The organism is Nonomuraea sp. NPDC051298, assembly GCF_055586305.1.
Map to the genome: position 1 here is coordinate 1 of NZ_JBVJIM010000007.1, position 113540 is coordinate 113540.

At 72.9% G+C, this 113540-nt stretch carries 97 protein-coding genes and 1 pseudogene (1 of these 98 running past the window's edge); 55 read left to right on the top strand and 43 right to left on the bottom strand.

What is annotated here, in order from left to right:
• Nucleotides 1-38: 38 nt before the first annotated feature.
• Nucleotides 39-1256: a phytase gene (locus tag ACZ6S0_RS21560; RefSeq protein WP_465920332.1), complete on the bottom strand. Its 1218-nt coding sequence runs from the start codon at nt 1254-1256 to the stop codon at nt 39-41.
• Nucleotides 1257-1410: 154 nt separating this feature from the next.
• Here ACZ6S0_RS21560 and ACZ6S0_RS21565 point away from each other — a divergent pair, with 154 nt between their 5' ends.
• The 8 genes from ACZ6S0_RS21565 to ACZ6S0_RS21600 all read left to right on the top strand — a co-directional run bounded on the left by ACZ6S0_RS21565 (nt 1411) and on the right by ACZ6S0_RS21600 (nt 10464).
• Nucleotides 1411-2397 (top strand): sugar ABC transporter substrate-binding protein, encoded by a 987-nt coding sequence (locus tag ACZ6S0_RS21565; protein WP_465920336.1) that lies wholly within the window; start codon nt 1411-1413, stop codon nt 2395-2397.
• The gene (locus ACZ6S0_RS21570) at nt 2394-3425 is read left to right on the top strand and encodes an ABC transporter permease (RefSeq protein WP_465920339.1); all 1032 of its coding nucleotides are present in this window, start codon (nt 2394-2396) and stop codon (nt 3423-3425) included. Before ACZ6S0_RS21565 ends, ACZ6S0_RS21570 begins: the two co-directional genes overlap by 4 nt.
• Nucleotides 3422-4177, top strand: a complete 756-nt coding sequence (locus ACZ6S0_RS21575) for an ATP-binding cassette domain-containing protein (protein ID WP_465920343.1) — start codon at nt 3422-3424, stop codon at nt 4175-4177. Before ACZ6S0_RS21570 ends, ACZ6S0_RS21575 begins: the two co-directional genes overlap by 4 nt.
• A gap of 321 nt (nt 4178-4498) precedes the next feature.
• Nucleotides 4499-5806, top strand: coding sequence for an MFS transporter (locus tag ACZ6S0_RS21580; protein WP_465920346.1), 1308 nt, complete (start codon nt 4499-4501; stop codon nt 5804-5806).
• Nucleotides 5803-6765: a hypothetical protein gene (locus ACZ6S0_RS21585; RefSeq protein WP_465920350.1), complete on the top strand. Its 963-nt coding sequence runs from the start codon at nt 5803-5805 to the stop codon at nt 6763-6765. Before ACZ6S0_RS21580 ends, ACZ6S0_RS21585 begins: the two co-directional genes overlap by 4 nt.
• Nucleotides 6753-7787 (top strand): DUF917 domain-containing protein, encoded by a 1035-nt coding sequence (locus ACZ6S0_RS21590; protein ID WP_465920353.1) that lies wholly within the window; start codon nt 6753-6755, stop codon nt 7785-7787. The genes ACZ6S0_RS21585 and ACZ6S0_RS21590 overlap by 13 nt, the downstream gene beginning before the upstream one ends.
• Before the next feature lie 70 nt (nt 7788-7857).
• The gene (locus tag ACZ6S0_RS21595) at nt 7858-9507 is read left to right on the top strand and encodes a PucR family transcriptional regulator (RefSeq protein WP_465920356.1); all 1650 of its coding nucleotides are present in this window, start codon (nt 7858-7860) and stop codon (nt 9505-9507) included.
• Between the two features lie 111 nt (nt 9508-9618).
• On the top strand, nt 9619-10464 hold the full coding sequence (locus tag ACZ6S0_RS21600) for a metallophosphoesterase family protein (protein ID WP_465920359.1): 846 nt from the start codon (nt 9619-9621) through the stop codon (nt 10462-10464).
• Nucleotides 10465-10518: 54 nt separating this feature from the next.
• Here the strand turns inward: ACZ6S0_RS21600 and ACZ6S0_RS21605 are convergent, their stop codons facing one another.
• Entirely contained in the window at nt 10519-12147 is a 1629-nt protein-coding gene (locus tag ACZ6S0_RS21605) for a hydantoinase B/oxoprolinase family protein (protein ID WP_465920361.1), read from the bottom strand.
• The gene (locus tag ACZ6S0_RS21610) at nt 12144-14168 is read right to left on the bottom strand and encodes a hydantoinase/oxoprolinase family protein (RefSeq protein WP_465920365.1); all 2025 of its coding nucleotides are present in this window, start codon (nt 14166-14168) and stop codon (nt 12144-12146) included. Before ACZ6S0_RS21610 ends, ACZ6S0_RS21605 begins: the two co-directional genes overlap by 4 nt.
• 180 nt (nt 14169-14348) lie before the next feature.
• On the opposite strand from ACZ6S0_RS21610, the gene ACZ6S0_RS21615 reads away from it, so the two are divergent.
• Nucleotides 14349-14969, top strand: coding sequence for a YigZ family protein (locus ACZ6S0_RS21615; RefSeq protein WP_465920368.1), 621 nt, complete (start codon nt 14349-14351; stop codon nt 14967-14969).
• 61 nt (nt 14970-15030) lie between these two features.
• Here the strand turns inward: ACZ6S0_RS21615 and ACZ6S0_RS21620 are convergent, their stop codons facing one another.
• Nucleotides 15031-16260, bottom strand: coding sequence for an isochorismate synthase (locus tag ACZ6S0_RS21620; protein ID WP_465920371.1), 1230 nt, complete (start codon nt 16258-16260; stop codon nt 15031-15033).
• A 218-nt stretch (nt 16261-16478) separates the two neighbouring features.
• Here ACZ6S0_RS21620 and ACZ6S0_RS21625 point away from each other — a divergent pair, with 218 nt between their 5' ends.
• Nucleotides 16479-17321: a GDSL-type esterase/lipase family protein gene (locus tag ACZ6S0_RS21625; RefSeq protein WP_465920375.1), complete on the top strand. Its 843-nt coding sequence runs from the start codon at nt 16479-16481 to the stop codon at nt 17319-17321.
• Between the two features lie 27 nt (nt 17322-17348).
• Here the strand turns inward: ACZ6S0_RS21625 and ACZ6S0_RS21630 are convergent, their stop codons facing one another.
• Nucleotides 17349-18062, bottom strand: coding sequence for an HNH endonuclease family protein (locus ACZ6S0_RS21630; RefSeq protein WP_465920378.1), 714 nt, complete (start codon nt 18060-18062; stop codon nt 17349-17351).
• A gap of 165 nt (nt 18063-18227) precedes the next feature.
• On the opposite strand from ACZ6S0_RS21630, the gene ACZ6S0_RS21635 reads away from it, so the two are divergent.
• Entirely contained in the window at nt 18228-19148 is a 921-nt protein-coding gene (locus ACZ6S0_RS21635; RefSeq protein ID WP_465920381.1) for a S1C family serine protease, read from the top strand.
• A gap of 16 nt (nt 19149-19164) precedes the next feature.
• Here the strand turns inward: ACZ6S0_RS21635 and ACZ6S0_RS21640 are convergent, their stop codons facing one another.
• The 4 genes from ACZ6S0_RS21640 to ACZ6S0_RS21655 form a co-directional block, all read right to left on the bottom strand.
• Entirely contained in the window at nt 19165-20454 is a 1290-nt protein-coding gene (locus ACZ6S0_RS21640) for a glycosyltransferase family 4 protein (RefSeq protein WP_465920383.1), read from the bottom strand.
• A gap of 161 nt (nt 20455-20615) precedes the next feature.
• On the bottom strand, nt 20616-23774 hold the full coding sequence (locus tag ACZ6S0_RS21645) for a S41 family peptidase (protein WP_465920386.1): 3159 nt from the start codon (nt 23772-23774) through the stop codon (nt 20616-20618).
• Between the two features lie 67 nt (nt 23775-23841).
• Complete coding sequence (locus ACZ6S0_RS21650) at nt 23842-23985, bottom strand: hypothetical protein (RefSeq protein WP_465920389.1); 144 nt, start codon at nt 23983-23985, stop codon at nt 23842-23844.
• Nucleotides 23986-24374: 389 nt separating this feature from the next.
• Nucleotides 24375-25418 (bottom strand): Rv2578c family radical SAM protein, encoded by a 1044-nt coding sequence (locus tag ACZ6S0_RS21655; RefSeq protein ID WP_465920391.1) that lies wholly within the window; start codon nt 25416-25418, stop codon nt 24375-24377.
• Between the two features lie 134 nt (nt 25419-25552).
• Here ACZ6S0_RS21655 and ACZ6S0_RS21660 point away from each other — a divergent pair, with 134 nt between their 5' ends.
• Nucleotides 25553-25834: a DUF3040 domain-containing protein gene (locus ACZ6S0_RS21660; RefSeq protein ID WP_344893525.1), complete on the top strand. Its 282-nt coding sequence runs from the start codon at nt 25553-25555 to the stop codon at nt 25832-25834.
• 265 nt (nt 25835-26099) lie between these two features.
• Nucleotides 26100-26261, top strand: coding sequence for a hypothetical protein (locus ACZ6S0_RS21665; RefSeq protein WP_465920395.1), 162 nt, complete (start codon nt 26100-26102; stop codon nt 26259-26261).
• A 33-nt stretch (nt 26262-26294) separates the two neighbouring features.
• On the opposite strand, the gene ACZ6S0_RS21670 is transcribed toward ACZ6S0_RS21665, so the two are convergent.
• A complete protein-coding gene (locus ACZ6S0_RS21670; protein ID WP_465920399.1) occupies nt 26295-26765 on the bottom strand; it encodes an OsmC family protein in 471 nt (156 codons plus the stop codon).
• 111 nt (nt 26766-26876) lie between these two features.
• Between ACZ6S0_RS21670 and ACZ6S0_RS21675 the strand changes: the two genes are divergently transcribed.
• The gene (locus tag ACZ6S0_RS21675) at nt 26877-27563 is read left to right on the top strand and encodes a PadR family transcriptional regulator (RefSeq protein WP_465920401.1); all 687 of its coding nucleotides are present in this window, start codon (nt 26877-26879) and stop codon (nt 27561-27563) included.
• Nucleotides 27564-27705: 142 nt separating this feature from the next.
• Complete coding sequence (locus ACZ6S0_RS21680; RefSeq protein ID WP_465920406.1) at nt 27706-28554, top strand: alpha/beta fold hydrolase; 849 nt, start codon at nt 27706-27708, stop codon at nt 28552-28554.
• A gap of 38 nt (nt 28555-28592) precedes the next feature.
• Here the strand turns inward: ACZ6S0_RS21680 and ACZ6S0_RS21685 are convergent, their stop codons facing one another.
• From ACZ6S0_RS21685 to ACZ6S0_RS21705, 5 genes are all read right to left on the bottom strand, one after another.
• Nucleotides 28593-30167 carry a penicillin-binding transpeptidase domain-containing protein gene (locus tag ACZ6S0_RS21685; protein WP_465920410.1) on the bottom strand — a complete coding sequence of 525 codons (1575 nt, stop codon included), beginning with the start codon at nt 30165-30167 and terminating at the stop codon, nt 28593-28595.
• Nucleotides 30168-30246: 79 nt separating this feature from the next.
• Complete coding sequence (locus ACZ6S0_RS21690; RefSeq protein ID WP_465920412.1) at nt 30247-30906, bottom strand: lysophospholipid acyltransferase family protein; 660 nt, start codon at nt 30904-30906, stop codon at nt 30247-30249.
• A 373-nt stretch (nt 30907-31279) separates the two neighbouring features.
• Nucleotides 31280-31876: an NUDIX hydrolase gene (locus tag ACZ6S0_RS21695; RefSeq protein WP_465920415.1), complete on the bottom strand. Its 597-nt coding sequence runs from the start codon at nt 31874-31876 to the stop codon at nt 31280-31282.
• Between the two features lie 31 nt (nt 31877-31907).
• Nucleotides 31908-32276, bottom strand: coding sequence for a hypothetical protein (locus ACZ6S0_RS21700; protein ID WP_465920418.1), 369 nt, complete (start codon nt 32274-32276; stop codon nt 31908-31910).
• Nucleotides 32277-32360: 84 nt separating this feature from the next.
• Nucleotides 32361-34352, bottom strand: a complete 1992-nt coding sequence (locus tag ACZ6S0_RS21705; protein WP_465920421.1) for a HelD family protein — start codon at nt 34350-34352, stop codon at nt 32361-32363.
• A 66-nt stretch (nt 34353-34418) separates the two neighbouring features.
• On the opposite strand from ACZ6S0_RS21705, the gene ACZ6S0_RS21710 reads away from it, so the two are divergent.
• On the top strand, nt 34419-35021 hold the full coding sequence (locus ACZ6S0_RS21710; RefSeq protein WP_465920423.1) for a TetR family transcriptional regulator: 603 nt from the start codon (nt 34419-34421) through the stop codon (nt 35019-35021).
• A gap of 86 nt (nt 35022-35107) precedes the next feature.
• On the opposite strand, the gene ACZ6S0_RS21715 is transcribed toward ACZ6S0_RS21710, so the two are convergent.
• Nucleotides 35108-35512 (bottom strand): DUF4440 domain-containing protein, encoded by a 405-nt coding sequence (locus ACZ6S0_RS21715; protein ID WP_465920425.1) that lies wholly within the window; start codon nt 35510-35512, stop codon nt 35108-35110.
• Nucleotides 35509-36426 (bottom strand): SDR family oxidoreductase, encoded by a 918-nt coding sequence (locus ACZ6S0_RS21720; protein ID WP_465920428.1) that lies wholly within the window; start codon nt 36424-36426, stop codon nt 35509-35511. The genes ACZ6S0_RS21715 and ACZ6S0_RS21720 overlap by 4 nt, the downstream gene beginning before the upstream one ends.
• Before the next feature lie 70 nt (nt 36427-36496).
• On the opposite strand from ACZ6S0_RS21720, the gene ACZ6S0_RS21725 reads away from it, so the two are divergent.
• On the top strand, nt 36497-37504 hold the full coding sequence (locus tag ACZ6S0_RS21725; protein WP_465920430.1) for an AraC family transcriptional regulator: 1008 nt from the start codon (nt 36497-36499) through the stop codon (nt 37502-37504).
• A 236-nt stretch (nt 37505-37740) separates the two neighbouring features.
• On the top strand, nt 37741-39363 hold the full coding sequence (locus ACZ6S0_RS21730; protein WP_465921165.1) for a SulP family inorganic anion transporter: 1623 nt from the start codon (nt 37741-37743) through the stop codon (nt 39361-39363).
• Nucleotides 39364-39387: 24 nt separating this feature from the next.
• Here ACZ6S0_RS21730 and ACZ6S0_RS21735 read toward each other — a convergent pair whose 3' ends face one another.
• From ACZ6S0_RS21735 to ACZ6S0_RS21745, 3 genes are all read right to left on the bottom strand, one after another.
• Nucleotides 39388-40359, bottom strand: a complete 972-nt coding sequence (locus tag ACZ6S0_RS21735; RefSeq protein ID WP_465920434.1) for a tyrosine-type recombinase/integrase — start codon at nt 40357-40359, stop codon at nt 39388-39390.
• 37 nt (nt 40360-40396) lie between these two features.
• Nucleotides 40397-42061, bottom strand: a complete 1665-nt coding sequence (locus ACZ6S0_RS21740; RefSeq protein ID WP_465920436.1) for an acetolactate synthase large subunit — start codon at nt 42059-42061, stop codon at nt 40397-40399.
• Nucleotides 42062-42131: 70 nt separating this feature from the next.
• Nucleotides 42132-43310, bottom strand: a complete 1179-nt coding sequence (locus ACZ6S0_RS21745; protein WP_465920439.1) for a cysteine desulfurase-like protein — start codon at nt 43308-43310, stop codon at nt 42132-42134.
• 9 nt (nt 43311-43319) lie between these two features.
• On the opposite strand from ACZ6S0_RS21745, the gene ACZ6S0_RS21750 reads away from it, so the two are divergent.
• From ACZ6S0_RS21750 to ACZ6S0_RS21765, 4 genes and pseudogenes are all read left to right on the top strand, one after another.
• Complete coding sequence (locus ACZ6S0_RS21750) at nt 43320-44363, top strand: winged helix DNA-binding domain-containing protein (protein ID WP_465920440.1); 1044 nt, start codon at nt 43320-43322, stop codon at nt 44361-44363.
• Between the two features lie 410 nt (nt 44364-44773).
• A pseudogene (locus ACZ6S0_RS21755) lies at nt 44774-45781 on the top strand (RNA polymerase sigma factor); the annotation flags it as partial.
• A 272-nt stretch (nt 45782-46053) separates the two neighbouring features.
• Nucleotides 46054-46821 carry a class I SAM-dependent methyltransferase gene (locus ACZ6S0_RS21760; RefSeq protein WP_465920442.1) on the top strand — a complete coding sequence of 256 codons (768 nt, stop codon included), beginning with the start codon at nt 46054-46056 and terminating at the stop codon, nt 46819-46821.
• A 135-nt stretch (nt 46822-46956) separates the two neighbouring features.
• Nucleotides 46957-48030, top strand: a complete 1074-nt coding sequence (locus tag ACZ6S0_RS21765) for a helix-turn-helix domain-containing protein (RefSeq protein ID WP_465920444.1) — start codon at nt 46957-46959, stop codon at nt 48028-48030.
• A 23-nt stretch (nt 48031-48053) separates the two neighbouring features.
• On the opposite strand, the gene ACZ6S0_RS21770 is transcribed toward ACZ6S0_RS21765, so the two are convergent.
• The 3 genes from ACZ6S0_RS21770 to ACZ6S0_RS21780 form a co-directional block, all read right to left on the bottom strand.
• Nucleotides 48054-48488 carry a hypothetical protein gene (locus tag ACZ6S0_RS21770; protein WP_465920446.1) on the bottom strand — a complete coding sequence of 145 codons (435 nt, stop codon included), beginning with the start codon at nt 48486-48488 and terminating at the stop codon, nt 48054-48056.
• Between the two features lie 145 nt (nt 48489-48633).
• Nucleotides 48634-49281 carry a response regulator gene (locus ACZ6S0_RS21775; protein WP_465920447.1) on the bottom strand — a complete coding sequence of 216 codons (648 nt, stop codon included), beginning with the start codon at nt 49279-49281 and terminating at the stop codon, nt 48634-48636.
• A gap of 4 nt (nt 49282-49285) precedes the next feature.
• Nucleotides 49286-50521, bottom strand: a complete 1236-nt coding sequence (locus ACZ6S0_RS21780; RefSeq protein WP_465920450.1) for a sensor histidine kinase — start codon at nt 50519-50521, stop codon at nt 49286-49288.
• Nucleotides 50522-50759: 238 nt separating this feature from the next.
• Here ACZ6S0_RS21780 and ACZ6S0_RS21785 point away from each other — a divergent pair, with 238 nt between their 5' ends.
• From ACZ6S0_RS21785 to ACZ6S0_RS21815, 7 genes are all read left to right on the top strand, one after another.
• Nucleotides 50760-51458 (top strand): ABC transporter ATP-binding protein, encoded by a 699-nt coding sequence (locus tag ACZ6S0_RS21785; protein WP_465920452.1) that lies wholly within the window; start codon nt 50760-50762, stop codon nt 51456-51458.
• 37 nt (nt 51459-51495) lie between these two features.
• Nucleotides 51496-52251, top strand: coding sequence for an ABC transporter permease (locus ACZ6S0_RS21790; protein WP_465920456.1), 756 nt, complete (start codon nt 51496-51498; stop codon nt 52249-52251).
• A gap of 254 nt (nt 52252-52505) precedes the next feature.
• Complete coding sequence (locus tag ACZ6S0_RS21795) at nt 52506-53093, top strand: hypothetical protein (protein ID WP_465920460.1); 588 nt, start codon at nt 52506-52508, stop codon at nt 53091-53093.
• Between the two features lie 153 nt (nt 53094-53246).
• The gene (locus ACZ6S0_RS21800; protein WP_465920462.1) at nt 53247-54287 is read left to right on the top strand and encodes an alpha/beta fold hydrolase; all 1041 of its coding nucleotides are present in this window, start codon (nt 53247-53249) and stop codon (nt 54285-54287) included.
• A gap of 85 nt (nt 54288-54372) precedes the next feature.
• A complete protein-coding gene (locus ACZ6S0_RS21805) occupies nt 54373-56379 on the top strand; it encodes a M14 family zinc carboxypeptidase (protein WP_465920464.1) in 2007 nt (668 codons plus the stop codon).
• Nucleotides 56379-58949, top strand: a complete 2571-nt coding sequence (locus ACZ6S0_RS21810) for a M14 family zinc carboxypeptidase (RefSeq protein WP_465920467.1) — start codon at nt 56379-56381, stop codon at nt 58947-58949. Before ACZ6S0_RS21805 ends, ACZ6S0_RS21810 begins: the two co-directional genes overlap by 1 nt.
• Nucleotides 58950-59027: 78 nt before the next feature.
• Nucleotides 59028-59528 carry a GNAT family N-acetyltransferase gene (locus tag ACZ6S0_RS21815; RefSeq protein WP_465920469.1) on the top strand — a complete coding sequence of 167 codons (501 nt, stop codon included), beginning with the start codon at nt 59028-59030 and terminating at the stop codon, nt 59526-59528.
• 48 nt (nt 59529-59576) lie between these two features.
• On the opposite strand, the gene fusA is transcribed toward ACZ6S0_RS21815, so the two are convergent.
• On the bottom strand, nt 59577-61586 hold the full coding sequence (gene fusA, locus ACZ6S0_RS21820; protein ID WP_465920472.1) for an elongation factor G: 2010 nt from the start codon (nt 61584-61586) through the stop codon (nt 59577-59579).
• A 394-nt stretch (nt 61587-61980) separates the two neighbouring features.
• On the opposite strand from fusA, the gene ACZ6S0_RS21825 reads away from it, so the two are divergent.
• The 6 genes from ACZ6S0_RS21825 (at nt 61981) to ACZ6S0_RS21850 (ending at nt 67354) form a co-directional block, all read left to right on the top strand.
• On the top strand, nt 61981-62712 hold the full coding sequence (locus tag ACZ6S0_RS21825; RefSeq protein WP_465920475.1) for a GNAT family N-acetyltransferase: 732 nt from the start codon (nt 61981-61983) through the stop codon (nt 62710-62712).
• Entirely contained in the window at nt 62709-63692 is a 984-nt protein-coding gene (locus ACZ6S0_RS21830; protein ID WP_465920477.1) for a lysophospholipid acyltransferase family protein, read from the top strand. Before ACZ6S0_RS21825 ends, ACZ6S0_RS21830 begins: the two co-directional genes overlap by 4 nt.
• A 132-nt stretch (nt 63693-63824) precedes the next feature.
• A complete protein-coding gene (locus ACZ6S0_RS21835) occupies nt 63825-64094 on the top strand; it encodes a WGxxGxxG family protein (protein WP_465920480.1) in 270 nt (89 codons plus the stop codon).
• A 190-nt stretch (nt 64095-64284) separates the two neighbouring features.
• Nucleotides 64285-65310, top strand: a complete 1026-nt coding sequence (locus tag ACZ6S0_RS21840; RefSeq protein ID WP_465920483.1) for an iron-siderophore ABC transporter substrate-binding protein — start codon at nt 64285-64287, stop codon at nt 65308-65310.
• The gene (locus tag ACZ6S0_RS21845; RefSeq protein WP_465920486.1) at nt 65307-66305 is read left to right on the top strand and encodes a FecCD family ABC transporter permease; all 999 of its coding nucleotides are present in this window, start codon (nt 65307-65309) and stop codon (nt 66303-66305) included. Before ACZ6S0_RS21840 ends, ACZ6S0_RS21845 begins: the two co-directional genes overlap by 4 nt.
• A 5-nt stretch (nt 66306-66310) precedes the next feature.
• Entirely contained in the window at nt 66311-67354 is a 1044-nt protein-coding gene (locus ACZ6S0_RS21850) for a FecCD family ABC transporter permease (protein ID WP_465920489.1), read from the top strand.
• Nucleotides 67355-67462: 108 nt separating this feature from the next.
• Here the strand turns inward: ACZ6S0_RS21850 and ACZ6S0_RS21855 are convergent, their stop codons facing one another.
• Together ACZ6S0_RS21855 and ACZ6S0_RS21860 are read right to left on the bottom strand one after the other, a co-directional pair.
• The gene (locus ACZ6S0_RS21855) at nt 67463-67945 is read right to left on the bottom strand and encodes a metallophosphoesterase family protein (RefSeq protein WP_465920491.1); all 483 of its coding nucleotides are present in this window, start codon (nt 67943-67945) and stop codon (nt 67463-67465) included.
• Between the two features lie 98 nt (nt 67946-68043).
• Nucleotides 68044-68505 (bottom strand): GbsR/MarR family transcriptional regulator, encoded by a 462-nt coding sequence (locus ACZ6S0_RS21860; RefSeq protein ID WP_465920495.1) that lies wholly within the window; start codon nt 68503-68505, stop codon nt 68044-68046.
• Between the two features lie 172 nt (nt 68506-68677).
• Between ACZ6S0_RS21860 and ACZ6S0_RS21865 the strand changes: the two genes are divergently transcribed.
• From ACZ6S0_RS21865 to ACZ6S0_RS21875, 3 genes are read left to right on the top strand one after another with little or no spacing between them, the layout of a single operon-like run.
• The gene (locus ACZ6S0_RS21865; protein WP_465920497.1) at nt 68678-70291 is read left to right on the top strand and encodes a CocE/NonD family hydrolase; all 1614 of its coding nucleotides are present in this window, start codon (nt 68678-68680) and stop codon (nt 70289-70291) included.
• A complete protein-coding gene (locus ACZ6S0_RS21870; protein WP_465920500.1) occupies nt 70288-71292 on the top strand; it encodes an NAD-dependent epimerase/dehydratase family protein in 1005 nt (334 codons plus the stop codon). Before ACZ6S0_RS21865 ends, ACZ6S0_RS21870 begins: the two co-directional genes overlap by 4 nt.
• 17 nt (nt 71293-71309) lie before the next feature.
• Nucleotides 71310-72455, top strand: a complete 1146-nt coding sequence (locus ACZ6S0_RS21875; protein ID WP_465920503.1) for an FAD-dependent monooxygenase — start codon at nt 71310-71312, stop codon at nt 72453-72455.
• Nucleotides 72456-72984: 529 nt separating this feature from the next.
• On the opposite strand, the gene ACZ6S0_RS21880 is transcribed toward ACZ6S0_RS21875, so the two are convergent.
• From ACZ6S0_RS21880 to ACZ6S0_RS21900, 5 genes are all read right to left on the bottom strand, one after another.
• Nucleotides 72985-74235 carry an RNA polymerase sigma factor gene (locus tag ACZ6S0_RS21880; RefSeq protein ID WP_465921168.1) on the bottom strand — a complete coding sequence of 417 codons (1251 nt, stop codon included), beginning with the start codon at nt 74233-74235 and terminating at the stop codon, nt 72985-72987.
• Between the two features lie 126 nt (nt 74236-74361).
• Nucleotides 74362-75327, bottom strand: a complete 966-nt coding sequence (locus ACZ6S0_RS21885; RefSeq protein ID WP_465920507.1) for a hypothetical protein — start codon at nt 75325-75327, stop codon at nt 74362-74364.
• Nucleotides 75324-76451: a hypothetical protein gene (locus ACZ6S0_RS21890; RefSeq protein WP_465920510.1), complete on the bottom strand. Its 1128-nt coding sequence runs from the start codon at nt 76449-76451 to the stop codon at nt 75324-75326. The genes ACZ6S0_RS21885 and ACZ6S0_RS21890 overlap by 4 nt, the downstream gene beginning before the upstream one ends.
• Nucleotides 76448-76894 (bottom strand): DUF4188 domain-containing protein, encoded by a 447-nt coding sequence (locus tag ACZ6S0_RS21895; protein WP_465920511.1) that lies wholly within the window; start codon nt 76892-76894, stop codon nt 76448-76450. The genes ACZ6S0_RS21890 and ACZ6S0_RS21895 overlap by 4 nt, the downstream gene beginning before the upstream one ends.
• Before the next feature lie 4 nt (nt 76895-76898).
• Nucleotides 76899-78437: a phenylacetate--CoA ligase family protein gene (locus ACZ6S0_RS21900; RefSeq protein ID WP_465920514.1), complete on the bottom strand. Its 1539-nt coding sequence runs from the start codon at nt 78435-78437 to the stop codon at nt 76899-76901.
• 157 nt (nt 78438-78594) lie between these two features.
• Here ACZ6S0_RS21900 and ACZ6S0_RS21905 point away from each other — a divergent pair, with 157 nt between their 5' ends.
• From ACZ6S0_RS21905 to ACZ6S0_RS21915, 3 genes are read left to right on the top strand one after another with little or no spacing between them, the layout of a single operon-like run.
• Complete coding sequence (locus tag ACZ6S0_RS21905; RefSeq protein ID WP_465920516.1) at nt 78595-79743, top strand: winged helix DNA-binding domain-containing protein; 1149 nt, start codon at nt 78595-78597, stop codon at nt 79741-79743.
• 34 nt (nt 79744-79777) lie between these two features.
• Nucleotides 79778-80179: a helix-turn-helix domain-containing protein gene (locus tag ACZ6S0_RS21910; RefSeq protein WP_465920519.1), complete on the top strand. Its 402-nt coding sequence runs from the start codon at nt 79778-79780 to the stop codon at nt 80177-80179.
• Nucleotides 80180-80214: 35 nt separating this feature from the next.
• The gene (locus ACZ6S0_RS21915; protein ID WP_465920522.1) at nt 80215-80568 is read left to right on the top strand and encodes a DUF4180 domain-containing protein; all 354 of its coding nucleotides are present in this window, start codon (nt 80215-80217) and stop codon (nt 80566-80568) included.
• Here ACZ6S0_RS21915 and ACZ6S0_RS21920 read toward each other — a convergent pair.
• From ACZ6S0_RS21920 to ACZ6S0_RS21935, 4 genes are all read right to left on the bottom strand, one after another.
• Entirely contained in the window at nt 80555-81334 is a 780-nt protein-coding gene (locus tag ACZ6S0_RS21920) for a TetR/AcrR family transcriptional regulator C-terminal domain-containing protein (RefSeq protein ID WP_465920526.1), read from the bottom strand. The two genes, ACZ6S0_RS21915 and ACZ6S0_RS21920, sit on opposite strands and share 14 nt — an antisense overlap.
• 263 nt (nt 81335-81597) lie before the next feature.
• On the bottom strand, nt 81598-82014 hold the full coding sequence (locus tag ACZ6S0_RS21925) for a hypothetical protein (protein WP_465920529.1): 417 nt from the start codon (nt 82012-82014) through the stop codon (nt 81598-81600).
• A 209-nt stretch (nt 82015-82223) separates the two neighbouring features.
• On the bottom strand, nt 82224-82853 hold the full coding sequence (locus ACZ6S0_RS21930) for a GNAT family N-acetyltransferase (RefSeq protein WP_465920531.1): 630 nt from the start codon (nt 82851-82853) through the stop codon (nt 82224-82226).
• Between the two features lie 19 nt (nt 82854-82872).
• Nucleotides 82873-83250, bottom strand: a complete 378-nt coding sequence (locus ACZ6S0_RS21935; RefSeq protein ID WP_465920534.1) for a MerR family transcriptional regulator — start codon at nt 83248-83250, stop codon at nt 82873-82875.
• Between the two features lie 97 nt (nt 83251-83347).
• Here ACZ6S0_RS21935 and ACZ6S0_RS21940 point away from each other — a divergent pair, with 97 nt between their 5' ends.
• Together ACZ6S0_RS21940 and ACZ6S0_RS21945 are read left to right on the top strand one after the other, a co-directional pair.
• Nucleotides 83348-84565: an MFS transporter gene (locus ACZ6S0_RS21940; RefSeq protein ID WP_465920538.1), complete on the top strand. Its 1218-nt coding sequence runs from the start codon at nt 83348-83350 to the stop codon at nt 84563-84565.
• Nucleotides 84566-84630: 65 nt separating this feature from the next.
• The gene (locus ACZ6S0_RS21945) at nt 84631-84984 is read left to right on the top strand and encodes a winged helix-turn-helix transcriptional regulator (protein ID WP_465920541.1); all 354 of its coding nucleotides are present in this window, start codon (nt 84631-84633) and stop codon (nt 84982-84984) included.
• 50 nt (nt 84985-85034) lie between these two features.
• Here ACZ6S0_RS21945 and ACZ6S0_RS21950 read toward each other — a convergent pair whose 3' ends face one another.
• The gene (locus ACZ6S0_RS21950) at nt 85035-86600 is read right to left on the bottom strand and encodes an endonuclease/exonuclease/phosphatase family protein (protein WP_465920543.1); all 1566 of its coding nucleotides are present in this window, start codon (nt 86598-86600) and stop codon (nt 85035-85037) included.
• 227 nt (nt 86601-86827) lie between these two features.
• Here ACZ6S0_RS21950 and ACZ6S0_RS21955 point away from each other — a divergent pair, with 227 nt between their 5' ends.
• The gene (locus ACZ6S0_RS21955) at nt 86828-88549 is read left to right on the top strand and encodes a SpoIIE family protein phosphatase (RefSeq protein WP_465920547.1); all 1722 of its coding nucleotides are present in this window, start codon (nt 86828-86830) and stop codon (nt 88547-88549) included.
• A 39-nt stretch (nt 88550-88588) separates the two neighbouring features.
• Here the strand turns inward: ACZ6S0_RS21955 and ACZ6S0_RS21960 are convergent, their stop codons facing one another.
• A complete protein-coding gene (locus ACZ6S0_RS21960; RefSeq protein ID WP_465920550.1) occupies nt 88589-89977 on the bottom strand; it encodes an APC family permease in 1389 nt (462 codons plus the stop codon).
• A 511-nt stretch (nt 89978-90488) separates the two neighbouring features.
• Here ACZ6S0_RS21960 and ACZ6S0_RS21965 point away from each other — a divergent pair.
• Together ACZ6S0_RS21965 and ACZ6S0_RS21970 are read left to right on the top strand one after the other, a co-directional pair.
• Nucleotides 90489-91937 (top strand): serine/threonine-protein kinase, encoded by a 1449-nt coding sequence (locus ACZ6S0_RS21965; RefSeq protein ID WP_465920552.1) that lies wholly within the window; start codon nt 90489-90491, stop codon nt 91935-91937.
• A gap of 122 nt (nt 91938-92059) precedes the next feature.
• Nucleotides 92060-92836 (top strand): LLM class flavin-dependent oxidoreductase, encoded by a 777-nt coding sequence (locus tag ACZ6S0_RS21970; RefSeq protein ID WP_465920556.1) that lies wholly within the window; start codon nt 92060-92062, stop codon nt 92834-92836.
• A 79-nt stretch (nt 92837-92915) separates the two neighbouring features.
• Here the strand turns inward: ACZ6S0_RS21970 and ACZ6S0_RS21975 are convergent, their stop codons facing one another.
• A complete protein-coding gene (locus ACZ6S0_RS21975; protein WP_465920558.1) occupies nt 92916-93365 on the bottom strand; it encodes a PPC domain-containing DNA-binding protein in 450 nt (149 codons plus the stop codon).
• A 369-nt stretch (nt 93366-93734) separates the two neighbouring features.
• On the opposite strand from ACZ6S0_RS21975, the gene ACZ6S0_RS21980 reads away from it, so the two are divergent.
• Together ACZ6S0_RS21980 and ACZ6S0_RS21985 are read left to right on the top strand one after the other, a co-directional pair.
• Nucleotides 93735-94943: a cytochrome P450 gene (locus ACZ6S0_RS21980; protein WP_465920560.1), complete on the top strand. Its 1209-nt coding sequence runs from the start codon at nt 93735-93737 to the stop codon at nt 94941-94943.
• A 159-nt stretch (nt 94944-95102) separates the two neighbouring features.
• Nucleotides 95103-95882 (top strand): aminotransferase class IV family protein, encoded by a 780-nt coding sequence (locus tag ACZ6S0_RS21985; protein WP_465920562.1) that lies wholly within the window; start codon nt 95103-95105, stop codon nt 95880-95882.
• Here ACZ6S0_RS21985 and ACZ6S0_RS21990 read toward each other — a convergent pair.
• The 3 genes from ACZ6S0_RS21990 to ACZ6S0_RS22000 all read right to left on the bottom strand — a co-directional run bounded on the left by ACZ6S0_RS21990 (nt 95879) and on the right by ACZ6S0_RS22000 (nt 99288).
• Nucleotides 95879-97861, bottom strand: a complete 1983-nt coding sequence (locus ACZ6S0_RS21990; protein ID WP_465920564.1) for an APC family permease — start codon at nt 97859-97861, stop codon at nt 95879-95881. The genes ACZ6S0_RS21985 and ACZ6S0_RS21990 overlap by 4 nt on opposite strands.
• Before the next feature lie 139 nt (nt 97862-98000).
• Complete coding sequence (locus ACZ6S0_RS21995) at nt 98001-98909, bottom strand: RNA polymerase sigma-70 factor (RefSeq protein ID WP_465920566.1); 909 nt, start codon at nt 98907-98909, stop codon at nt 98001-98003.
• Nucleotides 98910-98982: 73 nt separating this feature from the next.
• Nucleotides 98983-99288 carry a hypothetical protein gene (locus ACZ6S0_RS22000; protein WP_465920569.1) on the bottom strand — a complete coding sequence of 102 codons (306 nt, stop codon included), beginning with the start codon at nt 99286-99288 and terminating at the stop codon, nt 98983-98985.
• A gap of 83 nt (nt 99289-99371) precedes the next feature.
• Here ACZ6S0_RS22000 and ACZ6S0_RS22005 point away from each other — a divergent pair, with 83 nt between their 5' ends.
• From ACZ6S0_RS22005 to ACZ6S0_RS22015, 3 genes are read left to right on the top strand one after another with little or no spacing between them, the layout of a single operon-like run.
• Nucleotides 99372-99752 (top strand): YbaB/EbfC family nucleoid-associated protein, encoded by a 381-nt coding sequence (locus ACZ6S0_RS22005; RefSeq protein WP_465920573.1) that lies wholly within the window; start codon nt 99372-99374, stop codon nt 99750-99752.
• Entirely contained in the window at nt 99752-106357 is a 6606-nt protein-coding gene (locus ACZ6S0_RS22010; RefSeq protein ID WP_465920574.1) for a hypothetical protein, read from the top strand. Before ACZ6S0_RS22005 ends, ACZ6S0_RS22010 begins: the two co-directional genes overlap by 1 nt.
• Nucleotides 106358-106368: 11 nt before the next feature.
• Nucleotides 106369-106884, top strand: coding sequence for a hypothetical protein (locus ACZ6S0_RS22015; RefSeq protein ID WP_465920577.1), 516 nt, complete (start codon nt 106369-106371; stop codon nt 106882-106884).
• A 26-nt stretch (nt 106885-106910) separates the two neighbouring features.
• Here ACZ6S0_RS22015 and ACZ6S0_RS22020 read toward each other — a convergent pair whose 3' ends face one another.
• The gene (locus ACZ6S0_RS22020; protein WP_465920579.1) at nt 106911-108959 is read right to left on the bottom strand and encodes an amylo-alpha-1,6-glucosidase; all 2049 of its coding nucleotides are present in this window, start codon (nt 108957-108959) and stop codon (nt 106911-106913) included.
• Between the two features lie 89 nt (nt 108960-109048).
• On the opposite strand from ACZ6S0_RS22020, the gene ACZ6S0_RS22025 reads away from it, so the two are divergent.
• From ACZ6S0_RS22025 to ACZ6S0_RS22040, 4 genes are read left to right on the top strand one after another with little or no spacing between them, the layout of a single operon-like run.
• On the top strand, nt 109049-110038 hold the full coding sequence (locus ACZ6S0_RS22025) for a LacI family DNA-binding transcriptional regulator (RefSeq protein WP_465920582.1): 990 nt from the start codon (nt 109049-109051) through the stop codon (nt 110036-110038).
• Nucleotides 110035-111258 carry a sugar ABC transporter substrate-binding protein gene (locus ACZ6S0_RS22030; protein WP_465920585.1) on the top strand — a complete coding sequence of 408 codons (1224 nt, stop codon included), beginning with the start codon at nt 110035-110037 and terminating at the stop codon, nt 111256-111258. The genes ACZ6S0_RS22025 and ACZ6S0_RS22030 overlap by 4 nt, the downstream gene beginning before the upstream one ends.
• Before the next feature lie 4 nt (nt 111259-111262).
• On the top strand, nt 111263-112246 hold the full coding sequence (locus tag ACZ6S0_RS22035; RefSeq protein ID WP_465920588.1) for a carbohydrate ABC transporter permease: 984 nt from the start codon (nt 111263-111265) through the stop codon (nt 112244-112246).
• Nucleotides 112243-113049 (top strand): carbohydrate ABC transporter permease, encoded by an 807-nt coding sequence (locus tag ACZ6S0_RS22040; protein WP_465920591.1) that lies wholly within the window; start codon nt 112243-112245, stop codon nt 113047-113049. The genes ACZ6S0_RS22035 and ACZ6S0_RS22040 overlap by 4 nt, the downstream gene beginning before the upstream one ends.
• 132 nt (nt 113050-113181) lie before the next feature.
• On the opposite strand, the gene ACZ6S0_RS22045 is transcribed toward ACZ6S0_RS22040, so the two are convergent.
• A protein-coding gene (locus ACZ6S0_RS22045; RefSeq protein ID WP_344895210.1) for a CBS domain-containing protein crosses the window boundary here: on the bottom strand, nt 113182-113540 show its 3' portion. Its footprint extends 76 nt past the window's final position; 359 of the gene's 435 nt are visible here — the last part of the coding sequence; its start codon lies off the right edge, out of view; the stop codon is at nt 113182-113184.

The following is a 113540-nucleotide window of genomic DNA, read 5'->3' on the forward strand; positions in this document are numbered from 1 at the left end:
ACGGAATGATCGCGCTCTCGATTGGGCTCCTTCGCGCTTCACCCCAGGTCAAGTGCACCAGCGACCTGGCGCCAGTCGACGAACTTGAAGTTCGTCACCTCCCGGTCCCCGTCGCCGGGCGTGTCGGCCCCGTCGTGGACCACCAGCAGGCCCTTCGGGAAGGCGCTGCCGAGCGCGGCGCTGGTGACCATGGCGCCGTCGCTCACCTCGGCCCCGTCCGCGCGTGGTCCTGACGTCACGCGGAACTGCCCGATGTGTGTGTTGTCCGCCCGGTCGTACGCGGCGAACGTGTCGTCGCCCTGGCTGGAGGCCAGCAGGTAGCCGTCGCGCGGCCCGTCCTCGTAGATCGTCAGGCCCTCGGCGTCGGCCGACAGGTGGTCGCCGCCGTAGCCGCGGTCCTGGCCGGGCAGGCACTCCTCCGTCTCCGGGTCGTAGGTGTCCTGCCTGCCGTACTCCTTGACCTTGTCCATCAGCGCGGGGCGGCCGGTCAGGTCGGCGCGCAGGCGCCAGATGCCGACGTCCTCCTGTGCCGCGTACAGCACGCCGCGGGCGTGGTCCACCACCATGCCCTCGACCTGCGCCAGCTCGCCGGGCTCGCCGCATGGCGTCCAGGTGGTGCCGTCGGGGAGGGGGAAGGCGGCGGGCAGGTCGAGCGTGCGGACGTTGCGGTAGGTGACCTTGCCGCCGGGGGCGGCGGCGAGCTGGAGCAGGCCGAGCCGGGTCTGGTGGCGGCGGCTGACCACGACGCGGGTGCCGCTGACGGCCAGCCCGTACGCGGTCCGCGCCTCGTCCACCTCCTCCTGGCCGCCGTTGAAGACGAACGGCACGGCCAGGTCGGTCACGTCGGTGAGGGGAGGCCGGCCGGCGGCGGCCGCGGCCGGGTCGATGGCGAACACGCGCAACTGGTCGCGTCCCCGGTCGGAGGCGACGGCGAGGTCGACCTTGGCGCCGGTGGACAGGCGGAAGCCGTGGACGAGGTCGACGTTGTTGAGCCGTCCCGGCTCGTGGCCGGGGCCGGGCGGCGGCTGGGCGGGCAGGTGCTGGAGTTGGGCGCCGGACAGCGAGTACGCGTACAGGCCGCCCTCCTTGGCCGTGGTGATCACGACGCTCTTGGCGGGCCGGGAGGGGTGCACCCAGATGGCCGGGTCGTCGCCGTTGGCGAAGCCGCCGGCCTCGTCGTCGTAGAGGGGCGGGGTCTCGGTGGCGGCCACCACCTCCGCCACGGGCGCCGGGGTGAGGGGGGTGACAAGAAGCATTGCCGCGGATAAGAACGCACGCAGAGGCATCTCTCCAGATTCGCTGTCCGCCTTGAACGACGGGTTAACGTGCCGGGCATAAGTCAGCATGTCTATACAAACAGATGACATTGAGGTAGAACCAGGGCGAGCCCGTTGGTCTTGGAGGTGTCCTGTGAGACGTACCCCGATCGTGCTGGCCCTGCTGGGCGTTCTCGCCGTCAGCGGCTGCTCCTCCTCAGGAGGTCAGACCGCGCGGAGCGCTCCACCCGCCGCCTCCGAGGCGGCCGCGCCGTCCGGAGGCGGCGGCCGTTTCGCCGTGATCACCCACGGCGCGCCCGGCGACTCCTTCTGGGACGTGGTCAAGAACGGCGCGGAGGCCGCCGGCAAGCAGTACGGGGCGAACGTCACCTACCAGGGCGACGGCGACCCGGCCAAGCAGTCGCAGCTCATCGACCAGGCCGTCTCGGAGAAGGTGGACGGCATCGTGGTCTCCATGGCCAACCCCGACGCGCTGAAAGAGGCGATCGGCAAGGCGGTCACGGCGAAGATCCCGGTCGTCACGATCAACTCGGGGGCCGACTCCTCCAAGGCGTTCGGCGCGATCACGCACGTCGGGCAGTCGGAGGACGTGGCCGGGCGCGGCGCCGGCGAGCAGCTCAAGGCGGCCGGCGTCACCAAGCTGCTGTGCGTGATCCACGAGGCCGGCAACGTCGGGCTCGACCAGCGCTGCAAGGGCGCCGAGCAGACGCTGGGCGGCACGGTCGAGCGGCTGCAGGTCGACGTGAGCAACCTGGCCGACGTCACCTCCAAGGTCGCCGCCAGGCTCCAGACCGACCAGCAGGTCAACGGGGTGCTCACGCTCAACCCGGCGGTCGCGGTGGCCGCCAGGGACGCGATCGGCGACGCGGGCTCGCAGGCCAAGCTGGCCACGTTCGACCTGTCGGCGGACGTGGTGACCGCGATCAACGACGGGCAGATCCTGTTCGCCGTGGACCAGCAGCAGTACCTGCAGGGCTACCTGCCGATCACGTTCCTCAACCTGTACAAGGCCAACCTCAACACCGTCGGCGGCGGCCTGCCGGTCAACACCGGGCCCGGATTCGTCACCAAGGACAACGCCGCGCAGGTGGCCGAGCTGGCCGAGGCGGGCACGCGATGACCGTCGCGGCCGACGAGCGGATCGCCCACGTCGGGCTGACCCGCCGCCTGCTGATCAGGCCCGAGCTGGGCGCGGTGGTCGGGCTGGTGCTGGTGTTCGCGTTCTTCGCCGTGCAGTCGCCGGTGTTCCGCTCGCCGGACGGCATCGCCAACTGGCTCGACCCGGCGGCCACGCTGGGCATCATGGCGGTCGCGGTGGCGCTGCTGATGATCGGCGGGGAGTTCGACCTGTCGGCCGGGGTGCTGACCGGCACCAGCGGGCTGATCCTGGTGACGCTGGCCACCAGGTTCGGGCTGAACGTGTGGCTGGCGATGCTGGCCGGGCTGGTCGTGGCGCTGGCGGTGGGGTTCGCCAACGGGCTGGTGGTCACCAGGACGCGGCTGCCCAGCTTCATCGTGACGCTGGGCACGTTCCTCATGCTGCAGGGGATCAATCTCGGCGTCACCAAGGCCATCACCGGGACGGTGCAGGTCAGCGGGCTGCGCCGGGCGGAGGGGTTCGAGGCGGCGAACGCGGTCCTGGCCGGGACGATCGAGATCGGCGGCACCTCGTTCCGGGTGGCGATCCTGTGGTGGGTCCTGGTGACGGCGGTGGCGACGTGGGTGCTGATGCGCTCGAAGGTCGGCAACTGGATCTTCGCGGTGGGCGGCAACGAGCAGGCCGCCCGCGCGGTGGGCGTGCCCGCCGCCCGTACGAAGATCGCGCTGTTCATGACCACGGCGTTCGCGGCGTGGCTGGTCGGCTCGACCCTCGCGCTGCGGTACACGTCCGTGCAGGCCAACATCGGCATCGGGCAGGAGTTCATCTACATCATCGCCGCCGTGATCGGCGGCTGCCTGCTGACCGGCGGGTACGGCTCGGCCATCGGCGCCGCCATCGGCGCGGTGATCTTCGGGATGGCCGACAAGGGCATCGTGTTCCTGGGCTGGGACGCCGACTGGTTCACGTTCTTCCTCGGCGCGATGCTGCTGCTGGCGACGCTGGCCAACCGCCTGGTCAGGCGGTACGCCGAGGAGGTGCGGCATTGATCCTGGAGACCAGGGGCATCGGCAAGACGTTCGGCTCGGTGCTGGCGCTGCGCGAGGTGTCGATGGGCGTGGCGGCCGGGGAGGTCACCTGCGTGCTCGGCGACAACGGCGCGGGCAAGTCGACGCTCATCAAGATCCTCTCGGGGGTGCACCAGCACGACGCGGGGGCGTACCTGGTGGACGGGCAGGAGGTGCGCTTCGCCAGCCCCCGCGACGCGCTCGACCGCGGCATCGCCACCGTCTACCAGGACCTGGCGATGATCCCGCTCATGTCCGTCTGGCGTAACTTCTTCCTCGGCTCCGAGCCCCGCAAGGGCCTGGCCTTCGACGTGGCCAGGGCCCGCCGGGTGGCGCGCGAGGAGCTGCGCGCCATGGGCATCGACATCCGCGACGTGGACCAGCCGGTCGGTACGCTGTCCGGCGGCGAGCGGCAGTCGGTGGCCATCGCGAGGGCCGTCCACTTCGGCGCCCGCGTGCTCATCCTCGACGAGCCCACCTCGGCGCTCGGGGTCAAGCAGGCGGGCGTCGTGCTGCGCTACATCGCCCGTGCCCGCGACCGGGGGCTCGGCGTCGTGTTCATCACCCACAACCCGCACCACGCCTACCCGGTCGGTGACCGGTTCCTGCTGCTCAACCGGGGCGCCTGCGTCGGCGCGTACGGCAAGGCCGACGTCACCACGCAGGAGCTGACCGCGCTCATGGCGGGCGGTGCGGAGCTGGAGGAGCTGGCGCACGAACTGCGGCGCGAGTGAGCCCGGCCGGTTCCCCGAACGGGCAAATTTGGTGGACATTTGATGGTTTTGGGCGATGGGCTGGACGAGAGTACAGGCATAAGTCCTCGGTATGCCGGAATCGGAGGCCCAAGAGATCGCCATGACCACGATGACCAGCAGGCGCGTCGTGCCGCACCCGGAAGCCGCCGGGTAAGGGGCGCCTGGCATGGGGTTGTGGCCGGGAGCACCCCTGGGGCCGTTATTACCGGGCCGCCCGAGGACGGCGGGCCGCCCAGCGGGGCGGCCCGCTCCCCGGCCCGCCTCCGGGCGTGCTTCCCATTCCCCCTGCGAGGAGCCTCCATGACCGCCATCGACGCACGAACCCTGCCCATCGGCGCGGCGTTCGACCGCATGCCGTTCACCCGCAGGCACGTGCTCGCCGCGCTCGCGCTGTTCATCGCGTTCGTCATCGAGTCGTGGGAGCAGCTCGCGCTCGTCTACGTCTCCGGCGACCTGGGCGCGCGGCTGGGCATCGACGAGGCGGGCGTCGGGGTCGTGCTGTCGGCGGTCGCGCTCGGCATGATCCCCGGCGTGCTGGTGTGGGGGCCGGTGGCCGACCGGATCGGGCGGCGGCCGACGGCGTTCTGGTCGCTGCTGGCGTACGGGGTGATCGCGCTGGCCTCCGCGTTCGCCCCGAACGCGGAGGTGCTGGTGGCGCTGCGGGTGGCCTCGGGGCTGGCGCTGGCCGGGGTGTACACGATCACGTTCCCCCTCTTCCTGGAGCTGCTGCCGACCCGGCACCGCGGGCGGGCGGCGGTCTACCTGTCGATCGGGTGGCCGATCGGCATCCTGGCCGCGATCGGCGCGTCCGTGTCCCTGGGCCATCTGGGCTGGCGCGCGGTTGTGATCGCGAGCGCGGCGGCGGGGCTGTGGGCGTTCGCGGTCAGGGCGTGGGTGCCGGAGTCGCCGTACTGGCTGGCGGCGCGCGGGCGGCAGGAGGAGGCACGGGCGGTGCTGCGCGCGCTGGGCAGCCCGGACGCCGACGCCACGTTCACGGTGGTGAGCCGGCGCGCGGGACGGCCACTCGACCTGTTCAAGGGCGGGCTGGCCCGGATCACCGTGGTCATGCTGGTGCTGAACTTCACCTTCAACTGGGGCTACTGGGGCCTGCAGACCTGGCTGCCGGTGCTGCTGCAGGAGCGCGGGCTGACGTTGTCGGCCTCGCTCGGGTTCGCCGCGCTGAGCGCGCTGATGATGATCCCCGGGTACGTGAGCGCCTCGCTGCTGACCGGCCGGTTCGGGCGCAAGAGGGTGTTCCTGACGTACGTGGTGGCGGCGGCGCTGGGCGGGCTCTGGTTCGCCACCGCCGAGTCCACGGCCGGGCTGTACCTGGGCAACTTCGTGCTGGCGTTCTTCAGCCTGGGCGCGTGGGGCGTCTGGAACACCTGGAACGGCGAGTTCTACCCGACCGCCCTGCGCGGCACCGGCTACTCGTGGGCCACGGCGGCGCAGCTCGTGGCCACCACCGTCGCGCCGTCGGCGGTGGGCGCGCTGCTCGCGCACGCGACCGGGTTCACGCCCACGCTGCTGATCATCACCGCGTTCATGGTGGCCACGGCGCTGCTGGCGGTGCCACTGCCGGAGACGGAAGGACGCGAGCTGGAGTGATCCTCGGCGTCGCCCTGCGCATCCAGGAGCCCTCCGACGAGCCCTCGGAGGCTCCGGTACTGGTGACGGTCACCGGAGGCGTCCCGTCCTGGCCGGTGGCCCGCGCCACGGCCCGTACGGCCTCGCGGGCCTGCGTGGCGCTCGACCTGACCGGGGCGCGGACGGCGGCGGTGGCGGCCATCCGGGTGGGCGGGCCGTGCGCGTCGGCGCTGCGGCCGGTGGTCGGCTCGGGGGTGGCCACGATCGTACGCGGCGGCCACAGCGTGACGGGACGGCGGCTGGCGCCGCTGGACACCGAGGCGGTACGCCGGTTCGCGACCACCTGCGGGCTGGCGGACTTCGCCGTGACGGCCACGGGGTCGCCCATGCTGACCGAGCACGAGCTGGCCGTGGCGGCGATCATCGCGGCCGAGGTGCCGGACGCCCGGATCACGCTGTCGTACGAGTTCGGGCACCCGGGCCTGCGCGAGCGCGAGGCGGACGCGATCCGCAACGCGGCACTCGGCCCGGCGGCGGGGCGGATCGCCGACGAGGTGGCCAGGGAACTGCCCGGGGTGCCGGCGTATTTCGCCAGGTCGGGGAGCGGGCTGGTGTCGGCGCACTATTTCCGCAGGTTCCCGCTGGCCTGCGACCTGGGGGCGACCGCGAGCGGGGAACGGGGGCGGGCCGAGCTGGGCGAGGCCGGGCGGACGGCCCCAGAAGGGGTGGCGGCGGCGTACGGGGCGGCGCTGGCGGAGCCGGAGGCGCAGGTCGAACGGATCGTCCAGGCCCGCGGCCGGGCGGAGCTGGAGCGGGTGCTCCAGGACGCCAGGGACGAGGCGCTGACCCGGGTGGTCAGCGCGGGGGCCGCGCCGGGCTCGGCCCGGATCGCGGAGACCACGGTGAACCCGCTCTCCTACCTCCCGGACGGCCTGTATCGGGTACGGGTGACCGCGGGCGGGCGGCCGTGGGCCGGCTGATCGACCTCGACGGGCTGGCCCGGTTCTCGGCGGGGTCGCGGGTGTTCGCGACGGGGGCGGCGGAGTCGTCGTTCAACCTCGCCGTGGACTGGGCGCGGTCGGTGCTCGGCCACGGCGTCGAGCTGCTGGCGGCGGGCGAGCCCGAGCCGGACACGCTGTGCGTGGCGGTCAGCCTGGTGGGCTCCACGACGGCGCTGGGCGAGCAGTTGCCGTTCGGCGACGAGCCCGAGCGGGCGGTGCGGGCGCTGGAGCGCAGGCTGGGGGAGCGGGCCGGGGCGGTGGTGGCGCTGAACCTGGCGGCCGAGAACGCGCTGATCCCGCTGGTCGCGGCGGCCCGGCTGGGGGTGCCGCTGGTGGACGGCGACGGGTCGGGGCGGGTGTTCCCGCTGCTGGAGCAGACGACGTACGCGCTGGGCGGGCTGAGCCCGGCCCCGGTGGCGCTGGCGGGCGGCTCGGGGGAGGTGGTGCTGCTGGAGACGGCGGCCGACCGGGTGGAGGAGCTGCTGCGTCCTGTGGTGCTGGCGCTCGGGGGGTGGGCGGTGGCGGCGTGCTATCCGATGGCGGCCCGCGACCTGGCCCAGGCGGTGGTGCCGGGTACGGTGAGCCTGCTCATGCGGGCGGGGGAGCCGGGGGTCGAGCGGTCGGTGGCGGCGCCGTACGGGGTGCGGGCGTTGTGCCGAGGCCGGATCCTGGCCGTGGAGGGCAGCACGGGGCACGGCACCGACCTGGCCCTGCCGTCGCTGCCGTCCAGCATCGTGCTGCGCGAGTCGGAGGGGCTGCGCCGGCTGGTCAGGTTGGAGGCGCACAACGAGATCGTCCTGGCCTTGGCGGACGGCGCGGTGGCGGCCACGGTCCCGGACCTGATCTGCATGATCTCGACCGCCGACGAGATGGTGGTGGACGTGGACAAGGCGGAACCCGGCCTGGAGGTGGACATCATGGTGGTGCGGGCGGCGCCGGTGTGGCACACGGCGCGGGGGCTGGCGCTGGGCGGGCCACGGGCGTTCGGGATCCCGCTGTGAGAACGGATCCCGTTCTGAGAACGGATCCCGCTGTGAGGACGGAGATCGCTGTGAGACCGGGGAGGCAGGGGTGAGCGCGGTGCGGGCACCGGGGTGGGAGGCGCCGGTCACGGTGGCCGAGCTGGTCAACGCGGGCCCGCTGGCCGGGGCGCGCATGTACGGCGCGGGCGAGAACCCGGTGCGCGGCGTGCGGATCGTGGACGAGCTGTCGGTCTTCGGGACGGTCGCGCCGCACACCGCGGTGGTGCTGACCGGCGCGGCGGCCAGCGGGGGCTGGGCGGTGGAGATGGCGATGCGCCGGGCCTGGGAACAGGCGGCGGCGTGCGTGATCGCGCCGTCGGGCGGGCTGAGCGAGGGCTCGGGGGAGGTGCTGGCGGAGCGGCTCGGCGTGACGTTGATCTTCGTGGACGAGGATCCGCTGCTCGTCGCGGTCCGGGTGGCCTCGGCCGCGTCCCGGCCGGACGCGGCCCGTACGCAGCTCGTGGCCCGCTGCGCCACCCGGCTGGCCGACACGGGCGCCTCGGCGCGGCGGGTGCTCGGGGTGCTGAACGCGGAGCTGCCCGGCACGTCGGTGGCCTTCCTCGACCGGTACGGTCAGTCGCTGGCGGGCCGCAGGGACGCCGCAGGGGACGCCCTGCCGGGCCGCGCCCGGTGGTCGGCCGAGGTGGCAGTGCCCGACCTGGACGGCGGGGTGCTGGGGACGCTGGTGGCGGCCGGGACGTCGCGGGGGCCGGGCTGGCCGGCGGTGGTGCGTACGGTGCTGGGGCTGGCGGTCGCGCCGCTGACGGCGTGGGCGGCGCAGGAGCGGCTGCGCGCCTCCCGCGACTTCGCGCTGCAGGCGTCGCTGGCCGAGCGCCTGCTCGCCGAGGCCGCGGGCGCGCACCCGGACTCGGCGGCCGAGGTCGGGCCGGTGCCGGGGATCGCCGAACCGGAGGACACGGCGGACGAGGAACCGAGCGAGGGGTCGGCCGAGGGCCCGGCCGAGGAGACGGCTGACGAGACGGCGGTGGGGACTGTCGGGGGGACTGCCGGGGTGACGCGCACGGGTGCGATCGAAGGGACGAAGGCGGGCGCGATCGAAGGGACGCGGACGGGCGCCATCGCGCTGGGCTGGCCCGTACGCGGCCCGCTCACCGCCTACCAGGTCCGCCCCGTCGCCGAACCGGGCGAGGACGTCCCGGCCCGCGCCCTCATCACGGCCGCCCTGGGCGAGGTCCCCGTGCTGGCCCGCGGCGGCGGCTGGGCGGGCTGGTCCGCGCTGGGCCCCGCCGAGCTGGCCGAGCGCCTGATCCGCTGCCTGCGTACGCTGCCCTGGCCGTGCGCGGGCGGCGTGGGCGCGCAGGCCGAGGGCCTGGACATGGCCGAGGAGTCGCTGCTCGGGGCCCAGGCGGCGGCGTACGTGGCGGGTGCGGGCACGGTGTCCCGCGCCGACCAGATGGGCCCGGCCGAGCTGCTCGGAGCCCTGCCCACCGCCGCGCTCCAGACCCCGGCGGCCGTCGTGCTGCGCCCGCTGCTGGCCGTCGACCGCGACGGCACGCTGCTGGAGACGCTGGCCGCGGTCCTGGACGAGGGCGGCGCGCTGAAGGCCGCGGAACGACTGGGCGTCCACCGCAACACGATCACCACCCGCCTGGAGCGCATCAAGGCGGCGGGCTTCGACCTCGACGACGCCGCCACCCGCCTGGCCCTGCAACTGGCCTGCCACGTGATGCTCCGCTGACCGATCACGGGGACGGCCGGAACCGTACATCCGGGACCGCGTACGCGGGAGCCCCGCATGGCATGCTCGTAACGGCGACCACGGAAGGCGCCCCCCGGAAGGAGACATCCGTTGCCCGCTTCCCCGACAGAAGGCAGGCTGCTGGCGGTCAGCGACCTGCACGTCGCCTACCCCGAGAACCGGGCCGTCGTCGAAGAGCTGAAACCGCTCACCCCGGGCGACTGGCTGCTGGTGGCCGGCGACGTGGGGGAGCGGCTGGCCGACATCAGGTGGGCGTTGGGCCTGCTGGCCGGCCGCTTTGAACGGGTCGTCTGGGTGCCGGGCAACCACGAGCTGTGGACGGTGAAGGGCGAGCGGTCCGACCTGCGCGGGGTGGCCCGCTACGAGCACCTGGTGGGCGTCTGCCGCGACCTGGGCGTGCTCACGCCGGAGGACGACTACCCGCTGTGGGAGGGCTCGGGCGGCCCGGTGCGGATCGTGCCGCTGTTCCTCCTGTACGACTACACGTTCCTGCCCCCGGGCCACCACACGAAGGACAGCGGCCTGGCCTACGCCCACAGCACCGGCGTGGTCTGCACCGACGAGTACGTCCTGCACCCCGACCCGTACCCGAGCCGCGAGGCGTGGTGCCGGGCCCGCGTGGAGCTGACCGAGCGGCGCCTGGCGGCGCTCGACGACGACGTGCCGCTGGTGTTCGTCAACCACTACCCCCTGGTACGCGAGCCGACGGACATCCTGCGTTACCCCGAGTTCGCCCAGTGGTGCGGCACCACGGCCACCAGAGACTGGCACCGCCGCCACCGCACGGCCGCCATGATCTACGGCCACCTGCACATCCCCCGCGTCACCTGGCACGACGGCGTCCGCTTCGAGGAGGTCTCGCTCGGCTACCCGCGTGAGTGGAAGAGCCGCCCCGGCCCGCGCCGCCTGCTGCGCGACGTCCTGCCCGAAAGCTGACCACGGCGCGACGTCCTGCGCGAAAGCCGACCGCGGCCAGGGGAAGGCGTGGAGTCAGCGGGTGACCATGCCCTGCGCCAGGTCGGCGGCCAGGGCGACGGGGTCGCGGTCACCGGCCGGGCCGTAGCCGCCGCCCCCGCCCGACTCGCAGCGCAGCACGTCGCCCGTCCTGACCGGCAGCGCGTTCACCTTGAGCAGCTCGCGCGCCCGTTCGGTGCCCGGGTTGATGGTGACCCGCGGCGGAGCGCCCGCCCCGCCGCCGGCCAGCCCCCAGGCGGGGGTGACCGAGCGTTCGAACCACAGCGACAGCGAGGTGTCGCCGCGGAACTCGTACTCGCGGACCACGCCGTTGCCGCCGCGCCACCGGCCGGCGCCGCCGGTGTCCGGCCGAAGTTCGTAGCGGGTGACGCGGACCGGGAACAACGTCTCCAGCACCTCGATCGGCATGTCCCTGAGCGAGCCGTTGACGTTGTTGATCAGGCAGCTCTCGCCGTCGCCGCCCTCCCAGGCGCCCCAGCCGCCCACCGTGGCCTCCTGGGAGACGTACAGCTTGCCGGTACGCGGGTCCGTCCCGGTGAACTGCACGATCATCGAGTCCCCGTACGACGCCGCGGCCGCCTTGCCCGGCAGCGCCGGTGCGAGCGCCTTGACCACCAGGTCGATGAGCAGCCCCAGGTGGGAGTAGTAGTACTGGCAGGCGGCCGGCGACTCGGCGGCCAGCATCGAGCCGGGCCGCGTCCGCACCGACAGCGGTCGGAACGACCCCCCGTTCAGCGGCACGTCACCGGAGACGAGCAGCTTGTAGCCCACCCGCACGGCGGCCACCGCCTGCGCCGCGCCGCAGTTGACCGGGCCCGTCGCCTGGTCGGCGCAGTCGCTCAGGTCGACATGCATGTGCTCGCCCGACACCGTGATCCGCACGCCGACCGGCAGCGGCGTGGCCAGGTCGACGCCGTCGTTGTCGAGGAAGCCCGACGCCTCGTAGACGCCGTCGGGGATGGCCGCGATGGCGGCCCGCTCCATGCGCTCGGTCTGGGCGAAGATCTGGTCGCGGGCGGCCGTCACGGTCTCCCGGCCCCACCGGTCGACGATCTCCTTCAGCCGCCGCTGGCCGGTCATGGCGCAGCTCACCTGGGCCCGCAGGTCGCCGAGGGTGGCGTGCGGGAAGCGTACGTTGCGGGCGATCACCTGGTGCAGGTCGCGGCAGGGCCGCCCGCCCGCGTACACCTTGACCGGGGGCATCCGCAGGCCCTCCTGGAAGATCGACGTGGAGTCCATCGAGCCGCCGGGGTCCTTGGAGCCGACGTCGAGCCAGTGCGCCCGCGAGGCCGCGAACCCGGCCAGCTCCCCGCCGGCGAAGATCGGCCCGTAGACGGTGACGTCGTTGAGGTGGGTGCCGCCGATGTAGGAGTCGTTGAGCAGCCACACGTCGCCCTCCCGCCAGACCTCCCGGCCGTACAGGCGCTCGGTCTCGCGGGTGCACACCTCCAGGTTGCCCAGGAAGATCGGCAGGCCGGACGACTGGCCCAGGACGTTGTGGTCGCGGTCGAGCAGTGCGACCGCGCAGTCCTTGGCCTCGTAGATGACGGGGGTGTAGGAGCTGCGGATGAGGGTGGTGTTCATGTCTTCCGCCGCCTGGAGCAGCGCGCATCGGATGATCTCTGTGGTGACGGGGTTGATCACATGTCCACTTTCACGATGAGGAAGCCGTTCTCGTCCACGGTGGCCAGGCAGCCGGGCGGGATGACCGTGGTCGCGGTCTCCTCGACCACGATCGCGGGCCCGGTCAGTTCGCCGTCGAGGTCGGCGCGGCGCAGCACGGGGGTGCGGTGCACGGCGCCGTCGAAGATCACGTCATGGACGCAGGGCGGCGCCTGCTCGGGCCCCGCCACGGCCGGGGCCGCCGTGCGCGCGAACGTGCCGAACCCCGTGCTGCGCAGCATGACGAACTCCACCGGCGCCTCCGGCGTGGCGTGCCCGTAGCGGCCGGTGTGCGCCTCGGCGTAGCGGGCCGCGATCTCGGCGAGGAACTCGGGCTCGGCCGGTTCCTCGGCGTCGCGCAGCGGGACGGTGAGCGTGTAGTCCTGGCCCTCGTAACGCATCTCCACGGCGTGCTCCACCCGCCGCCGCTCCTCCGGGACGCCCTGCCCGTCGAGCGCGTCGAGCGCCTCCCGCTCCAGGGCGGCCAGGTTCGCGCACATGTCGGCGCCGTCGAGCGTGTCCTGCGGCCGGAAGTACGGATGCGTCAGATCCCTGCGCACCTCGGCCTGCAGCATCCCCCACGCCGAGAACGCCCCGGGGAAGCGCGGTACCACCACCTCGGAGATCCCCAGCTCCCGGGCGATGAACACGGCGTGCATCGGGCCCGCGCCGCCGAAGGCCACCAGTGCGAACTCCCGCGGCTCCACCCCGTGCTCCACGGTCAGCGTACGGATCGCCTGCGCCATCTTGGCGTTGGCCACGTCGCAGATGCCCTCGGCCAGCCGCAGCGGATCGAGGTCCAGCTCCTCGGCCAGCTCGGCCACCGCGGCCCCGGCGGCCTCGTGGTCCAGCGTCATCAGGCCGCCCGCGAACCACGCCGGGTCCATCCGCCCGAGCGCCACGTTCGCGTCCGTGACGGTGGGCCGGACGCCGCCCCTGCCGTAGCAGGCCGGGCCCGGCACGGCCCCGGCCGACTCGGGGCCGACGCGCAGCGCGCCCGCCTCGGCGTAGGCGATCGAGCCGCCGCCCGCGCCGATCGTGTGCAGGTTCACGATCGGCATCAGCACCGGGTAGCCCTCGATGCGCGCCTCGGCGCTGACGTCGGGACGGCCGTTCACGATGAGCGACACGTCGAACGACGTCCCGCCCATGTCGACGCAGATCGCGTGGCCGGTGCCCAGCAGCCTCGATGCCGCCACCCCGCCCATCGTCCCGCCGACCGGCCCGGACAGCAGCGTCTGCAGCGGCCGGCGCATCGCGTACGAGGCGTTGACCAGCCCTCCCGACGACTGCATCACGTGCACCGGCACGCCCAGCCCGCGCTCGGCGAAGCGCCGCCCGATTCCGGCCAGGTAACCGCGCACCACCGGCCCGGTGTACGCCTCCAGCACCGCCGAGGAGGTCCGCTCGTACTCCCGCCACTCCCGCGCGACCTCGTGCGAGAGCACGACCAGCACGTCCTCGCCCAGCTCCGCCCGGAGGATCTCGCCCGCCCGCAGCTCGTGGGCCGGATCGGCGAAGGAGAACAGCAGGCACACCGCCACCGCGTCGAACCCCTCGGCGCGCGCCCGCCGGGCCGCCGCCCGCACCGACTCCTCGTCCAGCGGGACCAGCTCCCGCCCCCGGTAGTCCAGCCGGCCGCCGATCTCCATGACGTCCTGCCGGGGCACCAGCGGCTCGGGTTTGCGGTAACGCAGGTCGAACATGCGGTCCCGGTTGCCCCTGGCGATCTGGTAGACGTCCCGGCCGCCCTGGCCGGACAGCAGCAGCACCCGCGCGCCCTTGCGCTCCAGCAGCGCGTTGAGCCCCTGCGTGGTGCCGTGCACGAAGAACGAGATGTCCGCGGGATCGTCGACGACCCGGCCCAGCGCGGCGAAGACGCCCTCCGCCAGGTCCGCGGGCGTGGTGGGCGCCTTCGAGGCGGTCACGGCCCCGGTGCGCTCGTCGTAGCAGACCACGTCGGTGAAGGTGCCCCCGATGTCCATGGCGACGCGATAGCTCATGCGCGGAACCGTATGCCGCGCCCGCCCGCCCGATCGTGTGCGCTCCGCACAGCCGGGTGCCGCCGGTAGTGCGTCCCGCCGGGTGCCCGGGAAAACGCCGCGCGGAGCGGGAGGTCGGCGGGGCCGGCCGGCCCGGTTGCGGTCCGGGAGTTCCCGCGGCAAGGCAATACGCTGTCGGATGTGCCTGCCCCGTACCTCACCCTGAAGACCGTCGTCGAGCACGAGACCGAGGCGCGGCGCTCGCGCTTCCTGTGCGCCCTGGCCCCGGCGCGCACTGTCGGCGAGGCGGCCGCGTTCATCGCCGAGCGCCGCCGCGAGCACGCCGACGCCACCCACAACTGCACGGCGTACGTGATCGGCGAGCGGGTCCAGAAGGGCGACGACGACGGCGAGCCGGGCGGCACCGCGGGCACGCCCATGGTGCAGGCGCTGGTGGGGCGGGGGTTCAGCGACGTGGTGGCGGTGGTGACCCGCTATTTCGGCGGCACCCTGCTGGGCGCGGGCGGGCTGGTGCGCGCCTACGGCTCGGCGGTGACCGAGACCCTCGACCGGGCCGAGCCGGTACGGATGGTCCCGGCCAGGCTCGTCCGCGTCGCGGTCGCCCACGACCAGGCCGGACGGGTCGAGAACGACCTGCGGGCCTCCAGGCACGCGGTGCGGGAGGTCGCCTACGCGGGCGAGGTGACGTTCGCCGTGGCGGTGGGCGACGACGAGGTGGCCGCGTTCACCGACTGGGTGGCCACGCTGACGGCCGGACGGGCCCGCGTGGACCTCGGCGACGCCCTCCACGTGCCCGCTTGACCGCCACTCCACGTGCCCGTCTGACCACGGAGAGTGACACTCTGCGCCCGCCCTCGGGGGGTCAGCCCTCCAGGGCGTACTGCATCACCCGGAACTTCGCCTGGGCCTCGGCCAGCTCGGCGGCCGGGTCGGAGCCGCCCATGATGCCGCCGCCCGCGAACAGCCGGGCCCGGCGGCCCTGCACGAGCCCCGAGCGCAGCGCGATGCCCCACTCGCCGTCGCCGTGGGCGTCGATCCAGCCCACCGGCCCCGCGTAGCCGGAGCGGTCCATGCCCTCCAGCTCGCGGATCACCTCGATGGCGGTCCCGGTCGGGGTGCCGCCGACGGCCGCCGTCGGGTGCATGGCGGCCACCACGTCGAGCACCGACGCCCCGTCGGCCAGCCGCCCGGTGACGTGGCTGGCCAGGTGCTGCACGTTGGGCAGCACGAGCAGCTCGGGCTCGTCGGGCGTGGTGAGCGCGGAGCACAGCGGCGCCAGCGTCTGGCGTACGGAGGCGATCGCGCACTCGTGCTCGTGCCGGTCCTTCGTCGAGGCGAACAGCGCCGCCCCCCGGGCGAGGTCGTCGGCCGGGCCGGTGCCCCGCGGGGTCGTGCCCGCCAGCACCAGCGACTCGATCTCCTGGCCCGTACGCCGGATCAGCAGCTCGGGCGTGGCCCCGACCAGCCCCGCCACCGAGAACGTGTAGCACTCGGGATAGCGGCGGGCCAGCCGGCCCAGCAGCAGCCGCACGTCGATCGGCCGCTCGGCGGTGGCGACTAGGTCGCGGGCCAGCACCACCTTCTCCAGCTCGCCCTCGCGGATGCGCTTGGCGGCCCGCGCCACGATGTGCTCCCACTCGGGAGCGGACAGGCTGCCGTCGCCGTAGCTGATGCGGCCGGGGTCGCGGACGGGCGTGAACCGCTCCAGCGGCGCCTCGCCGATCGTGGTCAGCCAGGCGTGGCCGCCGCGCCGGGCCAGCACGGCGCGCGGGACCACGAGCACCGAGCCGTGGGAGTCCTGGTCGAAGGTGAAGCTGCCGAACGCCACCGCGCCGGAGCCGGGTGTGCGCACCGCGTCGTCGACCTGCGCCTCGCCGAAGACGGTGGCCAGCCACTGGCGGGCCCAGGCGAACCTGCCGGGCCCCGGCGGGACGGCCACCCGGGCGGCCTCACCCCAGCCGACCAATCCCTCGCCGTTCCTGATCCATGCGTAGGGTGCGGTGCGGGGGAGAGCGGCCAGCAGATCACCGGGGTCGCCGACATGGGTGGTGCGAACCGGCAGCGGGCGGGTTGTTCCGAGCGCGACACTCACCCGAGACACTCTATGCGGGAACTGAACACGTTCGACTCGGACCCCCGTGAATGCGAGCTTACGGGCAAAGAACCCGGAAAAAACCGGATGCCACGGCGTATTGAGCCCAACCCGATCCGGTCCGGCCTGTCAAGCGCCGATATGAAGTCGGTCCTGAAGTGGCAGGCGTCGCGGCGAGGTCATGGTGAGGCGGTGATCGGCTCCCTACCTTTGAGCCCATGATCGCTCGCCTGGGCCCCGTCCTCGCCGCCGTCGTACTCACCGCCTCGGGCCCGGCCCAGGCCGCCGCCGCGTCGGCCGCCGCGCAGCCGGTGCCCGAGGTCATGGCCGCACTCGGCGACTCCATCTCGACCGGGTTCAACTCCTGCGGCTTCTACGTCTCCTGCACGCCGCGTTCCTGGGCGACCGGCGACAGCGGCCAGGTCAACAGCCACTACCTGCGATTGACCGAACTGTCTGGAACGCTCCACAAGCACAACCACAACTACGCCGTCCCCGGCGCGACCAGCGCCAACCTGCTCGCGCAGGCGAAGAAGGCGGTCTCGGCCAAGGCCGACTACGTGACGATTCTCATAGGCGCCCAGGACGCCTGCGTACGCACCGAGGAGGCGATGACCTCCGTGGAGACCTACCGGCGGCGCCTGGACACGGCGCTGGCCGAGTTGCGCGCCGGCCTGCCCGGGGCCCGCGTGTTCATCGCCAGCATCCCCGACCTGCGGCGGCTCTGGCAGGTGGGCAAGGACACCCCGCTGGCCCGTACGTTCTGGGCGGCCGGCCGCATCTGCCAGACCATGCTGGCCCGGCCCACCTCCACCAAGCGGGCCGACGCCGAGCGCCGTTCCCGGGTGCGCGACCGCGTCATGGCCTACAACCGCGCGGCGGCCCAGGCGTGCGCCGCGTACGGCGCGAACTGCCGTACCGACGGGGGAGCGGTCTTCTCCTACCCGTTCACGCTCGACCACGTGAGCAGGTGGGACTACTTCCACCCCAACACCTCCGGGCAGGCGGTGCTGGCCCAGCGGACCTACGACAACGGCTTCGCCTGGCTCGACCCCCGCTGACGCGGGCCTGTGACCGGGAGCGGGCGGTCACCGGCACTGCGCCAGCATCGCCCTCTTGTCGGCGGCCGTCACCGGCACGTCGTACTTGAGCGCCACCTGGGCGAACCGCGTGACGTACGCGCACCGGATGTCGCGCCGGGGCGGCAGCCAGCCCGCTGGCCCCGAGGCTTCCTTCTGCTCGTTGGCGTTCCCGTCGACGGGCAGCAGGTTGAGCGGGTCGTTGGCGAAGTCGAGGCGCTTGGACATCGGCCACCCCCGCGCCCCCATCCGCCACCCGTAGTTGAGCGGCACCACGTGATCCACCTGTACGTCGTCGGCGTCACTCTTGCGCCAGCGGATGAGCCGTCCCGTGTAGGGGTCGGTCAGGTCCATGGAGACGACCTCGCAGGTCGAGCCCGTCCGGTATTTCACGTTCCGGCCGTCGCGGGCCAGCAGGTCGTCACGGGTGCGGCAGCCGTTGCGCGCGTACGGCACGCCGGTGGCGCTGTCGGCCCAGTTCTCCCCGTAGCGGGTGCGCGTGTAGCCCGTGCCGGGCCCGAGCCCCTTGACGCGCAGGCGTTCGATGAGCCCACGGGCCTCCGACCGGTCGGCGTCGGCGCTGACGGGGGCCAGGCCCGGCAGCGTCCCGCTGAGGTTGCCCAGCGGGCCGGCGGCGGTGGCCGGTGGGGTCTTGGTGCTGTCGATGAGGGAAACGACGATGACGGCGCCGGTGAGGACGGCGAACGCGTCCTTGGTGCTCAAACGGCCCCTCCAATGAGCTCCAGGTTGTCTAGAGAGATTCCCGGCCCCGGCTCTCGCGACACGGGGAGGGTTGTGTGACTCACCCGCCGATCCCTGTCCCCCACTCAGCACGGCGAGCGGAAATGCGAGTTAACGTGTAAGCAGGTAATCATCCTGGAGGGCGCGATGGCGGATCCCCTTGACGCCTACTCACGCGTGGTGTCTTCCGTGGCGGCCGAGCTGCTGCCGAAAGTGGCCGCCGTGCGGGCCGGGCGGGGCAGCGGCTCGGCCGTGGTGTTCACCGACGACGGCTTCCTGCTGACGAACGCGCACGTCGTCGGCTCCTCCCGAGCCGGCGCCATCGCCTTCGCCGACGGCACGTCCGGCGACTTCGCGGTCGTCGGCCGCGACCCGCTGTCGGACCTGGCGGTGATCAGGGCGCAGACCGCCACACCCCCGCCCGCCGAGCTGGGCCACAGCGACGAGCTGGTGGTGGGGCAGCTCGTCGTGGCCGTGGGCAACCCGCTCGGGCTGTCGGGGTCGGTGACGGCCGGGGTGGTCTCCGGGCTGGGCCGCTCGCTGCCCGCGCGCAGCGGCTCCAACCTGCGCCTGATCGAGGACGTGATCCAGACCGACGCCGCACTCAACCCGGGCAACTCGGGCGGGGCGCTGGCCGACTCGCGGGCCCGGGTGGTCGGTGTCAACACGGCGGTGGCCGGGGTCGGCGTGGGGCTCGCCGTGCCGATGAACGACACCACCCGGTCCATCATCGCCGCGCTGATCAGGGACGGCCGGGTCCGGCGGGCGTTCCTGGGCCTGGTGACCTCCCCGGCGCCGCTGCCCGAGCAGTTGCGGCGGCGCACCGGGCAGGAGGGGGCGCTGCGGGTGGTCGAGGTGGTGCCCGGCTCGCCCGCGCAGCGGGCCGGGCTGCGCGCCGGCGACCTGGTGCTGAGCGCGGGACGCCACCCGGTGGGCGACGCGCAGAGCCTGCAGCGGCTGATGTTCGCCGACGCGATCGGGCGCCCCCTGCCGATCACCGTCCACCGCAACGGCGCGCTCGTCGACGTCATCGCCGAGCCCGTGGAGCTGACGGGCTCCGGCGTGTGACCCCGCGGGGCGGGGGTCAGGGGCAGGGCGGCGTGACGTCCTCCGCCGCCGGGGCCCGCCCGCGCTCGCGCCGGGCCAGCAGGTCGGCCAGGAGCGCGTCCCACTGCTCCCCGACCACGTCCACGTCGTAGGTGCCGGCCGTCTCCAGCGCCCGGGCGCCGAGGTCGCGGCGCAGCCGCTCGTCCTCGATGACCCGGATGATCGACTCCGCGAGGTTGGCGTTCGTACGCGGCTTGACCAGCAGCCCGTCCACCTCGTGCGTGATCATCTCCTTCGGCCCGTGCGGGCTGTTGAAGCTGACGATGGCCAGCCCCTTGCCCATGGCCTCCAGGATCGTCATGGGGAAGCCCTCGTGACGGGAGCTGAGCACGTAGATCGAGGACCTCTCCAGCTCGGCGCCCACGTCGGTGGTCGGCCCCGGCAGCTCGACCTTGCCCTCCAGGCCCGCCTCGGCGATCTGCTGGGCGAGGTTCTCCTCCTGCGGCCCCGCCCCGAAGATGCGCAGCTTCCAGTCGGGGTGGGCGGCGGCGACCGTCTCCCAGGCGGCGATCAGCCGGTGGAAGCCCTTGATGCGGGTCATCCGGCCGACGGCCACGGCCACCTTGGCGTCGAGCTTGGCCACGTCACCCGTCATCGGCGGCACCGCGTTGGGGATGCGCGTCAGCCTGCGCGGCTTCTTGGGCAGCGTCTCGCGGTAGTCGCGCAGGTCGGCCTTGGTGAGCGTGACCAGGGCGTCGAGACGGCGGTAGCGCCACTTGATCAGCTCTTGGACCGGCTCCGGCTGGGTGCGCAGCGCCACGTGCTCCTGCCCGACCGTGATGACCCCGGGCAGCGCCAACTGCGCGATCGCGAGATTGAGCCCCGGGCGGGTGGCCATCAGCACGCCGGTGTCCATGGAACGGATGAAGCGGGCCAGCCTGAGGTCGGTCCACAGGTTGAAGCGGTGGTAGGCCGACTCCTCCTTGGGGATCAGCTTGCTGGGCAGCTTCGACAACATCGCCCGTACGGGGTCGGCGCCGGGGTTGATCCGGTCGTCGAGAAAGCGGAACCGCACGCGCGGATCGATCGGGAAGAACGGCTCCTCGGCCTCCTTCAGGATGCTGACGATCTCCACGTCGTGCTCGTCGGCCAGGTAACTGGCCAGGTTGAACACCGTCCGGATCGTGCCGCCCATCCCATAGGCGTGCAGGAGCAGGATGCGGATCCGCTCGGTCGAAGGCGGAGGGGCGTTGCGTGTCTTGCGCCGGGTGTATCCCCGGTAGAGCCTGCCCACGGCCGACCTGCCCTTGCGTGCCAGTGCGCGCACCTGACGAATCCCCCTCGTGTATGCGGAAGAAGTCTCAACACACGTGGCCGGTGGTGAGGAACTTCGCCTCGCCACCGGCCGTCGTCCAGTCTCGGTGGCGTGCACGTGTTCATCCCCTGTGCGCTTTCCCCACCTATGATCTTTAGACGCCAGAAAGGTGGCTAAGGTTGCATGCGCGGCCGGTGCCGGGGGTCGGGAGTGTGCGGCGGACGCTCGGCCAGCAGGCCCAGCGCGACGTCGATGGCCCGTTCGAGCTGCGTGTCCACGCCCCGGGCGTAGTCCTGCGGGGTGATGTCCACCTCGATGTCCGGGTCGGTGCCGTAGTTCTCCACCTGCCAGCCCACGTCGTCGAAGGCGAACGAGAACTCCGGCTGCGTGGTCACCGTGCCGTCGGCGAGCCGGTGGCGCGGCCAGATGCCGATCACGCCGCCCCACGTGCGCTTGCCGACCAGCGGGCCCAGCCCGAGCAGCTTGAAGGTGTGGCTGAAGATGTCGCCGTCGGAGGCCGCGAACTCGTTCGTGACGGCCACCAGCGGGCCGCGCGGCGACTCCGGCGGGTACGGCTCCGCGTCCCCCCACCGCGGATAGTCGTAGCCCAGCCGCCGCCTGGCCAGCTTCTCCAGCAGCAGCGCCGAGACGTTCCCGCCGCCGTTGAAGCGCACGTCCACGATGAGCGCGTGCCGGTCGTACTCGGCCAGGAACCCCCGGTGGAACTCCCCGAACCCCTCGGCCCCCATGTCCGGCACGTGCAGGTAGCCGACCCGGCCGCCGGAGCGCTGGTGGCACTGGGCGCGGTTGAGGTTGACCCAGTCGCGGTAGCGGGCGGGCTGCTCGTCGGCCAGGGCGCGTACGGTCACCGAGAAGACCCGCTCCCCGCGCCGCAACGTCAGCTCGACCTCCTCGCCCGCCTGGTTGACCAGCCGCTCGTTCGGCGTGGCCGCGCCCTCCGACGGCCCTCCGACAGGCGCGCCGTTGATGGCCAGCACGGCGTCACCCGTACGCACGTCGACCCCGAGCCGGGTCAGCGGCGAGGTCGCCTGCGGATCACCCGGGTCGCCCGTCACGATGGCCGCGATGTGGTAGACGCCGTCGCGCAGGCACCAGTCGACGCCCAGCTTGCCCTGGCTGTAGTCGGGCCCCGGACGGTACTCGCCGCCGCTTTCGAACGCATGGCTGGTGGCCAGCTCGCCGTGCAGCTCCCACAGCAGGTCGGAGAACTCGCCCCGGGTCGTCACCCGCTCCACCAGCGGCCGGTAGCGGTCGTAGACCGCCGGCCAGTCGACGCCCGCCATGTCCTCGGTCCAGAAGTTCTCCCGCTGCAGCCGCCACGCCTCACGGAACATCTGCCGCCACTCCGCCTCAGGGCAGACCGACACCTTGATGCGCGACAGGTCGATCCAGCCGCTCTCGCGTCCCGGCCCCTCCTCGTCGCCGGGCACCTCGCCCGCCTTGACCACCCGCAGCCTGCTCCCCGCCCGGTACAGCAGGGTCCTGTGGTCGCGCCCCAGCTCGAAATCGCTCACGCCCTCGGCGAACGTCTCGTTCCGCCCCTTCGCGAAGTCGAACAGGTGCAGCGTGTCCTCCCCTTCGAGCGGGCTGGTCAGGATCAGCGCCTTGCCCTTCAGCCCGGCCACCCGCTCGTAGCGGCCCTCCGGCAGCGGGAACGCGGTCACCCGGCGGGCCAGCCCGTCCACGTCCACGCGCAGCGGCTCGGGCTCGTCGCCGTCCTCGTCCTCGTCCTCCTCTTCGTCCTCGTCCTCCTTGCCGGTCAGCGGACGCGGCCGGGGCACGAACGGGTCGGGCACGTCGGCCCGCAGCGCCACCGCGTACGGGCGGGAGCCCAGCGGGAAGCCCAGGTCGAACTGGAGCTGGTCGTAGACGGGGGAGAAGACGCGCTGGCCGATGAAGTACAGGTAGCGGCCCTGCGGGTCGAAGGCCGGCATCGAGTCCTTGAGCACCGGCTCGCTGGCCCGCACCGTGCGGGCCGTCTCGGGGTGGTGCAGCTTGATCGCGGTGGTCTGGGCGTTGAGCGGGCTCGCGTACGCCAGCCAGGAGCCGTCGTGCGACCAGGCCGGGTCCTCCGGCGGGCCGTGCGGGTTGGCCTCGACCAGCTCGGTCCGTCCGGTGGCCAGGTCGAGCAGGTGCAGCTCGTGCCGGTGGTTGACGACCGCCACCCGGTCGTGGGCGGGGTCGGGCACCAGCTCGTTGATCCGGCCCAGCCGGGCCACCTCCGTGCCGGGGCCGCCCTCGCCGCCTTCGAGCACGACCAGCTTCTCCTCGTCGCCGTCGTCGCTGGCCGCCGCGATCAGTCGTGTGCCGTCGTTGAGCCAGGTCAGGAAGCGGTAGCGGACGCCGTCGGGGGAGCCGTGCTGGCGTACCGGGCCCTCCCAGTTCGCCATCGCGTACGCCTTGCCGCGCGCGGTGACCGCCACGGCGCTGCCGTCGGGGCTCAGCCGGGCGCTGTCGAGGTAGTCGGCGGCCTCGACGAACCTGCGGTTGCGCTGCGTCCTGGAGCTGGCCAGCCGCACCTCCAGGCGGCGCGGCCGCTCGCCGGGCTCCAGCAGGTACAGGTCCGCGCCCGCATGGTAGACCAGCCGGTGCCCGTCGCCCGACAGGTTGCGGGCGTAGTAGTCGTCGTGGTGGGTGTGCCGGCGCAGGTCGTCGCCGCTGGGTGAGCACGAGTAGACGTTGCCGACGCCCTCGTGGTCGGAGATGAAGCACACCCGGCCCCCGCTCCAGCAGGGGGAGGCCAGGTTGCCCGGCAGCCTGATCAGCCGCCTGAACTCGCCGTCGCCGAGCGGGTCGATCCACAGGTCGCCGACCGTGCCGCCGCGGTAACGCTTCCAGCGCGCCGGGTCGGCGGTGTTGCGGCCGAGCACGATCATGCCTTCCGGCCCGTACGCGATCGAGTTCGCCGGTCCGTACGGCAGCCGTTCCGGCACCCCGCCCGGCGCCACCCGGTGCAGCCACTGGCGGCCCTCGAACGGCTGTGACTGGTCGCTGGCGTACACGATGTGGCCCTCGGGGTCCCAGCCGGTCACCGTGCAGCGGGACCCGTGGAAGGTCACCCGGCGGGCCGCGCCGCCGTCGGACGGCATCACGTACACCTCTTCCGGGCCCTCCTCGCGTCCGACGAACGCGAGCTGGTCGCCGCGCGGCGAGATGCGGGGGTAACCGGCCTCGGCCAGCCCGGCGGTGAGCCGGAAGGCCCGGCCTCCCTGGGCGGAGACCATCCACAGGTCGTCCTCGGCGGCGAAGACCACCACGTCCTGGAAGACGGCGGGGAAGCGCAGGTAAGCCGACATGAGGGGCAGCTCCACGGTCAGATCGGACGACCGAGCCCTTTCGGCCTCGGCCGCCCGATCATCATGTCACCGGCCGGGCAGTCTACGAGGGCTGCCCGGAAGGACGCTCTTCGCCGGTCGGGTTCCGGCTCTCCCGCTTGGTGTCCTTGGCCTGGCGGCTGCTCTTGATGGCCTGCTTCTTGGACTTGCCGGACTTGGCCGCGGGTTTCTTCCTCGTGTCAGCCATGGAGATCATCCCCCCCTGTACGGACGAGATGTACCGAATTGGTACACCAAGCCCGTTAATACCCATCTCCTCACGAAACCCGACATACCACCTATCTAGCCCATTGCGCCCCAGCCGATGGCGGCGGCGCGGCCATCGGCGGCGGCGGCCTTCTCCGGCCCGACCGAGGGCCTCGGGCGGCCCCTTCGGGCGGCCCCTTCGGGCGGCCCCTTCGGGCGGCCCCTTCGGGCGGTCCTTCGGGCGGTCCTTCGGGCGGTCCTTTCGGGTGGTCCTTCGGGCGGTCCTTTGGGTGGTCCTTTGGGCGAGGCTTCGGTTGGAGGTTGGAGGTTGGAGGTTGGAGGTTGGAGGTTGGAGGTTGGAGGTTGGAGGGCTCGGGCGAGGGGTGGCCGTCATAGGAGGCGGAGCTGTTCGGGCTCGGGCGGGGATTCGTACAGAGGCTGCGGCGGGGGCGGTGGGAGGCGGCGGGCCATGGCCGGGGTGGCGCGGCCGACGCCGTGGCGTTCGGCGAGTTCCCTGACCAGCCCCGTCACCCGCTCCTGGTACGCCTTGGGCGCGTAGGCCCCCCGCCCGTACAGCTCCAGGTAGCGCGGCACCAGGCGCGGGTGCTCGCGCGAGAGCCAGCTCAGCCACCACTCCCTGGCCCCGGGTCGCAGGTGCAGCACGATGGGCGCGAGGTGGGTGGCGCCCGCTTCGGCGATCTCCTTGACCGTGCGGTCGAGCTGGGCGGGGGAGTCGGTCAGGTAGGGCAGGACGGGCGCCATCAGGACGCCGCAGCCGATGCCGTTGTCGTTGAGCGTCGCGCACGTCTCCAGGCGGCGGCGCGGGTTGGGCGTGCCGGGCTCGACGGCCCGCCACAGGTCGGCGTCGACGAACCCCACCGAGACGTTGGCCCCGACCTCCGTCACGTCGGCGGCCGCCGTCAGCAGGTCGAGGTCGCGCAGGATCAGCGTGCCCTTGGTGAGGACCGAGAACGGGTTGGCGGCGTCGCGCAGCGCGGCGATGATGCCGCGCATCAGCTTGTAGCGGCCCTCCGCGCGCTGGTAGGGGTCGACGTTGGTGCCCATGGCCACGTGGTGGCCGCCCCAGCGGGGCGAGGCCAGCTCCTTGCGGGCCAGCTCGGCGGCGTTGACCTTGACCACGATCTTGGTATCGAAGTCCGCACCGGCATCCAAATCTAGATATTCATGCGTTTTTCGGGCAAAACAGTAAACGCATTGATGGGCGCACCCCCGGTAGGGGTTGATGGTGTAGCCGAACGGGACCCGGCTGGCCCCGGGAACCCGGTTGACGATGGATCGGGCCCGGATCTCGTAGAAGGTCATCCCCTTGAACTCGGGCGTGTCGAACGTGCGGACCACCGCGCCGCGAGCGAAGAGCGGCAGGGCCGGATCGTCTCGGCCGGGCGCGGCCAGCCGCAAGTTGTCCCAGCGCATGCCATGATTAGAACAAAGGTTCGAGCTTGATCGCAAACCGAAAAGAGGTTGCAATTACCTGGTCAGGCAGGGGCTAATGATCTTCAGGGTTGGGCAGAAAGAGGCCACGGAGCTTGCGTTCGGGAGGTGCACCTATGGCCTGGTCGCAGGACGAGGAGCGGATCCTGGCCCAGATCGAGCAGCACCTCGTCGACGACGATCCGCGACTCGTCGCACGGCTCGAGTCGTTCAACGAGCGGGTTGGTCGTAGCGAGGCGAGGTCGACGGGGGAGCGTGACTCCAAGCGTCGCCCGCGCCGCTCGACGGTCATCATCCTGATCAGTTGGTTGCTCATCGCCACGTTGGTCGCCACGCTTCTGATCATGGTTCTCCGGAACGAGGCCGCGGCGGCGCTCGCGCTGTCCGCCGCCTTGTGACGCCGCCGATTCCCGACTCCTCACCGACACCCGCCCTCCACCAGCCCGGCAGAGGGCCTTCCGCCGTGCCTGAGGGCGGTCGAGGGCCTTCCGTCGTGCCTGCGGGCGGTCGAGGGCCTTCCTCCGTGCGCGAGGGCCGTCGAGGGCGTCCCCGGGTCGAGGGCGTCCCGGTGTGCGTGAGGGCGGTCGAGGGCGTCCCTGGCGTGCGTGAGGGCGGTCGAGGGCGTCCCTGGCGTGCGTGAGGGCGGTCGAGGGCGTCCCTGGCGTGCGTGACGTGAGGGCCGTCGAGCGTGTGCCGGGCGTGCCGGGCGTGCCGGGCGTCCTGGGCGTGCGTGACGTGAGGGCGTGCCGGGTGTCCCTGGCGTGCGTGGCCGTCGAGGGCGTGCCGGGCGTGCGTGAGGGCGTCGGGGGCTCTTGGAGGCGATGAGCCTTGTGGGCCTCGTGGGCCTCGTGGGGCCGTTCAGTCGGCCACGTGGACGGTCGGCTCGTGGCGTACCGGGAAGTTGACCGAAGCGGCGATGAAGCACGCCCGGTGGGCGTCGGTGTGCAGGGCGAGCGCGGTCTCCACCATCTCGGGCGCCGCCACGGTGACCACCGGACGCAGCACCACCTCGGTGAAGTGGCCGCCGTCGGCGGTCTCGGCCATGGTGCCCGAGGCCGTGTCGGCGTACGCGGTGACCACGACCTTCGCCACGGCGCACTGGTGCAGGTACGACAGCATGTGGCACTGCGACAGCGAGCCGACCAGGAGCTGCTCGGGGTTCCAGCGGGACGGGTCGCCGCGGAAGGCGGGGTCGGCGCTGCCCGCGATGGGCGCCGGCCCCTCCGCGGACAGCTCGTGCTCGCGCCCGTAGTCGCGGTAGCCGCTGGTGCCGGTGCCCCTGTCGCCGGTCCAGGTCACGACGGTCCGGTAGGTGTGCTCGCGGCTCATGGGCGTTCCGTCCTCGCGCTGTCGGTGGTTCCTCCCGTCGAAGGTATCGGACCCGCTCTGGGGTTCTTGTGGGTAGGATGCTCGCGAGCGTATACTCGCATACGAGCATTCGTGAACGAGGAGGTGGGCCGGATGGCCAAGCGGCGTCCCGTGGGCAACCTGCTCGCGCTGGCCGTGCTCACCGTCGCCGTCCAGCGGCCGATGCACCCGTACGAGATGGCCTCCGTCCTGCGCGCCCGCGGCAAGGACCAGGACATGCCCATCAAATGGGGCTCCCTCTACACCGTCGTACGCAATCTCGAGAAGCACGGCCTGCTGGAGGCGGTGGAGAGCGGCCGTCAGGGCGCCCGCCCCGAGCGGACCGTCTACGGCGTCACCGAGGCCGGACGGCGCGAGGCGGACGACTGGACGCGCGAGCTGCTGTCCACCCCCCTGCGGGAGCCGTCGTCGTTCGAGGCGGGCCTGTCGGTCATGGGCGGGCTCGGCCCCGACGAGGTGGCCCCGCTGCTGCGGCAGCGGCTGGAGCTGCTGGAGGGGCAGATCGAGACCGAACGGCAGGCGCTGGAGGCCGAACGAGGCCAGTTGCCCCGCCTCTTCCTCGTCGAGTCGGAGTACGCGCTGGCGATGCGGGAGGCCCAGGCCCGCTGGGTGCGTTCGCTGCTGGCGGAGCTGGACGGGGGCACCTTCCCCGACCTCGACGCGTGGCGCGCCCATCACCGCACGGGCGACCTGCCGCCGGGCCTGGCACACCTCGCGGAAAGGGGCGGCACAGCAGCAGGACCGACCGAAGAAGACTGAATGAAAGACCCCGGCGGCGGTGCTGCAACACCACCGCCGGGCGACCTCGCACCGAAGACCCGCCAAGCGGAGCCCCGGCCACGAGATGACACACGCAACGATAGCCGGGCTCCCTTCCCCCACAGAAACCATGGGAGCCACCATGACCACGACCACCCTCGGCACCGTCACGTCCGCCGACGGCACCACGATCAGCTATTACGAGGTCGGCCACGGCCCCGGCCTGGTGATCCTGCACGGCGCCATGCAGACCGGCGAGAGCCAGATAGAGCTGGCCCACGCCCTGTCCGGCGACTTCACCTGCTACCTGCCCGACCGCCGGGGCCGCGGCCGCAGCGGCCCGGCCGGAGCGGATCACGGCCTGCGGCCCGAGGTCGAGGACCTCGACGCGCTCGTACGGGCCACGGGCGCGCCGTACGCGCTCGGCGTCAGCTCGGGCGCGATCATCACCCTGCGTACGGCGCTCGCGCGGCGGGCCCTGCGCAAGGTCGTCCTCTTCGAGCCCCCGCTGGGCCTCGGCCCCTCCGACCCGGCCCGCCTGCTGCCCCGCCTCGACCGCGAGCTGGCCGCGGGCAGGACCGCCGCCGCGCTGGTCACCGGCATGCGGGCGGCCCGGCTGGGCCCGCCGTTCTTCAACGCCCTGCCGCGCCCGCTGCAGGAGCTGCTCACGAACCTGATGCTGAGGAGCCACGACCGGGACGGCGGGGCGTTCGGTGCGCTGGCCCCGACGCTGCGCCAGGACCTCCAGGTGGTGGCGGAGGCGTCAGGGGACCTGGCCGAATACGGTTCGGTGGCGGCCGAGGTGCTGCTGCTCGGCGGCACCAGGAGCCAGGGGCACCTGCGCTCGGCGCTCGACGGGCTGGAGCGGGTGCTGCCGCACGCCCGGCGCGTGGCCATGGAAGGGCTCGACCACAGCGCCACGTCGAACGCGGCTCAGCGCGGGCGGCCCGAGCGGGTCGCCGAGGAGGTCCGCCGCTTCCTGACCGGGTGATCTCAGGGCCCGCGGGTGAGCCCCTGCGTGGGCGGGGATCAGAGGCTGTTGAGGAAGGTGGCCGCCACCGGAGCCGCCACCTTCCCGCCACCGCCGCCGCCCTCGACGACCACGGCGAAGGCCACGTCGTCCTTGAACCCGATGAACCAGGCGTGGGAGTCGAGCTTCTCGCCCGAGCCGTACTCGGCCGTGCCGGTCTTGCCGTAGGTGCCGGACGGGAGGCCGGCGGACTTGGCCGTGCCCTTGGTCACCACGGCGGCCATCATCGAGTGCAGCGCCGACTTCACCCCTTCGGGCAGCGCCTGCTCGTCGGCCTTCTGCTTGATCGTGGGCACCAGCGTCGGAGGGCGCCAGGTGCCGTCGGCGATGGCGGCGGCGACCGAGGCCATCGACAGCGGGCTCGCGGTGATCCGGGCCTGCCCGAACGACTCCGCGGCCAGCTCCGCGTCGGACTGCGCCTTGGGGAAGCTGGGCTTCGTCGCCGGTACGCCGATGTTGAGCGGCTGGTTGAAGCCCACCTCCTCGGCCACGTCGAGCAGCTCGTCGGCGCCCAGCTTCTCCTGGGCCAGCGGCGCGAACGTCGTGTTGCACGAGTGCGCGAACGAGTCGAGGAACGACAGCGACCCGAACTCGGCCTTGTCGGAGTTGCGGATCTGCAGCCCGCCGACGGTGGCGTACATGGGGCAGGTCACCTGGTCCTGCGGCGACACCCCGGCCGCCAGCAGCCCGATGGCGGTGACCGCCTTGAACGTCGAGCCCGGCGGGTAACGGCCGTCGAGCGCCCGGTTGAACCCGCCCTGGTTGTTCACCACGGCGAGGATCTCGCCCGTCGAGGGCTTGATCGCCACCAGGGAGGTGGGCTTGTCCAGGTCTTTCACCGCCGTCACTGCGGCGGCCTGCACGCGCGGGTCGAGCGAGGTGCGGACCGGCTCGCCCTCGGTGCCCTCCATGGTCTCCAGCGTCTTGTCACCGAGCTTGATCTCGGTGGCCGGCGTGCCCGCCAGCCGCTTCTGGAACGTCTCCTGCAGCCCGCCGCGCCCGACCGCCTGCCCCACCTTGTAGGACGAGCCCAGCTTGGTGACGTCTTTCTTGGTGGCCTTGTCGAGATAGCCGACGAGCTGCTGAACCGACCCGCCGGCCGTGCCGGTGTCGATGCGGTCGCCCTCGCCGTCGGTGATCTCGGCCCGCTCGGGCCAGCGGGTCTTGAGCGAGAACGCGGCCCCGCCGGTCAGCGACGGGTGCAGAGTCGCGGGCGTCCAGTCGACCTTCCACGCGCGGTCGGCCACCACCAGGTCGATCTTGCCCTGGTAGGTCCACTCGCCGATGTTCTTCAGCGTGAGGGTGGCGGTGTAGGGGACGCTGGCCCGGTCGTCTCCCTCGGTGACCTTGCCGAGCTGGATCGCGGTCGACTCGACGGCGAGTGCGCTCCGCTGCTGCTCGTACGCGGTGAGCTGCTGCGGCGTGGCCAGCTCGGCCGTCATGGCGGCCTGGGCGCCGGCCTGCCACGCGGCGGCGAAGCGCTGCGCGGTCTCGCCCGGGGTGCCCCGGGTGTGCAAGACGTAGTACGCGCCACCGGCCGCGGCCCCCACCGCGAGCACGGTGGCGCAGGACACGATCGCGATCGTACGGCCCCGCGCCACTGATCAGCCCCCCGCTCCTCGACGACAGGTCTCCGAGCTTAGCTGCGTCGAATCAGGACATTCCATTCGCGGCCTTGTAGCTGGCCGCGTAGGTCGGGACGTATTCCTGGCCGGACAGCTCCTGGATCGCCGCCATGATCTCGTCGGTGACCCGCCGACGGTCCTGTGCCCTGGTGTGCTCGCCGGTGAACCGCAGGGGCTCCCCGATCGTGATGCCGATGCGCGCGGGTCGGGGCACCTTCGCCCCGAGGGGCAGCACCTTCTCGGTGCCGCTGAGCGCCACGGGCAGCACCGGGGCCCCGGTCTTGAGCGCCAGCCAGGCCACCCCGATCTTGCCGCGGTAGAGGCGGCCGTCGGGGGAGCGGGTGCCCTCGGGGTGGATGCCGAACAGCTCACCCCGCTCCAGCAGCGCCGCGGCCTCGTCGAGCATGGTCTGGGCGGCGTGCGCGCTCTCGCGGTCGATCGGCAGGCTCTTGCCCAGCCGCATGAAGAAACCGGAGATCGGGTTGCCGGAGAAGTATTCGGTCTTGGCGGTGAACGTCACGTGCCGCGGCAGCAGCGCCGGCAGCAGGAACGAGTCGATCACCGAGAGGTGGTTGGCGGCCAGGATCGCCGGGCCGGTGCGCGGCACGTGCGCCGCGCCGGAGATGTGCGGCCGGCACATCGCCTGGGCGAGCGGCGCGGAGGCGAACTTGACCACTTCGTACAGCAACGAGTCTCCTGATCATCGGGCCGATGGCCACCCCACAATAAGGCAGGCATCCCGCGGAGGGGGCGGGACGCCTGGGGAAAGTCGTTAGGCCGATGTGGCGGTCGCCTCCTCGGCGAGGTGCACAACACGGCTCCAGCCGAACGGTATTCCGTGAAGGCGGTAATTTGCGGCCCGGGGGACACAGACCACATCGGCAATCTTGAGTTAAGCACACCGCCCGGCCGTGAAGGTAATCGCGGGTTCGCCGCGGGCTCTGTTTTGCGTAGGGATTTTCCGGGGGATTTTCCGGCGTCCCCGTGCCCCGGGCCGTGAAGGGCGGCCTGACCTCGCCGGGATCACGGCGGATCGCCCTGCTCGCCGGGGGTGCGGGCCCTCAGTCGCGGGTCCAGTGGGGCTGGGCGACGTCGAAGACGCGCTGCTCCCGACCGCGCAGGGCCACCTCCGCGAACTGCCACAGGATCGCCCCCGTCGGCGCGTGGATCACGATGGACGGCCCCAGCGGCATCTGCAGCAGCTTCCCCTGCCAGCGCGGCACCCCCGGCGCCAGGAACCGGTCGAGCGGCACCCCGTGCACCGAGGCCACCTCACGCGGGTCGGGCACCGGCTCCTGACGGCCGCCGAACGCGACCACCGGCGTGATCACGAAACCCGAGTCGGTGACGAAGTCGTCGAGCAGCCCGGCCACCTCGACCCCCGTGACGCCGGTCTCCTCGGCCAGCTCCCGCAGCGCCGCCGCCACCGGCTGCTCCCCGTCGTCGGCCCGGCCGCCGGGCAGCGCCCACTGCCCGGGGTTGCGCCCGCGGGCGGCCCGCCTGATCACGATCACGTACGGACCGCGCTCGGCATCCTCCAGCACGCACACGGTGACCCCGGCCCGGCGCAGCCCACCTGTGGGCGGCGCCTGACGGCGATCGAAGGCGGCCAGGCGGGCGGTCACCTGCTCGCGCAGCGCGCCGATCGGCGAGGACATCCCCCAAGGATCCCACGGCGGCACGCACCGCTCAGCCCGAGGCCAGGAGGATGCTGAGGAGCGTGCCGATCAGCATGCCCGCGCCCGCGGCGATGGCCGCCCACCGGCCCAGGGGCTCGCCGCGGGTGTGCCCCACGATGCCCAGCACCACGCCCGCCAGCCCGAACAGCACCGGGACGAACAGCACCGCCACCACCGCGCACCCGATCCCGGCGATCGACAGGAGCTGCCGGCTCACCCGGGGCGCGGGCACGGGGCGGGCCGGGGGCGGCGACCAGTCGGCCGCGCCGTCGTGCGGGTCGCCGTCGTGGGGGCCGCCGTCGTGCGGGTCACTGTCGTGGGGGCCGCTGTCGTGGGGGTCGCCGCCGTCGCCTGGGGGCGGGCCGGGTGACGAGGTCACGGGTGGGCTCCTCTCGGCGGAGAACCACATCACACACCGAAGGAGAGGGCCTGTCGAGGCGTGCGTTCCCGACGTCTGCCCATTTCAAGCGGCTTCCGCGGGGCGGGAGAGCTGTGGCGGAAGGGGACGGGCGTGCACGACATCGAGGCGGGAGACGGCCCGGGTGAGGGCGACGTACAGGCGGTTGAGCCCGCGCCGCTCGGCCTCGGCGATGGCGGCCGGTTCCGCCACGACCACGTGGTCGTACTCCAGGCCCTTGCACATCGAGGCGGGCGTCACGCTGAGCCGCCCCGCGACGTCCAGGCCCTCGTTCCACAGCGCGGACGTGAGCGCCTCCACCCCAGCGTCGGCGGCGATCACCCCGATCGAGCCCTCGAACGACAGCGCCTCCCGCACCGCCGCGACCACCCCCTCCTCCAGCGCGCCCACCCGCGTCACCCGCAGCCGCCCGTCCGATCGGTACGAGCGCGTCTCGGGCACCCGCGCGTCCAGCGCCGCCAGCAGCGTGTTGGCCAGCTCCACCACGGCGGCCGGCACGCGGAAGCCGGTCGTGAGCGCGACGATCTCGCCGTCCGGCTTGCCCAGCAGCGCCAGCCGCTCCGGCCAGGACGCGGCGGCCCACGGCGTGGTGCCCTGCGCCAGGTCGCCCAGCACGGTCAGCGAGCCGTGCTCGACGCGCCTGGCCACGGCCCGGCACTCCATGGGCGACAGGTCCTGGGCCTCGTCCACGATGACGTGGCCGTAGCCGCGCGGGCGCTCGATCAGCCCGGCGATCTCGTCGAGCAGCACCAGGTCGGCCGCCGACCACCGGGCGCTCTTGACGCCGCGCGGCGGGCGGGCCCAGGTCAGGGCCGCGCGCTCGGCGTTCGTCAGCAGGCCGCGGGCCGGGTCGGGCACGTCGCCGCACGGCCCGCGCAGCACCTCGTGCAGCACCTCCGCCGGTTTGACGGCCGGCCAGACGCCGTCCAGCCAGGCGGTGACGCCGCGGCCGATCATGCGCAGCCAGGCCGCGCTCGCCGTCGCGCCGCGGGCCTCCGCCTGGCGGCGGATCGCCTCCACCACGCGGGCCCTGACGCGTTCGCGGCCCACGCCGTACGGGAGGGACTCGCGCCGGGTGTCGTCCACGATGCGGCGCAGCTCGTTCTCGTACACCCGCCACCGGTAGGCGCCGTCCGGCACCGCGACCGGCTCGACCGGCTTGCGGACGCGGCCGTACAGGGCTCTGCGCAGCACCTCGGCCATGCGCTCGTCGTGCTTGACCACGGCCGCCGCCTCGCCGTCCGCGGCGGTGACCGGGACGGTGGACAGCAGCCGGTCCAGCGTCGTCTGCTCGACGTTCATCTCGCCGAGCGCGGGCAGCACGGCGGAGATGTAGCCGAGGAACGCGGGGTTGGGGCCCAGCACCAGTACGCCCGAGCGTTCGAGGCGGTGGCGGTGGGCGTAGAGGAGGTAGGCGGCCCGGTGCAGGCCGACGGCGGTCTTGCCGGTGCCCGGCGCGCCCTGGACGCAGATGGAGGTGTCCAGCTCGGCGCGTACGAGGTCGTCCTGCTCGGGCTGGATGGTGGCGACGATGTCGCGCATGGGGCCGACGCGGGGGCGTTCGATCTCGGCGGCCAGGATCTTGCTGTCGCCCTCCTCGCCCAGCCCGAGGCGTTCGTCCTCGAAGCCGGTCAGCGTCACGCCCGACCAGCCGAAGCGGCGGCGTACGGCGACGCCCTGGGGGTCGCGCGCGCCCGCCCGGTAGAAGGCCCGCGAGACCGGCGCGCGCCAGTCGACGACCACGGGCGGGCCGCCGTGCTCTCCGGTGATGTGCCGCCGGCCGATGTGGTACGCGCGCCCGGCGTGCTCGGCCGAGCCCGCTCCGAAGTCGAGGCGGCCGAAGAACGGCGGGCCCTCCGGCTCCTCGCTCAGCTCCTTGGCCAGGCTCTTGAGGTGGCGTCCCAGCCGTTCGGCGCTGTAGCGGTCGCCGGCCACGGTCTCTCCGACGATGACGTTGTTCCGCGCGCCCTCCAGCATCCTGCGCAGGCCCGCCCTGCAGCGTTCGACGTACTGTCTCTCGTCGTCGAGCGTGTCCATGGACACCTCCAAAGCGTTAACTCGGTTAAGAGATTAACCAGGTTAACACTTTGCTAGGCTGTACTCATGACGGGACTGCGGGAGCTGCAGCGGCAGCGGGTGCACGAGGCCCTCTCGACGGCGGCCATCAGGCTTTTCCTGGAGCGCGGCTTCGACGAGGTGCCCGTGACGGAGATCGCGGCGGCGGCCGGGGTGTCGAAGCCGACGCTGTTCAAGTACTTCCCGACCAAGGAGGACCTCGTCCTGCACCGCTTCGCCGACCACCTGGGCGAGCCGGCCCGGGTGGTGCGCGAGCGGGAGCGGGGGGAGCGGCCGGTGGAGGCGCTGCGCAGGCACTTCCTCGACGGGCTGGCCAGGCGCGACCCGGTCACGGGGCTCAACGACCACCCCGAGGTGGTGGCCTTCTACCGGCTGGTGTTCTTCAGCTCGCCCGGACTGCTGGCCCGGGTGCACCAGTACATGGCCCGCGACGAGGAGCTGCTCGCCGAGGCGCTCGCGGAGACGACGGACGACCTGACGGCGGGGCTGCTCGCGGGGCAGGTGCTGGCCGTCCAGCGGGTGCTCTCCCGGCGCAACTGGCAGATGCTCGCGGACGGGCGGCCGATCGAGGAGGCGGCGGCCGAGGCCGTGCGCGCGGCGGAACAGGGCTTCGGCATGCTGCCCGCCTGAGCCCGCCCGCGCTGCCGGGGCCAGGGCTGGGCGGGCTGGGCGGGGTTGCGCAGGGCCGGGTGGAGTTGCGTGGGGTGGGTGGTTTGTCAGGGGAGCCAGGTTTCGTGCAGGTGCCACCAGCGCCAGGCGGGTGCGTTCCTGAGCGCGGCCGTCGCGCGGCGGGCCCGGGTGCCGTCGCCGGTGTGGTGCCGTTCTTCGTAGGTCACGATCAGCAGGTCGCCGGACTCGGCCACCACGCGCGCGTTCTCGATGGTGATCGTCAGGCCGGGCGCGCCGCCGTGGGCGGTCTCGACCAGCGCCAGCACCTCCTGCCGCCCCAGGACCGTCCCGTCGGGGCCGATCAGGGTGAACCCGGGCGCGTGGGCGTCGGCGAAGGCCGCGAACTCGGAGCGGGCGGCAGCTCCGGTCAGCCAGCGTTCGATCACCCGATGGTGGCGGGCCACCTCCCGAGCAGCCTCCCCGGTTGTCTCTCGGGTGGACTCCTCGCTCATGCGCGGCCTTCCTTCCGTGCGGCCTCGACGTTCGCGCCCGGGTCGCCGTTCCGCGCGGGCTCGTTCCCCTTCCCGGCCCTCGCACTCCGGGACGAGAGCCAGTCGCGCAGCGGCGTGAGGGGGACGCCCAGGCGGGCGGCGGTGTCGTCCGTCGTGGCGAAGAAGTCCTTCGCGGCGCCGATCCACCGGTACGTGGCGGCCACCCCCGCCGCCGCCTCCCGCCCGGCCACCGAGGCCAGCGCGGCCTCGAACGCGGCCACGTTCAGCTCCTCGTAGCGGACGCCGGGCCCGGACAGCGCCGCCAGTTCGCGGCCCGTCACCGCGTCGGGCCCGCCCACGTCCAGGGTGGCGCCCTCCAGCCCGTCCCGGGTGAGCGCCGCCGCCGTGATCGCGCCCAGGTCGGCGTGCGTCAGCCAGGGCACGGCCACGTGCGCGGGGAGCGGGTAACGCAGCACCCCCGTCGTCCCCGTCGCCCAGGGAGCCAGGAGGTTGCCGGCGTACAGGGGCGGGCGCAGGACCACCGTCGGCACGCCGCTGCTCAGCAGGGCCTGCGCCGCGTGTCGGCGGGTCTCGAACGCGGCCACCCCGCTCGGCCGCCCCGGCAGCCGGTTCCCCGTGTTGAACACCAGCCGCCGCGTCCCCGCCGCCAGCGCCGCGTCGATCACGTGCCGCACGTACGCCGACACCGTCGCCGCCTCGTACACCATGGGCAGCACCACCGCCGCGTGCGTCACCCCGTCGAACGCCTCCTTCACCCGCCCGGCGTCCCCCAGGTCACCGGGGAACGGCCGGACCCCGTCGGGAAGGGACGACGGCGTACGGGAGAAGCCGCGGACCTCGTGGCCCCGCGCGGCGAGGTGGCGGGCGACGGCACCGCCCTGGGCGCCCGAGGCGCCGATCACCAGGAATCTCATGAACGGCAGTCTGCCGAGGCCAGGAAGTACCCTCTATAAAGAGATATCTCCGGATATTTAAGGATCGTCCGTGAGCGTTGATCTCCTTAGCGAGATGCTGGCCCCCCTGCGGCTGCGCGGCGTGTTCCACAGCCGCTGGACGGCGCGGGCGCCGTGGGGCGTGGCGGGCGAGCGGGAGGACTGCGCGCTGCTGCACTACGTACGCGACGGCCGCTGCGTGGTCGAACTGCCGGACGCCGAGCCCGTACGGCTGGGGCCGGGGGAGCTGGCCGTGTTCCCGCAGGGGGCGGCGCACCGGCTGGCCGACGCGCCCGGACGGGCCACCGTGCCGCTCGAAAGCGTGCTACCGGGGCGGGAGCCGGGCTCCGCGCGTACGGTGTCGATCGACGGACCGGGCGAGCCGACCGTCATGCTCTGCGGCGGGCTGCACTACGACGCCGACGCCGCCGCGCCGCTGTACCGGGCGCTGCCGCGGGTCCTCGTGCTGGACCGGGCGGCCGTGGATGGCGAACCCCTGCTCGGCGACCTCCTGGCCCGCCTGGCCGCCGCCGGTCCCGCCCCAGGTCTCGCCCCAGGGGCCGCGCAAAGGGCCGCGGGCGGGGGCGTGGGCGGGGGTGTGACGGCCGCCGGATGGGGCGAACGCGGGCCGGGGACGGAGATCGTCGCGCTGCGGGCGTTCGAGCTGGCGTTCGTGCTGGCCCTGCGTGCCGCGCTGACGAACCTGGCCGACGGCGAGCCCGTCCTGCGCGCCCTGCGGCACCCGGCCGTGGGGGCGGCGCTGCTGGCCGTACAGACGAGGTTCGCCGAGCCCTGGACGGTGGAGAGCCTGGCCGCCGAGGCCGGGATGTCGCGCTCGGCCTTCGCGGCGGCCTTCCGCGAGCTGGTCGGCGAGGCGCCGATGCGGCACCTGACCGCGCGCCGCATGCAGGAGGCCGCCAGGCTCCTCGCCGGGACCGCGCTCCCGCAGAGCGCCGTCGCCCGCCGGGTCGGATACCGGTCGACTGTCGGATTTCACCTTGCCTTTAAGCAGTGGCATGGCTCCACTCCCGGCGAATATCGCCGAACCGCCGGAGTTTAAGCAGGTCGGAGAGGGTGTAATTGATACCCTGACACCTTCTTCATGAATTGCAAACTTATGCAATTTAGGACAATGCGGGGCTGTCTTTACACCGAGGGAGTGATGGTGAACGGACCTTTGACGTGCATGTACGGTCACAGGAACGAGCCGCACGGTGACACGACGTGACGGCCGTGATCGCCGCAGGGTGGGGCCGGGTACGCGCCGTGCTGCCCGAACGCGCCGCGCTGGCCGCCATGTGCCGCCACCCCCGCCATGACCTGACGGCCGGGCTCACGGTGGCGATCGTGGCGCTGCCGCTGGCGCTCGGTTTCGGCATCTCCTCCGGCATGGGCGCCGCCTCCGGCCTGGCCACGGCCGTGGTCGCCGGGTCACTGGCCGCGTTGTTCGGCGGGTCGGCGTTGCAGGTGTCCGGCACCAGCGGGGCGATGACGGTCGTGCTCATGCCGATCATGAGCACCCACGGCGCCACCGGAGTGCTGACCGTGGGCCTGATGGCCGGGCTGATGCTCGTCGGGCTCGGCCTGGTCCGCGCCGGCCGGTTCATGGCCCTCGTCCCCGCCCCCGTGGTCGCCGGCTTCACCGTGGGCATCGCGTGCGTGATCGGCCTGCAGCAGATGCCGCACGCGCTCGGCGTCACCCCGCACGGCAGCGACAAGGTTCCCGTGGTGGCCTGGCACGCCGTCATCGACTTCCTGGCCAGGCCCCACTGGCCGGCCATGTGCACCGCCCTGGTCGTGGCCGCGGTGCTGCTGGCGGGCGCGAGCGTGCGGCCGACGGTGCCGTTCTCGCTGCTGGCCGTGGTCGTCGTCACCGTCGTGGCCGAGCTGGCCGCGCTGCCCCTGGCCAGGATCGGGCACCTGCCCCAGGGGCTGCCCGTGCCGTCGCTGGCCTTCCTCGACCTCCAACTGCTGCCGTCGCTGCTCGCCCCGGCCGTCGCGGTGGCCGCCCTGGCGGCGCTGGAGTCGCTGCTGTCGGCCTCCGTCGCCGACAACATGACCGGCAGGCACCGGCACGACCCCGACCGGGAGCTGTTCGGCCAGGGCATCGCCAATCTCGTCACCCCGCTGTTCGGCGGCATGCCCGGCACCGGCGCCATCGTACGCACCGCCGTCAACGTCCGCTCCGGCGCCCGCTCCCGCCTGGCCGCGCTCTCCCACGCCCTCATCCTGGGCGCGATCGTCTACCTGGCCGCCGGGCTCGTGGCCCGCATTCCGCTCGCCGCCCTCGCCGGGGTGCTGCTGGCCACCTCGGTGCGGATGGTCGAGCGCGACACGTTGCGGGCCATGTTCCGCTCCACCCGCAGCGACGCCGTGGTGCTCGTGGCGACCGGCGTGGCCACGCTGATGCTCGACACCGTGCTGGCCGTCATCCTCGGGCTCGTGGTGGCCGGGGCGCTGGCGCTGCGCGTGATCGCCCGCAACGTACGCTTCGACCAGGAGCCGCTCCGGCACGACCTGCAGCCGCAGCACACCGAGGAGGAGCACGCGCTGCTCGCCGAGCACATCGTCACCTACCGGCTGGACGGGCCGCTGTTCTTCGCCGCCGCCCACCGGTTCCTCATGGAGGTGTCGGAGGTGACCGACGTCTCGGTGGTGGTGCTGCGCATGCGCCGGGTGACCACCATCGACGCCAGCGGCGCGCTGGTGCTGGGCGACGCCATCGAACGGCTCGAAAGGCGGGGCATCACGGTGTACGTGTCGGGCATCCCCGACGGCCAGCACCGGCCGCTGGAGGCGCTCGGCGTGATCGCCCGGCTGGACGACGCGGGCCGGGTGTTCGCGACGACCGACGCCGCCATCGAGGCCGCCCGCGAACGCCTGCACACCACGGGCGTCCTCCCCCGGCTGGCGGGCTGAGCGTGCGCCACCCCCGAGAGAAGCTCAGGCCAGCGGGCGCGGCTCGGGCAGGCGGAGGCGGTCGACGGCCTCGCGGCGGGTGCGTTCCGGGCGGCGGTCGTAGCGGGCCGTGGTGGCCGGCGAGGAGTGCCCCACGAGGGCCTGCGCCGTGGCCAGGTCGACCCCGGCGTCCAGCAGTTCGCCGATGAACGTACGCCGGAAGTCGTGCGCCGTGCGCCGCGACGCCCCCGCCTCGCCGAACCGGCGCGACAGGATGTCGGAGATGCCCTGCCCCGTCAGCCCCACCGGCCGCCCGTCGCGCGTCCGCAGCCGCCCCGACCTGCTGATCGGGCTGAACAGCGCGCCCGGTTCGGCACCGCGTACCGCCAGCCAGCGTTCGACCAGCCCGATCGCGTCCGTCGTCAGGTACACCAGGCGCTCCTTGTCGCGCTTGCCGCGCACCCGCAGCGAGCGCGAGCCCGGGTCGTAGTCGGCCAGCGCCAGGCCGCCCAGCTCGGCGCGGCGGCAGCCGGTCGAGTAGAGCACCGCGATCAGCGCCGCGTCGCGCACCCCCGACGCCGAGTCGTCGCAGGCCGCCAGCGCCGCCCCCACCACCTCGGGCGGCACGTGGTGCCCGGACGGCAGGCGGCTCTGGCGCACCGGGGCCAGGTCGGAGGCGCGGGCGAGGTCTTCCGCGCTGGTCTGGCCCAGCCGCCACGCCTCCTTCAGCACCCGGCGCAGCGCCACCAGGTGCTTGTTGACGTACGCGGCCGACCAGCCCTGGTCGGTGAGCAGCGTACGGATGCGCACGGTGTGCTCGTAACGCAGCAGGTGCCACGGCTGGCCCGCGCCCGTCGCGCTCTCGTCGCCGGTGAGCAGGCGGGCCAGCCGGTCGAGGCAGCCGCGCATGGTGCGCCGCGACTCCGCGCTGGTGAGCGAGTCGAGATAGACGTGGTACGGGTCGCGCGCCGGCTCGACCGGCGGCGCCTCCGGCGCGGGTACGGCGGGCAGGCTCACCCGGATGATCCTAGAAGCCCCGGGCGGGCCGCGCCGCTCAGAACGGCCCGGTGAGTTCGCCCAGCTTGCCGGTCAGCTCCAGGTTGGCCGAGTAGTCGACGGGCACCGCGACCACCGACACCACGTCGTCGGCCAGCGCCTTGCGCAGCGTCGGCAGCAACTCGGCGGCGCTGGTCACCCGGTAGCCGCGGGCACCGAAGCTCTCGGCGTACTTGACGAAGTCGGGGTTGCCGAAGGCCACGTCGGAGCTGCGCCCCAGCTCCAGGTCCATCTTCCACTCGATCAGCCCGTATGCGCCGTCGACCCACACCAGCACCACGAACGGGATCCGCTCCCGCACGGCCGTCTCCAGCTCCTGGGAGTTCATCAGGAACGCCCCGTCGCCGGTCGCCGCCAGCACCCGCCGCCGCGGGTGCGCCAGCTTGGCCGCCAGCGCCCCCGGCACCGCGAACCCCATGGCCGACAGCCCGTTGGAGACCAGCATCGTGTTCGGCTCGTACGTCGGGTACATGCGGGCCATCCACATCTTCACCGCGCCCGTGTCGGCCAGCACGATGTCCTCGCGCCCCATGGCCGCGCGCACGTCGGCCACCACGCGGCGCGGCGACAGCGGGAACCCGCCCTCGGCACGCCCCTGCTCCAGCTCCTCCCGCACCATGCGGCGGATCCGCTCGCCGGTGCCGTTGATCTCGAACCGCCGGTGCACGGCGTCGCCGAGCGCGTGCAGCGAGCGGGAGATGTCGCCCTGCACGCCGACTGCCACCGGGTAGTGGTCGTCCACCTCGGCCGGGAACCCGTGGATATGGATGATCTTCTTGTCGCGCATCGGGTTGATCTTGGCCGGGTCGAACTCCTGCAGCTCGTAGCCGACGCTGATCAGCACGTCGGCCTCGTCGAAGCCGAAGTTCACGTAGTCGTGGCGCATGAAGCCCACCGCGCCCAGCGCGTTCCGGTGGTCGTCGGGGAAGACTCCCTTGCCGTTGAACGTGGTCGCCACCGGCAGGCCGAGCCGCTCGGAGAAGCGCACCAGCGCGTGCGAGGCCCCCGCCCGGGTGGCGCCGTGCCCGGCCAGCACGATCGGCCTGCGGGCGGTGGCCAGCACGTCGGCGGCGCGGGCGATCTGGGAGGGGGAGGGGTCCTGCGGGCGCGGGACGTTGACCGGCAGCGGCCCCAGGCCGTCGGGCAGCGGCGCGGACTCGACGTCCTCGGGGATGGCCAGGTAGACCGCGCCCGGCCGCTCGGTCTGGGCCGTCTTGAACGCCTTGCGGATCAGCTCGGGCAGTGCCTCGGGCGTGGGGGCCAGCTCCGACCACTTGGTGATCGGCCTGAACAGCGACACCAGGTCGACCACCTGGTGCGACTCCTTGTAGATGCGGTCGAGCCCCACCTGCGCCGTGATCGCCACCACCGGCGTGCTGTTGGTGGTGGCGTCGGCCACGCCGAGCTGCAGGTTGATCGCGCCGGGGCCGAGCGTGGCCGAGGCCACGCCCGCCCTGCCGGTCAGCCTGCCGTAGATCTCGGCCATGAACGCCGCGCCCTGCTCGTGCCGGACCAGGACGTAGCGGATCGAGGAGTCTCTGAGCGCGTCGACGAAGTGGATGTTCTCCTCGCCCGGGATGCCGAAGACGTATTCGACGCCCTCGGCCTCCAGGGCCTGCACGATGAGCCGGGCCGCGGTGCTCCGCGGGGCCTGCGCTGACATCCTGAACGCCTTCTTTCGTGAACGACTTCGTCTCTGACAGCACCGGGGGACGCCGGTTCATTCCGGCGGATCAGCCCAGGCGCGCCACCCCGTCCAGGAGGCGGTCCACGTCGGAGCGGTCGTTGTAGTGGACCAGGCCGGCCCGCACCGCGCCGCCCGAGTCGCGGATGCCGAGCACGCCGGTCAGCTCCCAGGCGTAGTTGTGGCCGTTCCAGACGTTCACGCCGAGCTTGGCCAGGTGCTCGGCGGCCTGGCGCGGGGTGTGGCCGGACACGTTGAAGTAGGCGGTGGCGGTGCGCCTGGCGGGCTTGCCGTACAGCATGACGTGCGGCATCGTCTCCAGCCCGGCGATCAGCTCCGCGAACAGCGCCAGCTCGTGCTCCTCGGCGGCGGCCATCGAGGTCAGCAGGCGTTCGCGGCGGCTGCCCGTGCCCGGCACCATGGCGGCCAGGTGGTCGACGGCGGCGGTCACCCCTTCGAGGTCGGCGAACGCCGCCGTGCCGGTCTCGAACCGGTGCGGCACCGCGTCGGGTGAGGAGGCCAGCTTGTCCGGTCTGATCGTCTCCAGCAGCGCCGGGTCCGCGACCACCGCGCCGATGTGCGGGCCCGACCACTTGTAGGCGCTGGTGGCGTAGAGGTCGGCGCCCAGCGCGCGCATGTCCACGGGGCCGTGCGGGGTGGCGTGCACGCCGTCCACGTACATGAGCGCCCCCGCCAAGTGCGCCAGCTCCGCGATGGCGGGCACGTCGGGACGGGTGCCGAGGACGTTGCTGGCCGCCGTGACCGCGACCACCCGGGTGCGCTCGTTGATCAGGTCGGCGTACTGCTCGACCGGCAGTTCGCCGGTGACCGGGTCCACCTCGGCCCAGCGTACGGTGGCGCCGGTCTGGGTCCACGGGCGGACGTTGGCGTCGTGGTCCAGCCGGGAGACCACCACCTCGTCGCCGGGCCCCGCGATCGCGCCGGCCAGGCGGTAGGTGAGCGTGGTCATGTTGGGCCCGAGGATCACGCCGTCCGGGTGGCCGCCGACCAGGTCCGCCACGGCGGCGCGGCAGGCGGCCACGATGGCGTCGGAGCGGTGGCTCGCGGGGAAGGCGCCGCCCACGTTGCCGATCCCCGTCCGGTAGGCGGTGGCGATGGCGTCGATCACGGGCCGGGGGAGCTGCGTGCCGGCGGCGCCGTCGAGGTAGGCGTGGCCGTCGGCAAGAGCTGGGTACGTAGCACGTACCTCTTTGATGGGGAAAGGCATGATATGTAGATGCTCACACTGCGCGACCTCAACCGTGCAACTCTGGCCCGTCAGTACCTTCTGTCCCGTCATGAGGGGGACGCGGCCGACGTCGTGCACCGGCTCGCGGGGCTGCAGGCCCAGGAGCCGCGGCCACCGTACCTCGGGGTGTGGGCGCGGCTGGCGGGGTTCGAGCGCGATCACCTGCACGCCGCGCTGCACGCGCGCACGCTCGTGCGCGCCACCCTGTGGCGGGCCACCCTGCACCTGGTGACGGCCGCCGACTTCGCCGCCTTCCGCCCGGCGGTGGAGCCCGTGCTGGCCGCCGCCGCGCGCCGCTTCGACGGCGTCGACCCCGCGGCCGTCGGGGCCGCCGCCGACCGGCTGCTCGCGGCCGGGCCCATGACCTTCAACGAGCTGCGGCCCAGGCTGCTGGCGGAGTTCCCCGACGGGTACGACCGTGCGCTCGGCTACGCGGTACGCATGCTCACCCCGCTGGTCATCGAGCCGACGCAGGACCGGTGGAGCTACCCCCGCGACCCGGCGTTCGGGCTGCCCGGCATCGAGCCGCGGCCCGCCGGCCTGCCCGCGCTCGTCGAGCGGTACCTGGCCGCCTTCGGCCCCGCCACCCCCGCCGACGTGCAGACCTGGTCGGGGCTTCGCGGGCTGCGGAGGGTCATGACGGGCATGGATCTGGAGCGGGTCACCGACTTCACCGGCAGGGAGCTGTTCGACCTGCCCGGCGCGCCCAGGCCGGGCGGGGACGCGCCCGCGCCCGTACGCTTCCTGCCCGACTTCGACACCCTCGTCCTCGGCCACGCCGACCGTACCCGGGTGCTGGCCGACGAGCACAAGGGCCTGGTGGCCACCAAGAACCTGCGGGTGCGGGCCGTCTACCTGGTGGACGGGTTCGCCGCCGGCACCTGGCAGATCAAGCGGTCGGGCAGGCGGGCCAGGCTGCTGCTCAGCCCCTTCGGGCCGGTCGACCTGAAGCCGCTGGAGGAGGAGGGCACGCGACTGCTGGCCTTCGCCGAGCCCGACGCCACGTCGCTGTCCCTTGAGATCGTCCCTTGAGATCGTCGCGTGGACGCGGCCGTCTCCCCGGCCTTACTCGCCGACGGAACTGTCGGTGGCATGTGGGAGCTTGAGTACGCCGTGCCGATGGCCTTCGCCGGTGCCGAGAGAGGGGAGAGCGCATGGTCACCGTCCAGGAGCCTCATGACGGCCTCGTGATGGGGCGGTTCCTCGGGCCGGGGGCGGCTCGCCCGGCTCTTCCGGCGTGGCGATGCGCTCGCAACCGTTGGGTACCTTGGTGAGTGAGGGTCCTTCCCGGCCTTCCGCTTCTTCTGTTCGCCGACATCCCAAGGTGCCGATGGTCGCAGCCGCACTCTTCCGCGCATTTTTAGGTCCGACCTTATTTCGGGTCGGCTCTCCTCCGGAGCCTTCCTGAAGTCAGGCGCGACCTGCCCAGGTCGCCGTCCACGCCCAAAGCCAGCGAGGAGAGAGTTTTGTCCCAAGCAGCAGAGGTTCTCGAACTGGACGACACCGTGGCCGACGGTGCCGGCGCCGACAGCGGCACGGCCGTCAGCGCCGACTCGGTCAAGACCTATCTCAAGGCCATCGGCCGCGTGCCCCTGCTGACCGCCGAGCAGGAGATCGAGCTGGCCAAGCGCATCGAGGCCGGGCTGTTCGCCAGAGAGCGGCTCGACACCGAGCCCGACCTGCCCGACGATCTGCGCGCCGACCTCGAATGGATCGCCGACGACGGCGCCCGCGCCAAACGCCGCATGCTGGAGGCCAACCTGCGGCTGGTCGTCTCCATCGCCAAGCGCTACACCGGGCGCGGCATGCTCTTCCTCGACCTGATCCAGGAGGGCAACCTCGGCCTGATCCGGACGATCGAGAAGTTCGACTACCGGCTCGGCTACAAGTTCTCCACCTACGCCACCTGGTGGATCAAGCAGGCCATCACCCGGGCCATGGCCGACCAGGCCCGTACGATCCGCATCCCGGTGCACATGGTGGAGCTGATCAACAAGGTCGCGCGCACCCAGCGCCGCCTGCAGAGCGACCTGGGCCGCGAGCCCACCCCCGAAGAGATCGCCACGGAGTGCGAGCTCGAGACCGACCGCGTCATCGAGGTGCAGCGCTACGGCCGCGAGCCCATCTCCCTGCACACACCGCTGGGCGAGGAGGGCGACAGCGAGTTCGGCGACCTCATCGAGGACGCCGAGGCCGTCTCCCCGGCCGACGCCGTCTCCTTCACCCTGCTCCAGCAGCAACTGCACGCCCTGCTCGACCAGCTCTCCGAGCGCGAGGCCGGGGTGATCACCATGCGCTACGGCCTTCAGGACGGCAAGCCGATGACCCTCGACGAGATCGGCCGCGTCTACGGCGTCACCAGAGAGCGCATCCGCCAGATCGAGGCCAAGACGATGTCCAAGCTCCGCCACCCCTCCCGCTCCCTGGCCCTGCGCGACTACCTGAGCTGACCCCGGCTCGGCGCACCCGCCGCTTCGTCACGGGCCGACCGCCACGAGACTCGGGCCTGCCTCCGTCCCGATGGGACCTCCGCCGGAAGCACGACGGCTGGCCGGGCGAAGTGACAAGGGTGACGCCTCACGGGCGCGTCACGGCGAAACCCCGACATCCCGGCCAGGCGCCGGGGAGGCCGGGAGCCGTGGCTGAAAGGCTGGCCCAACGGTGAGCCAAGACTGTCGCCACAGCCCATGGAGTCCGGTGCCGCTGACCTAGATTCCCAGGGGTGAAACGCTCCCGTTCCAGCCTCGTCCACCAACTGACGTACGCGGTCAAGAACCCGCGGAAGATCCTCCCCCACCTGCGGCGGCTGGTCCGCGACATGTGGTTCAGGCTGCACACGCGGGACCACGTCGCCTACTACCGGGCCGTCATGAGGTCCGACACCGCCCGCGACCCCGAGGGCGCCGTCGGGTCGCACACCCACAGGCGGTGGCTGGCGCTGGGCCGCATGCAGTTCGACTACCTCGTCGAGCACGGTCTCAAGCCGGAGTGCCGGATGCTGGAGATCGGGTGCGGCAACCTGCGGGCGGGCCACCTGTTCATCGGCTACCTGCACACCGGCAACTACTACGGCGTCGACATCTCGCCCGACATCCTGGTGGCCGCCCAGGACACGATCGTCACGTACGGGCTCGCCGACAAGGTGCCGTACCTCACCCCCGTACGCGACCTGCGGCTCGCGTTCCTGCCCGACGCGCACTTCGACGTCGTGCACGCGCACAGCGTCTTCTCGCACTCCCCGCTGGACGTGATCGAGGAGTGCTTCGCGCACGTGGGCAGGGTGATGAAGCCGGGCGCCTGGTTCGACTTCACCTTCGACCGGACCGAGGGCAAGGAGCACCAGGTGCTGCGGGAGGACTTCTACTACCGCACCGAGACGCTCGTCGCCCTGGCCGACAGGCACGGCTTCGACGCCGCCTTCATGGACGACTGGGAACGGCTGCCGCACAAGCAGTCGAAGCTCCGCCTCACCAAGTGCGCATCCCTCTGACCGCCCCCGTTTCGCCCGCCAGGGACGTCACTCACAGTTGCCGGTAAGTCACATCTGGCTCCGGCGAGCCTGGGGGAGCCGGCCGGCCCGGTGATACCAACGGGTGGGGTGACTGCGGCTGAGGGGGGTGGGGCGATGGGGCCCCGTGGGGGAGAGGCCGACGGCTCGCCCGGCGGGAGCGGCCACCGGAGTGGGGCCGAGCCCGGGCCCTCGGCCGGGCGGGGGGTGCTGCACGGCGCCTTCGCGGTGCTGGAGGAGCTGGCGCGGCTGGAGGAGGCGGGGCTGACGCAGCTCGCCGTGGCCACCGGCCTGCCCAAGGCGACCACCCATCGGCTGCTGTGCCGGCTCACCGACCTGGGCCTGGTGCACCACGAGGACGGCGGCCGCTACCGGATCGGGGCGCGGACGTTCCGCTGGGGTCAGCGCTGGGCGCCCGCCCAGGTGCTGAGCGCGGCCGCCGTGCGACCGCTGCGGCGGCTGGCCGCCGCAGGATGCGGTGCGGCCGTCGTGGTCAGGGACAGCGGAGACGTCATCGTCGTGGCGGGCATCGTCGACCCGGGAGTGGACGCGCTCTTCCGGTTGCGCCCGGGGATGGTGCTGCCGGCGATCGGCGCCGCCGAGGTCGTGCTGGCGGTGTTGGATTCCGGGCCGGTGGTGGCTTCGGTGGTGTGGGACTCCGGGCCGGGCGTCGCTTCGGCGGCGAGGGACCTCGGGCGGGTGGTGGCTCCGGCGGTGTGGGATTCCGGACCGGTGATGTCTCCGGCGGCGAGGGATTCCGGGCCGGGCGTCGCTTCGGCGGTGTGGGACTCCGGGCCGGTCGTTGCTCCGGGCCGCGACGGGAGCCGGATGGGGGCCGCTGTGGGTCCGAATCCCGGCTCCGGCCGGCCGGAGGGGCGGTCCCGGGCCGAGTGGGCGCGGCGGGTCGGTGACACCGGGCGCGGGCGCTCGCGCGAGAGTCGGCTCGGCCACGCGCGGGACCGTGGGGTGGCCTCCGGCTTCGAGGCGGGCCTGCCACCGATCGGGTGCGTGGCCGCACCCGTACGCGCGCCGACGGGAGCCGTGGTGGCCGCGGTGGCCGTCGTGGTGCTCGGCACCGGCCGCCTGCCCCTGCTGGCGGACGCCGTACGGGACACCGCGGCGCGCGTCAGCGCCAACCTGGCCCGGGTGCCGGGGGCGGGCCGGGCCCTGAGCCCGCTGACCGCTCCCTGACCCCGGCCGCCGCGCCCTCCCCGTCAGCCCACCCAGGGGGACTGGAAGGCGAACTGTTCCCGTCTGACCAGGTCGGTGACCTGGACGGAGCCCAGGGCGCGATCGAACTGGAAGGGGTTGTTGTCGGGCACGCTGCGGGTGCCGCAGAACGCCGACTGCCCGTTCTGGAGCCGGATGCCGGTGCACCGGGCGTTCGCGGGGAGGGGGTCGAGCGTGGCGGTCAGGCTCTCGACCTCCAGCGCGTAGCCCGTGCCGTTGAACACCTCCGTCTGGGCCTGCTTCCAGTTGGCGCCGACCCCCCAGACGCAGGCGCGGGCCGAAAGCCCGGGGAAGACGAGGCTGCCGATCCAGCCGCCGCACGTCGGGTCGGCCGCCGCGGCGGCGCTGTCCGTACCGGCCAGCACCGTCGCCGCCGCGATCAGGACCCCGGACAGGACCCTCGCCGATCTGTTGCTCATACTCCTGTGTCCTTTCGCGGGCGCGGCCGGATCGATGTCGCTCTGAGCGGCTACATGATTACTCTGTGAAGTCATGCTGCTCGCGGGGGAACGGCCGGGCAAGGTTCGGTCCACTCAGCGGACCGGGGACGGTCGGCGCCGGGTGTCAGAGGAGGCCGGCGTCGCGGACCTTCATGGCCACGTGGACGCGGTTGTCGGTGCCGAGTTTGGCGAAGATGCGGGTGATGTTCGCCTTCACGGTGGCCACGCTCACGGAGAGGTCTCTGGCGATCTCGGCGTTCGAGCTTCCCCTGGCCACCTCGATCGCGACCTCGCGCTCGCGGTCGGTGAGCGTGGCCAGCTCGCGGGCCGCCTCCGGGCGGCGCGGCTCGTAGCGGCCGGTGGCGGCGGCGATCACCTGCTGCGCGACGCTCGGCGACAGCACCGGCTCGCCCCTGGCCACCGCCCGCACCGCCTCGATCATCTTCGGCGGCGGCGTGTCCTTCAACAGGAATCCGTTGGCGCCTAGCTGGAGCGCCCGCAGCACCATGTCGTCGGCGTCGAACGTGGTCAGGACCAGGATGCGCGGCGGCCTGCGACGGCTCAGCAGCAGCTCGGTGGTGGTCAGCCCGTCCTGCTCGGGCATCCGGATGTCCATCAGCACCACGTCGGGACGCAGGTCGCGGATCACGTCCATGGCCTGCCTGCCGTCGCCCGCCTCGCCCACCAGGTCGAGGTCGGGCTCCCCGCCCAGGATGAGGCGCAGCCCCGTGCGCACCATCGGGTCGTCGTCCACGATCACCACTCTGATCACGGGGTCAAGCCTCCCACCGGAGCAGGGCGTCGAGGACGAAACGCCCTTCGTGTACGTCATGGGTGATCGTGCCGCCGGCCATCCGCGTCCGCTCGGCCAGCCCCACGAGCCCCAGCCGTCCCCCTGGCCCGGCCGCCGCCCCCGGCGCGATCGCGTTGCTCACCCGGATGCGCAGCCCGTCGCCCGGCCGCCCGCCGATCTCCGCCCGCACGGGACGGCCCGGCGCGTGCTTGCGCGCGTTGGTGAGCGCCTCCTGGACGATCCGGTACGCGTGCCGCCCCGTCTGCGTCGGCAGCGACTCCCTGGCCTCGACGGTGTCGTCCACCTCGACCCGCTGACCGGCGGCGCGTACCTCCGCGAACAGGGCCTCCAGGTGGGCCAGCGTCGGCTGCGGCGCCGCCAGGCCGCTCACGGTGCCGCCGTCGCCGTCCGGCGCGTCGCGGGAGTCGCGGCGCAGGGTGCCGAGCACGGCGCGCAGCTCGTTGAGCGACTGGTGGGCGTTCTCCTGGATCGCCTGGGCGGCCTCGCGCGTCTGCTCGGGGCCGAGATCCCGGCGATAGGCCAGGCCGCCCGCCAGCATGGCCAGCAGGGAGATCCGGTGCGCCAGGACGTCGTGCATCTCCTGGGCGATCTTGAGGCGTTCGGCCAGCTTGGCCTGCTCCACCCGCTGCTCCTGCGCCGCCGCCTCCGCCGTCCGGTGCGCGGCCAGCAGCTCGCGCCGCCCGCGCAGGTAGAGGCCGAAGACGGTCAGCCCGCCCAGCGTCATGGCCCCGACCAGGCCGTACAGGGCGGTCAAGGGGGCCAGCGGGAAATCGTCCTTCCACCGGGTGGAGACGACGAAGCAGCTCCAGAAGACCACCGCCACGGTGACGATCCGCCAGCGGCGCCGATGCGTGGTCAGCGAGGCGAACGACACCACCGCCGGGCCGACGACGGAGAGCGAGAAGGCGGTGGAGGCGGCCGTGACCAGCGCCGTCTGCCACGGCCACCTGCGCCGCAACGGCAGCAGCAGCAGGCCCGCCGCGCCGATCCCCATGTCGAGGAACAGAATCGGGTCGACCGCCGGCGCCCGCGAGTCGAGGGCGACCAGCAGCAGGACGTGGAAGCCGAGGGGGAGGGCGGCGAACAGGTAGAGCAGGACGGTCCCCAGCGTGTCGTCGGACGGCCGCCCGCCGGAGGACGACAGCCGTGGGGCGAGCGGCGGGCGGTCGCCTCGGGGCGCGGCGGGGTGGTCGGGCACGGCCTCCAGCCTAGACAGCGTCCGGGCCGGGCTTCAGAGACCCAGGTCCACGTCGCTGCCGACCGTGGTCGCGCTCCTCGTCGCCCCTGGTCCACCTGCGGCCCGTTGCCGCCGGGTCCGTGGGCCATCCGTCCCTGGACGGTGGGCGGCAACGCCCGCCGCCGTTGCCGCCCTGCCGACGGGAACTCTCGACCCAGGTCCGATGAGGCCGGGGGCGCGTTTCCTGTGGACTGGGCCCGTGATCGAATTCCACCGCGTCAGCAAGGCGTACAACGAGGTGAAGGCGCTGGACGACGTGTCCTTCACCGTCCACCCGGGCACCGTCACCGGGTTTCTCGGGCCGAACGGCGCAGGCAAGTCCACTGCCATGCGCATCCTGTCCGGGCTGTCCCGTCCCACGTCGGGCTCGGCCACCGTGCTGGGGCGGCCGTACGCGGAGCTGGAGCGTCCCGGCTTCGACGTCGGCACGCTGCTCGACGCGGGCGCCCAGCACCCGGGCCGCACCGGGCGCGAGGTGCTGCTCCTGGGCGCCATGATGCTCGGCCTGCCCCGATCGCGCGTGGACGAGGTGCTGGAGTCGGTGGGGCTGGCCGGCCGGGAGGCCGGGCGGGCCGTCAGGGGCTACTCGCTCGGCATGCGGCAGCGCCTCGGCATCGGCCACGCGCTGCTCGGCCGCCCCCGGGCGCTCATCCTCGACGAGCCGGCCAACGGCCTCGACCCCCAGGGGATCCATTGGATGCGCGGGCTGCTGCGCGGCCTGGCCGACTCGGGGTGCGCGGTGCTGCTCAGCTCGCACCTGCTGTACGAGGTGGAGCGGGTGGCCGACCGCATCGTGCTGATCGGCGGCGGCCGGGTGCTGGCCGAGGGCACTCTCGCCGAACTCGGCCGGGGCCGCAGCCTGGAGCGGACGTTCCTCGACCTCACCTCGCCGATCTGAGCCGATCTGAGCCGATCTGAGCCGTTTGGAGGCTGAAATGACGACAGACACCCGGATTGCCCGGCGCATCCCCTTCGGGAGGCTGGTACGGGTCGAGACGCGCAAGATGCTGGACACGCGCACCAGCGTGATCATGACGGGCACCCTGACCCTCCTGGCGCTGGCGCTCGTCGCCGGTCGCGGCCTGGCCACCGGCCCGGCCAACCTGTTCACCCTGGCCGGGACGGCCGCGATCGCGCTCGGCGTGCTGCTGCCCGTCCTGGGCATCCTCACGGTCACCGGTGAGTGGAGCCATCGCACCGCGCTGACCACGTTCACGCTGGAACCCCGGCGGGGGCGGGTTCTGGCGGCCAAGTGTGTGCCCGTGCTGGCCGCGGCCGTGGTGGCCTGCCTGCTGGCGCTGCTGGTGGCCGTGCCGGTGACCGCCGTCGCCGCGGCCGCGCACGGAGTGGAGGCGACGTGGCGGCTGGAGCCGGGGGCGGTGCTGGGGTGGATCGCGACGATGGTCATCCTGACCGCCCAGGGGCTGGCCATGGGGATGCTGCTGCTGAACGCGCCGGCGGCGATCGTGATCTCCCTGGTCAATCCCATGGTGTGGGGTTTGGTGGGGAGTCTCGGCGGCGCGGGGGCGTTCCTGATGGAGTGGTTCGACCTGAACACCACCGCCAACGCGATCGTCGACGGCCGCGCGACGGGCGGTGACCTGGCCAGGCTGGCCACGTCGATGCTGGTCTGGGTGGTGATCCCCATGGGGGCGGGGGTGCTGCGCGTGCTGCGGAGGGAGGTGCGCTGATGGCTTTACCGGCAACGTAGATCTTTGCCGGATTCATGGGGATAGGTTTGCGTTTGTCCGGTTTAGGGGCTTAACGTGGGGATCGTTACCCGGCGGGTGACCCGTACCTTACCTAGGGAAACACTCGCCGGACCCGGTTCCCGGTTCAGGGATCCGGAGTGCGCTCCACAGTAGTTCCGTGCGGCGTGAGGCCCGGCTACGTCCGTCCCGCGAGCGCAAAGTTCCCGTCCCCTAACAAAGGACCTGAATTCCTCGTGTCTGCTTGCCTGCGTTCCCTCGCCCTGCTTGCCGTGTCGGCCGCCACGACCCTCACCGTCGGGTCGGCCTCGGCGCACGCCGCCACGGCCGCCAGCACCAGCACCGCCACCCCCCAGCAGCAGGTCGTGCTGAAGGGCACGACCCTGGCGTCCTACTTCTGGGACGACTCCTCCGGCCGCGCCGGTGACACGGGTCTGCCGGCCGCGGGCAAGCCGATGCAGAAGGGCCTGGTCGCCAGCCCGAGCTGGCCGCTCATGACCGAGGGCTACGTCGTCTACCAGGGCAAGAAGCTGCCGTTCTTCGTGGGTGACCGCGGGCCCGGCACTCCCTCCAACCGTGGCGTGATGCTGGACCTGGACGCCAAGACCTTCGCCGAGCTGACCGGCGGCACGTTCAACTCCGAGACCCTGAGCGTGGACGGCGTCGGCGGCAACGGCCACATCAAGATCGAGTACGTCGTCACCAAGTGGGGCGAAGGAAACGGCGCGAAGGGCCTCCCGGTGGCCTACTCCACGGGCGCCTGGGCCAAGGAGAACCACACCGTCGAGGTCCAGCCGGTGTCGGTCAAGCGCCCTGCCCAGTGAGGCGGGACCTCCCCTCCGTGTGACGGACCGGCCTCTTTCCCCTCATATCCTCCGCATATCAATGGAGGGTGACTGGTCGGGTAATCGCGGCTCCCGGGGCCGGTGGCGGCAGGATCGAAGGCGTTCACGTTCCCGCACCTTCCTGGGATTCCCATGCGCCTGTTCCTGCACGCCGTCGTCACCCTGGTCACCGCCGTCTCCCTGACGGCCGAGCCGCGCGACCGGGTGAGACGTTCGGACTTCCACGTCACGAGCGACCCGGGCGTCCGGATCGCGGTGCGCGAGGTCAGCCTGGCCGGGCGCGGCCGTCCGGTGCTGCTGCTGCACGGCGCCCGGGTCCCGGGAACGGCCAGCTTCGACCTGCCGGTGCCCGGCGGCTCCCTGGCCGAGGACCTGGCGCGGGCCGGTCACCGCGTGTACGTGATGGACGCCAGAGGGTACGGCGCCTCCACCCGGCCCCCGGCGATGACCCGCCCGCCCCAGGACGGCCGGCCCGCCGTCCGCTCCGACGAGGTGGTCCGCGACGTGGCCGCCGTCGTGGACCGGATCGCCCCCGGCGGCCAGGTGGCCCTGCTCGGCTGGGCGACCGGCGGCCACTGGCTGGGCCAGTACGCCGCCGCCAACCCCGGCCGCGTCAGCCACCTCGTGCTCTACAACACCCTGTACGGCCCCGGCGACGGCCACCCCACCCTGGGCCGCGGCGGTGACCTGGAGGACCCCGACCATCCCGGCCGCTTCAACGCCGCCCGTTACGGCGCCTACCGCTACAACACCGCCGAGAGCCTGCTGCCTTCGTGGGACGCGGGCATCCCCGGCGAGGACAAGACGGTCTGGCGCGACCCGGCGGTCGCGGACGCGTACGTGAAGGCCGCGCTCGCCTCCGACCCCACCAGCGGCGACCGTACTCCGCCGAGTTTCCGCGCCCCGTCCGGCGCCATGGAGGACAGCTTCTACCTGGCCACCGGCCGCCAGCTCTGGGACGCGAGCCTGATCACCGCGCGCACGCTCATCCTGCGCAGCGAGGGCGACTTCTGGAGCCGTCCCGACGACGTCACCCGGCTGCGCGCCCACCTCGTGCACGCCCGCGAGGTCAGGAGCGTGGAGCTGACGGAGACCACCCACTACGCGCACCTCGAACGCGGCCGCGCACGTTTCGTGAGTGAGGTCGTGAAGTTCCTGGGTCTTGCCGGTTAGACGATTGTCGGCTTTCAATAAGGCCCATATGGAATGATCCGAAAGGGGCCACATGCGTGGTTTACGGGCGTCCGCAGTTGTCTTATTGATCGTCGCGACCGGACTGACGGGGGCTCAACCGGCCGTCCCCGCCGTCGCCGGGCCGACGGATCCCGAACCGGTCTCACTGGTCACGCTCTCCGTGCCGGACCGCGCCACCATGGAACGCCTGGTGGCCTCCGGCGCCGACCTCACCGAGCGGGTACGTCCCCAGGCGGACGGCAGCGTCCAGATCGACGCGGTGGTCACACCGACGCAGCTCGCCGAACTGCGTGCGCTCGGCGCCGCCGAGGCTTCAGGCACCCCGGCGCGGGCCACCGCCAAGGCGGCCCCGGAGCAGGCGCAGAAGGACCAGATCGTGGTCGAACGGGCGGTCTGGTACGAGTCCCGCGACGGCTACTTCCTGTCGGTCGAGGCGTCCAGCAGCGCCGCCCAGGCCGCCACGCTCACCGTCTCCTGGAAGGGCAAGCGGGGCACGAGCGGGCAGGCCGAAATGGTGGCGTACGTGGACGCGGGGGCGTACCTGGGCCACCAGTTCAGCACCCCGGTCCCGGCCGACGACCAGCCGCAGTGGATCACCGTCACCTCGGCGGGCGGCGGCAAGGCCGAGGCGCGGGTGAAGGAGTGGCCGGACGGTGAGCGTCCCGACAGGACCGGGTCCGGCTACCAGAAGGACTTCGTCACCCAGTACATGACGCCGGCCCAGCTCAACGAGCGGGTCAAGGCCCTGCACCGGCAGTTCCCCCGCCTCACCGAGCTGGTCGAGCTGCCGTACAAGACGAACGGCTACCGGCGGCACGCCCAGGCGCTCATCGGGACCCCGCCGGGTGCCGCCGTCGTGGTCACCTCGACCGCGTACGGCTCGGAGGGCGGCAACGACCTGGGCGTCGAACTGGTCGCCCCCGGCACTCCCGGCAGCCCCCTGCGGGTCACCCTGAACGGCAAGCAGATCACCGTCAGCCTGGCCACCGGCGAGTCCGGCGCCCCGGTCAGCACCGCCGCCCAGGTCGTCGCCGCGATCAACGGCACGCCCGGCCTGCCCGTCAAGGCGGCCCTCTACCGCACCGACCCGGGGGCCGGGGTCATGGCGCCCGCGCCGCTCACCCAGCTCGACGACTTCCTCAACGCCCCCGCCGACGTCTCCCGCGCCCCCGCCCAGGTGCTGGCCCTGCGCATCGGCGTGCACCGCGACGGCTCGCGCACCGGCGTGCTGGCCTACTCCCAGGAGCACGCCAGGGAGTGGGTGACGCCGCTGGTCACCATCGAGGCGGCCGAGCGGCTGCTGCGCAACTACGCCCGCGACAAGGAAACCCGCCGGCTGCTGGAGCGCACGGACATCTTCATCGTGCCGACCGTCAACCCCGACGGCGCGAACTACAGCTTCTACGACTTCAACGCCCAGCGGAAGAACATGACCAACCACTGCCCGGCCCAGCAGTCCGACCCGGCGCTGCGCAACCAGTGGGGCGTGGACGTCAACCGCAACTACGCCGCCGGCTCCCTGACCGACGGCTACTTCGGCGCCTCGGCCAACTGCCAGAGCGGCTCGTACGCCGGACCCGCCGAGCACTCCGAGCCCGAGAGCCGCAACGTCATCTGGCTGGCCCAGGAGTACCGCAACATCCGCTTCGCCATGAACGTGCACAGCTTCGGCGGGTACTTCATGTGGCCGCCCGGGGCGTACAAGCTCGACGGCCGCGTCAGCCTGCCCAGGCCCACGGCGAAGGAGGAGGCGTACTTCCTGCGGTCGGCCAGGACGATCGAGCAGGCCATCGCCGCCGAGCGCGGCACCGTCATCTGGCCGCAGCAGACCGGCCCGGTGACGGACGTGCTGTACTCGGCCGCCGGGAACTCCGCCGACGAGCTGTGGTACGACTTCGGCATCTACGGGTGGGACTTCGAGGTCGGCGCCGACCTGTGGAACCCGCAGACCAGGACCTGGGAGGGCGTGGGCTTCCAGCCGCCGTTCAGCGAGGGCCACGCCGAGGCCATGGAGTTCGCCTCGGGTGTGATCTCCCTGATCGGGATCGCCGCCGACTACCGGGAGCCGTGATGCGTCCGTCCACCACCCGCCTGCTGCTCGCCGCCCTGCTCCCGGCGGCGGTGCTCATGGCGGTCCCGGCGGCCGCCGAGCCCGCCGGGACGCCGTCCCCCGCCGTGCGCGACTTCGGCAACGGCCCCGAACGCAACGAGGTCGCCGCCGGGCTGCCCGAGGAGGCCGCCGCCCTGCGCGCCGTCCAAGGAGGGGAGCAGCCGTACGGGCACTCCCGCGACCGGGGCTACCCCCGCCAGACGCGGCTGCCGGTGCCCGCGGAGAACCCGGCCGACGCCTCGATCAAGCTCGGGCTGGTGCCGTACCACGGGATCGCGCCCAAGCTCAACGACCTGCAGCGGCGCAGCGACCGGGTGAGCGCGGAGATCATCGGCAGCTCCGCCCAGGGCCGCGACCTCTACCTCGTCACCGTCACCGCGCCGGAGAGCGCCGCCCAGGCGCGCGAGCAGGCCCGGCTGCGCGAGCGGATCGAGGACGACCCGGCCGCCGCCGCGCGGGACCGTGGCCTGGCCAGGCAGTACAAGGCGCCGGTCTTCGTCAACGCCAACATCCACGGCAACGAGTGGGAGGGCACCGACGCGGCGCTGCGTACCATCGAGCAGCTCGCCACCAGCACCGACCCGGCCGTGGCCGACCTGCTCAAGCGCACCCGCCTCTACTTCAACGTCACGGCCAACCCCGACGGCCGGGTCGGCAACCGGCGCCAGAACGGCGCCGGGTTCGACCTCAACCGCGACTTCGTCACCGCCTCGCAGCCCGAGGTCCGCGCCATGCGCCAGGTGCTGATCGACACCCAGCCCGTCGCCATGCTCGACCTGCACGGCTACGTCAACGGCACGCTCATCGAGCCGACCACCCCGCCGCACGGCGGCAACTACGAGTACGACCTGTTCATCACCAACACCTACGCCAACGGCCTCGGCATGGAGGCCGCCGTCAACGCCCTCGGCTACACCCCGGACAAGGACGGCGTGGAGCCCGTGCAGATCCCGTTCCGCGACTCCGAGGAGGGCTGGGACGACTGGCCGCCCATCTTCACCCCGCAGTACGCGCCCTTCCACGGCGCGGTGGCCGCGCACACCGTGGAGATCCCGCTGGACGTCAACGGCTCCGTGTACGAGGAGTTGACGGTCGAGGAGCTGCGCCGCCGCTCGGCCGTCAACACCGACGTGGCCGCCGCCGCGATCCGCGCCACCTACGGCTTCGTCCTGGCCGGGCACGACCGGCTGATCGCCGACCAGATCGAGGTGTTCCGGCGCGGCGCGGCCGGTGAGCCGGCCAAGGCCGTCCCGCTGGGCATCGTGCCCGGCTTCGGGCCCGAGGACGTCTACACCACCACCTTCCCGCGCGCGTACGTCATCCCCGCCGGGTCCGCGCAGCGCTCGGGCACGGCCGCCGCGCGGCTGGTGGACCACCTGATCGCCAACGACGTGCGGGTCGAGCGGGCCAGGTCGGCGTTCCGGTCAGGCGGCACGACGTACCCGGCCGGGTCGTACGTGGTGGACATGCGCCAGCCCAAGCGCGGACTGGCCAACGTCCTGCTGGAGCCGGGGGAGGACATCTCCCCACGGGTCGACGCCATGTACGACATCTCCGGGTGGAGCCACGCCCTGCTCTGGGGCGCCACCGTCGAGCCGGTCGAGTCGCTGCGCGCGAACACCACCCCGGTCAAGGCCGCCGCCCCGACCGGGTCCGTACCGCGCGGACAGGGCCCGCTCGCGCTCGCGGTCACCGACGCCAAGGAGATCAGGGCGGTCAACGACCTGCTCGCCCAGGGCGTCGCGGTGACGTGGGGCAGCGGCGGCACGGCGATCGTGCCCGCCACGGCCCGGCAGGCGGCGAAGACCGTCGCCGACCGGCACGGCGTCGCCTTCACCTCGACGACCGCCACCGGTACCCCGCTCGGGCCGGTGCGCGTCGCCGCGGCGGCGTCCGCCGACGAGCTGTTCACGCTGCGCGAGCTGGGCTTCTCCGTCACCCCGGTCTCCACCGCCGTGCTCAACGCGGGTTACGACTGGAGCGGCACGGACGTCCTGTTCGTCTCCAGCGGGCTCAACCACGCCGCGCTCAACCCGGCGGCCAGGACGGCGCTCGACGCCTTCCTCGCCACCGGCGGCGTGATCACCCGCGGTGAGACGGGCGCCGCCTTCAACACCGCCGCGGGGCTGCTCACCGCGACCACGGTGGCGGGCCGCGACGACGCCAACGGCGTGGTCCGCACCGTCGCGGCGGACGGCCCGGTCGGCGGCGGGTCGCCGGACCACTCGTTCGTGTACTCGCCGCTGTGGTTCACCGGGCTCGGGCCCGAGGTCACGGTCGAGCAGTCGTACGCGGCCGAGGGGCCGCTGGTCGCCGGCCACTGGCGGGCCGACCGGTCCGGCGCGGGCGGCCAGGACGCGGCCAGAGGCCAGGCCGCCGTGGTCAGCGGCCGGGACGAGCGCGGCGCCGCCGTCGTGCTCTTCGGCACCGAGCCGATGTTCCGCAACCATCCCAAGGGCCTGTTCGGGCAGGTGGCCAGGGCCCTCTACTGGTCGGCCGCGGAAACCGGGGCGACGGTCACCAGCCCTTGACCGATTACCGCCCCATGGCCAGAACCTGTTAATGTCACCCTTCCGGTCGGAGGTTGCCTTCGGCCGGAAGGTCGTTTCATGACCACTCAGCACTTGGCCGTGCGCCCCATGAGCGCCGCCGACCTCCCCCTCGCCGAGCGCCTCTGGCTGATGTTCCGCCACGACATGGCGGACTTCCAGGGCGGGCTGCCCGCCCCCGACGCCACCTACCGCAGCGACCGGCTGCGCTCTGCCTTCGAGCACGCCGACTGGGCCCCCTACCTGTTCACCAGCGGCGACCGGCCCGTGGGCTTCGCGCTCGTGCGCGCGCTGTCCGGCCCGGCGCGCGTGCTGAACAGCTTCTTCGTCGTACGCGGCGCACGCCGCTCCGGCATCGGCCTGGCGGCCGTACGGGACGTGCTCGCCCGGCACCCCGGCCCCTGGCAGATCGCCTTCCAGGACGCCAACGAGACGGCGGTCGCGTTCTGGCGGCGCGTGGCCACCGAACACGCCGGAGCCGCCTGGACCGAGGAGCGCAGGCCGGTGCCGAACCGGCCCGACGTGCCGCCGGACGTGTGGATCTCCTTCACCACCGCCTGACCGGGGACGGACCCCGCCCTCGGTGAGCACCGGGGGCGGGGCCGTCCGTCAGGCCGGGGCGTAGCCGGCGGGCCGGGCGGTGAACGTGCCCCGCCCCTGCGTACGGCTGCGCAGCCGGGTCGCGTACCCGAACACCTCGGCCAGCGGCACCACCGCGGTGATCACCACCGCGCCGGCCAGCGCCCGCGAGCCGGTGACCCGCCCGCGCCGCGCCGACAGGTCTCCCAGCACGCCGCCGGCCAGGTCGTCCGGCACGGTCACCGTCACCTCGACCACCGGCTCCAGCACGGCCATCGCGCACGAGCGCAGCGCCTCGCGCAGCGCGAACCGCCCCGCCGCGCGGAAGGCCGCCTCGGAGGAGTCCCGCACGTGCGTGGCCCCGTCGGTCAGCGTCACCCGCAGGCCGGTGACCGGGTGGCCGCCGAGCGGGCCGCCGGACAGCGCGTCCCGGCAGCCGGCCTCGACCGCGCGCACGTACTCGCGCGGCACCCGGGCGCCCGTCACCGCCGAGGCGAAGACGAAGCCCTCGTCCAGCGGCTCGACGTCGATCACCACATGGGCGAACTGCCCGGGGCCGCCGTCCTGCTTGACGTGCCGGTACAGCAGTCCCGACACGCCACGCGTGACCGTCTCCCTGAAGGCCACCCGGGGCCGGCCGACGTTCACCTCCAGGCGGTGTTCGAGGCGCAGTTTCTCCGCGGCCACCTCCAGGTGCAGCTCGCCCATCCCGGACAGCACGATCTGCCCGGTCTCGGCGTCGGTCCGCACGGCCAGCGACGGGTCCTCCTCGGTCAGCCGCGCCAGCGCCGCCGCCAGCCGGTCGCCGTCGCCGCCGCCGCGCGGCTCGACGGCCACCGACACCACCGGCTCGGTCACGCCCGGCGGCTCCAGCAGCAGCGGCGCGCCCGCCGCGCACAGGGTCGCGCCCGCGCGGACGGCCTTGGGCCCGGCCACGGCCACGATGTCGCCGGCCACCGCGCGTTCGGTCTCGGTGTGACGGTCGGCCTGCACGCGCAGGATCCTGGCGATCCGCTCGGTCCGGCCCGTGCCCGCGTCCAGCACCGTGTCCCCCTTCCGCATCGTTCCCGAGTAGACCCGCAGGTACGTCAGCCGCCCGGTCGGCGTCGCGCCGACCTTGAACACCAGCGCGGCCAGCGGCGCTGCCGGGTCGGCGGGCCTGGTCTCGCCGTCGTGCCCGCGCACGGCGGGCACGTCCAGCGGTGACGGCAGGTACCGCACGACCGCGTCGAGCAGCGGCTCGATCCCGCGATCCCGGTACGCGGAGCCGCACAGCACCACGACGCCCTCCCCGGTCCTGGTCAGGTCGCGCAGCGCCGCGACCAGCGTCTCCTCGGAGAGCGACGGCCGCGCGCAGAACTCCTCCAGCGCGCCGGGATGCAGCTCGGCCACCGCCTCCTCCAGCAGCCGGCGCCGCCGCCGCGCCTCCGCCAGCAGGCCGTCCGGCACCGGGCCCGCCTGCGGGACGCCGCCGTCCCACGTCAGGGCGCGCATGCCCAGCAGGTCGACCACACCGGCGAAGCCGCCCTCGCGGCCGATCGGCATCTGCACCGCCAGCGGCGCGGGGTGCAGTCGTCGGCGGATCGACTCGACCGCGGCGTCGAGGTCGGCGCCCGCCCGGTCCAGCTTGTTGACGAACGCCACGCGCGGCACCCCGTGCCGGTCGGCGCGGCGCCACACCGACTCGCTCTGCGGCTCGACCCCGGCGACGCCGTCGAACACCGCGATCGCGCCGTCGAGCACCCGCAGCGAACGCTCGACCTCGTCGGAGAAGTCGACGTGCCCGGGGGTGTCGATCAGGTTGATCCGGTGCCCGTCCCAGTCGCAGCTCACGGTGGCGGCGAAGATGGTGATGCCGCGCCCGCGCTCCTGGGCGTCGAAGTCGGTGACGGTGGTGCCGTCGTGCACCTCGCCGCGCTTGTAGGTGGCGCCGGTCGCGTACAGGACGCGTTCGGTCACGGTGGTCTTCCCGGCGTCCACGTGGGCGAGGATGCCGAGGTTACGTACGGTGGCCAGCGGGTTGGAGACGCGAGCGCGCATGGCTCGGGAACCTTTCGGGGACGTTCGCCTGACAGGACGGCGCGATTCCCCCGGCGAACCTGACCCCGGAGAGGGGCGTCTTCGTCAGGGCAGCAGCCAGAGCCGGCCGCGCAGCCGGCACCGGGGCCGCGAAGACACCAGGATCACCTCGTGACGCGACGGGGAGACGACGGTGGCGGTGCTGTGGCGCACGGCCGGCCCCCTTCCCTCGTCACGTGATGGCGTTCGCCGCGAGTGTAGTGATCTGCCTGGTCACGGGGGAAATGATTTTCCGCGAGAAGGACTTTCCTGAACGTCACCACGCGGACGCCTGGCTGCCCCCGATGAGAGGCTCGCACGTCATTTCGGCATGTCGACATAGGCGCGAGGGGCTTTCAGGGAAGGACGCGCGCCCATGACAATCTCTGTTGACACCGGTCGTTACTCGGTCGGCATGGCCACCACCGCCGCCGATGTGCAGGCCGCCCAGCGGCTGCGTTACAGGGTCTTCGCCGAGGAGATGGGGGCCCGGCTCGACAGCCCGGTCTCCGGTCTCGACGCCGACCGGTTCGACGCCTACTGCGACCACCTTCTCGTACGCGACGGCGACGAGGTCGTCGGCACCTACCGGCTGCTGCCCCCGGGACGCACCGAGCAGCTCTACTCCGACTCCGAGTTCGACCTGTCCAGGCTGGCGCCGATCAGGAAGGGCCTGGTCGAGGCCGGTCGCACCTGTGTGCACCCCGACCACCGCGACGGCGCCGTGGTCGGCCTGATGTGGGCGGGGATCGCCAGGTACATGGTCTCCGGCGGGCACCGGTGGCTGGCCGGCTGCTGCTCGGTGCCGCTCGACGACCGGGGCGCGCTGGCCGCGACCGTCGTGGCCCAGGTCGCGCTCGGGCCCGAGGAGTACCGGGTGACGCCGCACACGCCGTGGCGCCCGGACGGCTCGCCGCTGCCCGACCGGTTCGTGCCGCCCGCGCTGCTGCGCGGCTACCTGCGGCTGGGCTCGTGGGTGTGCGGGGCCCCGGCGCACGACCGGGACTTCGGCACGGCCGACTTCTTCATGCTGCTGTCGATGGCCAACGTCAACTCCCGCTACCTGCGGTTCTTCCTGGGCGAGCCACCCCTCGGTGAGCCCCTGTGAGCGCGGTGCTCCCGCCCGCCGACCTCTCCTGGGCGGGCCCCGCGGCGGCTCCCGCGGCCGTCGTACCCGTCAACCCCTGGCGCCCGGTGGGTCCCTGCACTCCTGAGGAGTGCGTCCAGGACCCGGCCGCCGCGGTGGGCGGCGTCGTGCGCGGTGCCAGGATCCTCGCGGCGGTCGTGATCGTGCTGGCGGGCGTGCCCGCGGCCCTGCTGTCGCGTACGTTCGCCACCCGCCGCAGGCAGGCGGCGTTCACGAGGATGTGGGCGCGCGTGCTGCTGCGCGCGCTCGGTCTGCGGCTGGAGGTCGTCGGACCGCCGGACGCAGCCTTTGGGGACACCGCCTTTGGGGACGCCGCCGCTCCCGGCGGGGCGGCTCCGGCGGTGGGCAGCCTGGTCGTGGCCAACCACGTCTCCTGGCTGGACCCCCTGGTCGTGGCCGCCACCCTGCCCGCCAGGCCGCTCGCCAAACAGGAGATCGCCGCCTGGCCGGTCGTCCGTACGCTGGTGTCGGGCGCGGGAGCCCTGTTCATCGACCGGGAGCGGCTCATGGAGCTGCCGTCCACCGTGGCCGCCGTGGCGCAGGCGCTCAGGGCGGGCGACTCGGTCGTGGCCTTCCCCGAGGGCACCACGTGGTGCGGGCGCGGGATGGGCGACTTCCGTCCGGCCGTGTTCCAGGCGGCGGTCGACGCCGCCGCGGCCGTCCGCCCGATCACGCTGCGTTATCTCGAGGGCGCGGAACCCTCCACCAGGGCCTGCTTCGTGGGCGAGGACACGCTGCTCGCCTCCGTGCTCCGCGTGACCGCCACCCGTGACCTGGTCGTCGAGGTGACCCTGCGCGCACCCCTCCACCAGGCCGTCCGCGACGCCCCCGCGCCGCCAGGACCGTGGGCCCGAGCCGAATTGGCGAAGATGGCGGAAAGCCGTGTACGGCAGGGGGTGCCGGGTCACCACGGCCTCCCGTCGCGGGGAGTAGGCGTTTGATGCCGCCGTGACGATGGTAGTGGCGTAGTTAGCAGGGGATATGGAGATCGCCCCGCTATCGAGAGCCTTCCTCGCAGAAGGCGTGATTGGCGGTCTCCGCGGTTGTCGAGACCGCCAGATCGGGGGAACCCAATGCGCAAGACCCTCACCGGGCTGGGCCTGGCGTTCTTCTTGACGCTCGTCCCGGCCGCCGCCGCGACGGCGGACACGCCGGTCGCGCCGGTCGCGCAGAGCCAGGTGACACCCGCGCCGCAGCAGAACGAGACCAGGCACGATGGCGGCGGCAACGCCGGACTCTGGGGCCTGCTGGGCCTGCTGGGCCTGCTGGGCTTCGCGGGGATGCGCAAGCAGCGCAACCACGTGGGCACCGCGGAGCACATGCAGCACCGCAACCGCCCGTAACAGAGGGTCGGCCCCCCGGTCAGCGGCCGGGGTGACGTCCACAAGCCCCGGCCCTCGGCCGGGGTGACGTCCACAAAGGTGACACGGCTGCCGCAAGGTCAGCCGTGTCACACAGTGGCGCGAAGCGGACCATATCGATTAGGTTAGGCTCACCTTGCTAAAGTAAGCCTTACCAACCGAGGAGCCGTACGTGCCGCGCACGCTCGCCTTAGTGGCACTTGTCCTGATCACCCTCGTGGGCTGCGGCTCCACCGCCCCCGCACCACCGGCGGCCACCCAGGCGACCACCTCGGGAGCCCCCGGCGCCTTCCCCGCCACGATCCCCCACAAGTACGGCAGCACCACCGTCACGGCCGCCCCCAAGCGCGTCGTCACCGTCGGCCTGCTGGAACAGGACTCCCTGCTCGCCCTCGGCATCGTGCCGGTGGCGACCACGGAGTGGTTCGGCGGGTACCCGGGTGCCATCGGCCCCTGGGCGGAAGACCGCCTCGGCGGCGCCCCCGTGCCCCAGGTGCTCAAGGACACCGGCAGCGGCCCCCAACTGGAGAAGATCGCCGCGCTCAAGCCCGACCTGATCCTCGGCATGTACTCCGGCCTCACGAAGGAGCAGTACGACACGCTGTCGAAGATCGCGCCGACCGTGGCCCAGCCGAAGGAGTACATCGACTACGGCATCCCGTGGGAGGAGCTGACCAAGAAGGTCGGCGTCGCCGTCGGCAAGCCCGCCGAGGCCGAGAAACTGGTCGAGCAGGTCGAGGCCCGCTTCGCCGCGGTGCAGAAGGAGCACCCCGAGTTCAAGGGCGCGACCGGCCTCATGGCCACCACGTACGAGGGCTACTTCGTCTTCGGCAGCCAGGACCCGCGCTCCCGCCTGCTCAGCTCGCTCGGCTTCCAGCTCCCCTCCGGCCTCGACGAGGCCATCGGCGACAAGTTCGGCGCGAACATCAGCCGGGAACGGCTCGACCTGCTCGACACCGGAGTGGTCGTCTGGAGCGTGACCGACGAGGCCAAGGGCCAGGCCACGCTGCACGGTGACGCCGTCTACAAGGCACTCGACGTGGTGAAGGAGGGCAGGGAGGTCTACCTGCCGGAGAACACCACGCAGAGCAACGCGGTCGTGCTCCTCACCGTGCTCAGCCTCCCGTACGTGCTCGACACCCTGGTCCCGCGCCTGGCCGCGGCGGTGGACGGCGATCCCGCGACCAAGACCTCGTGAGAGCCCTCGCCGCCGCGGCCGCCGCGCTGCTCGCGGTGTGCCTGCTGTCGCTCTGCCTCGGCGCCCGCGCCATCCCGCTCGACCAGGTGGCCGGCGCGCTGGCCGGGACCGTGACCGACCGCGACACCCTCGACGTCATCTGGTCGGTACGCGTCCCGCGCACGCTGATCGGCGTGCTGGCCGGAGCGGCGCTCGGCCTGTCCGGCGCCCTCATGCAGGCGCTCACCCGCAACCCGCTGGCCGACCCCGGCGTGCTGGGCGTCAGCGCCGGGGCCGCGTTCGCGGTCGTGCTGGCCATCGGCGTGGCGGGGGTGGCGGCCCCGGGCGGGTTCGTGTGGTTCGCGTTCGCGGGCGCGCTGGTGGCCAGCCTGGTCGTGTACGGGCTGGCCGGGCTCGGGCGTGACGGCATGACGCCGGTCAAGCTGGCGTTGGCCGGGGTCGCGGTGACGTTCATGCTCAGCTCGGTGACCAGCGCGTTCGTGCTGGTGGACCCGGAGTCGCTGAGCAGGTTCCGGTTCTGGTCGGCGGGGTCGCTGTCGGGCGCGGGCGGCCAGGTGCTGCCGCAGCTCCTGCCGTTCGTGGCGGCGGGGACCGCTCTCGCGCTCGCCTGCGGCCCCGCGCTCAACAGCCTGGCGCTCGGCGACGACGTGGCCAGAGGGCTGGGCCGCCGCGTCGGCCTGGTACGCCTCCAGGGCGCGGCGGCCGTGATGCTGCTGACCGGCTCCGCCGTCGCCGCCATCGGGCCCGTGGTCTTCGTCGGCCTCGTGGTCCCGTACGCGGCGCGGGCCCTGGCCGGGCGCGGCGGCTCGGAGGCCGACCACCGGCTGCTGCTGCCGCTCGCGGCGCTGCTCGGGCCGTGCCTGCTGCTGGCGGCCGACGTGGTGGGGCGGATGGTCGCGCCGCCGATCGAGGTGCAGGCCGGGCTGCTGGTGGCGTTCGTCGGCGGCCCGTTCTTCGTCGTGCTGGCCCGCCGCCGGCGGCTGGCGGAGTTGTGAGTCGCATGAACGTCGTGAGTCGCATGAACCAGACCGTCACCTTCCGGCTGTCGGCCCCGCCGGTCTCCGGCGTGCTGCGCCCCCGTCTCGTCCTGGTCTCCCTGGTCGCCGCCGCGGTCGCGTTCCTCGCCTTCTGCCTGGGCCTCGGGCTCGGCGAGGTACGGCTGGGGCTGGGGGAGGTCGTCCAGTCGCTGGTGGGCGCCGGCGACCAGGGAACGGCCTTCGTCGTACGGGAGCTGCGCCTGCCCAGAGCGTTGACGGGTCTGCTGGCCGGTGCCGCGTTCGGCCTGTCGGGCGCGCTGTTCCAGGCGATGACCCGCAACCCGCTGGCCAGCCCCGACATGATCGGCGTCACCCAGGGGGCCGGGGTCGCGGTCGTGGCCGGGATCGTGCTGGGGGTCGGCTCCGGGCTCCAGTTCCTGGGCTTCGCCGGGGCCGTGGCGGCGGCGCTGGTGACGTACCTGCTGGCGTGGCGGCGCGGCGCGAGCGGCGGCCGTTTCGTGCTGGTGGGCATCGGGCTGTCGTGGATGTGCACGAGCGCCACCGAGTTCCTCATGGTCACCAGCGACGACTTCCAGGCCCAGCAGGCTCTCGGCTGGCTGTTCGGCAACCTCAACGGCCGCACCTGGGATCATGTGACGCCGCTGGCCGTCGCCCTGGCGCTGCTGGTCCCCGTCGCCCTCCTGCTCGGCCGCTGGACCCGCGCGCTCCAGCTCGGCGACGAGGTGGCGACCGTGCTCGGGGCCCCGGTGGGGGCCGCCCGGCTGGCGCTGCTGATGGCGGGCGTGGGGCTGGTGGCGTTCGGGACGGCTGCGGCGGGCCCGGTGGCCTTCGTGGCGCTGGCCGCTCCCCAGATCGCGCAGCGCCTGGCGCGCACGGCCGGGCCGCCGCCGCTGGCCTCGGGCCTGGTGGGGGCGTTCATCGTGCTGGGCGCCGACCTGGTCGCGCGGCTGCTGATCCCGGACGTGGAGCTGCCGGTCGGCGTGGTCACCGGCGCCCTGGGAGCGCCCCTGCTGCTGTGGCTGCTGACGCGGGGCCGCCGCCGGTAGGCGCGGCGGTCACACCGCGTGCCCGAGGCGGAAGAGGCCGTCCTGGCCGTGGGCGCGCTCAGGCTGCCTGCGGTCGGTGCGGCGACCGTCACGTGGTACTGGGCGGGGTCAGGTGACGGGAACGATCTCCGCGCGGGTCAGGGTGCCCCGTTCGATGGTGAGCAGGCCCAGCGTGCCGTGCGGCTGGCGGCGGCGGTCGGTGGGGGAGCCGGGGTTGAAGATCCGCAGGCCCTCGCCCGACTCGTCCAGCGGGATGTGGGAGTGACCGAAGACGACCAGGTCGGCGTCAGGGAAGCGGCGCCGCAGGCGGGCCAGGCGACCCTTGGCCGGGCCGCTGTCGTGGATCATGCCGATCCGCAGCCCGTCGAGGGTCAGTTCCAGGGTCTCCGGCGCGGCCACGTCGGGGCCGTCGTTGTTGCCCTTCACCACGTGGACGGGCGCGTACGCGGCCAGCTCGGCCAGCACGGAGGGCACGCACACGTCGCCCGCGTGCAGGATGGCGTCCGCGCCGCGCATGTGCTCGGCCACCCGGGGCGGGCACGAACGCCAGCGCCGGGGCGCGTGCGTGTCGGACAGCACGACGACCTTCACCCTCTCAGCCCTGCCCACCTCCGGACGGCCCATCCCCGCAGGTCGCGTATACCCATGCCACCTCTTTCCGTTGTGGGGCGGCGAAGGGCTGGGGCCGGTCAGATGGGGCGCCGGTGGTGCCAGCGTTGCAGGAGGGCGGGGAGTTCGCCGAGCAGGAATTCGTAGAAGGCGTGCATCTGGGCCAGGCGCTGACGGGCGGGATCGCCCTCATCGGTGGCGGCGATCCCGGCGGCCGCGGCTTGGAGCATGGCCTGGATGACGGTGTTCTGGCTGGTGAACAGGGTGGCCCAGGCGTCGTCGCGGAGCCGGTAGTGCTCGCGGCGGCTACCGGGCGATGGCAGGCGTTCGATCAGCCCGACCGTCAGAAGGGATTTGATCGCGCCGGAGACCGAGCCGGCGCTGGCCTCCAGCCGGTCTGCGATCTCGCCGGCGGTGACGCTTTCCTGGTCGGTGAACAGGAAGACCGCCAGGGTGCGCGCGGCCATGCGCTGTAGCCCGCCTTCGATCAGCGTCAGGGCCAGCCGTTCGGCCGCCTGCCACTGCTCATACCGGTCGTTCACGTGCTCGCCTCCTTGAGGGGAATCAGGATACCGAACACCCCAAGACTTCAGAAATTTCTGAAAAGTCGGTATATTCCTCATATCGGCCTCTCGCGAGAGGTCCGATGGTGTGCCGGGAAGCCTGGTCGGCGATGTGACCTCTCATCAGCGTCGACAGGAAGTTGATCCGGCGATGACCCTGCTCAGCCGTTTGTACGGCGTGCGTCCCGCCCTTCATCACCGGGTGCGGGTCCGGCGGAACGTGGAGATCCCGGCCGCCGATGGTGTGCGGCTGCTGGCCACGCACTACTACCCGGCGGGCCGGCGGCGGCCGCCACTGGTGCTGCTGCGCAGCCCGTACGGGCGCGGCAACGCCCTGGACCGGCTCCCTGCGCTGCTGGCCGAGCGTGGCTACCAGGTGCTGTACCAGAGCCTGCGCGGCACGGCCGGATCCCAGGGGCGTTTCGACGGGTTCGTCATCGACCCGGCCGACGGCGACGGCACGTTGAGCTGGCTGCGCGCCCAGCCGTGGTTCGGCGGCGAGCTGGCCACGTGGGGCGCCAGCTACCTCGGCCTCGTGCAGTGGGAGCTGGCCGCCCGGGACATCCCGGAATGGAAGATCGCGCTGATTCAGGACGCGCCGTCTTCCTTCGCCGAAGGCTTCATGTACCCCGGAGGGACCTTCGCCTCCGGGAACGCGCTCGGCTGGGTGCAGTTGGTGGAGCGGATGTTCACCGGCGGCCACGGCATCACCCGCCAGATGGCCGGCTTGGTCGGCGCCGCGCGGCGGCTGTCGCGTGCCACGCTCGCCCTTCCGCTGCAGGAGGCCGATCGGGCACTGACCGGGCACCCCGTGCCCTGGTTTCGGGAATGGGTCCGCCACGGTCCCGGCGAGGAGTACTGGGCGAGCACCGATCACCGCCCCAACGTCGCGCGCATGCCGCCGGTGGTGCACCTGCAGGGCGGCTGGCACGACTTCTTCCTGCCGGGGATGCTGGCCGACCACGCCGCTCTGGTCGCCGCCGGGCGTCAGGTGCGGCTGCTGGTCGGTCCGTGGAGCCACGGGCGCGGGCTCTACACCCGCGAAGGGCTGGCCGACGCGCTCGCGATGCTGGATGCCGCGCTGTTCGGGCGGCAGGCGGCCTCGGGCGTGCGGCTGTTCGTCACCGGCGCGGGCCGTTGGATCGACGTGCCCGCCTGGCCGCCCGCGCACGAGCCGACCGCGTGGTTCTTGCGCCCGGACGGCGAGCTCAGCCGTACCCCGCACGACGGCCAGAGCTCTCCCAGCCGCTACCGCTACGACCCCGCCGACCCGACCCCTACGGTCGGTGGCACGCAGGTGGGCATGTCGGCGGGGGCGAAGGACAACCGCGCCATCGAGGCCAGAGCCGACGTGCTCACCTTCACCACCGCGCCCCTGGTCGAAGACGTCGAGGCCGTCGGCCCGGTCCGCGTGCGCCTTCACGCGCGCTCGGCCAACCCGAACGTCGACTACTTCGCCCGGCTGTGCGAAGTGGACACGCGCGGCCGATCGGTCAACGTGTGCGACGGCATCGTCCGGCTGCACGACCCCGGCGACATCCGGGTGGCCGACATCGCCCTGTGGCCGATGGCGCACCGCTTCCGGCGCGGCCACCGCATCCGGCTGCAGGTCTCCAGCGGCGCCCACCCGCGCTTCGGCCGCAACCCCGGCACCGGCGAACCGCTCGCGACCGGGCGAGGACTGCGCGCCTCGGAGCACGAGATCTTCCACGACCACCAGCACTCGTCAGCCCTCTGGCTGCCCCTCACTTCAGGAGCATCGTGAAACTACTCGTTCTCGGCGGCACCCACCACGTGGGCCGCGCGATCGTCGAGGCTGCGCTGGAGCGCGGCGATGAGGTGAGCACGCTCAACCGCGGCCTCAGCCGCGACCCCGCGCCCGGGGTACGGGCGCTCATCGCCGACCGCACCGACCCCGAGACTGTGCGCCGGGCACTCGGCGACCAGGAATGGGATGCGGTCATCGACACGTGGGCCTGGGCGCCGAAGGCGGTGCGCGACAGCGCCCGCCTGCTGTCCGGCCGGGCCGGGCACTACGGGTACGTCTCCAGCCGCGGCGTTCACCGCTGGCCCTGGCCCGCGGGCGCCGACGAGCACGCGCCCCTGGTCGACGGCGACCCCGGCAGTACGGACGACGTCGACTACGCCGCAGCCAAGCGCGGCGGTGAACTCGCCGCTCTGGAATCCTTCCCCGGAGCGGCGCTGCTGGCCAGAGCGGGCATGATCCTCGGCCCGTATGAGGACGTCGGCCGCATCCCCTGGTGGCTGCGCCGCCTGGAAAAGGGCGGGCGCGTCCTGGTCCCCGCCCCGGCCCAGACGCCTCTGCAGTACCTCGACGTCCGGGATCTGGCCGCCTGGATGCTGCGCTCGGCCGAACGCGGCCTGAGCGGCGCCTTCACCACGACCGGCCCGCCGGGCGCGATCACCCTCGGCGACCTGCTCACCACGGCGCTGGAAGTCACCGGCTTCGACACCGAACTGGTGTGGGCGCCGCCGGAACTGCTCCTGCGGCACGGCCTGCCACTCGGCATGGAGCTCGGGCTGCGACTGCCCGACGGCAGCGCCCCGAGCGGCATGCACGACGCCGACGTCAGCGCTGCCCTGGCCGAGGGGCTCACCACGCGACCGCTGCGCGAGACCCTCGCCGACACCTGGGCCTGGCTGCAGGCCGAAGGCGACCCGGTGCCCCGCGCCGATGCGCCTTCCCCCGACACCTGGCTGGATGCCGCCGCGGAACAGCGGCTGCTCGACCAGCTCTCACGCTAAGGAAGCACCACCTCATCATGCGCGCCATCATCATCGGAGCCGGCATCGCCGGCCTGGCCACCGCCTTGCGCCTGCACCAGATCGGCTGGGACACCCTCATCGTCGAACGCGCGCCCGCCCGCCGCGGCGGCGGCTACGCGGTCACCTTCGGCGGCATCGGCTACGACGCCGCCGAACACATGGACATCCTGCCCGACCTGCTCAAGAAGGGCTTCACCACCAACGAACTCGTCTACCACAAGGGCGACGGCTCCCGCCGTTTCTCCCTCGACCGCGCCACCATCGTCGCCACCACGGGCGCGCGCTCGATCACCATCCTGCGCGGCGACCTCGAAGCCGTCCTGTATGAGGAGGTCCGCGACCACACCGAGATCCGCTTCGGCGCAACCCTCACCGCCGTCGACCAGGACGACCACGCCGTACGGGTGACCTTGACCGACGGCACCATCGAGGAGGCCGACCTGCTGATCGGCGCCGACGGCCTGCACTCGGCCACCCGCGCCCTGCTGTTCGGCCCGGAAGAGGACTTCCTGCTCGACCTGGATCACAAGGTGGCCGTCTACATGCTCGACCGGCGGCCCGACACCATCGCGCCGGGCGCCACCGGCACCCTGTCCTCCGGTGGCCGCACCGTCGCGGTCATCAGCATCCCCGACGGCCGCAACGTCGCCTTCTTCGGCTACCGCGCCGGCCACGCCCGGCCAGGCGAGGACGTGGCCACCGAACTGCGGCGCGTCTACGGCGACCTCGGCTGGGTCATCCCCGAAGCCCTGGCCGGCCTGGCGCGGGCCGATTCGGTCTACTTCGACACCATCAGCCAGGTCGTCGCACCGTCCTGGAGTAAAGGCCGCGTGGTCCTGCTCGGCGATGCCGCCTGGTGCGTCACGCTGTTCGCCGGATACGGCTCCTCACTGGCCGTCGGCGGCGCTGACCGTCTCGGCACCGAACTGGACGCCCACCCCGGCGACATCCCCGCGGCGCTGGCAGCCTGGGAGGCGGCCATCCGGCCCGAAGCCGAACGCAAGCAGAAGCTCGGCCGCCGCGTCAAAGGCTTCTACGCCCCCGCCAACCCCGCGCTGCTGTGGCTGAGCCTGCTACCGCTGCGACTGGCCTCCCTGCCGCCGATCCGCCGGTACATGACCCGTCGCTTCATCAAGGGCTGAGGTCGTAGGGCACCTGGCCGCACGCCGGGCCAGGTGCTGCATTCCTGGCAAGATCGCGCCCCTGGTGGGGGTGCGGGTGTCGGTGAGCCGGAAGCCTGGTCGGCCCTCGATCTTGGGATCGTGGGGCTTGGAGGCCGTTTCCGATGCGCCGGACCACGACTCTTCTCGGCTGCGGCCTCGCCGCAGGCGTACTCGTGCCAGCTCTGATCCTGACACCTGCATCGGTGCACGCGTGGCCTTCCACCCCCGCGTCGAAGGCGTGACCTGGGCGCTGACGCACACCATGACGCGTCGCTTCCCCAGCCTGGCGCTGCTCAATCCGGCCGCGTTCGTCGACCACCGCCTGCTCGATCGGCACGGTCTCGGCGCGGTCGTTGAAGACGGCCTCGGAGTCGGCGTAGCTCATTCGCCTTGGCCTCGGCCACGTTGCCGACCTCCGCCCGCCACTCGACCAGGGCCGGCCCGCGCTCGTGGAAGGCCCACCGGCACGCGGCGCGTACGGCCCGGCGGCGACCGCGGGCCTGACCCGTCAAGACAGTCTGGTTGCTCGGTGCTCCAGGTACCGCTGCTCCGGCAGGCTGGTGGTCAACCGCGCGGCCTCCCGGTACGCCTCGACCGCGGCCGCCGCGTCGCCGTCCATCTCCAGCAGGTGCGCGCGCACGGCCGCCAGCCGGTGGTGCCGCGCCATGCGCTCGTCGGCGGCCAGGTCGTCGAGCAGGCCGAGCCCGGCCCTGGGCCCGCGTACCATGGCCACGGCCACCGCGTGGTTGAGCCTGACCATCGGGTTGTCCTCGACGCCCATCAGCAGGTCGTACAGGGCGAGGATCTGCGGCCAGTCGGTCTCCCCGGCGCTGGGCGCCTCGTCGTGCACCGCCGCGATGGCCGCCTGGAGCTGGTAGGGGCCGACGGCCGTGGTCGACAGCGCCTTGGTGACCAGCTCCACGCCCTCGTCGACGAGACGGTGGTCCCACAGGCCACGGTCCTGCTCGGCCAGCGGGATCAGCCCGCCGCCCGGACCGGTACGGGCGGCCTTGCGCGCCTCGGTGAGCAGCATGAGCGCCAGCAGCCCCGCCACCTCGCCGTCGCCGGGCAGCAGCCGGTGCACGGCCCTGGCCAGCCGGATCGCCTCGGCCGTCAGGTCTGCCCTGAGCAGCTCGGGCCCGGAGGTCGCGGTGTAGCCCTCGTTGAAGATCAGGTACAGGACGTGCAGCACCACCCGCAACCGGTCGGCCCGCTCGCCCTCCGGCGGCAGCCGGAACTCCAGCCCGCTGGACCTGATGCGCTGCTTGGCCCGGCTGATGCGCTGCGCCATCGTCGCCTCCGGCACCAGGAACGCGCTGGCGATCTGCGCCGTCGTCAGCCCGCCCACTGCCCTCAGCGTGAGCGCGAGCTGGGACGCCTGCGACAACGACGGATGACAGCACAGGAACAGCAGCGTCAGCGTGTCGTCCTGGTCCGCCGGCCGGTCCTCGCCGGGTGCCGGGACCACGGACTCGTCGGCGGGCGCGCCGGCCGCCACGCTCTCCTCCCGGCGGCGGCGGGCGTGCTCGCTGCGCATGTGGTCGATGACCCGGCGGGAGGCGACGGTGATCAGCCAGGCCCGCGGGTTGTCCGGCAGGCCCTGCTCCGGCCACTGCACCGAGGCGTCCAGCAGCGCCTCCTGGACGGCGTCCTCGCACGTGTCGAACTGCTCGTAACGCCGTACGAGCGTGCCGAGGACCTGCGGCGCCAGCTCGCGCAGCAGGCGCTCGACGTCGTCGGCCCGCTCACCCCGCAGCACGTCCTTCACGGACCTCATCCTAGGGCCCGCGGGAGTGCGACCATCCGGAAAACCCCAGCTCACAACCCACCTGCCAAGGCATTTCAGCGATCCAGGGCCGCGTCACCGGCCGGAGCGCAGAAGCGGTCAGGTCCTGAGGCGGGCGGACGGGGCGGCGGTCGTCTTTGGGCGGCCCACCCTGGCCACGTGCAGGAGCGTACGGGGGTCCGCCACGCCCAGCCGGGCCGCCAGCTCCCGCCGGGTCGGCTCGCAGTCGATGATCTGGCTGAGCGGATGCGTGGTGTAACCGAGGGCCGACAGCCGCAGCCAGTGGCGCATCAGCAGGCGTCCCATCTCCACCCCGCCCCCGACCGGGCCGTCCGCTCCGCCCTCCGCCGCACCGTCCACCCCGCCCACCGCTGGGCCGACCAGCACCAGCACGTCCCCGTCGTAGTCCAGCAGCCCGCGGGAGGCCCCGGCCAGCGCGCGGGGCAGCCCCAGCCGCCGCAGCGCCGGGTAGAGCGCGAGCGAGGCCCGCAGGCCCAGTGTCTGCGCCCTGGTCAGGGCCAGGGCCCGGTCGCTGAGCCCGTCGAGGAGGTAGCGTCGGTGCCGCCGGGTCAGCCGCAGCCAGTCGCGCAGCTCCCGCGTCACCTCCCCGTCCCCGAACTGGCGCAGGTCCGCGGCGTGCAGCAGGTCGGCCAGGTCGCGGCAGGGCAGCCGCCGGGTCCCCTCCAGTGTGGCGGCCAGCTCCTCCGGCAGCCGTCCCGCGTGGTACTCGCCGCGGTTGACGCCCCTCGCCCGCACGTCCGCCGTCGTGAAGGGCGTCTCGTACCGCCGCCCGGCCGCGTACAGGAAGCCCACCCGCCGTGGGCCGGGGTCGGGGCGGAAGGCGACGGCGAGGCCCGCGTCCGCGCACACGATGAGGCAGCACTCCACGAACGCCCCCAGGCTGAGCCGCAGGTCGCGGCCCGTGGGGTCGCTGATGGGCAGGGCCCTGGCCGGGTCCCAGCCGACGGCCGCCTCGTCCCCGGCGTAGGCGAGCGTCCACGGCTGGGTGTTGTGCGCGCTCGGCGCGCGCCAGAAGTCGGGCTCGAGCGCCCGCAGCTCTCTCACGCCAGTTCCCTGTCGTAGAACGTGTAGCCGTGCAGCGGACGGCCGCCCATGGCGAGGTACTGGGCGGCCGAGCCGGGGTTGGTCCGCTCCACGTACGTGCTGCGCAGCGTGTGGTAGCCGCCCCGCCGCAGCCCTTCGTGCAGCTCGCGGGAGAGCAGGCGCATGTAGCCGCGTCCCTGCTCGTCCGGGACCGTGCCCTTGACGACGAGGACGGCCTCGCGGCGGTAGCGGGAGCGGGTGGCCAGGAGGCGGAGCTGGTGCAGCGGGTGCAGGTTGCCGCGGACCCCCGCCACGAACGCCGAGATGTCGGGCAGGCACAGCACGAACGCGATGGGCCGCCCCGCCTTCGTCAGGTACAGCAGCAGCGCCTCGTCCAGCAGGTGCGCCAGCCCGTCCGTCTGGGCCGCGAGCTGCTCGGCCGAGATCTCGGTGTAGTAGCCGAGCCGCGCGAAACTGGCGTTGAGCATGCCCCGCAGGATCGGCAGTTGCTCCTTCACCCGCCGCCGGTCGCCCCGGTGCACCTGTAGCTCCTCGGCCGCGATGCGCCCGTCGTCGAAGGTGAAGACCGGTTCGTCCGGCACCGGGCAGATCCAGGTGTCGGACTCGAAGCGGCGGACGAAGCCGTACGCCTCGTACGCGGCCGGACAGTACGGATGGTTCCACGCGCTGTCGATGAACCCCCGCTCGCCGAACCCGGAGGTGATGACCCCGCCCGCCTGGTTGGGGAGCAGTGAGACGGGCCCGAAGGCCGCCTTCCTGCCGTCGCGCGCCCCCGCCGCGCAGATCGCGTCGAACAGCTCCTCCGCCGCCTCCTCGGCGAACTCCGTCAGCCCGAACAACTGGGTCTCGCGGCCGAGCCTGGCGTCCAGCGCGGCGTCGGTGTGCAGCGTGGTCCTGCCGACCACCCGGCCGCCGCGCCGCAGCAGGTACATCGGCACGCCCCGCCGGTGCCAGGCGCGTACGGTGGCGTGCAGCGGCGGCACGAACCGTTCCCCGTCCGCCAGTTCCCCGCCCGCCAGTTCCCCGCCCGCTCCGGTCTCACGCGGATAGAGACGGTCGGTCAGGGCGAGGAACTCCCGCAGGTCGCGGGCGGTCTCCACCCGCCGCAGGCCCGACGTGCTCACGTGCGCCTCACCCGCGGCCCCTCGCCCTCCTCCGTGGACAGCGGCGTGAACGTCTCGATGTGCGCCATCGGCCCGCCCTCGGCCCGCCACACGCCGTTGCTGTAGCCCTCGGGCTCGGCCTGGTAGAGCCGGATGTAGCCGCCGGTCGCGTTCCTGGTGCCGTCGGTGACCCACCGCATGAGCCTGCGGTGGTGGCGGCTGCGGGCGAAGCGCAGCAGCGCGTCGCGGTCCTCGAAGAAGGCCAGCGTGCCCAGCGTGTACGGGAACTCCCAGTAGACCTTGTGCCAGCGGTAACCGCGCATGCGCTTCATGTCCCGCACCATGCGGAACCACGTCAGCGTGAGCGTGAGAATCGACAGCGGCCCGCGGTAGCGGGTCGCCCCGACGAACATCGCCGTCGCCTGCCCCTGCGGGGGCGCCTTGCTGAAGTCGGTGGTCCTCATGTGCCTATGCGTCCTTCACCAGGTAGACGTTCTTCGTCTTCGTCATGCTCGCGAACGGCCCCTCGCCCGGCCCGAACACCTTGATCCGCAGGTCGCCGGCCGTCGGGTCCTCCTTGAGCGACTCGGCGAAGTCGCGCGAGACGGCGCTCAGATGGGCCACGACGCCCTTGCGGCAGATCGCGGCCAGCTCCCGCGCGTCGACGTCGCCGCGTACCTCCAGGTTGATCACCGGCCGGTACTCCAGGCCCGGCAGCTCCTCCAGCGACAGGCAGAAGCGGTTGATCGCGGCGGCGTACGGGTTGGCCTGGTAGAGGCCGTACTCGACGTCCTGCGGGTAGAGGTTGGCCCCCATGTAGGAGATCGTCGAGTCCTTCCTGCCGTACAGGAACAGCAGCGGCAGGCTCATCCGCTCGTCGGTCCACATGCGCTCGTAGCCGTCGTCGCCGAGCGCCCGCCTGACCTCGGCGAGGGTGTGCAGGCGGGCCTCGTCGCCGACGTTGTAGCGCAGCTTGGGCTGCAGGCAGCTCTTGGAGTTGATGGTGCACAGCAGCTCGCCGCCGGCGTTCACCTCCAGGAACGTCTCCAGCGGGTTGTAGTGGAAGATCATCGGCAGCCGCTGCTCGCCCGGCCCGAGCAGGCGGTCGCGCAACTCCTGGTCGGTGGCGAGGCGCTTGCGCAGCCGTACGCTGAACCCGCTCTCCGCGCCCATCCCGATCGTCAGGTCGCTGGCGCCGTAGCCGGAGCGGACCTCCTCGAAGCGCTCCTCCAGGTAGTCGCGCAGCGCCTCCGTCATGCCCTCGCCGCCGACCATGCCGCGGATGCGGTAGTCCGCCCACGGGAAGCCCGCCTCGTCGAGGCGGTCGCGCAGGTGCTTGAGGAACGGCGGGTACGCCGCCACCACGTAGTCGTAGCCCGGCCCGAAGTGCTCCAGCGTGTCGGCGATCTTCTCCAGGTCGGGGCCGGTGTTCTTGACCATCGCGACACGGGCCATGGCGGTGCCGGTGGTGGTGCCGGTGGCCCACGCGCCCATCGAGTACGCGTTGATCACGAACAGCCGCCTGCCAGGGAAGACCAGCTCGATGTACCCGGCGGCGTTGCGGTAGACGCCCTTCAGCTCGCGCGGCCCGCGTACCCAGTTGTACGGCTTGCCGCTCGACCCCGACGACTCGTCCACGATCACGCCGGGCCGGTGCAGCCTGCCCTCCTGGCAGCGGCTGGCCTCGTCGTACACGGCGGCGTAGCTCTGCTTGGCCGTCTCGGGGAAGTCGGTCAGGCGGCGGGCGTGCTCGGCGCCGCGCGTACGCAGGAAGTGCCGGTAGGCGGGCACGTCCACGGCCGCGAACTGGCAGGCCACCCGGGCGTGCCGGGCGGCCACCCGGTCGAACGCGGGGTGGTAGCCGCGGGCGACCAGCCGCCAGATGGCGGGGTGCAGGGCGCCCAGCCGGTACGCGCCGGTCAGCATCCAGGAGTACGCCTGGAGCCGGGCCCGTCGCCAGCGCTGGCGGGGGGTGAGCGGCCCGAGAACGGGGCTGAGACGGGTCATGACGGGAGAGACTAGTGCTATTGGATAAAAGATGGCTTTACATCCGCTTTCACCGACAAGGCGGGAATTGAGGTCCTCTCGCTGTCCGGGCGTCAACGCGGCACGTCCCCTTCCGCGTTTCCTCCTACCGTGGGCGCGGAACCACGAGGAGGACTTGGTGATCGAACTGTCATGGCCGCAGGTCAGCGCGAGGCGGCTGGAACGCGCCGGGTTGGGCGCACGACCGGCGGGAGCGGCGGGAGCCGCGACCCCCGCCGAGACGGTCGCCGCCATGTGCGGGGCGCACGCCCAGGTGATGTCGGCCGGCGAGGCGTCCGTCGGACTGCGGCTCGACGGCGTGACCAGGACCGGCGTGCGGCGGGCCCTCTGGGAGGAGGGCAGCCTGGTCAAGACGCACGGGCCGCGCGGCACCGTGCACCTGCTGCCGTCCCGCGACGTGCCGATGTGGGTGGCCGCGCTGTCGACGGTGCCCGCCACGCACCAGGTCGCCTCCCCGAGGATCAGGATGACCCCCGAGCAGAGCGAACAGGTGGTGGCCGCCATCCGGGACGTGCTGGCCGGGGCCGAGCTGACGATCGACGAGCTGAGCGACGCGGTCGTCGCCGCCACCGGGCCGTGGGCGGGAGACCTGGTCATGCCCGCCTTCCAGGGCATGTGGCCGCGCTGGCGGCAGGCGATGCACCTGGCGGCGCACCGGGGAGCGTTCGTCTTCGGGGCCGGTCGCGGGCGCAAGGTCACCTACACGGCCCCGCCTGCTGCCGCGTCCGCCCCGTACGCGGGTGACGGGGCGGGCGATCTGGTCAGGAACTACCTGCGCGCGTACGGGCCCGCCACACCCGCGCACTTCGCCCAGTGGGCGGGCGGGCCGGTGGGCTGGGCGACCCAGGCGTTCCGGCGGGTGGAGCTGGAGGAGGTGCGGCTGGAGGGGCAGCCGGCATGGGTGCTCGCGGGCGACACCGAGGTGCCCGGGGAGCCGCCGCGAGGGGTGCGGCTGCTGCCGTACTTCGACGCGTACGTGGTGGCCGGGCGGCCCCGCGAGCTGCTCTACCCGGGTGCCGCGTGGGGGCGGGCGCTGGCCGGCGGGCAGGCGGGCAACTTCCCCGTGCTGCTCGTGGACGGCGAGGTGGCCGGCGTCTGGCACCAGCGGCGTTCAGGCAAGCGGATGGACCTCACGGTCGAGCCGCTGCGCGACCTCACCGCGGCCCAGTCGCGGGAGCTGGAGGAGCAGGTGGAGCGGGTGGGCGCGGTGATGGAGGCCACGCCGCGCCTGACGATCGGAACGGTCACCGTGGGGGCGCATGCCTGATCGCTCCCTATCGCGGTGCATAATAGGGAGCGATATGGAGCAATACACCGTGGAACAGGTTGCGGACCTCCTGGGTCTGCACGTCAAGACCGTGCGCAACTACGTACGCGACGGGCGGCTGCCCGCCGTGCGCGTCGGCAAGCGCTACCTGATCTCCAAGGAGGACCTGGCGGCCTTCACCGGGCTGCCGGTCCCCGGGCCCGATCGTCCCCGCCGCGCCGAGGTGTCCGCGATCGCGCAGGTCGACGGCGTCTCCCGGAGCGAGATGGACCGGGTCAGCACGATGGTCCTGGGCTCGCTGTCCGGCCGGTCGAGCGGGCTGCGGGTGGAGTTCGCGTACGACGCGGAGCGCGAGCACCTAAAGATCATCGTGCTCGGCGGGCTGGAGGAGACCGCCCAGGTCCTGCGGATCATCGACGCCCTGGTGCGGCCGTGACCCGTTCCCCGGTCATCGACGTCTGGAGATCGCGAATGCCCGACATCCACTGGTACGACCAGCACGGCGAGCCCCTGCGGGAGACCCGCGACGTGCTCGACCTCATCGGTGAGGTGTGGTCACAGAAGGCCGCGTGGGTGGCCGTGCCCGCCGACCGGCTGCCCGGCGAGTTCTTCACGCTGAGCACCGGCGTGGCGGGCGAGATCGCGCAGAAGTTCGTCAACTACGGGATCGGGCTGGCCATCGTCGGCGACGTCTCCCACCACGCCGAGGCCAGTTCCGCGCTGCGCGCCTGGATGCTCGAATGCAACCGCGGCCGGCACATCTGGTTCGTGGCCGACCCGGCGGAGCTGACCGCCCGCCTGGAGGAGCGCCCTATCCGGCCGTGACCGCCGCCTCGATGCCGTCGAGCAGCAGGGCCAGGCCCGTCGAGAACGTCTCGCTGACCCGGTGCTCCGTGTACGACCCGGCCTCACCGGGCTCGTCGTCGGCCGACTCCACCCACGACACCATGGGGTAGCGCGCGGCGAACCCGGGCGCCACCTCCTCCAGCAGGTGCGAGCGCGCCTGCCACCACTCCTCGTCCGACACCCCGGTAGCCGACGGGGCCAGCCGCGACTCCGCGACCGTCGTGGCCGCGCCCCGGACGAAGTCGAACAGCAGCGCCACCATCCCGCGCACCCCGCGCGGCCCCGCCCCGGTGCCGCGCAGGATCGCCACCAGGCTCTCCAGCGCGGCGAACTCGTTGGGCCCCAGCACCGGCCGCGCCTGCGACACCTGCAGCACCCACGGGTGCCGCAGGTAGAAGGCCAGCGTCTGCTCCGCCCACGACGCCACGGCCGGCCGCCAGCCGGCGCTCACGTCGTAGTCGCGGGGCAGCTCGGCCAGGGCCCGGTCGTACATGAGGTCGACCAGCTCGCCCTTGCTCGGCACGTAGGTGTAGAGCGACATGCCCGTACGGCCCAGCCGCTCGCCGACCCTGCGCATGGACAGCGCCGCCATGCCCTCGCCGTCGGCCACCGCGATGGCGGCGTCGACGATCGCGTCGACGCTCAGCCCCGGTTTGGGGCCCGGCCGTACCTCGCCCGGCTCGCCGTTGCGCCACAGCAGCGCCATCGACCGTCGCGCATCACCCTGGCCAGCGAAGACGACCAACGCGGAACTCCCCGTGCCGGACAATTCTTTGCGCCACAAGGCTATCAGCGGCTGAGGGCTCGATCGGCGATCGGCCCGGATCCGCGGGCGCGTGCCGGGGCGGGCCGGAGACGCCCCGGTCCGGGCACCCACTGGGGCACCGGGACGGGCAGGTGGGAGACGCGCCGGTCCTGGCACCTCACCGGGGCACCGGGACGGGCGGGCCGGACACGCGCCGGTCCCGGCACCCCACTGGGGCACCGGGACAGGACTGCGGCAAGTGGCTAGCCCAGGAGGGCGCCCGCGCCCGGGCGGTAGCCGTGGCCGATCCAGTTGCCGTTGCCGCTGGTGGGCCAGTTGCCCCGCTCCCACTTCCGCCACTGGTCCCCCCAACCGTGGTGGTGGTCCCCGTGGTGGTGGTCCCCGTCGTGGTGGTGACCGTCGTGATGGTGGTGGCCGTCGTGGTGGTGGCCCCAGCGCCAGTCGCCGTGCTTGCAGCCGTCGGCGTCGCGGGTGCCGGCGAAGACGCCGTGCTTGGTGACGTGGTGGTAGGTGACGTCCTCGTTCACACCGAGGCCGCAGTGGCGCGGGTAGGTGTGGTTCCAGTCGGTCCAGATGTCGGCGGCCGCGGTGCCGGCTGTCCCGAACAGCGCGGCCGCGGTGACCAGCGCACCGCCGGCGGCGATGAGGGTCCTTCTCATGATCTCCCCCTGTAATCACGAAGTGACATCGGCCATCACTATACGTAGCGATCTTGTGGTAGAGCTGCAGCGCCACGTCCGCTTTCGCCCAACAGGGGGCCGTTGAGCAGCAAACTCGGAGGTGTCACCGGTCGCGGCCCTACGCCCGGACCGGCCGCAATGACTGCCTTGCCCCACCGGCGAACGGGACGCCCCGGCAGATACCGGTCTCAGGGAGTTCCGGGAAGGAGCACCTCGGCGCCCACGGGAACGTACCCGGCCGCGAGGAACGCGCGTACGCTGGCCGCGTTGCCCGGCGCGATCTGCGCCCACACCGGCTCGGGGGCCAGATGCCTGGCGGCTGCGGCCAGCAGCCGGCCCAGCCCCCGCCCGCGGTGCTCCGGCTCGACCTCGACCGCAGCCTCCCACCGGCCCGCCACACCCCGCCCCAGTGCCAGCAGGCCGCCGTCCGCGGTCGTCCACACGCGTACGCCGTCGCGGTGGCGGCGGGCCCGCTCCGCCCGGGGGTGCGCGCCGCCGGTGATCTCGTCCAGCGCGACCGGCGGCGGGCCGGGCAGCGGCCCCGCCAGGCCGAGCAGGTCCAGGGTGCCGATGCCCCGGCCGGTCCGGCGGGCCAGGGCCTGGAGGAACGGCGGCGACATCGGCGCGGACAGGTCGCCGGGCGGGAGCAGGCCGCGGATCCAGCCGGGCTCCACGTCGGCGAAGACCACCGCGTGGGCGGTGAAGGAGAGCACGCCCACGTCGCGGGGCGAGGGCTGGGGGACGACCGTCAGGCCCCCGTCCGCCTCGGGGAAGCGTCCGCTCTGGGCGTCGGAGATCAGCTCCGCGAGAGGGCTCACGGCCGGCTCCGCAGCGGGCTCACGGTCGGCTCCGCAGCGTGCGTACGGCGGCGAGGTAGGCGTGGATGGCGTCCCGGTTGCGCGACAGGCACTCGACGCGCTGCTGGATGCGCGCCGCCTCCGCCTCCAGGAGGCCGGCCAGCTCGGGGGTGAGGCACTGGGGATCGAGGTGGATCGCGTCGGTCCGGTCCAGGAACGGCAGGATCCGGCGGATGATCTCCGTGGTGAGACCGGAGTCGAGCAGCCCTCGGATCTGCTGTACCCGGTAGACCGCCGACTCGGGATACTGGCGGTAGCCGTTGTCGGCGCGTTCGGGGTGGAGGAGGTCCTGCTCCTCGTAGTAGCGCAGCATGCGAGTGGGCACGCCGGTGCGTTCGGAGAGCTGTCCGATCCTCATGCCGCCGCCGTTCTTCCGCCGCCGTTCCCGACCGGCCTCGCGGGGGCGTCCGGCCGGGCTTGCCTTCACACTGATGTGAAAGTTTGAGCATGGTCGCATGTCTGATGTGGTGATCGCCAGTGCCAACGGTGCGCGCCGGATGCCCTGGGCGGGGTTGCTGGCGTTGTTCGCGGCGGCCTTCACGGCGGTGATGACCGAGTTGCTGCCCGCCGGGCTGCTGCCGCAGCTCGCGGGCGCGCTGGGTGTGCCGGAGGGGCGGGCCGGGTTCCTGGTGACGGCGTACGCGGTGGCGTCGTTCCTGTCGGCGGTCCCCGTGACGGCGCTGCTGCGCGGGTTCGACCGGCGGCCGGTGCTGATCGGGGCGCTGGCGGGGTTCGCCGTGCTCAACGGGGTGACCGCCGTCTCGTCCTCCTACGCGGTGACCTTCGGGGCGCGGGTGCTGGCCGGGGTCATGGGCGGGGTGCTGTGGGCCATGCTCGTCGGGTACGCGGCCCGCATGGTGCCCGTCGAGCGGCGCGGGCGGGCGATCGCGATCGTGTCGGCGGGCATCACCGTGGCGCTGTGCGCGGGCATCCCTGCGGGGGCGGCGCTGGCGTCGGTGTCCGGGTGGCGCGCGGTGTTCTGGCTGCTGGCCGTGGTGCCCGTCGTACTGATCGGGTGGGTGTGCTGGTCGGTGCCGAACTTCCCCGGCGAGCGGGCGGGGGCGCGGACGCCGTTGCGGCGGGTGCTGCTCGTGCCCGGGGCGCGTACGGTCCTCGGGGTGACGTTGCTGGTGCTGGTGGGGCACCAGGCGGTCTACACGTATCTGGCGCCGTTCGTGGCGGCGTCCGGGGGCGGGCGGGCGAGCGTGGTGCTGCTGGTGTTCGGCGTGGGCACGGTGGCGGGGATCTGGGCGGTCGGGGCGGTGATCGACCGCTTCCCCCGAGGGACGCTCCTGCTGGCGCTGGGCCTCGTGGCGGGCGCGATGGCGGTGCTGGGCGTGCTCGGCGGGTTCGCCGTGCCGGTCGCGGCGGCGGCGTGGGGGGTGGCGTTCGGGGGAGTGCCGACGCTGTTGCAGAGCGCGCTGGTGAACGTGGCGGGGGCGGGGAACGCGGACGTGGCGACGTCCTTGCAGACGACCGTGTACAACGCGGGCATCGCGGCGGGGTCGCTGGCCGGTGGGGTGGTGCTGGAGGGCGCGGGGGCGGGGGCGCTGCCATGGACGGCGTTCCCGCTGGTGGCGGTGGCTCTGGCGGTCGCGGTGGCGGCGCGCCGCCATGCCTTCCCCGGCTCGCCCTCGGCCCCAGGACGGCCACCGGTGCCCGACCTGTCCTGAGCGGCGCCGGGCCGCTCAGGGCCGCCCGCGACGCGTTGCGGGGCCACCCGCGCGCAGCCGATAGCATGAGTGGAGTGCGCAACCCGCCCTACATCTGTTCCCTCGACGCCGCGATGGACGTCGTCGGGGGCAAGTGGAAAGCACTGATCCTCTGGGCGCTCGACGTGCGCGTCCACCGCTTCGGTGAGCTGCGCAGAAACCTGCCGGGCGTCAGCGAGAAGGTGCTCGCCCAGCAGTTGCGCGAGCTGGAGGCCGACGGGATCGTCGAGCGGACCGTCTACGACGAGACGCCGCCCCGGGTCGAATACTCCCTCACCGCCGAAGGCGCCGCCCTCTACGCGGCGCTCGGCGCCCTGGGCCGCTGGGGCGCCGACCGCATGCGCAAGCTCGACCTCGTCCCCACCCACGGCCAGGAGTGACCCCGCCCCCCGGCCCGGGTCAGGAGGGGGACTCGGGCCCGAGGCGGTGGTCAGGAGGTGCGGAACGTGGTCAGCACGGCGGCGTGATCCGAGGTCCAGGCGTTGCCGCGGTGGTCGGGCACGGGCGCGGGGGTGCCTTCGACCAGGGCGTTCGAGCCCGTCACGCGCAGCGGGCCCGCGTAGTAGACGAAGTCGATCCGGTCCTGCGGCTCGGGCTCGCCCTTGTGCGAGTCGTAGCCGTAGCCGCCGGTGAAGACCGGATAGATCGGCGACCAGGTGACGCCGGGCACGGACACCGGGTCCGGGTGCGCGACCCTGAAGGAGTCCAGCAGCCCCGCCTGCGCCGGCAGCACCGAGGCCGGCCACGGGACCGCCGGGTACCCGCAGCGGCGGGTGTCCTGCGTCCAGTCCAGGTGTGACGGGGCGTTGAAGTCACCCGTCAGCAGCACCGGCGTACGCCGCGCCGCCGCCAGGTCGGGCCGCATCTCCTCCAGCACGGCCTTGATCTGGGGCGTGCGCCCGGAACGCTCCTCGTAGGCCAGCAGTTGCTCCTGCGTCAGCTTGCCGAAGCACGCGTCGTACGGCCCGTACGGGGTGTAGCCGAGGTGGACGTTCCACACCACGACCTCCTGGCGCTCGCCGATCCGCACCCGGACCTTCGTCGCCACCGACAGCGGGCCGCCCGTCACCGGCTCCTTGCGTTCGGTGATCGGGTAGCGGCTGATCACGCCCAGGTCGGTGCCCGCCTGGTGGTAGTCCCAGCCCAGCGCCTCGGCCAGTTCGCGGGTGGACGTGGCCGAGGTCTCCTGGAGCCCGACGACGTCCACGCCCGACCGGAGCAGGAAGCGCAGCTCCTTCTCCCGCCCGCCGTCGACCTGGCTGCCGCCGTGCCACAGGTTGAAGCTCATGACCTTCAGCTCGGGCACCAGGTCCTGGCCCGGCCGGCGGACGGTCACGCCGATCGTCGCCGTGCTGGTCTCGGCGCGGGCGTTGCGGGCCTCGACGCGCAGCGACGCCGGACGCAGCGAGTCGGGCACCCGGGGCGTCCCCGTGACCTCGCCGTCCGCCGACACCTTGATCCACTTGGGTCCGCTGACCTTGCGGAAGGTGAGCCCGTCGGTGTCCCCGCGGACCAGCCCGCCCACCGCCGCCCGGTACGGCTCCATGGCGCGGGCGTTGCGCAGCCCGAAGGCGTCGGTGACGAAGTGCAGCGGGGCGCTGCTGGTGATCCGTACCTTCACCGGCGCGGCCAGCCACCCGTAGCCGTCACGCGCCAGGGCGAAGACGATGTAGTCGCCCGGCTCCAGCCCGTCGGTCGGCAGCGTGGCCTCGCCGCGCTCCCCGGCGATGTACGTCCATCGCAACGACGGGCCGACGTACCTCTCCTCCACCGGGCCGTTGCCCGGGTCGGTGTAGAGGCCGAGCCAGTTGGTCGGGTCGGGGCGCGGGGTGCCGTAGGTCAGCTTGATCGGCTCGCCGCCGCGTACCGTCGCCGAGGCCACCTCCAGCGTGCCGTCCGCGGACGCGGGAGCCGAGGGCGACGCCGACGCCGACGCGGGTGTGACGTATGTGAACAGGACGAACATCGCCATCCCCAGCGACATGAGCCAACGCATTCCAGCCTCCTCGACCGACACCGTGCAGCGTGAGCCGGACGGGTGACGATCATGTGTACGGACCGTGGCAGCAGACCGGCTGCCGGAGGACATGCTGGTGAGCCCGCGCTCCCGGCACGGCGGGCGCACGAGGCCGATGGGGAAAGCCACCCATCCCGATGACCGGACGCGTGGCGCCGCCGCCGTTACCCGCGGGCGTTGTCCGGGCAGGTCAAAGGGGGAGTGCCATGGAGACCAGTGACAGCGTCGCCCACGAGGAGCGGCACGAGCTCAGCGGGGAGCTCGTGCGCGCGCTGTTCCATGGGCTGCGCGTGGGCATCTACATCGTGGACGCCGACGGGAAGATCATCATGGTCAACCCCACCGCCGAGCGGCTGCTCGGCCGCTCCGCGGATGAGCTGATCGGGGCCGACTCGCACGACCTGCTCCACAGGAACGCCGACGGCAGCCCGATCCCGAGGGAGGAGTGCCCCCATCTCGCCGCCGTCAGCGCGAACACGAGCGTGCGCAGCGACGAGGCGTACTACACCCTGGGCGGCGGCGGGCTCATCGCGCTCGGCCTGTCGATCGCGCCGATGCGACTGGGCAAGGAGGGCGGCCGCGGAGGGGCGGTCCTGCTCTACGACCTGAGCAGGCACAAGGCCGCCGAGCGGGAACAGGCGGCCCACCTGACGGCCCTGGAACGGCTGACCGGGCGGCTGTGGCTGATGACGGAGGTCACCACCGTGCTCGCCTCCACCCTGGAGGTGAAGGAGGCGCTGCGGCGGCTGTCCCGGCTCGTGGTGCCCCGTCTGGCCGACTGGGCCGTGATCGACCTGCTCGACCAGGACGGGACCCCGCGCCGGGTCGCGGTCGTCTCGCGGCAAGCGCCCGGCGGCGTGGGGGAGGAGGCGGAGCGCCCACTGCCGCGGGCCACGGCCGCCAGATCACCGCTGGTACGGGTGCTGCACGGCGCCCCCGCGCTGCTGCTCGGCGCGCAGGACCTGGCCGGGCTGGACGACGAGGCGATCTGCGCGCGCAGCGGGCTGCTGGCGGAGATCGAGGCCACCTCGCTGATCATCGCCCCGCTGGGCACGCCCCGCCGCGTGCTGGGCGCCCTCACCCTGGCCCGGTGCGGCCCCTCTCCCGCCTACGACGAGTCCGACCTGGCCTTCCTGCGCGAGATCGCCGCCCGCGCCGGGCTCGCCGTGGACAACGCCGAGATGTACGAGCAGCAGCGCCGCATCGCCGAGACCATGCAGCGCCACCTCATCGCCCCCATCGTGGACATCGAGGAGTTGGAGGTGGCCGTCCGCTACCGGCCCGCGCCCCCCGGCTCCCAGGTCGGCGGCGACTGGTACGACGTCTTCCGGCTCCCCGGCGGCGCGACCGCCCTCGTCATCGGCGACGTGATGGGCCACGACCTGCAGGCGGCGGCCCAGATGTCGCAGATCAGGAACATGCTGCGGATGGTGGCCTGGGCCGAGCGCACGCCGCCCAGCCTGGTGGTCGGGAGGCTCGACGACGCCCTGCCGCACATCACCGACGGCCTGATGGCCACGCTGGTCCTGACGCTGGTCGAACAGCACCAGGACGGCACCTGGTGGCTGCGCTGGACCAGCGCGGGCCATCCGCCGCCGCTGCTGGTCGACGACGACGGGTCCGCCCGCTTCCTGGAGGAGGGGCAGGGCCTGATGCTCGGTACGGGGCTGCGTACCGACCGGCCCGACGCCGGAGTGCGGATCCCGTCGCGCGGCACCATCCTGCTCTACACCGACGGCCTGATCGAGACCATGGAGGCCCCTCTCGAGGTGGGCATGAACCGGCTGCGCATGCACGCCGCCTCGCTCGCCGGTGAGCCGCTGCCGTACTTCTGCGACGAGGTGCTCGCACGGATGCGGCACGACGTGATCGACGACATCGCCCTGCTCGCCGTCCGCCTCCCGTGGCCGCCGGACAACCGCGGCTGACCCACCCACCAGACCGGTGAGGCAGTGCGCCGCTGCCGGTCACGCCTTCCTTCTCCCGGACAACCAGGTGGCCACCCACAGGATCAGCCCGATCGCCAGCAGCACCCCCGCGATCTGGTACTGGCCCACCGGACGCCCGGACGACCACGGCAGCACCAGGTAGAGGCACGTGATCGTGCCCAGCACGGGAAGGACCCGGCCCGCGTTGAAGTGCTCGGCGCCGGTGTCGTCCCTGCGCAGGACGAGCACGGCCACGTTGACCCCCGCGAAGACCGCGAGCAGCAGCAGCGACGTCGTGCCGCCCAGCAGCGCCACGACCGGGCTGTCGGGAACCAGCGAGACGAACGTGATGAGCCCGATGGCGAGGACGGTGGTGAACACGATCGCCCCGTGGGGGGTGCGCCGGGAGAGGTTCACCTTGGCCAGGAAGGGCGGCAGCACGCCCTGCTTGCTCATGCCGTACAGGAGCCGGCTGGCCATCAGCATGTTGATCAGCGCGGAGTTGGCGACCGCGAACATCGAGATGAACGGCAGCAGGTCGGCGATCGGCACGTCGGGGGCCGCCGTCTGCACCACCGTGACCAGCGGTGTCTCGCTGTCGGCCAGCGCGCCGACGGGCACCACGGCGACCGCGCAGATCGACACCAGCACGTAGATCACCCCGGTGATGCCGAGGCCGGTGAGCATCATGCGGGGGAAGATCCGCGCCGGGTTCTTGGTCTCCTCCGCCATGTTGACCGAGTCCTCGAACCCGACCATCGCGAAGAAGGCCAGCGACGTCGCGGCGCTGATCGCGAGGAACACGTTCTTGTCGGCGGGGGTCTCGAACGCGACGACGCGGGAGAAGTCGGCCTGCCCGCCGAGGATGAAGAACATGCTGAGCACGATGACCAGCAGCAGCCCCGACAGCTCGACCGCGGTGAGCACGACGTTGATCTTGACGCTCTCGCCGACGCCCCGGAGGTTGACGGCCAGCACCAGGAGCATGAACGCCACGGCGATCAGGAGGATGACGCCGTTGCCCACGTCGAGGCCGAAGCCGGTGGCGAGGTTCGCGGCGAAGGCGCGCGAGGCCGCCGAGGCCGAGGTGATGCCCGAGCACATCACCGCGAAGCACACCAGGAACGTCAGCAGGTGTTTCCCGAAGGCCTTGTGCACGTACAGGGCGGCTCCGGCGGCCTGCGGATATTTCGTGACGAGTTCCAGGTACGAGCACGCCGTGATCAGCGCGACGATGAAGGCGACGGCGAAGGGCAGCCAGGCGGCGCCGCCCACCTCGCCGGCGACCTGGCCCGTGAGCGCGTAGATGCCGGTGCCGAGGATGTCGCCGATGATGAACAGCAGCAACAGGCCCGGCCCCATCACGCGTTTCAGGCTGGGCTGATCACCGCCGGCCTCGACGGGAGTGGGAGGACTGATCTGAGCCATGAGGGGGTTGTTCCTTGTCGTACGTCAGCCCGGGGGCTGCATGGACATGTACCGGCGTCATGGGCACGGAAGGCGAGGACGCCACTCGGCGGCTTCGTGATCTAGACAGTCATCCTGACACTTTACGGTCACCTCCAGTCATCTGTGAACAGGTCGTCACACTGGGCTGACGAGGGCGGGCCCGACGAGGGCCGGAGGGACGAGACCGGACAGATCCGGACGAGGCGGGTGGGGGAACGGCGGGCACGGGCTTTCCGGGGCCGGCCAGCAGTCCGGCGGGGCCCCGGTGGGGCTCCGGTGGCCCGCTGCGGCGGCGCACTCGGCCAGATCTTCGCTTACTGTGCATCTCGGGGGGACGCTGCGGGACAATGTCCGGGCCCGAGCGAGCGGGTTTGTACGCATTCGGGCTTGTGGACGTACGGGCTTGCGGGCTTACGGGCATGTGGGCGTATGGGAGCACCGGGCGTCCGGGAGCACGGTGCGATGGGGAACGCGGAGGATGACGTCGGGAATGAGCACGCAGGCGCAGGAGCATCTCGGCCCTTACCGGGTGATCGGGAAGATCGGGGAGGGCGGCATGGGCGTCGTCCACCTCGGTGTCGACGCCGGGGGCCGCGAAGTGGCGATCAAGGTGCTGCACCCGCACGTGGCCGCCGACCTCAAGGCGCGCGACCGGCTCTTCCGCGAGGTGGAGACCATGCGGCGGGTGCGCAGCCGGTACGTGGCCGAGGTGATCGACGCCGAGTTGGCGGGCGGGCAGCCGTACGTGGTGACCAGGTTCGTCGCGGGCCGCACGCTGGAGGACACCGTGCTGGCCGAGGGCCCGCTGGCGGCGCGCGAGGTCATCAAGCTCGCCCAGGGGCTGTGCCGGGCGCTGGTGGACGTGCACGCGGCCGGGGTGATCCACCGTGACCTCAAGCCGTCCAACGTCATGCTGGTCGACGGCGAGCCGCTGGTCATCGACTTCGGCATCGCCCACCTGGTGAACGCGGCCAGGCTCACGCAGACGGGGATGTTCGTCGGCACGCCGGGCTACCTCGCGCCCGAGATCATCCGCGACTCGCAGATCACCCAGGCCGCCGACGTGCACGCGCTGGCCTCGACGGTGTTCTTCGCGGCCACGGGGCAGCCGCCGTTCGGCACCGGGACGTTCGAGGCCGTCTGCTTCAACACCATGGAAGGCCGGGCGCAGCTCGACCGGGCGCCCGCCTGGCTGCGCGACTGGCTCGGCCGGGCGCTCCAGGTCGACCCCGCGGTCCGGCCCGGCGCGCGGGAGCTGCTGCGGATGACCGGGGCGCTCGATCCGGCGGCCCGGTCCGGCGAGGGCGCGCGGCTCGGCAGCCGTACGCTGACCATGCACACCGTCTCCGACCTGCTCCCGCCGGTCGAGTACGGCCCGGCGCACCGGGAGGAGCACCCGGCGCCGACCGTCCAGGCGGACCGGCCGGAGGAGAGCCGCCCGGCCCCGCGCCCCGCCGAGCCCGCCGAGCCGTTCGACCTGCGGCGGTTCCTGGCCGGGAGCGGGTTCGTCGGGGTGCTCGGGCTCGTGACGCTGGCGGCGCTGACCGTCGTCATGCCGGTCGTCGTGGGGCTGGTGGTGGCCGGGCTGACGCTGGCGCTGCGCGTCGGCGACCACTACTTCGGCGACACCGGGCGGACGCTGTCGAAGTCCGCGCTCGTGGCGGCGGGCCATCTGGCGCTGTCGCTGGCGGTCGGCCTGGCCGCCGCGGGTTTCCTGAACACGGCCGGGCGGCTGAGCGCCGGGCACGCGGAGTCCCTGGCCGCGGGGGTGTTCACGCTGGGGCTGTTCGTGCTGCCGGGCGCGGGCGCGGTGCGCCGCACCGCCTCACGCACCCTCGCCCGCCTCCTGCCCGGCCACCGCGCGACGGTGGTGAGCGTGGCCGTGATGGGGCCTATCGCGCTGATCTCGGTGATCGTGGCCCTGGTCGAAGGGTTGTAGCGGGACGGGGGCGCGATGCGGCACCCACGTGGGCCTCGACGACGTCCCACGTGGCCGATCGACACTCCGTCCGCGGGGGCGGGTGAGGGGCGGCCGGATCTTCGGGAGCATAGCCTTGGGGCATGGTGCGATTCGCGGTCGGGCTGCCCAACGTCGGAGCGTTCGGGGATCCGGCGCTCCTGGTCGATCTGGCCGTCGCGGCCGAGGAGCACGGCTGGGATGGGGTCTTCCTGTGGGATCACCTGACCTACCACGATCCCGCCTGGCCGGTCGTGAGCCCGACGGTGGTGCTGTCGGCGATCGCGGCCCGTACCCGCCGGGTCCGGATCGGCGTGCTGATGGTGGCACTGCCGCGGCGGCGTTCGCAGACGGTGGCGAAGGAGACCGCGACGCTGGACGTGCTGTCCGGCGGGAGGCTGGTCTTCGGCGCCGGGCTCGGGTCGCAGGACGCCGAGTACGCGGACTTCGGCGAGGACCCCGACCTGAAGGCCCGCGCCGCCCTGCTGGACAGCGGCCTGGAGGAGGTGACCAGGCTGTGGGAACGGCTGCCGCCGTCGCCGGTCCAGCGGCCGAGGATCCCGGTCTGGTGCCCGGGGCGGTGGCCGACGCGGGCGGGGTTCCTGCGGGCCGTACGGTGGGACGGGGCGATGCCCACCTTCCGCGACCACGGGCGGGAGCGGGCGGTGCCGGTCGCGGAGTTCGCGCGGGTGGTGGACTTCCTGCGGGAGCAGCGGGGCTCGCTGGACGGGTTCGACGTGGTGCTGGAGGGGCGGGCGGCCGACGGCCTGGTCGACGGCTACGCGGCGGCGGGCATGACGTGGTGGGTCGAGGCGATGGGCTGGTGGCGCGGCGGGCCGGAGGAGGCCCGCGCGACGATCTCCGCCGGTCCGCCCCGCTGACGGCTCCGGTGCCCAGGTCCGGACTGTACGTGCCCGCTGACGGCCCCGGTGCCGCGGTCCGGCCCGTACGGATGACGGCTCATGGGCCGATGTCCAGGTCGAGGAGGGTCAGGCCCGTGCGGGGGTCGTGGCGGCGGCCCAGATAGCGGGGCGACTGGGTGACGATGACCTCCAGAGTGGGGAAGACCTCGCCGCTGAGCAGGTGGCCGCCCCTGGCCGCGCCGTCGGGGAGCCCGACGACCGCCTGGGCGTGCAACTGGGGGGAGCGGCCCTCGGCGTCCATGGCGAAGTCGCCGATCAGCGCCAGCACCTCGGTCTGCTGGTCGAGGGGGATGCGCCGGTAGTCGCGCAGGGACGGGTCGAAGAAGCCGAGCGTGACCCGGCGGAACCCGCCGATCCCGGTCAGCCGGGCGGCGCGTACCCCGATGTCCGCGGCCCACTCGGTGAGACCGCTCACCACCTCCTCGCCCTCGTCGAACACGACCACGTAGGACTGCTCCACATCGACGGCGAGCCGCTTGCTACGCATGGGCGACCCCTGCCCGCAGGGCCGGGCCCCAACCGGGCGCTTTCGTGGTGACGTCCGTCACGCATGTCTGGCGGAGCCGGTCGAGCGCTGTTACCGTCGATGGTGGAGCGCCGGGAAGTCTGGTCGGCAATGTGATGTCGGGCTGACTATGGGGAGGCGCCCGTGCCCGCCGAAGATCGCCACGAGGCCGTCCGAGTCGTCGCGTGCCGGGGGTCGATGTCTCACCTCCGTGCCCGCGGGCACAGGTTCGTCCCGCGTTAGCAACCCACCGAATCACGCGACCGACCGCGGACCTGGATCGGTGTGTGCTCGTCCTCCGTCCGTGGAAGGTCATCACCGAAGAAGCGGATCTACGACTGAGGAGAGGCGATGGCGACCATCGTCGAGCGGTACGAAATCTCCAAACACCACTTCTGGCTGCACGGCCCGCGATCGGGCCCGCCGGTCGAGTTCGATCCCGCCACCGGAATCTGGAACGTCTACGGCCATCCCGAGCTGCACGACATCCTCGGTGACCCCGCGACGTTCTCCTCCGACACCATGCGCGTGCTGCCGAAGGGTCTGATGCCCGACGACGAGGAGTTCTCGCTGTCGGGCTTCCTCACCCAGATCGACCCGCCGGAGCACGGCAAGCTGCGCAAGCTCGTCAGCAGCGCGTTCACCCGCAGGATCGTCGCGGACCTGGAGCCGAGGATCGCGGCTCTCACGCACGAGCTGCTCGACGCGGCGCAAGAGCGCGGACGGCTGGAGCTGGTGGCCGACCTGGCCTACCCGCTGCCGGTCATCGTCATCGCCGAGCTGCTGGGTGTGCCCAGCAGCGACCGCGCCCTGTTCAAGCAGTGGGCCGACGGGCTGTTCGAGCGCGACCAGAAGATCTCACTGAAGGAACCCGCCGAGACCCAGGACGCGGACCTGCAGGCCGCGTTCCAACCGTGGCGGGAGATGACGAGGTACCTCGCCGACCACGCCGCCGAGCGCCGCCGGCAGCCCCGTGCCGACCTGCTCACCAAGCTGGTCGAGGCCGAGGTGGACGGCGAACGGCTGCCCGACGACCAGGTCGTCAACTTCGCGATCCTGCTGCTGCTGGCCGGGCACATCACCACGACGATGCTGCTGGGCAACACCGTGGTGGCCCTGGACGCCTTCCCCGAGCAGCAGGAGCGGGTACGCGCCGACCGGTCCACGATCCCGGCGGCCATCGAGGAGGCGCTGCGCTTCTTCACCCCGTTCGCCGCTCTGGGCCGCTCGACCACGCGCGAGGCCGAGATCGGCGGCGTGACCATCCCGGCCGACCAGATGCTCCTGCTCTGGGCCGCGGTGGCCAACCGGGATCCACGCCAGTTCCCCGACCCCGACGTCTTCGACCCCGGCAGGGACCCCAACCCGCACCTGGCCTTCGGCCGCGGCATCCACTTCTGCCTGGGCGCGCCCCTGGCCAGACTGGAGGGGCGGGTCGCGATGGGGATCCTGCTCGACCGGCTCCCGTCACTGCGTACCGATCCCGGCGACCCCGCGGTGTTCCTGCCCACGCCCACCATGACGGGCGTGCGCAGGCTCCCGCTGGTCGTCCAGCCGTAACCGACCGTGGGGTCCGGCCCGCGCACGTCCGCGCGACGTGAGCGGGCCGGAACGGGACACCGCGCGCGGCGGCCCGCGAGAGCGGCCGGGCGGCCGGGCGAGCGGGCCGCGACCGGGGCCGGTGCCCCCTTCGGCGGGGGCGGTTGCGATACTCGCGCCATGGCGCTACTCGACGGGACACCCGTCTCCGCTGACATGCTCCAAGCCCTCGGGCTCGCCAACTACGGCCACTTCACCACGCTGCGGGTGGACGGCGGGCGCGTCCGGGGCCTGTCCCTGCATCTGGAGCGGCTCGGGCGTGACTGCCTGGTCACGTTCGGGGCCGACCTCGACCAGGAGCGGGCGCGCGCGTACATCCGGCAGGCGGTCGAGGGCGACGACGGCACGGTCGTCGTGCGCGTCACCGTCTTCGATCCCGACCTGGAGGTGAGCCGCCCCGGGGCCGCGGCGCGCCCGCGCATCCTGGTCACCACCCGGCCCGCGCCCGCCCTGCCGCTCCCCCCGCTCCGCGTCCGGACGACGCGGCACCAGCGGACCCTGCCTCGGGTGAAGAACGTGGGACTGTTCGGCGTGCTGCACAGCCGCCGCGCGGCCCAGCTCGACGGCTTCGACGACGCGCTGTTCCTCGACGACAGGTCCTTCGTCTCGGAGGGCACCACCTGGAACGCCGGGTTCTTCGACGGCGAACACGTCGTCTGGCCGCGCGCCGAGGTCCTCGACGGGGTCACCATGCGCCTGCTCCAGCGGGCTCACGACGCCACGGTCGTGCGGCCGGTCCACTCCGGAGACCTGCCGGGCATGCGGGCCGCCTTCGCCACCAACGCGGCGATCGGCGTCCGTCCCATCGGCCTCATCGACGACGTCGTCCTGCCCGGCGAGCACCCGATCCTCGACACCCTGCGCGAGGAGTACGACGAGATCCCTCCCGAACGCCTCTAATCCGGGCCGGGGTCGCGCGGCGGCGTGCGCCCGGCCAGCAGCGCGAGGCGGGTGGCCCGGCGCGGCGGGCGCGGCTCCGCGGCGCGGCGCTCACCCGAGGCCAGCCGGTACGGCACCAGCGTCACCGTCACCCCGCCGACCAGCAGCAGCCGCTTGCGCAGCCGTGCCGTCATGCGGTTGTGCAGGGCCCGCTCCCACCAGCGTCCGATCACGTACTCGACGATGTAGACGGTGACGAGCTGTCCGGCGTGCCGGGCCCGGCGCTTGCGTATGTGGTCGATTATGGGGCCCACGGTGCTCCGGTAGGGCGAGTCGATCAGCGTCAGCGGCACGTCGGGGGCGTACCGCTGCCAGCCCTCGCGCAGCTCGCGGGTCTCCTCCTCGTCGACGCACACGTGTACGGCCTCCAGCCCGGCCGGCCGGGGCACCGACGCGTACGCGACCGCCTGGAGGGCCGGGGCGCTCAGCCGCGACACCAGCACCATGGCGTGGCCGCCGGACGGGTGATCCACGGCCGCGCCCGGCCGGGTGGCCACGCTTACCTGGTCGTAGTGCCGCCGGATGCCCTTCATGGTCAGGAACAGCGCCGGCATCGCCAGGCACACCAGCCAGGCGCCGTTCAGGAACTTGGTGGTCAGGACGATCACCAGCACCACGGCGGTCACCACCGCGCCGACCGCGTTGATCGCCTGCCGCGGCAGGACGCCCGGCGCGCGCGGCCCGCCCTCCCGCTGCCAGTGCACCACCATGCCGGCCTGGCTGAGCGTGAACGAGACGAAGACGCCGATGATGTAGAGCTGGATGAGCCGGGAGCTGTTGGCGTCGAAGACGACGAGCAGCACGGCCGCGGCGGTGGCCAGCAGCAGGATCCCGTTGCTGAAGACCAGGCGGTCACCGCGCTTGTGGAGGTGCCTGGACAGGAACGAGTCGGCCGACAGGATGGAGGCCAGCATGGGGAAGCCGTTGTAGGCGGTGTTGGCGGCCATGATCAGGATGGCCGCGGTGGTCGCCTGGAGGAGGGCGTACAGGATGCCGCCGCCGAAGACGGCCTGGCCGATCTGGGCCAGCGCCGTGGGCTCGACGTAGCCGGCGGGCGCACCGGCGATCCGGCCCGGATGGTCGGGGTCGATCATCCGTACGCCCGTGAGCAGGGCCAGCGCCGTGATCCCGGAGAACATGGTGATCGACAGCACGCCCATGACGGCCAGCGTGTTGGCCGCGTTCCTGCTCTTCGGCGGGCGGAAGGCGGGCACGCCGTTGCTGACCGCCTCCACGCCCGTCAGCGCGGTGCAGCCCGAGGCGAACGCCCGCAGCACCAGGAAGATCGCCACCAGTCCCGCGGGCTGGACATAGGGTTCGATGGTGAAGTCCGCGCTGATCGCGCGCGGCCGTTCGCCGGTCAGCAGCCGCCACGCCGCGAAGAGGAACATCACGTAGACGGTGGCGATGAAGGCGTAGGTGGGCACGGCGAACCCGCGCCCCGACTCGCGGGTGCCCCTGAGGTTGACCACGGTGAGCACCGCGATGCAGGCCACGCTCAGGGCGACCGACCAGGGCTGGAGGCCGGGCGCGTACGAGGTGATCGCGTCCACCCCGGCGGCGACCGAGACGGCCACGGTCAGCACGTAGTCGACCAGCAGCGCGCTCGCGGCGACCAGGCCGGCGTTGACGCCCAGGTTGGAGCGGCTGACGACGTACGCGCCGCCGCCGTTCGGGTAGGCGTAGCAGGTCTGCCGGTAGGACAGGACGATGATCGCCAGCACGCCCACGATCGCGACCCCCACCCAGCCCGTGAGGTGCAGCAGGGCCAGGCCGCCGAGGGTGAGCGCCATGATGGTCTGCTCGGTCGCGTACGCCACCGACGAGATCGGGTCGCTGCAGAAGACCGGCAGCGCCAGCCGTTTGGGGAGGAGCTGCCGATGGAGGCTCTTGGTCCGCAGCGGCCGGCCGACCAGGAGGCGCTTCGCCCACTCCGTCACGGGGCGGCGGTCACATGCATCGCGGTCTCCCTTCGTCACTCAGCGTAATCGACCGGGTGATCGCGGAGGCTGGTGGCGCGCCGCACGCGACCCACGCCGGCCAGGACGGGGGCGCCCCGCGGGCTGTGCGGGCCGGGCGTCAGTCCTCGGGGGAGACGGCGGTGATCTTGTCGGGGTTCATCATCCACAGCACCTGGTCGATGCCCTGCGCCGAGGCGTTGACCGTGAGCACGGTGAAGACCACGCCGTCGCGGCTCAGCAGCGCGGAGGTCTGCCCGTTGGTCTGCGCCCACGCCACCTCGACGCCCGCCCAGAAGTGACGGGCGAACGCCCTGACGTACTTCGCCACCCGCGACGCGCCCACCACCGGGAACCGGGTGGCGCGCGCCTTGCCGCCGCCGTCGGAGTAGCTCGCCACGTCCGCGGCGAACAGCTCCTCCAGCGCGGCCAGGTCGCCGGAGCGGGCCGCGCTGACGAACGCCGTGAGCAGCCTGCGCTGCTCGGCCTTGGGCACGGGCGTGCGGCGCTCGACGCGTACGCGCTTGCGGGCCCTGCTGACGAGCTGGCGCACGGCCACCTCGCTGAGCCCGACGATCCCGGCGATCTGGCCGTAGGGGTAGTCGAACGCCTCCCGCAGCACGTACGCGGCCCGTTCGGTGGGCGAGAGCCGCTCCAGGAGCAGCAGGACCGCGAACTCCAGCGCCTCGCCGCGCTCGGCCCCGAGATACGGGTCCGCTCCGGTGTCGACGGGCTCGGGCAGCCACTGGCCGAGGTAGGTCTCGCGGCGGACGCGGGCGGACTGCGCGGCGTTGATGGCCAGCCGGGTGGTCGTCGTCGCCAGGAACGCGGCCGGGTTGTCCACCGTGGCCCGGTCGTAGCCCTGCCAGCGCAGCCAGACGTCCTGCACCAGGTCCTCGGCCTCGCTCACGCCGGCCAGCATCCGGTACGCGATCCCGAACAGCCGCGGGCGCACGCCGTCGAACACCGCCGCCGCCCGGTCGAGATCGCCGGGATCGCCGGATCCGTTGTGCGGTGCCGCGTCCGTCACTGTCGTTGTCCCCCCGTCCCGGCGATCGTTTCCGTCCGCATACCCGGAAAGGGGTGGATCACGGCAGCGGCCGTCAGCCGCGCAGGGTGCCGGCGTCTTCGCAGGCTTCGTACGTGGCCGAGGCCCGCCCGAGCTTGCTCTCGTGCTCCAGCAGAGTGACGGCCAGCAGGCTGAGCCCGGTGGCGATGCCCTCCAGCCGCCCGCCCTTCGCCTGCAGGTACGTCCTGGCGTAGTCGTCGTCGCCCAGGGCGGTACGGGTCACGCCCCACGACGTCTCGAACCCGGACCGCACGCCGAACACGTCCCCGGCCATGCCGTCCGCCGTGCACGCCAGGCGGTTCAGGTGGCTGGGGCTGTAGGCGACGCCATCGAGGTCCACGAGTAGGCAGCTTACCTAAAGTGCCTAAACAATGGTGTAAAGGAGACTTTTGATGCTTAAGTGATGATTGTGAGGGACGGCGGATGACGGCGGACGAGCCGTGGCGGCTGCTGGAGCAACTCGTTCAGGAGGTCAATCAGCAGACCGAGCAGCTCAAGGAGATGCAGCGCAAGGTGCGGGAGCTGTCGGCGACCGCGACGTCCGAGGACGGCATGGTGACCGTGACCGTCGGCCCCCGCGGCGAGGTGCGGACGATCGAGTTCGACCCCCGCGTCTATCGCCGGCTGTCGCCGTCCGAACTGTCCGCCTGTGTCGTCGAGCAGATCGGGCACGCGACCCGGCAGGTCTCCGCCGGGATGAAGGAGCTGATGGAGCCCTTCGTGCCTGACCTGCCCTTCGACGACCTCTTCGGGGAGGGGACGGACTTCGAGTCGTTCCTCCCGCGGCCGCCCGGCGCCACTTGATGGGGCTCGACCTCAGCCTGGTGCCCGAGGTGGTCAGGCCGCTGGCGCTGCCGTTGACGGGCGGCGCGGTTCCCGAGGCCGACGTGCCCGGGATCATCGCCGAGGCGCGGGCGCTGGAGAGCCTGGCGGACGATCTGGCCGCGATCAAGGCGGACGGCGCGGGCTCGGTCGCGCGGCTGCTGAGCGGCCATGCGTGGCAGGGACCGGCCAAGGCCGCGTTCGAGCGGTTGTTCGCCATGCTGGGTGGGGAGCAGGGGGGCGGTGGCGAGCGGCAGACGCTGATCGATCTGCTGGAGCGGGCGCTGCGGGAGGAGGCGGCGTCCCTGCGGCAGCACGGCGTGCGGATGGAGCACACCGAGTGGATGATCTACGCGTCGCTGGCGCTGCTCGGCCTGATGATCGTCCGGCTGCTGGTGTTCATCGCGGCGAACGGTCCGGGGGTGTTACGGCTCATCCAGCACCACGCGCTGATGACGCGGATGAGCATTCAGACGTTCAAGAAGCTCGTGCTGCGTAACACGTTGCTGTTCAGCGGGATCATGGGCGGGCTGGACGCCCTCGTGCAGATTCTGCAGTGGGGGTTCGGGGTGCGCGAGGCGGGCGACATCGACTTCGGCTCGCTGGCGGTGTCGGTGGGGAGCGGGGCGCTGACCGGGGTGCTGTTCACCGGCGCGAACGCGGGGTTGTCGCGGTTGCTGAGCCGGCAGACGGTGTATCTCGGGTCGAAGGCCGAGCTGGCGGTGCGCGACAGGGTGGTCGCGATCACGCAGAGCCTGTACGGGCAGGCGCTGGTGGGCGGAGTGGCGGCCACCGGGGGGTCGGTCCCGGGGCTGGCGCTCAGCGGGCAACTCGATGCCGAGCATCTGGCCTATGCGTTCATCTCCGGTGTCGCGGGGGGTGTGGACGTCCCGGCGGCGGCTCGGGTGGGTTACCTGCCGATGAACGACGCGATCGGCGGTCGTCCGTCCGGTGCCGGCTCGGCGTACGCTCCGGGCGGCGAGATCGGCACGATGCTGACCACGGGCGCCGACCCCGGCCCGCCGCCGCCACCCCTGCGGGGCGCGGCCGGAGGGACTCCCGACGACCTGGGCAAGGTTCCCCCAGGGACGACTATCTATCTCTCCCAGCCCTACCAAGGTGAGTCGGTCGCGGGCCAGGTCGTCGGGCGCAGGGAGACGCCCGTGCCCGACGGCGGCGGGCACGGCACCGGCCGAGGCACACCACCGCCCCGCCCACCGGAACCCCCGACGGCCGAACGCGCCCAGCCCGGCCGACCTCCCGCCGACGGCGCTTCGCCCAACGGCGCTTCGCCCAACGGCGCCGCGGCCGGGCGGGTTCCCGCCGACCCCACCCCTGCCGATCCCACCTCGGCCGACCCCGTCAAGGGCGAGCAGGCCGCCGGAGAGCGCGCCCCTGGCGATGGCGTTCCGGGTGACCGCGCCCCGGGTGACCGCGTTCCGGGTGAGCGGGTTCCGGCTGAGCGGGCTGCGGGTGGGCGTGCGCCCGCCGAGCTTGCGCCCGCGGACGGTGCGGGCCCCGCCGCCCCGCGGGCCGAGGCCGGGAGCCCGGCGAGTCTGCCGCGCAGTTCGCTGCTCCCTGCCACCATGTCGGCGAACAGCCCTCCCGCCCTCGACAGCGCCTCCGACGGCGCCTCGGAACGGGAGGCGGCCCAGCCGAGTGCCCAGGGCCGTACGGAACCAAGGAGCGGCGCGGCCGAACCGCCACCGGCCGGTCACGACCGGACCCACGACCGGGCCGGTCAGTCCCGCATTGACGATTCCGCCCTCCCGGCGCCCCACGCTCCACGGGCCCAGGACACCGCGCAGGCGGGCGATCCGCAGGCGTCGCCGCTTTCCAGGACACCCTCCCCTGACCCGGCGGGGCGTCCCCCCGACCAGGCAGCACCGCTCCCGGACCGGGGAGGACCACTCCCGGACCGGGCAGGACGTCCCTCCGACCAGGCAGGGCCGCTCCCGGATCGGGCAGGGCCGCTCCCGGATCAGGGCGGACGGGCCGCGGACGGGACGGGCGCGACGCAGACGGCGGTGGCGGGGCCCGTCACGGTGCGTCCCGCCGAAGCGCCGACCGGTGGGGATCGAACGTCCGAGGCCGCCCTCGCTGATCCCCCTCCAGCGACCGTGGCGGAGGCGGCGGCCGGGCGGCCGCGTCCCGCTGACCAGGGAGCCCCGGCGAGACCCCTGGACGGACCCGCCACCGGCCCTCTCCGCCAGGGCGACCCCGGCCCGTCCGCGGTCCGCTCCAGGGCGCTGCCCGACGACCCGGGCCAGATGGAGCCCGCGACGCGCCGGGTGGCGGCCCTGCTCAGCCAGGACGGCCAGTACAGCCCGGTCAGCGCTCTCGGCTGGAAGACGTCCGACGCCACCACGGTCAAGGGCCTGATGGACTCGATGCGTTCGTCCACGAAGGACATGCTCGCCGGGGGCCAGAAACAGGGGCTGCGCGAGCGGGTCGGCGATCCGGGGTTCGACCTTGTGCTCACCGAGCGACAGGTCGAGGGCAGGACCATCAGGACCTGGCTGGCGGTCGACAGGAACTCCCTGGCGGACGGCCCAGGCAAGCCCGCGCAGGGCCGGCGGATCCTCCGCCAGATGCCGTTCGACTCGCCCGAGGCGCTGGAAACGGCCAGGCGCCTGGCCGTCGAGGAGCTTCTCAAGTCGTACGGATTGGGCGTGGGCGAGATCCTGCCGGCGCGGCTGGCCATGAACCTGGCTGCGGCCGACGAGTTCGGTCTGACCAACCTCCTCGACCTGCAGACGTACGGAGATTCCAGCCGCAACAGGACCGCCAGGAAGTACTACGCGAACAGCGGCGACATGCGGCGTGACTTCCTTCGCGCGCAGTACGAGCTGACCCAGCGCGAGCTGGCCCGGTACGGCATCGAGGAGCTGGTGCTCTACCGGGGGATGCGGTTCGACCAGGGCTACCCGATCGCGGGCCTGGACGGCGTCGCCGACGGCGAGGTCGTCCAGGCTCCACCGGGTCTGCCGCTGCAGTCGTGGAGTTCCGCGCAGAGCGTGGCCAAGCGGTACACCGGCCTGGGCGAGGGGGTGGTCATGGCAGGCGTCTTCCCCGCCTCGCGCGTGCTGTCCACGCCGTGGACGGGGTTGGGCGTGCTTCCGCTCGGCGAGTTCGTGCTGCTCGCCGGGCCGGGCGAGGTGACCGTGCGGAACCCGCCGCACGTCGTCCCGGCCGATCCCGGCACGGCCGGCCTGCCGCCCGGCTGGCAGGCCGCCAAGCTCTCCAACCGATGGACGGAGTGCGCGCTGGGACACAGTCACCGGGGGGCCGAAGGGCAGGCGGGTCTGCTGGCCTACCACCGCGTCTCCGGTGACGACGTCCGCGTCCTCATGCAACTGCGTTCCATGGAGACGGACCATGGGGGGACCTGGGATCTGCCCGGCAGCCCGCGCGACGGCGGCGAGCACCCGGTCCCCGCCGCTCTCCGCGGGGTCGCCGAGCGGAACCGGCTGGATCCGGGCGAGGTGACGGTGCGGGGCGTCCATCGCGACGACCACGGCGGCTGGGTGCACGACACGGTCATCGGCGAGATGTTCAGCCTGGCCGACGTGTGGCCCGCGTCCATGGAGTCCCTCGACAACGTGTGGGTGCCGCTGCGGGAGGTGTCACGCCTCGACCTGCATCCGGACCTCGCCCACGCGTGGCCCGGCCTGCGCGCGGAGCTCGAACACGTCCTGATGGGCCACGAACCTGCCGCGACCACCCCAAAGACGACAAATCCGGACGTGGCCGCTCCGAAGGCGGCGACCCCGGACACGGCTGCTCCGAAGGCGGCGACCCCAGATGTGGCCGTTCCGAAGGCGGTCGCGCCCGAGGAGGCCACCGCGGGGGCGGCCGTCCGGGAGGGGGCGGGGCGGGTCGGGCAGGACCCCCGGGTGCCCGGCCCGCCGTTCCCCGGCGAACACTGGGGGGTGGCGGACGCGCGGCCCCGCAACTTCGCCGAGGCGGCCGCGATCGTCTATCGCTGGACGCCGGGCGACCCCCCGGACCCCGCAGGACCGGCCCAGGACGGCCCGGCGAACCGGATCGAACGGCTGCTCAACGGCGCCCCCGAGAACCGGGGCGGCGGGCCGGACGAGCAACTCCTGGCCGAGGGCCGCCGCCTGGCCGAGGGCCTGCCGGTCACCGACAAGAGCGACAGGACGGCGCTGGCCCTGGCGTCGATGAGCCGGGCTCTCGGCGAACCGAACCCGCGGCGGGCGATCAGCGACGTGGCCGCCGAGTTCGACATGGCGCTCGAAACCGACGCCCTGGTGGATCTCTTCCACGATGCCCGGATGGCCGACCTGTCCCCGGAGAGCGCGCGCGGCCGGGCAGCCCTGGTCGCCGTGCTCAGCCGGGCCATGGAGGTCGACCCGCTCCGCTGGACGGGACGACAGCACCGGTCCGTGTTCGGGCTGAGGGAGGTCACCCCCGGGCAGGCGCGGACCGTGGGGCTGCTGCTCGCGATGACAGGGGAGCCCTACACCCGGAGCAGGGCGGAAAGCCTGGTCCGGCCCCTGCGGCAACAGCACGGCCTCCGGACCACCCGGGAGCTGATCCCGGTGGTCCAGGCGGCCTTCCACGAGGGACACCTCCCGGTCGTGCGGACCAGCGCCGCGGACTTCCTCGCGGCCATGGACCGGTTCCGGCTGGAGGACCCGCGCCTGTGGGAGGGCGCGCTGCTCGCCGACAGGTACGCCGTGACCGATCCCACCGTGGACGCGACCCGCACGCTCGCCCTCCTGGACGAGCTGGTCACCCCCCGCCGCGACACGGTCCCCGACTCCTTCCTCTCTCCGCTGGAGCGCCTGGCCGAGCAGGTCGGGCAGGGACGCCACGTGGAGCAGCTCGTCCACCTGGCCGAGGACGCGCGGGCGCACGGCGCCGATCTCTCCCGGGTACGCGGCCCTCAGCAGGTCGCCGACCTCCTCGCCACCCACCGGGCGCGGGACCCCTACCTGTGGGACGGGCTGCCGATCGCGGCCGACCGCGGCATCCGGGGCCTGGGGCACGACGAGGTGCGAGCGCTGGCCCGGCTGACCGAGATCACGGGCTCCGAGTCGCCGTCGCGGATGTGGGCGCTGGACCCCCTGCGCCGCCTGGCGGGGGACGCGGGCCTCGACCATTCCGCGCCACGGCTGGCGGCACGGGCGGCCGAGCTCCAGCGGGCGGGCTTCGACCTGTTCGGGCCGGTCGATCGGAGTCAGGTGCTCGACGCCCTGACCCACGACGCGAACCGGCCGGAGCCGGTCGGGCCGCAGGGACTGGAGCCGGTCGGGCCGCAGGGACTGGAGCCGGTCGGGCCGCAGGGACTGGAGACGCCGGGGCCGCACGACCTCTCCCCGCCGGCCGTCAGGGACGCCCGTCAGGCGGCGATCCGCGAGCACGCGCAGGCGCGGGAGGCGTACGAGCGGGCCCATCCGCTCCGCCGCGGCGCGTTGTCGCGGTTGCCCGTCAGGGATCCCCTGGTCGCGGTGGCGCGGGATCGGGTCGTCGCGCTGGAGGCTCGGGCCAGGTCGTGGCAGCGCTGGCCGGACCGCCCCGAGGTGTCCTACACGAGGGACTTCGCAGCGTACCGGCGCGCGTACGAGTCGGCGGTGCGACGCGCGGTCAGGGGAGAGCAGGTGGTCCCCTACATGATGGAGGACGCCACCGCGCTCCTGGGGGCTCGCGAAGGCGGCCGCGGGTTCGGCCCGGAGATCGAGTTCGAGCTGCCGCCGCTCGGGATCGGCGAGCGCAGGCTGGCTCTCGCCCGTGACCTGCACAAGGCCGGACTCACCGCCGACGCCCAGGCGCACTCGTACCACGCCATGAAGGATCGGGGCTACCGCTCGGGACGCCCCGGCGACGGCGGGCGCGGCCTGTGGCTGCTGGAGATGGACAGCTCGGTCGGAGGCGAGCTGGTCCCGCCCATCCTGTACGACGAGCGGGCCACGTGGCAGAACCTCGCCCTCGCCTGCGAGATCATCCAGTCGCACGGCGGATGGGCGAGTGTCAGGACCGGCGGGCACAACCACGTCGGCACGTTCGACTACGACCACCTCGTGCCGAACCACGTCACCCTCGTGACCTACGTCCAGCGGCACACCGACACGTTCTTCCGGCTCGCGCACAATCCCGAGCTGGAGAGCCACCGGGGCCTGGAGTACTGCCACCCCAACGAACTGCCCGGCACGGGCTACGCGTCGGTGAGCGCGGTGCGGCAGGCCGACACCCGCCGCAACGTCGTGCTCAATCTGGACGGCATCGCGGGGTCGGCCAAGGACCACGTCGAGTTCCGGGTGTGGGACGGCTCGCTCGACCCGGCGGTGATCCAGGCCCATCTGAAGCTCTCTCTCGCGACGGTGGAGGCCGGTCTCCGGCTCGCGACGCTGGGCCTCCCGCCCAACGGCGGCCACCACGACCGGCTGGGCACGCACGCCGAGCGCTTCCGCGGCGTCCCCGAGCCGGACCTCACCGAGGCGGGCAGCCTCTCCTTCCGCCGTATGGTGGACGAGCTGTTCTGGCGGGAGGCCGACAAGGCGCAGATCACCGCCCTGTACGCGGCCACCCGCTGGACGCTCCCCCCGATGGGCTCCGAATGAGAGGCCGCCCGATGGCTGTCATCATCCGCAACACCTCGGCGACGGCCCCGCCGCCGGTCCCGCCCGCCAAGGACGACGGCCGGCCGTACCGCTTCGAGATGATCCACGCGGGCGGCACCCGCCGCGGCTACGCCGACGAGCCGGTCGAGCTGGTCGGGATGCTCGTCCCCGGCTACGACGGGCTCGCCACCGGCGCGGAGCGCGCGGCGGCGCGGGTGCGGCTCGCCCTGGACGTCCAGGTCAGGCTGCAGGCGCGGCTCGCGGCCGACGGGCGGCTGGACGCGTGCGGCCCGGCCGAACGCGCGGTGATCCTGGGCGGACGGCACGAGCCGCCCGCCCCCGTACGCTGGCAGGCGCCGGTCCCCCTGGTCCTCGTCGCGACCCACTACGAGCCCCAAGGGGCGCTGCCCCGGCCGGGCGGCCCCGCGGACCTGCAGGTCTGGCTCGACCCGGCCGACGACTGGAGCCTGCTGACCAGCCTGCACACGGCGGGCGTGATCACCGTGAACGCACGTACCAGCCCCTGAGACCCTGACCGCGAGCCCCGCCGTTCTCAGTCGCCCGGCTGCCGCGCGAGCGAGACCCCTGAGGGCAGTCCCGTGACGCGCACCGCCCCGGACCGGTCGACCGCCACGTCGACCGGCGCTCCCGCGACCCGCAGCCCGCGCACCGCCAGCGCGCCGAGCGGCGCGCCAGGCAGCGGCCGGACCACCGCCCGGCCGCCGGGAACGTCCGGATACAGCCCGACGGCGGCCTGAAGGAGGGTCACGGCCGCCGCCGCCGACCACGCCTGGGGCCGGCACGACGCCGGGTAGGCGATCGGCCGCCCCATGAGCGCGCGATCGTCCCCTGCGTGCAGTTCGGGCAGGCGGTACCCGAACGCCTCGGCGGCGGACAGCACCCCTTCGGCCAGGTCGGCGGCGAGCGCCCCGCCGTGGCGGGAACGGGCCAGTCCGGAGATGACGATCGCGGTGTCGTGCGTCCAGACGGAGCCGCAGTGGTACGACAGAGGGCTGAACGCGGCGTCGGCCGTGGACATCGTCCGCAGCCCGAAGGCCCCCGACATGGCCGGGTCCCGCAGCGTCTCGGCGATGCGCAACTCCTCGGCGGGGGTGAGCAGGCCGGTGCCGAGCAGGTGCCCGATGTTGCTGGTCAGCGCGTCGACCGGCCGTTTGTCGCGGTCGAGGGCGAGCGCCGGGTAGCCGGCGTCCACCCAGAACCGCGCGCGGAAGCGCTCCGCCATCCGCCCCGCGTAGTCGCGCCAGCGCTCGGCCCCCGGCCTGCCGTACGCCTCCAGCAGCGCGGCCCCGGCGACGGCCGCCTCGTACGCGTAGCCCTGGACCTCGACCAGGGCGATGGGCGGCTCGGCCTGCCTGCCGTCGTGGAAGCGCATGGCGTCGCCGGAGTCCTTCCAGCCCTGGTTGGCCAGGCCCCGCGAGCTGGTGTCGATGTACTCGAGGAAGCCGTCGCCGTCGGCGTCCCCGTGCTCGTCCAGCCAGCCGAGCGCCGCCTCCAGCACCGGCAGCAGCGCGCCCACCTCGTCCTCCGGCATGCCCCAGCGCCAGGCGTCGTGCAGCAGGCTGATCCACAGGGGGGTGGCGTCGATGGTGCCGTAGTAGGCGGCGGGCAGGCGCAGCCCGTTCCCCTTGACGGTGAACTCGCCCCTGCGCAGCTCGTGCATGATCTTGCCGGGGGCCTCGCCGGAGCCCGGGTCCACCTTGACGCCCTGGCGGCGGGCCAGCACGCGCAGGGTGCCCGCGGCCAGCTCGGTGCCGAGCGGCAGCAGCATGCGGGCGGCCCAGATGCTGTCGCGGCCGAAGAGGGTCAGGAACCAGGGCACGCCCGCGCCGAGGAAGGTGTCGCCCGGCACGCCGGTCTCGGTGAGGCGCAGCGACTCCAGGTCGTCGAGCGACTGGCGGGTCAGCCGGACGAGCCGGGCGTCGTCGGCCTCGACCTCCGGGCGGCTCCACTCCGGCGGGCCGGGCGGCGCGGCCACCGCCGCCTTCGGGTCCTCCACGCTGACGCCCCACCGCAACGTGACCCGCTGCCGGGGCGCGACCGTCACCACCCGGCGCAGCCCGGCGCCGTCCGCCTCGAAGCCGGGACCGGCGACGGTGACGCGAATGCCGCCGGTCTGCCAGGTCAGCTCGCCGCCGCTCACGGCGGGCGGGAGCGGGTCGGCGGCGCCGCCCGACTTGACCACCTCGATGGGCGCGAAGTCGCAGCTCAGCGTGACGGAGACGGTGCAGGTGACGGGCTCGGCGGCGGTGGAGGCGATCGTGATCTCCTCGTCCATGGCGCCCGGCGTGACCACGCGTACGCGGTCGATCCGGACGGTCGGGTCGGGTCCGGGGTCGCCGAGCCAGCGGGCCAGGCCGACGAAGCGGGAGACCCCGGGGGCCGGTACGGCATGGCCGATCGGCTCCGGCTCGCGGCCGTCGATCTCCAGCCCGGCCCGGGAGAGCACCCGTGCGTCGGCGTGGAAGAGCCCCTGCACCCCGGCCGCCCTGATCTGGCCGTCGGTGCCGCTGAGCGCGGTCGTCGGCGCCAGGACGGTGCTGACGAGGTCGTGCAGCAGCGGTTGCAGGTGATGGTCGGCCACTGTGAGAACCCCTTGACACTCCGTTGATTTGAACGATCTAATCCTGTCATATCTCAGTTTGATCGATCAAACCCCCAGAAAGGTCATGAATGGCGGAAAAGGTGACGATCGCCGAGGTGGCCCGTTACGCCAACGTGTCCCGCCAGACGGTCTCGAACGTGCTGAACACCCCCGAGGTGGTCAAGGAGGAGACCAGGCAGCGCGTGCTCGCCGCCGTGGAGGCGCTCGGCTACCGGGTGAACGCCGCGGCCAGGCAGATGCGTACCGGCAGGTCGCGGCTGCTGGCCACGCGGATCGAGACGACCCAGGACGGGATCAACGTCTACGACCGCTTCCTGCACGGTCTCACCGAGTCGGCGGCCAGGTCCGGCTACCGCGTGCTGCTCTACACCGCCACCGACGACCGATCCGAGATCGCCACGATCGATCAGCTTCTGGGGGAGTTCGAACCCGACGGGTTCGTGCTGACGGGCACCCACCACGGCGACGCGCGCACCTCCTGGCTGGCCGGGCGCGGACTGCCGTTCGTGACCTTCGGCCGGCCCTGGGGCGCGGCGGAGTCCGGCCATCCCTGGGTGGACGTGGACGGCGCCGCCGGGACCGCGGCGGCGACCCGTCACCTGCTGGCCGGCGGGCACCGCCGGATCGGCTTCGTCGGCTGGGAGACCGGCTCCGGCGTCGGCGACGACCGCCGGTCGGGCTGGTCCAGGACGCTGGCCGCGGAAGGGCTCGACACCGGCCTGGCCCTGGAGACCGACGGCACCACCGCCCAAGGGCGGGTGGCCGCGCAGGAGCTGGTGCGGCGCGGGGCGACGGCCCTGGTCTGCGTCAGCGACGCCGTGGCGCTCGGCGCGCTCCAGGTCACCCCCGCCGTCGTCGGGTTCGACGACACCCCGGTGGCCGCCGCCATCGGGCTCACCTCGCTCGGCCAGCCTCTCGCCGAGGCCGCCGCACGCTGCGTGGAGCTGCTCACGGATCAGCTCTCGGGCCGGACCGGGGACCGGCCCGCGGAGGCGCCCGCTTCCTCCCCTCTGCTGCTCAGTCCCACCCTGGTCATTCGAAAGGACCCCCGCCCATGAAACGTCTCGCGATCCCCGCGGCGGCCGCCGTGCTCCTGTCCGCCACCGCCTGCGGCAGTGGCTTCGACGACCAGCAGGCCGCGCCGCAGCAGCAGTCCAGCGGCCCGGCCGCGCTGCAGGTCCTGATGGCCTCCTCCGGCGACGCCGAGACGAACGCGGTCAAGCAGGCGGCCGAGACGTGGGCCAAGGCCAGCGGCAACACCGCGGTCGTCACCCCGGCGCAGGACATCCACCAGCAGCTCGGCCAGGGGCTGGCGGGCAGCAACCCGCCGGACGTGTTCTACGTCGACGCCTCCCGCTTCGCCGACTACGCCAGCGTGGGCGCCCTGGAGCCGTACGGGGACCAGATCTCCGACAGCCAGGACTTCTACCCGAGCCTGCGCGAGACGTTCACCTACGACGGCAAGTTCTACTGCGCGCCCAAGGACTTCTCCACCCTCGCCCTCGTCGTCAACGACACGGTGTGGAAGGAGAACGGGCTCACCGACGACGACATCCCCACCACCTGGGAAGAGCTGGCCGCCGTCGCGAAGAAGATCAAGGACGTGACGCCGCTGGCGTTCAACGAGAGCCGCGACCGGCTCGGCGTCTTCATGGTGCAGGCGGGTGGCTGGATCACCAGCAAGGACGGCAAGCAGGCCACCGGCGACAGCACGGAGAACCTCGCCGCGCTGGAGTACGTCAAGGAGCTGCTCACCGGCAAGCAGATCCAGTACGCCAAGGCGCTCGACGCCGAATGGGGCGGCGAGGCGCTCGGCAAGGGCAAGACCGCGATGACGATCGAGGGCAACTGGATCAAGGGCGCGATGACGGCCGACTATCCCGACGTGACGTTCTCCGCGCACGAGCTGCCCGCCGGGCCCGCGGGCAAGGGCACGCTGTCGTTCACCAACTGCTGGGGGATCGCCGCCAAGTCCAGGAACAAGGCCGCGGCCATCGACTTCGTCGAGGCCATGACCAAGGCCGACCAGCAGCTCGCCTTCGCCAAGGCGTTCGGCGTCATGCCGTCCAGGCAGTCGGCCAAGGACGCCTACCTCAAGGAGTTCCCCGCCGACGCCGCGTTCGTCAACGGCGCCGAGTACGCGCAGGGCCCGGTGAACGTCCCCAAGATGGACAGCGTCCTGTCGGACTTCGACGCCGGGCTGCAGCAACTCGTGGACCAGGATCCCAAGGCGATCCTGGCCAGGCTGCAGAAGAACACCGAGAGCGCGATCGGCTGACATCATGCGCAGCCGTACCAGGGAGAACCTCGCGGGGTGGCTGTTCGTGGCGCCGGTGGTGGTGATTCTCGGGCTGTTCGTGCTGCTGCCCATCCTGATGGCGTTCTGGGTGAGCCTGACGGGATGGAACGGGCAGGGCAGTCCGTTCCGCGCCGGCGTGCCGTTCGTGGGCGGGGAGAACTACGCGCGCCTGTTCGCCGAGGAGGGGCTGGCCCGCGAGAACTTCATGACCAGCATCCGCAACAACATCTACTACGTGGGCGCGGTCGTGCCCCTGCAGACGGCGCTCGCGCTGTTCCTGGCGCTGGTGGTGAACAGGCGCAAGACGTTCTTCCGCACCGCGTTCTACTTCCCGTCGGTGACCAGCTCGGTGGCGATCAGCGTGGTGTTCCTGTTCGTCTTCGCCAACTCGGGGGCGGTCAACCAGCTCCTGGCGTTCGCGGGGGTGGACGGGCCGCAGTGGTTCTCCGACCCGCGCGGGGTGATCCACCTGCTGCTCGGCGAGCCGCCGGCGGCGCTCACCGAGCACGGCCTGCTGGGGCTGACCTGGTGGGACTGGCTGTCGGGGCCGAGCGTGGCGATGTGCGCGATCATCGTGCTCGTCGTGTGGACGACGGCGGGGACGTTCATGCTGATGTTCCTCGCGGCGCTGCAGAACATCCCCAGGACGCTCGACGAGGCCGCCGCGATCGACGGCGCGACCCGTCGGCAGCGGTTCTGGCGGGTGACGTTGCCGCAGCTCAAGCCGACGATGTTCCTCGTGCTGACGCTCGGGCTGATCGGCACGTGGCAGGTGTTCGACCAGATCTACGTGATGAGCCAGGGCGATCCGGCCAAGACCACGCTGACGCCCGCGTTCCTGTCGTACCGGACGGCCTTCCGCGACTTCGACTACGGCGCGGGCACGGCGATCTCGTTCGTGCTCTTCCTGATCATCGTGCTGCTGACGTTGTTCCAGCGGTGGGTCATGAGGGAGCGCAGGGCATGAGACGTGTCGTCCTGGCCGTCTTCTCGGTCATCTTCATCTACCCGTTCGTCATCCAGATCGCCAACGCCTTCAAGACCGACCCCGACGCCGCGGCCAACCCGCTCTCGCCCATCCCGCACCCGGCCACGCTGTCGGGCTTCGAGCGGGTGTTCCTCGGCACGGACATGCCGATCTGGCTGGGGAACTCGCTGCTGGTCACCGTCGTGGTCACGCTGGGGCGGGTGCTGCTGGACTCGATGGCCGGGTACGCGCTGGCCCGGCTGCGCTTCCGGGGCCGGCGCGCGCTGTTCGTCGCGGTGGTCGCGGTCATCGCCGTGCCGGGCGTGGTGCTGTTCATCCCGAAGTTCCTGGTCCTGAACCAGTTGGGGATGTACGACTCGTACCTGGCGCTGATCCTGCCGCTCGTCGCCGACGCCGCCGGCGTGTTCGTGATGAAGCAGTTCTTCGAGTCGATCCCGCACGGCGTCGAGGAGGCGGCGCGGATGGACGGCGCGGGCACGTTCCGCGTGTTCTGGTCGGTGGTGCTGCCGATGGCGCGACCGGCGCTGGTCACGCTGACGATCCTGTCGTTCCAGAGTTCCTGGAACGAGTTCCCGCACACCCTGGTCGCCGTGCAGGACCCGGGGCTGTTCACCCTTCCGCGCGGTCTGGCCGACCTGGTCAGCGGCTCGCTCGGCGGCGGCTCCCAGTTCCCGCTCAAGCTCGGCGCCGCGCTCCTGGCGACCATCCCGGTCGCGATCATCTTCGTCGTCTTCCAGCGCTACTTCATCCGCGACCAGAACGAGGGCGCGGAGAAGGGCTGAGGCGGGCACGGCGACGCCGTGCGGGGGCGGTGAACCGCCCGGGGGTGGTTCACCGCCCTTGGAGTGGCTCCCGCCACGGCCCCGTTCCTCGTGCGCACGGGCGTTCCGGCCGATCGGCGGCCGGGACGTCCGTCAGGCCGAGGCGTACACCCGGTGGACGAACTCGGCGAGCTTGGCGTCCGGCAGCTCCTTGGCCAGGTCGGCCTCGCTCACCATGCCCACGATGCGGTGCCCGTCGATCACGGGCACGCGCTTGATCTGGTGCTTGTGCATCTTCTGCAGGGCCTCCTCGACGTCGGCGCGGGCCTCCACCCACACCAGCCCGCGAGCCAGCTCACCGGCCGTGGTCCCCTCGAGGTCGCGGCCCTCGGCGCAACATCTGATCACGATGTCCCTGTCGGTGATGATGCCCTTGAGCCGGTCGTCGTCGCCGCAGATCGGCAGCGCGCCGACCGACAGGTCGCGCATCATCTGTGCCGCCACGCGCAGGG

What these genes read in the sequence shown, in the direction of transcription:
- ACZ6S0_RS21560 (WP_465920332.1), bottom strand. Translation starts at nt 1,256, where the DNA reads ATGCTTCTTGTCACCCCCCTCACCCCGGCGCCCGTGGCGGAGGTGGTG.
- ACZ6S0_RS21570 (WP_465920339.1), top strand. Translation starts at nt 2,394, where the DNA reads ATGACCGTCGCGGCCGACGAGCGGATCGCCCACGTCGGGCTGACCCGC.
- ACZ6S0_RS21580 (WP_465920346.1), top strand. Translation starts at nt 4,499, where the DNA reads ATGACCGCCATCGACGCACGAACCCTGCCCATCGGCGCGGCGTTCGAC.
- ACZ6S0_RS21610 (WP_465920365.1), bottom strand. Translation starts at nt 14,168, where the DNA reads ATGAGCTATCGCGTCGCCATGGACATCGGGGGCACCTTCACCGACGTG.
- ACZ6S0_RS21625 (WP_465920375.1), top strand. Translation starts at nt 16,479, where the DNA reads ATGATCGCTCGCCTGGGCCCCGTCCTCGCCGCCGTCGTACTCACCGCC.
- ACZ6S0_RS21635 (WP_465920381.1), top strand. Translation starts at nt 18,228, where the DNA reads ATGGCGGATCCCCTTGACGCCTACTCACGCGTGGTGTCTTCCGTGGCG.
- ACZ6S0_RS21650 (WP_465920389.1), bottom strand. Translation starts at nt 23,985, where the DNA reads ATGGCTGACACGAGGAAGAAACCCGCGGCCAAGTCCGGCAAGTCCAAG.
- ACZ6S0_RS21655 (WP_465920391.1), bottom strand. Translation starts at nt 25,418, where the DNA reads ATGCGCTGGGACAACTTGCGGCTGGCCGCGCCCGGCCGAGACGATCCG.
- ACZ6S0_RS21660 (WP_344893525.1), top strand. Translation starts at nt 25,553, where the DNA reads ATGGCCTGGTCGCAGGACGAGGAGCGGATCCTGGCCCAGATCGAGCAG.
- ACZ6S0_RS21670 (WP_465920399.1), bottom strand. Translation starts at nt 26,765, where the DNA reads ATGAGCCGCGAGCACACCTACCGGACCGTCGTGACCTGGACCGGCGAC.
- ACZ6S0_RS21680 (WP_465920406.1), top strand. Translation starts at nt 27,706, where the DNA reads ATGACCACGACCACCCTCGGCACCGTCACGTCCGCCGACGGCACCACG.
- ACZ6S0_RS21695 (WP_465920415.1), bottom strand. Translation starts at nt 31,876, where the DNA reads ATGTCCTCGCCGATCGGCGCGCTGCGCGAGCAGGTGACCGCCCGCCTG.
- ACZ6S0_RS21705 (WP_465920421.1), bottom strand. Translation starts at nt 34,352, where the DNA reads ATGGACACGCTCGACGACGAGAGACAGTACGTCGAACGCTGCAGGGCG.
- ACZ6S0_RS21710 (WP_465920423.1), top strand. Translation starts at nt 34,419, where the DNA reads ATGACGGGACTGCGGGAGCTGCAGCGGCAGCGGGTGCACGAGGCCCTC.
- ACZ6S0_RS21715 (WP_465920425.1), bottom strand. Translation starts at nt 35,512, where the DNA reads ATGAGCGAGGAGTCCACCCGAGAGACAACCGGGGAGGCTGCTCGGGAG.
- ACZ6S0_RS21720 (WP_465920428.1), bottom strand. Translation starts at nt 36,426, where the DNA reads ATGAGATTCCTGGTGATCGGCGCCTCGGGCGCCCAGGGCGGTGCCGTC.
- ACZ6S0_RS21730 (WP_465921165.1), top strand. Translation starts at nt 37,741, where the DNA reads ATGTGCCGCCACCCCCGCCATGACCTGACGGCCGGGCTCACGGTGGCG.
- ACZ6S0_RS21740 (WP_465920436.1), bottom strand. Translation starts at nt 42,061, where the DNA reads ATGTCAGCGCAGGCCCCGCGGAGCACCGCGGCCCGGCTCATCGTGCAG.
- ACZ6S0_RS21745 (WP_465920439.1), bottom strand. Translation starts at nt 43,310, where the DNA reads ATGCCTTTCCCCATCAAAGAGGTACGTGCTACGTACCCAGCTCTTGCC.
- ACZ6S0_RS21750 (WP_465920440.1), top strand. Translation starts at nt 43,320, where the DNA reads ATGCTCACACTGCGCGACCTCAACCGTGCAACTCTGGCCCGTCAGTAC.
- ACZ6S0_RS21765 (WP_465920444.1), top strand. Translation starts at nt 46,957, where the DNA reads ATGGGGCCCCGTGGGGGAGAGGCCGACGGCTCGCCCGGCGGGAGCGGC.
- ACZ6S0_RS21770 (WP_465920446.1), bottom strand. Translation starts at nt 48,488, where the DNA reads ATGAGCAACAGATCGGCGAGGGTCCTGTCCGGGGTCCTGATCGCGGCG.
- ACZ6S0_RS21790 (WP_465920456.1), top strand. Translation starts at nt 51,496, where the DNA reads ATGACGACAGACACCCGGATTGCCCGGCGCATCCCCTTCGGGAGGCTG.
- ACZ6S0_RS21800 (WP_465920462.1), top strand. Translation starts at nt 53,247, where the DNA reads ATGCGCCTGTTCCTGCACGCCGTCGTCACCCTGGTCACCGCCGTCTCC.
- ACZ6S0_RS21810 (WP_465920467.1), top strand. Translation starts at nt 56,379, where the DNA reads ATGCGTCCGTCCACCACCCGCCTGCTGCTCGCCGCCCTGCTCCCGGCG.
- ACZ6S0_RS21815 (WP_465920469.1), top strand. Translation starts at nt 59,028, where the DNA reads ATGACCACTCAGCACTTGGCCGTGCGCCCCATGAGCGCCGCCGACCTC.
- fusA (WP_465920472.1), bottom strand. Translation starts at nt 61,586, where the DNA reads ATGCGCGCTCGCGTCTCCAACCCGCTGGCCACCGTACGTAACCTCGGC.
- ACZ6S0_RS21825 (WP_465920475.1), top strand. Translation starts at nt 61,981, where the DNA reads ATGACAATCTCTGTTGACACCGGTCGTTACTCGGTCGGCATGGCCACC.
- ACZ6S0_RS21835 (WP_465920480.1), top strand. Translation starts at nt 63,825, where the DNA reads ATGCGCAAGACCCTCACCGGGCTGGGCCTGGCGTTCTTCTTGACGCTC.
- ACZ6S0_RS21850 (WP_465920489.1), top strand. Translation starts at nt 66,311, where the DNA reads ATGAACGTCGTGAGTCGCATGAACCAGACCGTCACCTTCCGGCTGTCG.
- ACZ6S0_RS21865 (WP_465920497.1), top strand. Translation starts at nt 68,678, where the DNA reads ATGACCCTGCTCAGCCGTTTGTACGGCGTGCGTCCCGCCCTTCATCAC.
- ACZ6S0_RS21875 (WP_465920503.1), top strand. Translation starts at nt 71,310, where the DNA reads ATGCGCGCCATCATCATCGGAGCCGGCATCGCCGGCCTGGCCACCGCC.
- ACZ6S0_RS21895 (WP_465920511.1), bottom strand. Translation starts at nt 76,894, where the DNA reads ATGAGGACCACCGACTTCAGCAAGGCGCCCCCGCAGGGGCAGGCGACG.
- ACZ6S0_RS21900 (WP_465920514.1), bottom strand. Translation starts at nt 78,437, where the DNA reads ATGACCCGTCTCAGCCCCGTTCTCGGGCCGCTCACCCCCCGCCAGCGC.
- ACZ6S0_RS21910 (WP_465920519.1), top strand. Translation starts at nt 79,778, where the DNA reads ATGGAGCAATACACCGTGGAACAGGTTGCGGACCTCCTGGGTCTGCAC.
- ACZ6S0_RS21915 (WP_465920522.1), top strand. Translation starts at nt 80,215, where the DNA reads ATGCCCGACATCCACTGGTACGACCAGCACGGCGAGCCCCTGCGGGAG.
- ACZ6S0_RS21925 (WP_465920529.1), bottom strand. Translation starts at nt 82,014, where the DNA reads ATGAGAAGGACCCTCATCGCCGCCGGCGGTGCGCTGGTCACCGCGGCC.
- ACZ6S0_RS21935 (WP_465920534.1), bottom strand. Translation starts at nt 83,250, where the DNA reads ATGAGGATCGGACAGCTCTCCGAACGCACCGGCGTGCCCACTCGCATG.
- ACZ6S0_RS21940 (WP_465920538.1), top strand. Translation starts at nt 83,348, where the DNA reads ATGTCTGATGTGGTGATCGCCAGTGCCAACGGTGCGCGCCGGATGCCC.
- ACZ6S0_RS21945 (WP_465920541.1), top strand. Translation starts at nt 84,631, where the DNA reads ATGAGTGGAGTGCGCAACCCGCCCTACATCTGTTCCCTCGACGCCGCG.
- ACZ6S0_RS21950 (WP_465920543.1), bottom strand. Translation starts at nt 86,600, where the DNA reads ATGCGTTGGCTCATGTCGCTGGGGATGGCGATGTTCGTCCTGTTCACA.
- ACZ6S0_RS21955 (WP_465920547.1), top strand. Translation starts at nt 86,828, where the DNA reads ATGGAGACCAGTGACAGCGTCGCCCACGAGGAGCGGCACGAGCTCAGC.
- ACZ6S0_RS21960 (WP_465920550.1), bottom strand. Translation starts at nt 89,977, where the DNA reads ATGGCTCAGATCAGTCCTCCCACTCCCGTCGAGGCCGGCGGTGATCAG.
- ACZ6S0_RS21965 (WP_465920552.1), top strand. Translation starts at nt 90,489, where the DNA reads ATGAGCACGCAGGCGCAGGAGCATCTCGGCCCTTACCGGGTGATCGGG.
- ACZ6S0_RS21970 (WP_465920556.1), top strand. Translation starts at nt 92,060, where the DNA reads ATGGTGCGATTCGCGGTCGGGCTGCCCAACGTCGGAGCGTTCGGGGAT.
- ACZ6S0_RS21975 (WP_465920558.1), bottom strand. Translation starts at nt 93,365, where the DNA reads ATGCGTAGCAAGCGGCTCGCCGTCGATGTGGAGCAGTCCTACGTGGTC.
- ACZ6S0_RS21980 (WP_465920560.1), top strand. Translation starts at nt 93,735, where the DNA reads ATGGCGACCATCGTCGAGCGGTACGAAATCTCCAAACACCACTTCTGG.
- ACZ6S0_RS21985 (WP_465920562.1), top strand. Translation starts at nt 95,103, where the DNA reads ATGGCGCTACTCGACGGGACACCCGTCTCCGCTGACATGCTCCAAGCC.
- ACZ6S0_RS22005 (WP_465920573.1), top strand. Translation starts at nt 99,372, where the DNA reads ATGACGGCGGACGAGCCGTGGCGGCTGCTGGAGCAACTCGTTCAGGAG.
- ACZ6S0_RS22010 (WP_465920574.1), top strand. Translation starts at nt 99,752, where the DNA reads ATGGGGCTCGACCTCAGCCTGGTGCCCGAGGTGGTCAGGCCGCTGGCG.
- ACZ6S0_RS22015 (WP_465920577.1), top strand. Translation starts at nt 106,369, where the DNA reads ATGGCTGTCATCATCCGCAACACCTCGGCGACGGCCCCGCCGCCGGTC.
- ACZ6S0_RS22025 (WP_465920582.1), top strand. Translation starts at nt 109,049, where the DNA reads ATGGCGGAAAAGGTGACGATCGCCGAGGTGGCCCGTTACGCCAACGTG.
- ACZ6S0_RS22030 (WP_465920585.1), top strand. Translation starts at nt 110,035, where the DNA reads ATGAAACGTCTCGCGATCCCCGCGGCGGCCGCCGTGCTCCTGTCCGCC.
- ACZ6S0_RS22035 (WP_465920588.1), top strand. Translation starts at nt 111,263, where the DNA reads ATGCGCAGCCGTACCAGGGAGAACCTCGCGGGGTGGCTGTTCGTGGCG.
- ACZ6S0_RS22040 (WP_465920591.1), top strand. Translation starts at nt 112,243, where the DNA reads ATGAGACGTGTCGTCCTGGCCGTCTTCTCGGTCATCTTCATCTACCCG.